Annotated in this window: 99 protein-coding genes, 1 pseudogene and 1 other annotated feature (1 of these 101 running past the window's edge); of the genes and pseudogenes, 65 read left to right on the top strand and 35 right to left on the bottom strand. The window is 39.7% G+C overall.

Features of this window, described 5'->3' with window-relative positions; all coding sequences use genetic code 11:
- The 4 genes from J7I93_RS01240 to J7I93_RS01225 form a co-directional block, all read left to right on the top strand.
- Window positions 1-224, top strand: the 3' portion of a protein-coding gene (locus J7I93_RS01240; protein ID WP_214722616.1) for a benzoate/H(+) symporter BenE family transporter. It extends 994 nt beyond the left edge of the window; the window shows 224 of its 1,218 coding nt (coding positions 995-1,218); its start codon lies beyond the left edge, outside the window; its stop codon occupies window positions 222-224.
- A 2-nt stretch (window positions 225-226) separates the two neighbouring features.
- Complete coding sequence (locus J7I93_RS01235; RefSeq protein ID WP_214722615.1) at window positions 227-922, top strand: DUF2848 family protein; 696 nt, start codon at window positions 227-229, stop codon at window positions 920-922.
- 413 nt (window positions 923-1,335) lie between these two features.
- The gene (locus J7I93_RS01230; RefSeq protein ID WP_214722614.1) at window positions 1,336-1,518 is read left to right on the top strand and encodes a hypothetical protein; all 183 of its coding nucleotides are present in this window, start codon (window positions 1,336-1,338) and stop codon (window positions 1,516-1,518) included.
- 1 nt (window position 1,519) lies between these two features.
- Window positions 1,520-2,932, top strand: coding sequence for an amidase (locus tag J7I93_RS01225; RefSeq protein WP_214722613.1), 1,413 nt, complete (start codon window positions 1,520-1,522; stop codon window positions 2,930-2,932).
- A 184-nt stretch (window positions 2,933-3,116) separates the two neighbouring features.
- Here J7I93_RS01225 and J7I93_RS25320 read toward each other — a convergent pair whose 3' ends face one another.
- Complete coding sequence (locus tag J7I93_RS25320; protein ID WP_285289054.1) at window positions 3,117-3,650, bottom strand: UGSC family (seleno)protein; 534 nt, start codon at window positions 3,648-3,650, stop codon at window positions 3,117-3,119.
- Between the two features lie 65 nt (window positions 3,651-3,715).
- A complete protein-coding gene (locus tag J7I93_RS01210) occupies window positions 3,716-4,756 on the bottom strand; it encodes a hypothetical protein (protein ID WP_214722610.1) in 1,041 nt (346 codons plus the stop codon).
- 835 nt (window positions 4,757-5,591) lie between these two features.
- Between J7I93_RS01210 and J7I93_RS25040 the strand changes: the two genes are divergently transcribed.
- Complete coding sequence (locus J7I93_RS25040; RefSeq protein ID WP_214987732.1) at window positions 5,592-5,819, top strand: hypothetical protein; 228 nt, start codon at window positions 5,592-5,594, stop codon at window positions 5,817-5,819.
- A 215-nt stretch (window positions 5,820-6,034) separates the two neighbouring features.
- Here J7I93_RS25040 and J7I93_RS01195 read toward each other — a convergent pair whose 3' ends face one another.
- From J7I93_RS01195 to J7I93_RS01185, 3 genes are read right to left on the bottom strand one after another with little or no spacing between them, the layout of a single operon-like run.
- The gene (locus tag J7I93_RS01195; RefSeq protein WP_214722608.1) at window positions 6,035-7,120 is read right to left on the bottom strand and encodes a Ger(x)C family spore germination protein; all 1,086 of its coding nucleotides are present in this window, start codon (window positions 7,118-7,120) and stop codon (window positions 6,035-6,037) included.
- Window positions 7,121-7,123: 3 nt separating this feature from the next.
- The gene (locus tag J7I93_RS01190; protein WP_214722607.1) at window positions 7,124-8,236 is read right to left on the bottom strand and encodes a GerAB/ArcD/ProY family transporter; all 1,113 of its coding nucleotides are present in this window, start codon (window positions 8,234-8,236) and stop codon (window positions 7,124-7,126) included.
- Between the two features lie 4 nt (window positions 8,237-8,240).
- The gene (locus J7I93_RS01185; protein WP_214722606.1) at window positions 8,241-9,704 is read right to left on the bottom strand and encodes a spore germination protein; all 1,464 of its coding nucleotides are present in this window, start codon (window positions 9,702-9,704) and stop codon (window positions 8,241-8,243) included.
- Between the two features lie 557 nt (window positions 9,705-10,261).
- On the opposite strand from J7I93_RS01185, the gene J7I93_RS01180 reads away from it, so the two are divergent.
- Window positions 10,262-12,082 (top strand): LysM peptidoglycan-binding domain-containing protein, encoded by a 1,821-nt coding sequence (locus J7I93_RS01180; protein WP_214722605.1) that lies wholly within the window; start codon window positions 10,262-10,264, stop codon window positions 12,080-12,082.
- A gap of 437 nt (window positions 12,083-12,519) precedes the next feature.
- On the opposite strand, the gene J7I93_RS01175 is transcribed toward J7I93_RS01180, so the two are convergent.
- Both J7I93_RS01175 and J7I93_RS01170 read right to left on the bottom strand, forming a co-directional pair.
- Window positions 12,520-13,965, bottom strand: coding sequence for a DEAD/DEAH box helicase (locus J7I93_RS01175; protein WP_214722604.1), 1,446 nt, complete (start codon window positions 13,963-13,965; stop codon window positions 12,520-12,522).
- 555 nt (window positions 13,966-14,520) lie between these two features.
- Window positions 14,521-15,015 carry an Rrf2 family transcriptional regulator gene (locus tag J7I93_RS01170; protein WP_214722603.1) on the bottom strand — a complete coding sequence of 165 codons (495 nt, stop codon included), beginning with the start codon at window positions 15,013-15,015 and terminating at the stop codon, window positions 14,521-14,523.
- Window positions 15,016-15,237: 222 nt separating this feature from the next.
- On the opposite strand from J7I93_RS01170, the gene J7I93_RS01165 reads away from it, so the two are divergent.
- The gene (locus tag J7I93_RS01165; RefSeq protein ID WP_214722602.1) at window positions 15,238-15,681 is read left to right on the top strand and encodes a carboxymuconolactone decarboxylase family protein; all 444 of its coding nucleotides are present in this window, start codon (window positions 15,238-15,240) and stop codon (window positions 15,679-15,681) included.
- A gap of 214 nt (window positions 15,682-15,895) precedes the next feature.
- Window positions 15,896-16,324, top strand: a complete 429-nt coding sequence (locus tag J7I93_RS01160; protein WP_285289053.1) for an organic hydroperoxide resistance protein — start codon at window positions 15,896-15,898, stop codon at window positions 16,322-16,324.
- Between the two features lie 122 nt (window positions 16,325-16,446).
- On the opposite strand, the gene J7I93_RS01155 is transcribed toward J7I93_RS01160, so the two are convergent.
- From J7I93_RS01155 to J7I93_RS01145, 3 genes are read right to left on the bottom strand one after another with little or no spacing between them, the layout of a single operon-like run.
- On the bottom strand, window positions 16,447-17,556 hold the full coding sequence (locus J7I93_RS01155; protein WP_214722601.1) for a GerAB/ArcD/ProY family transporter: 1,110 nt from the start codon (window positions 17,554-17,556) through the stop codon (window positions 16,447-16,449).
- Window positions 17,556-18,635: a Ger(x)C family spore germination protein gene (locus J7I93_RS01150; protein ID WP_214722600.1), complete on the bottom strand. Its 1,080-nt coding sequence runs from the start codon at window positions 18,633-18,635 to the stop codon at window positions 17,556-17,558. The genes J7I93_RS01155 and J7I93_RS01150 overlap by 1 nt, the downstream gene beginning before the upstream one ends.
- Window positions 18,625-20,139, bottom strand: a complete 1,515-nt coding sequence (locus tag J7I93_RS01145; protein WP_214722599.1) for a spore germination protein — start codon at window positions 20,137-20,139, stop codon at window positions 18,625-18,627. Before J7I93_RS01145 ends, J7I93_RS01150 begins: the two co-directional genes overlap by 11 nt.
- A gap of 305 nt (window positions 20,140-20,444) precedes the next feature.
- Here J7I93_RS01145 and vanR point away from each other — a divergent pair, with 305 nt between their 5' ends.
- The 8 genes from vanR to J7I93_RS01105 all read left to right on the top strand — a co-directional run bounded on the left by vanR (window position 20,445) and on the right by J7I93_RS01105 (window position 28,083).
- The gene (gene vanR / locus J7I93_RS01140) at window positions 20,445-21,140 is read left to right on the top strand and encodes a vancomycin resistance response regulator transcription factor, VanR-F/VanR-M family (RefSeq protein WP_214722598.1); all 696 of its coding nucleotides are present in this window, start codon (window positions 20,445-20,447) and stop codon (window positions 21,138-21,140) included.
- Window positions 21,133-22,245, top strand: a complete 1,113-nt coding sequence (locus J7I93_RS01135; protein ID WP_214722597.1) for a sensor histidine kinase — start codon at window positions 21,133-21,135, stop codon at window positions 22,243-22,245. Before vanR ends, J7I93_RS01135 begins: the two co-directional genes overlap by 8 nt.
- A gap of 103 nt (window positions 22,246-22,348) precedes the next feature.
- The gene (gene vanY / locus J7I93_RS01130) at window positions 22,349-23,215 is read left to right on the top strand and encodes a VanY-A/VanY-F/VanY-M family D-Ala-D-Ala carboxypeptidase (RefSeq protein WP_214722596.1); all 867 of its coding nucleotides are present in this window, start codon (window positions 22,349-22,351) and stop codon (window positions 23,213-23,215) included.
- 144 nt (window positions 23,216-23,359) lie between these two features.
- On the top strand, window positions 23,360-23,923 hold the full coding sequence (locus tag J7I93_RS01125; protein ID WP_214722595.1) for a TetR/AcrR family transcriptional regulator: 564 nt from the start codon (window positions 23,360-23,362) through the stop codon (window positions 23,921-23,923).
- A gap of 100 nt (window positions 23,924-24,023) precedes the next feature.
- A complete protein-coding gene (locus tag J7I93_RS01120; protein ID WP_251025677.1) occupies window positions 24,024-24,914 on the top strand; it encodes a M15 family metallopeptidase in 891 nt (296 codons plus the stop codon).
- A gap of 164 nt (window positions 24,915-25,078) precedes the next feature.
- Window positions 25,079-26,239 (top strand): MFS transporter, encoded by a 1,161-nt coding sequence (locus tag J7I93_RS01115; RefSeq protein ID WP_214722698.1) that lies wholly within the window; start codon window positions 25,079-25,081, stop codon window positions 26,237-26,239.
- A gap of 282 nt (window positions 26,240-26,521) precedes the next feature.
- Window positions 26,522-26,986 carry a hypothetical protein gene (locus tag J7I93_RS01110; protein WP_214722697.1) on the top strand — a complete coding sequence of 155 codons (465 nt, stop codon included), beginning with the start codon at window positions 26,522-26,524 and terminating at the stop codon, window positions 26,984-26,986.
- A 134-nt stretch (window positions 26,987-27,120) separates the two neighbouring features.
- Complete coding sequence (locus tag J7I93_RS01105; protein WP_214722594.1) at window positions 27,121-28,083, top strand: DUF3231 family protein; 963 nt, start codon at window positions 27,121-27,123, stop codon at window positions 28,081-28,083.
- Between the two features lie 480 nt (window positions 28,084-28,563).
- Here J7I93_RS01105 and J7I93_RS01100 read toward each other — a convergent pair whose 3' ends face one another.
- The gene (locus tag J7I93_RS01100) at window positions 28,564-29,820 is read right to left on the bottom strand and encodes a dicarboxylate/amino acid:cation symporter (protein ID WP_214722593.1); all 1,257 of its coding nucleotides are present in this window, start codon (window positions 29,818-29,820) and stop codon (window positions 28,564-28,566) included.
- Between the two features lie 467 nt (window positions 29,821-30,287).
- Here J7I93_RS01100 and J7I93_RS01095 point away from each other — a divergent pair, with 467 nt between their 5' ends.
- From J7I93_RS01095 to J7I93_RS01085, 4 genes are all read left to right on the top strand, one after another.
- Window positions 30,288-31,346 (top strand): tetratricopeptide repeat protein, encoded by a 1,059-nt coding sequence (locus J7I93_RS01095; protein WP_214987738.1) that lies wholly within the window; start codon window positions 30,288-30,290, stop codon window positions 31,344-31,346.
- Window positions 31,347-31,411: 65 nt separating this feature from the next.
- Complete coding sequence (locus J7I93_RS25035; protein ID WP_214987740.1) at window positions 31,412-31,993, top strand: hypothetical protein; 582 nt, start codon at window positions 31,412-31,414, stop codon at window positions 31,991-31,993.
- The gene (locus J7I93_RS25030) at window positions 31,941-32,777 is read left to right on the top strand and encodes a M20/M25/M40 family metallo-hydrolase (RefSeq protein ID WP_214987742.1); all 837 of its coding nucleotides are present in this window, start codon (window positions 31,941-31,943) and stop codon (window positions 32,775-32,777) included. The genes J7I93_RS25035 and J7I93_RS25030 overlap by 53 nt, the downstream gene beginning before the upstream one ends.
- A 197-nt stretch (window positions 32,778-32,974) precedes the next feature.
- Window positions 32,975-33,196 carry an EVE domain-containing protein gene (locus J7I93_RS01085; protein ID WP_214987744.1) on the top strand — a complete coding sequence of 74 codons (222 nt, stop codon included), beginning with the start codon at window positions 32,975-32,977 and terminating at the stop codon, window positions 33,194-33,196.
- Between the two features lie 920 nt (window positions 33,197-34,116).
- Here the strand turns inward: J7I93_RS01085 and J7I93_RS01080 are convergent.
- Entirely contained in the window at window positions 34,117-34,308 is a 192-nt protein-coding gene (locus tag J7I93_RS01080) for a hypothetical protein (protein ID WP_009333869.1), read from the bottom strand.
- A gap of 35 nt (window positions 34,309-34,343) precedes the next feature.
- Window positions 34,344-34,790 carry a YaiI/YqxD family protein gene (locus J7I93_RS01075; protein ID WP_214722592.1) on the bottom strand — a complete coding sequence of 149 codons (447 nt, stop codon included), beginning with the start codon at window positions 34,788-34,790 and terminating at the stop codon, window positions 34,344-34,346.
- A 575-nt stretch (window positions 34,791-35,365) separates the two neighbouring features.
- Between J7I93_RS01075 and J7I93_RS01070 the strand changes: the two genes are divergently transcribed.
- Genes J7I93_RS01070 through J7I93_RS01055 form a run of 4 tightly spaced genes read left to right on the top strand, consistent with a single transcriptional unit; the run spans window position 35,366 to window position 42,339 of the window.
- Entirely contained in the window at window positions 35,366-36,844 is a 1,479-nt protein-coding gene (locus J7I93_RS01070; protein ID WP_214722591.1) for an ATP-binding protein, read from the top strand.
- Entirely contained in the window at window positions 36,831-39,476 is a 2,646-nt protein-coding gene (locus J7I93_RS01065; RefSeq protein ID WP_214722590.1) for a Z1 domain-containing protein, read from the top strand. Before J7I93_RS01070 ends, J7I93_RS01065 begins: the two co-directional genes overlap by 14 nt.
- Before the next feature lie 25 nt (window positions 39,477-39,501).
- Complete coding sequence (locus J7I93_RS01060; RefSeq protein WP_214722589.1) at window positions 39,502-40,524, top strand: PD-(D/E)XK motif protein; 1,023 nt, start codon at window positions 39,502-39,504, stop codon at window positions 40,522-40,524.
- A gap of 3 nt (window positions 40,525-40,527) precedes the next feature.
- Window positions 40,528-42,339, top strand: coding sequence for an AIPR family protein (locus J7I93_RS01055; protein WP_214722588.1), 1,812 nt, complete (start codon window positions 40,528-40,530; stop codon window positions 42,337-42,339).
- A 12-nt stretch (window positions 42,340-42,351) separates the two neighbouring features.
- Here the strand turns inward: J7I93_RS01055 and J7I93_RS01050 are convergent, their stop codons facing one another.
- Window positions 42,352-42,798, bottom strand: coding sequence for a very short patch repair endonuclease (locus J7I93_RS01050; RefSeq protein WP_214722587.1), 447 nt, complete (start codon window positions 42,796-42,798; stop codon window positions 42,352-42,354).
- 190 nt (window positions 42,799-42,988) lie between these two features.
- On the opposite strand from J7I93_RS01050, the gene J7I93_RS01045 reads away from it, so the two are divergent.
- From J7I93_RS01045 to J7I93_RS01010, 9 genes are all read left to right on the top strand, one after another.
- The gene (locus J7I93_RS01045; RefSeq protein ID WP_214722586.1) at window positions 42,989-44,749 is read left to right on the top strand and encodes a DNA cytosine methyltransferase; all 1,761 of its coding nucleotides are present in this window, start codon (window positions 42,989-42,991) and stop codon (window positions 44,747-44,749) included.
- A 251-nt stretch (window positions 44,750-45,000) separates the two neighbouring features.
- A complete protein-coding gene (locus tag J7I93_RS01040) occupies window positions 45,001-45,738 on the top strand; it encodes a hypothetical protein (RefSeq protein WP_214722585.1) in 738 nt (245 codons plus the stop codon).
- Window positions 45,735-47,387 (top strand): McrB family protein, encoded by a 1,653-nt coding sequence (locus tag J7I93_RS01035; protein WP_214987745.1) that lies wholly within the window; start codon window positions 45,735-45,737, stop codon window positions 47,385-47,387. Before J7I93_RS01040 ends, J7I93_RS01035 begins: the two co-directional genes overlap by 4 nt.
- Window positions 47,359-49,839, top strand: a complete 2,481-nt coding sequence (locus J7I93_RS01030; protein WP_214722584.1) for a restriction endonuclease-like protein — start codon at window positions 47,359-47,361, stop codon at window positions 49,837-49,839. Before J7I93_RS01035 ends, J7I93_RS01030 begins: the two co-directional genes overlap by 29 nt.
- A gap of 41 nt (window positions 49,840-49,880) precedes the next feature.
- Window positions 49,881-50,204 (top strand): nucleoside triphosphate pyrophosphohydrolase, encoded by a 324-nt coding sequence (locus J7I93_RS01025; protein ID WP_214722583.1) that lies wholly within the window; start codon window positions 49,881-49,883, stop codon window positions 50,202-50,204.
- 167 nt (window positions 50,205-50,371) lie between these two features.
- Window positions 50,372-50,494, top strand: coding sequence for a hypothetical protein (locus J7I93_RS25315; RefSeq protein ID WP_285289052.1), 123 nt, complete (start codon window positions 50,372-50,374; stop codon window positions 50,492-50,494).
- Between the two features lie 302 nt (window positions 50,495-50,796).
- A complete protein-coding gene (locus tag J7I93_RS01020) occupies window positions 50,797-51,159 on the top strand; it encodes a Na-translocating system protein MpsC family protein (RefSeq protein ID WP_214722582.1) in 363 nt (120 codons plus the stop codon).
- A 132-nt stretch (window positions 51,160-51,291) separates the two neighbouring features.
- A complete protein-coding gene (locus J7I93_RS01015; protein ID WP_214722581.1) occupies window positions 51,292-52,314 on the top strand; it encodes a Nif3-like dinuclear metal center hexameric protein in 1,023 nt (340 codons plus the stop codon).
- 18 nt (window positions 52,315-52,332) lie between these two features.
- A complete protein-coding gene (locus J7I93_RS01010; RefSeq protein ID WP_214722580.1) occupies window positions 52,333-53,454 on the top strand; it encodes a hypothetical protein in 1,122 nt (373 codons plus the stop codon).
- Window positions 53,455-53,507: 53 nt separating this feature from the next.
- Here J7I93_RS01010 and J7I93_RS01005 read toward each other — a convergent pair whose 3' ends face one another.
- Window positions 53,508-53,972 (bottom strand): hypothetical protein, encoded by a 465-nt coding sequence (locus J7I93_RS01005; protein WP_214722579.1) that lies wholly within the window; start codon window positions 53,970-53,972, stop codon window positions 53,508-53,510.
- A gap of 226 nt (window positions 53,973-54,198) precedes the next feature.
- Here J7I93_RS01005 and J7I93_RS01000 point away from each other — a divergent pair, with 226 nt between their 5' ends.
- Window positions 54,199-54,360 carry a hypothetical protein gene (locus tag J7I93_RS01000; protein WP_214722578.1) on the top strand — a complete coding sequence of 54 codons (162 nt, stop codon included), beginning with the start codon at window positions 54,199-54,201 and terminating at the stop codon, window positions 54,358-54,360.
- A 91-nt stretch (window positions 54,361-54,451) separates the two neighbouring features.
- On the opposite strand, the pseudogene J7I93_RS25025 reads toward J7I93_RS01000, so the two are convergent.
- Both J7I93_RS25025 and J7I93_RS00995 read right to left on the bottom strand, forming a co-directional pair.
- Window positions 54,452-54,589 (bottom strand): annotated as a pseudogene (locus J7I93_RS25025) (DUF2975 domain-containing protein); the annotation flags it as partial.
- 2 nt (window positions 54,590-54,591) lie between these two features.
- Entirely contained in the window at window positions 54,592-55,080 is a 489-nt protein-coding gene (locus J7I93_RS00995; protein ID WP_214722577.1) for a DUF2975 domain-containing protein, read from the bottom strand.
- 463 nt (window positions 55,081-55,543) lie between these two features.
- On the opposite strand from J7I93_RS00995, the gene J7I93_RS00990 reads away from it, so the two are divergent.
- Window positions 55,544-56,170: a class I SAM-dependent methyltransferase gene (locus tag J7I93_RS00990; protein WP_214722576.1), complete on the top strand. Its 627-nt coding sequence runs from the start codon at window positions 55,544-55,546 to the stop codon at window positions 56,168-56,170.
- Window positions 56,171-56,294: 124 nt separating this feature from the next.
- On the opposite strand, the gene J7I93_RS00985 is transcribed toward J7I93_RS00990, so the two are convergent.
- The 6 genes from J7I93_RS00985 to J7I93_RS00960 all read right to left on the bottom strand — a co-directional run bounded on the left by J7I93_RS00985 (window position 56,295) and on the right by J7I93_RS00960 (window position 63,868).
- Window positions 56,295-57,413: a Ger(x)C family spore germination protein gene (locus J7I93_RS00985; RefSeq protein ID WP_214722575.1), complete on the bottom strand. Its 1,119-nt coding sequence runs from the start codon at window positions 57,411-57,413 to the stop codon at window positions 56,295-56,297.
- Window positions 57,414-57,416: 3 nt separating this feature from the next.
- Window positions 57,417-58,874 (bottom strand): spore germination protein, encoded by a 1,458-nt coding sequence (locus J7I93_RS00980; protein WP_214722574.1) that lies wholly within the window; start codon window positions 58,872-58,874, stop codon window positions 57,417-57,419.
- Window positions 58,846-59,946 (bottom strand): GerAB/ArcD/ProY family transporter, encoded by a 1,101-nt coding sequence (locus J7I93_RS00975; protein WP_214722573.1) that lies wholly within the window; start codon window positions 59,944-59,946, stop codon window positions 58,846-58,848. The genes J7I93_RS00980 and J7I93_RS00975 overlap by 29 nt, the downstream gene beginning before the upstream one ends.
- Window positions 59,947-60,275: 329 nt before the next feature.
- Complete coding sequence (locus J7I93_RS00970) at window positions 60,276-61,880, bottom strand: sodium:solute symporter family protein (protein ID WP_214722572.1); 1,605 nt, start codon at window positions 61,878-61,880, stop codon at window positions 60,276-60,278.
- The gene (locus J7I93_RS00965) at window positions 61,881-62,021 is read right to left on the bottom strand and encodes a hypothetical protein (protein WP_214722571.1); all 141 of its coding nucleotides are present in this window, start codon (window positions 62,019-62,021) and stop codon (window positions 61,881-61,883) included.
- Between the two features lie 77 nt (window positions 62,022-62,098).
- Complete coding sequence (locus J7I93_RS00960; RefSeq protein ID WP_214722570.1) at window positions 62,099-63,868, bottom strand: sigma-54 interaction domain-containing protein; 1,770 nt, start codon at window positions 63,866-63,868, stop codon at window positions 62,099-62,101.
- 303 nt (window positions 63,869-64,171) lie between these two features.
- On the opposite strand from J7I93_RS00960, the gene J7I93_RS00955 reads away from it, so the two are divergent.
- Both J7I93_RS00955 and purU read left to right on the top strand, forming a co-directional pair.
- A complete protein-coding gene (locus J7I93_RS00955; protein WP_214722569.1) occupies window positions 64,172-66,184 on the top strand; it encodes an oxidoreductase in 2,013 nt (670 codons plus the stop codon).
- 642 nt (window positions 66,185-66,826) lie between these two features.
- Window positions 66,827-67,726 carry a formyltetrahydrofolate deformylase gene (gene purU, locus J7I93_RS00950; protein WP_214722568.1) on the top strand — a complete coding sequence of 300 codons (900 nt, stop codon included), beginning with the start codon at window positions 66,827-66,829 and terminating at the stop codon, window positions 67,724-67,726.
- A 292-nt stretch (window positions 67,727-68,018) separates the two neighbouring features.
- Here purU and J7I93_RS00945 read toward each other — a convergent pair whose 3' ends face one another.
- The 5 genes from J7I93_RS00945 to J7I93_RS00925 form a co-directional block, all read right to left on the bottom strand.
- The gene (locus tag J7I93_RS00945; protein WP_214722567.1) at window positions 68,019-68,477 is read right to left on the bottom strand and encodes a hypothetical protein; all 459 of its coding nucleotides are present in this window, start codon (window positions 68,475-68,477) and stop codon (window positions 68,019-68,021) included.
- Between the two features lie 202 nt (window positions 68,478-68,679).
- On the bottom strand, window positions 68,680-69,687 hold the full coding sequence (locus tag J7I93_RS00940) for an HAAS signaling domain-containing protein (RefSeq protein ID WP_214722566.1): 1,008 nt from the start codon (window positions 69,685-69,687) through the stop codon (window positions 68,680-68,682).
- Window positions 69,674-70,021: a PadR family transcriptional regulator gene (locus J7I93_RS00935; RefSeq protein WP_214722565.1), complete on the bottom strand. Its 348-nt coding sequence runs from the start codon at window positions 70,019-70,021 to the stop codon at window positions 69,674-69,676. Before J7I93_RS00935 ends, J7I93_RS00940 begins: the two co-directional genes overlap by 14 nt.
- A gap of 740 nt (window positions 70,022-70,761) precedes the next feature.
- Window positions 70,762-72,327, bottom strand: coding sequence for an alkaline phosphatase family protein (locus tag J7I93_RS00930; RefSeq protein ID WP_214722564.1), 1,566 nt, complete (start codon window positions 72,325-72,327; stop codon window positions 70,762-70,764).
- A gap of 705 nt (window positions 72,328-73,032) precedes the next feature.
- Window positions 73,033-73,581 carry a DUF3231 family protein gene (locus J7I93_RS00925; RefSeq protein WP_214722563.1) on the bottom strand — a complete coding sequence of 183 codons (549 nt, stop codon included), beginning with the start codon at window positions 73,579-73,581 and terminating at the stop codon, window positions 73,033-73,035.
- Between the two features lie 434 nt (window positions 73,582-74,015).
- On the opposite strand from J7I93_RS00925, the gene J7I93_RS00920 reads away from it, so the two are divergent.
- The 5 genes from J7I93_RS00920 to J7I93_RS00900 all read left to right on the top strand — a co-directional run bounded on the left by J7I93_RS00920 (window position 74,016) and on the right by J7I93_RS00900 (window position 79,119).
- A complete protein-coding gene (locus J7I93_RS00920) occupies window positions 74,016-74,879 on the top strand; it encodes a MurR/RpiR family transcriptional regulator (protein ID WP_214722562.1) in 864 nt (287 codons plus the stop codon).
- Window positions 74,876-76,021, top strand: a complete 1,146-nt coding sequence (locus J7I93_RS00915) for a M20 peptidase aminoacylase family protein (protein ID WP_214722561.1) — start codon at window positions 74,876-74,878, stop codon at window positions 76,019-76,021. Before J7I93_RS00920 ends, J7I93_RS00915 begins: the two co-directional genes overlap by 4 nt.
- Window positions 76,002-76,829, top strand: coding sequence for a GNAT family N-acetyltransferase (locus J7I93_RS00910; RefSeq protein ID WP_214987747.1), 828 nt, complete (start codon window positions 76,002-76,004; stop codon window positions 76,827-76,829). Before J7I93_RS00915 ends, J7I93_RS00910 begins: the two co-directional genes overlap by 20 nt.
- Before the next feature lie 21 nt (window positions 76,830-76,850).
- The gene (gene menC, locus J7I93_RS00905; RefSeq protein ID WP_214722560.1) at window positions 76,851-77,957 is read left to right on the top strand and encodes an o-succinylbenzoate synthase; all 1,107 of its coding nucleotides are present in this window, start codon (window positions 76,851-76,853) and stop codon (window positions 77,955-77,957) included.
- Between the two features lie 76 nt (window positions 77,958-78,033).
- Window positions 78,034-79,119 carry a YkvI family membrane protein gene (locus J7I93_RS00900; protein WP_214722692.1) on the top strand — a complete coding sequence of 362 codons (1,086 nt, stop codon included), beginning with the start codon at window positions 78,034-78,036 and terminating at the stop codon, window positions 79,117-79,119.
- Between the two features lie 497 nt (window positions 79,120-79,616).
- Here J7I93_RS00900 and J7I93_RS00895 read toward each other — a convergent pair whose 3' ends face one another.
- Both J7I93_RS00895 and J7I93_RS00890 read right to left on the bottom strand, forming a co-directional pair.
- Entirely contained in the window at window positions 79,617-79,913 is a 297-nt protein-coding gene (locus J7I93_RS00895) for a 4a-hydroxytetrahydrobiopterin dehydratase (RefSeq protein WP_214722559.1), read from the bottom strand.
- Complete coding sequence (locus tag J7I93_RS00890) at window positions 79,910-81,640, bottom strand: aromatic amino acid hydroxylase (protein WP_214722558.1); 1,731 nt, start codon at window positions 81,638-81,640, stop codon at window positions 79,910-79,912. Before J7I93_RS00890 ends, J7I93_RS00895 begins: the two co-directional genes overlap by 4 nt.
- A gap of 91 nt (window positions 81,641-81,731) precedes the next feature.
- Window positions 81,732-82,186, bottom strand: a binding site (T-box leader).
- 205 nt (window positions 82,187-82,391) lie between these two features.
- Here J7I93_RS00890 and J7I93_RS00885 point away from each other — a divergent pair.
- The 3 genes from J7I93_RS00885 (at window position 82,392) to nhaC (ending at window position 86,399) form a co-directional block, all read left to right on the top strand.
- Window positions 82,392-83,588, top strand: coding sequence for a CdaR family transcriptional regulator (locus J7I93_RS00885; protein WP_214722557.1), 1,197 nt, complete (start codon window positions 82,392-82,394; stop codon window positions 83,586-83,588).
- A 177-nt stretch (window positions 83,589-83,765) separates the two neighbouring features.
- The gene (gene solA / locus J7I93_RS00880) at window positions 83,766-84,908 is read left to right on the top strand and encodes an N-methyl-L-tryptophan oxidase (RefSeq protein ID WP_214722556.1); all 1,143 of its coding nucleotides are present in this window, start codon (window positions 83,766-83,768) and stop codon (window positions 84,906-84,908) included.
- 33 nt (window positions 84,909-84,941) lie between these two features.
- Window positions 84,942-86,399, top strand: a complete 1,458-nt coding sequence (gene nhaC, locus J7I93_RS00875; protein WP_214722555.1) for a Na+/H+ antiporter NhaC — start codon at window positions 84,942-84,944, stop codon at window positions 86,397-86,399.
- 613 nt (window positions 86,400-87,012) lie between these two features.
- On the opposite strand, the gene J7I93_RS00870 is transcribed toward nhaC, so the two are convergent.
- Window positions 87,013-87,552, bottom strand: a complete 540-nt coding sequence (locus tag J7I93_RS00870; RefSeq protein ID WP_214722554.1) for a DUF4865 family protein — start codon at window positions 87,550-87,552, stop codon at window positions 87,013-87,015.
- Between the two features lie 222 nt (window positions 87,553-87,774).
- On the opposite strand from J7I93_RS00870, the gene J7I93_RS00865 reads away from it, so the two are divergent.
- The 3 genes from J7I93_RS00865 to J7I93_RS00855 are packed head-to-tail and all read left to right on the top strand — an operon-like array spanning window position 87,775 to window position 91,578.
- Window positions 87,775-89,355 carry a spore germination protein gene (locus tag J7I93_RS00865; protein WP_251025682.1) on the top strand — a complete coding sequence of 527 codons (1,581 nt, stop codon included), beginning with the start codon at window positions 87,775-87,777 and terminating at the stop codon, window positions 89,353-89,355.
- Complete coding sequence (locus tag J7I93_RS00860; RefSeq protein ID WP_214722552.1) at window positions 89,352-90,479, top strand: Ger(x)C family spore germination protein; 1,128 nt, start codon at window positions 89,352-89,354, stop codon at window positions 90,477-90,479. Before J7I93_RS00865 ends, J7I93_RS00860 begins: the two co-directional genes overlap by 4 nt.
- Window position 90,480: 1 nt before the next feature.
- Window positions 90,481-91,578, top strand: a complete 1,098-nt coding sequence (locus J7I93_RS00855; RefSeq protein ID WP_214722551.1) for a GerAB/ArcD/ProY family transporter — start codon at window positions 90,481-90,483, stop codon at window positions 91,576-91,578.
- A 119-nt stretch (window positions 91,579-91,697) separates the two neighbouring features.
- Here the strand turns inward: J7I93_RS00855 and J7I93_RS00850 are convergent, their stop codons facing one another.
- Both J7I93_RS00850 and J7I93_RS00845 read right to left on the bottom strand, forming a co-directional pair.
- Window positions 91,698-92,717 carry a DUF3231 family protein gene (locus J7I93_RS00850; RefSeq protein WP_214722550.1) on the bottom strand — a complete coding sequence of 340 codons (1,020 nt, stop codon included), beginning with the start codon at window positions 92,715-92,717 and terminating at the stop codon, window positions 91,698-91,700.
- 242 nt (window positions 92,718-92,959) lie between these two features.
- Entirely contained in the window at window positions 92,960-93,466 is a 507-nt protein-coding gene (locus J7I93_RS00845) for a hypothetical protein (RefSeq protein WP_353050246.1), read from the bottom strand.
- A 355-nt stretch (window positions 93,467-93,821) separates the two neighbouring features.
- On the opposite strand from J7I93_RS00845, the gene J7I93_RS00840 reads away from it, so the two are divergent.
- From J7I93_RS00840 to J7I93_RS00770, 15 genes are all read left to right on the top strand, one after another.
- Window positions 93,822-94,880: an Ldh family oxidoreductase gene (locus J7I93_RS00840; RefSeq protein WP_214722548.1), complete on the top strand. Its 1,059-nt coding sequence runs from the start codon at window positions 93,822-93,824 to the stop codon at window positions 94,878-94,880.
- Window positions 94,881-95,005: 125 nt separating this feature from the next.
- Complete coding sequence (locus J7I93_RS00835) at window positions 95,006-95,719, top strand: GntR family transcriptional regulator (protein WP_214722547.1); 714 nt, start codon at window positions 95,006-95,008, stop codon at window positions 95,717-95,719.
- A 501-nt stretch (window positions 95,720-96,220) separates the two neighbouring features.
- Window positions 96,221-97,234, top strand: a complete 1,014-nt coding sequence (locus J7I93_RS00830) for a TAXI family TRAP transporter solute-binding subunit (RefSeq protein ID WP_214722546.1) — start codon at window positions 96,221-96,223, stop codon at window positions 97,232-97,234.
- Between the two features lie 79 nt (window positions 97,235-97,313).
- The gene (locus J7I93_RS00825; protein WP_214722545.1) at window positions 97,314-99,344 is read left to right on the top strand and encodes a TRAP transporter permease; all 2,031 of its coding nucleotides are present in this window, start codon (window positions 97,314-97,316) and stop codon (window positions 99,342-99,344) included.
- Window positions 99,331-100,311, top strand: a complete 981-nt coding sequence (locus J7I93_RS00820) for a hydroxyacid dehydrogenase (RefSeq protein WP_214722544.1) — start codon at window positions 99,331-99,333, stop codon at window positions 100,309-100,311. The genes J7I93_RS00825 and J7I93_RS00820 overlap by 14 nt, the downstream gene beginning before the upstream one ends.
- Window positions 100,312-100,588: 277 nt before the next feature.
- Window positions 100,589-101,374 carry an HpcH/HpaI aldolase family protein gene (locus J7I93_RS00815; protein WP_214722543.1) on the top strand — a complete coding sequence of 262 codons (786 nt, stop codon included), beginning with the start codon at window positions 100,589-100,591 and terminating at the stop codon, window positions 101,372-101,374.
- A 19-nt stretch (window positions 101,375-101,393) separates the two neighbouring features.
- On the top strand, window positions 101,394-102,317 hold the full coding sequence (locus J7I93_RS00810; protein ID WP_214722542.1) for a dihydrodipicolinate synthase family protein: 924 nt from the start codon (window positions 101,394-101,396) through the stop codon (window positions 102,315-102,317).
- Complete coding sequence (locus J7I93_RS00805) at window positions 102,314-103,990, top strand: thiamine pyrophosphate-dependent enzyme (RefSeq protein ID WP_214722541.1); 1,677 nt, start codon at window positions 102,314-102,316, stop codon at window positions 103,988-103,990. The genes J7I93_RS00810 and J7I93_RS00805 overlap by 4 nt, the downstream gene beginning before the upstream one ends.
- A 232-nt stretch (window positions 103,991-104,222) precedes the next feature.
- Entirely contained in the window at window positions 104,223-105,161 is a 939-nt protein-coding gene (kdgD, locus tag J7I93_RS00800; protein WP_214722540.1) for a 5-dehydro-4-deoxyglucarate dehydratase, read from the top strand.
- A 203-nt stretch (window positions 105,162-105,364) separates the two neighbouring features.
- Window positions 105,365-106,738: a glucarate dehydratase gene (gene gudD, locus J7I93_RS00795; protein WP_214722539.1), complete on the top strand. Its 1,374-nt coding sequence runs from the start codon at window positions 105,365-105,367 to the stop codon at window positions 106,736-106,738.
- Between the two features lie 186 nt (window positions 106,739-106,924).
- Window positions 106,925-108,217, top strand: coding sequence for a nickel pincer cofactor-dependent isomerase, group 22 (locus tag J7I93_RS00790; RefSeq protein ID WP_214722538.1), 1,293 nt, complete (start codon window positions 106,925-106,927; stop codon window positions 108,215-108,217).
- The gene (gene garD / locus J7I93_RS00785) at window positions 108,210-109,739 is read left to right on the top strand and encodes a galactarate dehydratase (protein ID WP_214722537.1); all 1,530 of its coding nucleotides are present in this window, start codon (window positions 108,210-108,212) and stop codon (window positions 109,737-109,739) included. Before J7I93_RS00790 ends, garD begins: the two co-directional genes overlap by 8 nt.
- A 135-nt stretch (window positions 109,740-109,874) precedes the next feature.
- The gene (locus J7I93_RS00780; protein WP_214722536.1) at window positions 109,875-110,033 is read left to right on the top strand and encodes a hypothetical protein; all 159 of its coding nucleotides are present in this window, start codon (window positions 109,875-109,877) and stop codon (window positions 110,031-110,033) included.
- 159 nt (window positions 110,034-110,192) lie between these two features.
- Complete coding sequence (locus J7I93_RS00775; protein WP_214722535.1) at window positions 110,193-110,612, top strand: RidA family protein; 420 nt, start codon at window positions 110,193-110,195, stop codon at window positions 110,610-110,612.
- Between the two features lie 28 nt (window positions 110,613-110,640).
- A complete protein-coding gene (locus tag J7I93_RS00770) occupies window positions 110,641-110,949 on the top strand; it encodes a YciI family protein (RefSeq protein WP_214722534.1) in 309 nt (102 codons plus the stop codon).
- A gap of 952 nt (window positions 110,950-111,901) precedes the next feature.
- On the opposite strand, the gene J7I93_RS00765 is transcribed toward J7I93_RS00770, so the two are convergent.
- On the bottom strand, window positions 111,902-112,450 hold the full coding sequence (locus J7I93_RS00765) for a DUF6143 family protein (RefSeq protein ID WP_214722533.1): 549 nt from the start codon (window positions 112,448-112,450) through the stop codon (window positions 111,902-111,904).
- Between the two features lie 375 nt (window positions 112,451-112,825).
- Between J7I93_RS00765 and J7I93_RS00760 the strand changes: the two genes are divergently transcribed.
- Both J7I93_RS00760 and J7I93_RS00755 read left to right on the top strand, forming a co-directional pair.
- On the top strand, window positions 112,826-113,503 hold the full coding sequence (locus J7I93_RS00760; protein WP_214722532.1) for a Na-translocating system protein MpsC family protein: 678 nt from the start codon (window positions 112,826-112,828) through the stop codon (window positions 113,501-113,503).
- 251 nt (window positions 113,504-113,754) lie between these two features.
- On the top strand, window positions 113,755-114,045 hold the full coding sequence (locus J7I93_RS00755) for a hypothetical protein (RefSeq protein WP_214722531.1): 291 nt from the start codon (window positions 113,755-113,757) through the stop codon (window positions 114,043-114,045).
- Between the two features lie 156 nt (window positions 114,046-114,201).
- Here the strand turns inward: J7I93_RS00755 and J7I93_RS00750 are convergent, their stop codons facing one another.
- On the bottom strand, window positions 114,202-115,071 hold the full coding sequence (locus tag J7I93_RS00750; protein WP_214722530.1) for an EamA family transporter: 870 nt from the start codon (window positions 115,069-115,071) through the stop codon (window positions 114,202-114,204).
- Window positions 115,072-115,343: the final 272 nt, after the last annotated feature.

The raw sequence follows: 115,343 nt of genomic DNA, 5'->3' as shown, positions 1-115,343 counted from the left end.
TTGCCATGGATATTAGTTTTTCAAAAAGCAGCTCTTTCTTTTCAGTGATTTTTACTCTTTCTCTATCCATGACGAACACTTTTTATTTGCAAATCCACTCTTCCTTTTGGGCCATTGTGGCTGGTACATTCATTTATTATGTATTTGAAAAAGAAGGAAAAGGAAAACTCACTAATTGTTTACAAATACTATCCAATAAAACAAAAAAATTGAGAGGGGAATAAAAATGAAAAATATTTTATCGTTAAAGATAATGGGATTAGAAAAAACAGAGGAGCTATCTTTTGAGGTTCTTACTCTAATCAATTTTGGATATGGAGGACGTGATAGCAGTCAGATTCAAGCCCATATAGATGAGGTAAAAGAATTAAATTTACCAGTACCTGGTGTTGTGCCAACCGTTTTTCCGCTTAGTAATCATCTGATCACGACAGAAAAGCTTGTTCAGGTTCAACATGGTAAAACAAATGGGGAGGTTGAGTTTGTTCTACTTTATCAAGACAATAATTGGTATGTAGGAGTTAGCAGTGATCATACTGACCGTTATTTAGAATCCTATGCCATCCCTCATTCCAAGCAAGCTTACCCAAATTTCATGGCTAATGAAGTTTGGAAGGTTGAAGATGTAATGGAGCACTGGGATCAAATACAAATAAATTCATGGATTACAGACAATGGTGAACGCAAGCATTATCAGTCTGGAACATTTGCAGATATCTTGCCTTTGGAGTTTTGGAAAAAAAGATTAGTAGAATTAAACGTACTGGAGTCGGGAGTTGTTGTCTTAACAGGAACGGTTGCCACTATTGAAAGGAATTTATTATTTGGTGAAAAGTTTGAATATGAGATTGCGGATCCCATTTTAAACCGAAAAATAAGCTCTTTCTATAATCTGGTCGAGTTAATGCCCCCATTAGAGTAAAGTAACGTTAATGTAAGGCTGTTTTCGCAAAGTTTGTTGCTTACTAACTAGTTTTAATTACTGAGTTGATTGGAGCGGGAGGCACTTGACTCCTGCGGGAAGAGAGGGAGCGGGAGACCCCGCAGGCGTGAAACGCCGAGGAGGCTCCCGTTCCTCCCCGCGGAAAGCAAGTGACTGGAGAGGAAGGCAACGGGCAAGCTTAATGGTCCAAAAACACAATCTATTCAAAAAGAGCCTAATGTAAAAACAAAAAAGAAAATAGAAGAGCGAAAAGGTGGCAAAACAGCTTTATTAACAACGGAGCAATGAATTGGGAGAAAGAACAGTTTGGCATGATTTGAAAAACGGCTTGATATCCGAGGAACATGCAAAGAAGTACTACAAACAGGGAGCTTTATAAAAGGAGAAGACTAATGACCACAAACCAATACTTAGCTAAATATGGTTATAATGAAAAAAAGTTAAACCAATTAATCGATTTAAATGTTTTAAGACAACAGCAAGAAGCCTTAAATAAAAGAGTTAGAGAAATCTATACGATCTCAGGCATTGAAAATTATCAGCCTATTTTTAGCCATATCCAGAAAGGGGATTAATATGACTTCTGAAATCTTAAAAATGAGTCTATCGGAAGTGTCAAAACAGATTAAAAATAGATCTGTATCACCTGTAGATGTTGTTAAAGCTGCGATTGATGAAGTCAAAAATAGGGATGTGGAAATCAACTCTTTCATTACATTAACAGAAGATAAAGCGATTGAGGAAGCACAGGTAGCAGAAAGCAGTATACAAAAAGGTATATATAAAGGACCGCTTCATGGCATTCCGATTGGTCTTAAAGACTTGATAAATGTGAAAGGTGTACCCACAACCGTTGGTTCAGAAATTTATAAAGATTATATCCCAAATGAAGATGCGGAAATAGTAAATAAACTTAGAAATAGCGGGGCAATTAATCTTGGAAAATTAAATATGCATCAGTTTGCTTATGGGACAACAGGAGATCGTTCTTTTTTTGGCCCAGTAAAAAATCCGCATGATCCAACCAGGGTTACAGGCGGATCAAGTGCGGGCTCGGGTGCTGCTGTAGCAGCGAATTTTATTTATGGTTCTATTGGTTCTGATACAGGCGGGTCTATTCGGATTCCTGCTTCCTGTTGTGGAATAGTTGGTATGAAACCAACCTTTGGGATCGTGAGTAAACGCGGGGCTTTCCCTTTGTGCTGGACTCTGGATCATTTAGGTCCAATGACCAGAACTGTAAAAGATAATGCATTAATGCTAAATGCTATTGTGGGTCATGATTCACAGGATCCATATTCCATAAAAACAAAAGATGAAGATTACACAAAAGATATAGGAAAGTCATTAAAGGGATTGACGATTGGAATCCCAAAAAACTTTTATTTTGACATTATTCAAGATGAAGTTTATTTATCATTTAAGCAAACTGTTCAGGATATAGAGAATTGCGGAGTTACAGTAGAGTATATTGAAATACCACATATGGAAGAATTACTCACCGCCCAGCAGGTAATCTTAACAGCTGAAGCATTTTCTGTACTTGAAAAAGATTTCCGGCAGCAGCCTGAAAGGATTGAAGAAGAACTTCGATCAAGAATAGCACTTGGCATGGGCGTGTCTGCCAGTGATTATTTACAAGCATTAAAGATTAAAAATCTTGCAATAAGTACATTTACAAAACTATTTAACGATGTTGATATTTTTATGACACCAACTCTTCCAGCTTTACCTGATCTGATTGATAATAGAGAAATTGATGTTCAAGGAAATAAGGAGCATCCAAAATTATATAATAGACTAACTGGACCGATGAATACAACTGGATTCCCAGCTTTATCTGTCCCAGGATTGCCAGTAGGAAAAATTCCAGTAGGAATACAATTTTTTGGAGCGCCGTTCTCGGAAAAGTTACTTTACCGCATGGGATCGGCAGTGGAGTCACTATATATTCAGAAACAAAAACAATCCATAAACCATTTTTTATAACCAGTGGGCTTAATTTAAGAAATCTCAAATAAATAAAGGACAAAACATAGTATATATGACTAATATGTTTTGTCCTTTTGTTTTTAGATGTTATGAAACTCTGAAATGTGAATGGCCTTTTTGGCAATGGATAAAGAGAGATAAAAAACCTTCCATCAAGCGATGAAAGGCTTTTTGTCTGTACTCATTCTTTCGTCAGAACAGCCAGAACTTCACCGGTGATTCTTTGCGCTTCTGTCTTCAATGCAGCGGGAAGGGCCGTAGCGATTGGGTGAAACACTTCTACGATACTATAGTCCTTGAATCCCTGTACCTGGGCAGCAGTTGTTCCCTGTACCATAAACTTATCGGTACAGATCGCTGCAGAAGGGATGCCGAGTTTTTCTGAATAGATTCCATCAAGCACACTGCTTGAGCTGCATGACCCTCAGTCGCCGACACCAGCTACAACGGCATGGCATGACTTCAATTGATCGAGCATAGCGTCCGGAAACGGCAGGGAAGGGTTCTTCTTATCGAACCAGACGACCTCCGCATGATGGTTTTCCCGAAACTCTTCAGCCAATGCTAATAGGAATACATCCGAATTTCTTTTTCCGTTGTTGATAAAGGCAACTCTTTTTCCGCTTACATCGGATAGCCTGGGAGCCAAATGGTTTTCTGTTTCCACAGGACCTTCGGTGGGATCAAGTACAATAACCTTATCTGTCAGAATCAATTCTTTTCCTCCTTTCGCAATTTTCTATCCGCTGCGAGTCAAACTGACCCGTATTAGCAATCACTTCATGTAAAGCCTGACAAACGAACCGGCTTCGTAACCGCAATGGATTGACTGACACTTCCCCATCCTGGGATGAAAGAAGAGAATCTTCCGGCAGGACCGCCTCCGGTTACCAGCAGGAGATCATCCGGGGAAGGGAAGGCTGGTACCCATTCGTCTTCTCCATCAGCCACTGGTTCCAGTCTCAAACCAAATGGATAAAACTCCGATTTTTTTCTTCTGGCATGTTCGAAAAGAAAATCCTTTACTTTGGCTTTATCCCATCCATTTTCCAATAAAGTGGCTACATGTTCCGGGCAAAGCACAAGCGCACATTGCGTGCTTCTTTGCATATGGAAGGTTGCCAGATTTGTCATCATGTCCGCAATAGACATAAGAATCCCTTCCGGCGTATGTGCGACATGGTTATTAATCTGGTGAGGCCCTTCGGAAGCAAAAGCAGTCACTGTGCTATCACTTCGATTAAAGCCCCTCTCTACATGAAGGGGATCCCATTCAGGAACATCCGCTTCCCCCATGCAAAAGCTGATTTTTCCTGGATGCCCGATTGTCGTTTGGTCGAATTGAGAGGAGCCGCCTGCATTCTTCATGATCAGGCCAATCGCCCGCCCAATCGTTGCGTTGGCGCGATGGGCGCCTCCCATGAGATTTTTCCCGGTATTGAGCCCAATTTGATGAATAATCGGACCGTTCACAATCAAAAGGATCGAAGCGCCCCCTGTACTTGCTGTAGGACCGTGGACTCCAAACTGCGGATCCAGCACCGCTTCCATTGCTGCCATGACAACAGGCATATAGGCAGGAATGCAGCCCGCCATTACGGCATTAATGGCCATTTTTTCAGCGGTAATGAACCGGTTTCTCTCAGGGATCGTTCCTACAATGTCTGATGGCTGAGCTTTCACATAATCAAGCATTGCTTGGACTCTCTCAGGGGTAGGGGGGATAATCGGTAGACCATCAGTCCAGCCCTTTTCGAAAAAGTGGTCTACTGCCTCCTGTGCTAGGTTGAATTCTAGTGTTTTGGAAGAAAGTTGGGTCATTGTGTCACCTCCTATATAAATACTTTTTCTGCCATTCTATTATATCGTATTTAAGTTAATTTATAAAAATATTTAGACAATTTAAACAACAAATGTATTTGATTTAATCAGAACAAAATCTTATATATCCTCAACAAGGAAAGGTTTGTCGTATTGCCGGGATATTAACAGGAGCTATACAGGATTGTCATAGAGCTATCGTTAGAGGAATGAGTTTTTAAATCTAATTCTTGCCCGTTTTCGTTGAACCTCAGACTTCATCCTGAATAGTATATGGGCAGAGAGAGTGTACCTAACTTTACTCGTGGGAATTTTATCTTTTGGGAAGTGAAGATCATGCAGAATTTTTATACAGTGCGTTCAGGTGATACGTTGTACGGGATCTCCAGCAGGTGGGGAATTCCGGCCGATTCCCTTATTGCTGCAAATCATTTGAAGCCTCCTTACACGATTTATATAGGTCAACAGCTGTCCGTTCCACCTGCGGAGCATGGGGGCCTGGCCCCCGGTTCGTTAAATTGTTACCGTACTTGGGGAACAGGCCCCCCACACTATTTAAACGATCCTTCCTCCAAATAATACTGAATCGATTCATTCACTCATCAAACAATACGAAACCCAAATTTCTAAAAATAAAACGGAAACATGTTCAAAGGAAACTTGCGAAGAGCTCAATAAAAACTCCGAAATCAATGAACTAGTTCTGTACTTTAATGACCGCCAAAATATTCTATTATTTAATGGAGAAGAAGCCATCATCACCCCAACCCAGGCAAACATGATCAGACACTTCCTGCTATCCTCCAGCAAGGAGAATCCATGCACGCGAACCACCATGCGTGATTATTTTGGAAGGACTGGAAGTAATGGGGAGGTAAAGAAGAACACCTTTATCAAATCCATTGAAAGGCTTAGAGTCCGCTTAAGATCTTTAGAAATGCCTGAGATTATTGATGTTACCCAGTACAGGGGAGAGACTGGTTATTATTTTAATGAGCCCATTCCATATACTGTCCTGTTCATGGTGGATGATGCTATTGGGGATGATTATATAAGCGGATGAAGGGATGTCAGTATCTTTTAAAATAAAAGGGTAGCTTCCTATTTCATCAGAGTCTTTAAAACCGTTTATGACCTCCCAGCAAGCCAGCTGGCTTTGATACCCTGGCTGTCCCGCAACAATGATTTTTGGAAAGCAACATTCGTTCATTTTGTTGCTGAAAAATATTAAAAGAAAATAACCGCAGCCAGCATTCACTTTGCCGGCCGCGGTCTTTTTCATTCCTGAATATTAATTAACGGTTCTAAATCCATCTGGTAGTTAACCTTGATCTGCAGATTTCTCCATTTTTCCCTCCATTCTTTTTTCTCTATCGGCCTTGAGAAAGGGGTTAATGTTCTGGCTCCAATGTTTAACGGGTCGGTTTGCCACTCCTGGTTTTTTTGCAGAAATGCTTTGGTTTGGGTTTCAAGATAGGATTTAATTTCATTAGTGATCTCTGCTAAATCATCCAAATCATTAAGATTCTTTTCACCCTGATACTCATCTATTCTGCCTTTCAGCTCTACTTTTATATTCATTTCTGTTAAGTCCTGGTTGAAGGTGACATCTACATTTGTGCGCACATGGCCTAATACGACAGATAGTTTTGGTATGGGAAGGTATTTTAAATAATAATCATTCCCTATAAGCTGGTAGATTTCATCATCTGAATCAGTAACGACAGAGATTAGCTTGTCATTTTGAAAAATAGCTGTACCTTCATAATTGAGATTTCCATTCTCTGCCTTGAACACTGGCAGGATTGGATCAGAAAAGGGGGAATACAGCTTTTGCATGAATTGATGCAGATTTACAATCGACAGCTGGCCTTGCCGCTTTCTCTCGTAATGTTTTAACATGCGATAAAGGAAGTAATCCAGGTTTTCCTGGCTTTCTATTTCTTCCTTAATATAATCTTTAACATCTCCCTGAACGATAACGAGATAGAGTCGCTGAGAAATGTCAGGATCCGTAAATATGGTATTAATAATTGGCCTCAATCCTTTTTTTGCAAGTTCTTCATTAATTAACAGAACCCGAAGCTGCCCAACCTTCAACTCTCTGTAATACCTTAGGTTAAAGCCTTTTCCGCTTTGTTTCAGCAGGTCTACCTGCATGGTCAGGATGCGTTTTTTTTCCTGAACTAAAGGAGGTACGACTGTGGTTGCCTCAAGCTTTCCCTCTTCGGTGGCATTCAGTGACCAAAAAATCACTGGAGCAATTTCTTCAATTTCGTTATTTTCCAGATAAGGAGAACATCCAGTGATCAAGATCACACAGTATACTATAGTCATCCATAAAGACTTTTTTAAATATGCCATATTCTATAAGCCCCTCTTTTTTCTGCTGAAAATAAGAAGGAATAAGGGGACCAGAAGGTACGTAAGGGAACTGCACCATATTTCAAGATTAAGGAATAAGCTTTGATGTTCTTCTCTCCAGATCCATTTGTTTGCGGCAATTAGCCATACTGAGGCGATGATGCAGATGATTTGAATTCCCCATTTGGAATGACTGGTTTGCAGCTTTTTCCCTAAAATGCGCAGAGCCCCATAAAAACATAGCAAAAAGATTGAAACCCCAAACACTAAATTGAAGATATTCAAACATATCAAAATGATATCAACTCTTTCAAATATTGGCGATTGAAGGTATCTAGCCATCGTAACAATAGGAAATTTGCTTAAGCTTAAGAACTTGGATCCAAAAAAGAATAGAGAAGCTATAAATAAAACCAGGTATTCTAACACTGATAATGTATTGGCAAATGTAAAATATTTAAGAAAGCTGCCTCTTGGGTTCAGTAAATGAGCGATACAAACGATATATTCCGGACCGGACAAAGATGACCATATGAGCAGCAAGCCCTTCCAGGAAATATTTGACCAATCTTCAGGAATTAAAGGATATAGGTCGGGAAGTGAAGCAATGGGCGGCATGAAAAAAGTATAAAAAAGCAAGATCATCCATATGGAACAGAGAAAGGCGATTACGGAAAAACGAATGGCATTACTCATTCCCAGTGATGCTGTATAGCAGCAAACTGCCATGACAAATACAATCAGCCAATTTGGACTCATAGAGGGAAAAACAAATTGATGAATAATTTCAACGTATCCTAATGTGACAACCGTTACTTTAATTCCAATCACAACCATGCCGACTGCTGCAAAAACACGAATCATCCATTGTCCGAATAGATGTACAAAACCTGGATATCCTTTTGAAGCATGCTCTGATGATAACCATTTTGATAACAGGATTAAATTTAATTGAGAGAATATGCCCACCAAAATAATACCCCATATCATATATGGGTGGGTTAAAACAGTTGGCATTACATATAAAAAATAAAGCAGCTGAAGCCGATTCGCGATAAAAAACACATAAATGCCACTAAATGAAGACGTGTTATTTTCTATAGAAATAGAAGTCATAAGATCATCTCCTTTTGCTGTAACGCCATTTCTGGAAAGGGTGCAAATGGTCGGGCCTGGTTTTCATTTTTGTTAAAGGGCCACGAATAAATAGGTCAATCCAATCTTTCCAGTATAAAGGAGCCACAGGGGCAAAATAGGGCTGCCTAAGTGATGTAAGACTGTTCAGATGTGCCAAAATGATGATCATCCCCAGGGCTATTCCAAATACTCCGAGAAAGGAAGAGAGGAGCAAAAATACAAATTGAATCATCGTGTTCGCTTTTGTCACGAGATAATTAGGGACTAGGAAGGAGGCAATTGCTGATACACCTACCAGCACAATCAGTACTTTGCTGGCAAAGCCAGCCTCTACGGCCGCCTGTCCAATGACAATTCCTCCGATTACGCCAAGTGTCTGACTGGATTTAGTCGGCATCCGCAAGCTGGCTTCTTTGATAATTTCGAGAATAATCAGCATGAGCAATGCTTCCCAAAATGGTGTAAACGGCAATTTACTTCTGGATTCTACTAAAACAAATAGAATTTGCAGGGGCAGCATTTGATAGTGATGGGTAGTCAGTGCTACATAGAGCGGGATAAGTGTTATCGATAAAATAAAGCTGATATAACGGATTAAGCGTAAGAAACTGGCGACAGGCCAGCGGTTAATATAGTCCTCCGGTGATTGGAACAGATGAAAGAATGTTACTGGGCCAATCAAAACGAAAGGAGTATTATCCACAAGAATAATCAGCTTGCCAATTCCTAAAGAATAAGCACAAACATCCGGCCGGTCGGTCTGCTGGAACTGTGGAAATATACTGTTCTGATGATCCTCCATAAAAGCAGCAATCTGAGAAGAATCAAAAAAAAGATCGAAATCGATTTTATTAATTTTTTCCTTGGCAATCGATACAAACTCGGGATTTGTTACGCCCTCCATATACATGAGGACAACCGTCGTTTCACTTAACGTACCTACCTGTAACTTTTCCGACTTTAATTCAGTAACCGGAAGCCTTCTGCGAATAAGGGTGATATTCGTATCCAGCTGCTCACTAAAGCTGTCTTTCGCCCCGTATAATATTGTTTCCGTGTCTGAAGTTTCAATTGAACGTCCCAGATTATTCGTGAGAAGGACACTCCACCATTGTTTCTTAAGCGAATCAAAAATAATAACGGACCCAGCCAGTAATTGTTTTTCTGCTTCCCCCAAAGTGAAAATTTCTTCTGCCTTAGAAGTTGAAATACAATCTTGGATTGACTCATTTGTACAATGGAGCACTGGTTCGAATAAAGCTTCATTCATTCTTTCCTGATTTATCAAAGTTCTTATGTAAATGAAGGTGAAACATTGACCTTTTGGTTTTTGCCTCTCAACGATTTCAGCGTCTTCCAGATGGGCTAAAATCTCCTTTAAAAGTCCCAGTGAGAGGTTTTGCTGTCCTTTTTGAAGTGTCTGCTTTTTTTCCTTTTTCCAAAACATGAAAATCCCCCACTGAAGTAAATTAAAGTTTAAGGCTCTAGAAAAAGTAAATGAATAGGTTGAGCTATACCTAGTATGCTGACTAATAGCAAAAATATGCCAGAGTAGGTGAAGAAATCAGTTTATGAGATGCAACAAAACATGGGGGCCTGTCCCCCGGTTCGTTAAATTGTTACCGTACTTGGGGGACAGGCCCAACACACTTTTTAGGATGAAACAAGAGCAGTGTTTGAGAAAGCAGAGGGATGTAAGATCCTTTCTGAGATCATCCATTATATGGACTTCGAAAAAAGAGAAAAGTTAAAAACAGGCGATGTCAGAAACTCCCCTTGGAAATTTTAAGAAGTAACGGAATAGGCTTTTCCTAAATCAAAATGATGCTATACAGATTTGCAATAGAGCTATCTTTTGAAGAATGAATTTTTTTGTTATCTCATTCTTCCCCGTTTTCATTGAACCTCGCACTTCCTATTGAATAGTATATGGGCAGAGAGAGTGTACCTAATTATTACCTCCATTTTGCTCGTGGGAATTTTATCTTATGGGAAGTGAAGAACATGCAGACTTTTTATACAGTGCGTTCAGGTGATACGGTCTACGGAATTTCAAGCAGGTGGGGGATTCCGGCAGATTCCCTTATTGCGGCAAATAATTTGAAGCCTCCTTATACGATTTATATAGGGCAGCAGCTGTCCGTTCCACCTGGGGTTGACGTTGTGCGTGTAAGGCAAGGAGATTCAGTGTATCGAATTTCACAATTATACAAAGTTCCGCCTTCAGTGATCATAGAGGCGAATCAGCTTCAACCACCCTATGTCATACAGCCCGGTCAATTATTAAAGGTTCCGCCAGGTGTTCCTTATTATGTCGTCCAGCCAGGGGATACACTTTATCAGCTTGCAGTACGTTTTAATGTCATTACGAACGGGGAGCCAAATTTTGAGCTTATTCGGAATGTTAACCAGCTTCCATCCTCGCAAATAGTTCCCGGAATGAAGCTAAGGATTCCATACGCCCCTCCTGGCGGCCAAGGCCTGATTGCCTATACCTCTGATCGGGGAGGGCAATATGACATTTGGTTATATAATCCCCGAACAGGAGGGAACGTGCAGCTCACCAGTGGATTGGGTGAATCCTTCTCAAGTCCTGAATGGTCGCCGAATAGCAGGAGAATTGCGTTTGTCGGAAAGAACAGAATTATAAATGTTGTGGATGTTGCAACAGGTTCCATTGCTCAAATCGACCAGGTGGATGCTGAGGCAGAATTCAAATTGGATTGGTCGCCTGGCAGCAGCCAAATTGCTTATACGAAGCAAGGGCGTATTATTATGTACAACGTTCTGTCTCATCAAGCACAAAGCATCCAACAGCCTGACTCAACAGATGTTCAATGGTTTCCGAGTGGCAGGGAACTGCTATTTCAGGCACCGGATGCATCAGGGATTAGCCAGCTTTTCCGAATTCAAACAGACGGATCCGGGAAACAGCAAATTACACGAAACACAGGAGGGCGGCTTAATAATGCACAGCTATCACCCAATGGAAGCTTTGTCCTTTACACAACACCAGGCGTCAGTATCTCCATCATTCACACCGTCGAGCTTTCAATAGGCAATGTGTTTGAAGTAAAAGGCGGGCCCCTTGCAAAAAATTATTATCCGATATGGTCTCCTGATTCTTTGAGAATTGCCTATAGCGCTACCGCCTTTGAAGATAGAGGATATTTTTCACAGGTTCGAACTGTGGGGAGGCGAGGAGAAGAGGATCGAATTTGGGCTATATCCAATTGTTTTGCATCGCCTGTCACGTGGTCAACAGACGGAAGGAAAATAGTCTATCTTAGCGGGTGTACGGAACAGGAATTTGCCAGCGAAATGTGGGTTATCGACCTCCAGCATCCCGTACCCATTCGACTAATTAAAGGAGTTAACATTCAGTCATTCCAATGGTCACCGACTCCCATATTGGGTGGTACCCAAATGAACACGTATACGAACACTGCCTACCAGGTTCGGTTCCAATATCCATCACACTGGCGAAAAGTGAACGAGGAAAGATACGAAGGTGCTGACGGCTTTTTTCAAATATCAGCGATTTCAGCTGGTGAAAACCTGGATGAGGTGTGCCGAGGTGAAGCTTTCCATCCATTAATGCCCTATGGATCCACGCCAAGCATCTTGAAGGCTCGAGTTCAACACCAGGAAGCTTGCTATATTTTCCCCTCTGCGGACCAGCCAGCAGAAATGATGAATCAATCCGCTTTAATTGTAAGGTATCCAACTCCTGTTACGATCCAAGGTGAAACTTACAATTACTTTATCTTATGGGCAGATCAGGGGCATTTGAAGGAGATCGCTTCGAGTTTAACTTTTTTATAAACACCCAATTATATTTGGCTTTCCATTTTGGGCTTTTGTTGTTTTAAGGAATGGAACGTTGCGGAAGATCAAGAAGAGGAAGAAGTTGAGCAATAATTGGATAATTTAATTTTTTCCGGGTGCCAGTGAAGGGCTTGTCATAAATAGTGTAATGTCATTAGAATCTTTGGTTTCTGTTGACATTAAATTCTAATGGAAGCAAGTATCCCCCTCAATTTTTAAAGTGAAGGGGATTTAAGGTTTTAAAAAGTATAAAAAATTGTGGTTCGGAAATTGGAGGCGGTTCTGAATCCGGCTCAAGCGCAAGCGCCCGAGGGTCCGTACCAATTGGAACGGACCCTCGGGATCAAATAACCCAAAGAGAATTAAAGGGAAAGACCACCCTTTTTTTCTTTGGAACATTTGCCTGTCGGGGCTAAACGGGCGCTTGTGCTTTTTTATTTAATGGCTTTACTCACTTTTAACTTCTTTCCTTTGATAGTCGCATTCGCCATGGCTTGTAAAACTAGTGAGCCCTTGCCATTCAGAATATCAACATAGGACATTTGATCATGGAGGGTTATAATGCCGATATCCTCTGCTGTGACTCCAGGAATTTTTGCAATCGTTCCAACAAAGTCTACAGCACGAATTTTCTTCTTTTTACCACCGCTGAAATGGAGTTTCATAATATCTTGGTTGATTCGGGCTGTTTTATTATTTCTTACAATTCGCCTGCCGCTAAGTTTTTCTTCGAAAGCAGCTTTTCCACCAGCCACTTCCAGATGGCTGGGAGCTTCTATAGCAGGTAGCTCAAAGCCGATGTATCTTTCAATGGCTTTAATGAATTTTCCTTCAAAAGGTGTCGAAAACGTAATGGCCTTTCCTTTATTTCCAGCACGGCCTGTTCTTCCGGTTCGGTGTACATAGCTCTCTTTTTCCATAGGAACGTCATAGTTGATGACAAGTGTCACATTATCAATATCAATACCTCTGGCAGCTACATCAGTGGCCACGAGATAGCGGAAGTTCCCCAGTTTGAAACCTTCCATAACAGAGAACCGGTCTTCTTGTTCTAAACCCCCATGGAGTCTCTCACAAGGATATCCTGATCTATCTAGTTCACTATACACAGTATCAACGTGTTCTTTGGTTCGGCAGAAAATAAGGCAGCTGTCTGGATTTTCTACAATCGTGACGTCTTTAAGGAGTGAGATCTTTTCTTCTTCTCTCACTTCAATTAAAGAATGTTCAATGGTATCGGCTGTCACCCTGGTCGATTCAATCTCAATCTGAATAGGATCTTTCATATATTTATGGCAAAGATTTTCAACATCTTTAGGCAGAGTTGCAGAAAAAACCATTGTTACTCGGTTTGAAGGCAGTTCTTTGATGATCGCTTCCACTTCATCGATGAAACCTTTATTAAGCATCTCATCAGCTTCATCTATGATAAGATACTTTATTTGATCCAAAACTAAGGTTTCTCGTTCAATATGGTCCATGACTCGTCCAGGGGTACCAACGACTACATGAGTTTTTTGTTTCAATTCATCCTTTTGTTTCGAAAAAGGTTCTTTTCCATAGACGGCCACTGCTTTAATGCGTTTAAACCTTCCGATATTCGTAATGTCTTCGCGGACTTGAACCGCAAGCTCCCTAGTTGGCGTAAGAATTAAGGCCTGTGGTTTTTTTTCTTCCCATTCAATCATATCGGAAACAGGAATACCAAAGGAGGCAGTCTTTCCACTTCCTGTTTGGGCTTTTACGACAAGATCTTGATTTTTCATTGCTAATGGTATGACTTCTCTTTGAACTTCTGTTGGAGTTTCGTATTTTAACACAGCTAGTGCTCTTTTTATTTCTTCGCTTACATGATAGTCCTCAAAACTTCTATTACTCATTTTTAAACCTCGTTTTTTGTTTTTTCGTCATATGTATAGAATTCTCTCCAAGAATTATTATATGCATTATCTGAATATGGTTCATTATACTTGAAAAGTGCGGGACAAAACGGCTTTTATTTTAAATTTTAAAAAGTAACAGATAAGGATGCGTTATTGATCTTAGATAACTTGAGTAAAAAAGATAATGAACAATACAATGCTTCTTTTTACAATAATATTAAAAAATAACTCAGTTCTATTAGGTAAGCCAAAAAACCTCATTTAGATATATTACGGCGAACCGTATTATAAGTATTGATAATTAGTAACAGCACCATCTCTGGTAGCGTTCATTGAAAAAGTTTTGAACAATGTAATACTTTGGGATGTACGATATAAAGGATGGACAACTAATAAGGGTAAAATTTATTAGCGTGAGAAAATCGTATTAAACTGAGGGAGTAGGGGGTTAATTGTATTTATCAATAGACAATCGGAAGAAACGTTTTTCGTGAAAAAAGAACAAACCTCTCCAAATTCCTCTTAATTAAGGAATTTCATGAGAGATTTGTTTTATAGGCTGCTCTTCGAAAAATATTTCCGAGTTTCTTCACGTATTTGTTTAGGTAAGACACGCTCAAGCTCATCCTTTAACCATGAAAGCGTTTTGCCGCGCAAGAAATCACGCATCGTTTCTTCCGCAGAGAGCATAACTAAATTGATTGTGCAAGAAGAGGTACCTGAAGAGCAGATATTATCTCTATACAAATAACCATTATCTTTAATGTTTTTACATTGAAAAATAGGCTTAGGACCTTCAACTGCTTCAATTACATTCCAAAAGGAAATTTCATCTGGAGATTTAGCAAGTTTATAGCCACCCTTAACTCCAGGCACTGAACTTACTATGCCATCCTTAGATAATTTACTGAAAATCTTTGATAGGTATGTTTCTGAAATCCCTTGAAAATGGGAAAGTTCCTTAATGCCAATGGGTGAATCCTCTGGATTATCAATTAAATATACGAGGCAGTGAAGTGCATATTCAACTCCAATACTATACTGCATTAATATCACCTCTTCATAAATGAGATTAATTTATCTTAAAAATTTTTTATTTCTTTGTCAATCATGATCATTTGGAATCAATTAAAATGAAAAGAGGTTTGACATAATAAAGTGTACAACTTATTATAGATAATATCAATCGGTGATTGACGCTATCCACAATTGAAATTTCAAAATGCGGTTCAATTATTTTTTGAATCAGCTTATAAGGAGGAATTGATATTGGAACAACGAATTGATTATTACAAGCTAGCACCAGAAGCAATGAAAATAATGATGGAAATGGAGAAGTATACGAAAACTACAGGTTTAGACCGTAAACTTCGTGAACTTATAAAAATTCGGGCTTCTCAAATAAATGGCTGTGCATATTGCATTAACATGCATACAGCTGATGCTAGAAAAATGGGAGAAACGGAACAGCGTTTATATTGTATTAGTGCATGGAGAGAGTGCACATTTTACACTGAAGCAGAAAAAGCAGCTCTTGAGTTAACAGAGCACATAACTTTAATCCCGACAAAACGTGTGCCAGATGAGCTTTATCAGCGAGTACGTGAACATTCTGATGAGAAACAATATATTGACCTTGTTCTAATCATCAATCAAATCAACAGCTGGAATAGAATTTCAATTGCAATGGGGAATGTAGCAACTGAAAAATAATTTATCCAACAGTTCATGCCATTTTAATTTGTCCAATTTAACCTTGATTGGCTTAGTCTCCTAAGATCTTTTTTTTAAGATAAACTTACCTTCTAGTAAGTAAAAAGGAATTAGAAACAGGTATAGTAAACCTTCACGGCGGAAGAGACGTTGTTGGTTAATTAGTTCACAAGGTGTAAAAATAATAATCCATTAAAAAAAGGGGAGTTTTAAAATGATGAAAATAGAAAAGAAATTGTACACGGCTACAGTAAATGTTCAAGGCGGAAGAGATGGCAAAGCGGTATCCAGCGATAACAATCTTAATGTAGACTTGAAATATCCAAAGGAATTAGGAGGGGACGGAGCTGGAACCAATCCGGAACAGCTGTTCGCTGCAGGGTTTGCCGCATGTTTCCAGGGAGCGATGGGCACTGTCCTTAGGAAAAAGAACATTAAAACAGACGGTATAAATATTGCTTCACATGTTACGCTTGGCAAGGATGCGAACGATGGCTATGTTCTGGCAATTACAATGGATATCACTGTAAAGGGCGTAGAAACTAGCGTGGCAGAAGAAGTCGTTGAGGAAGCTCATAAGGTTTGCCCTTATGCCAGAGCAACTCAAGGTAATATCGAAGTAATATCAAACGTTGTTGGTTAATCAGCTTCTCGATTTTCATACCGTGCCTATCTTTAACAAGATAGGCACTCTTTTTTGCAGAACAACATTTATCAGCACTTTTTTCTTTTCAAAAGCAAGATTGCCCTTTAAAAAACCCGTAACTAGATTTTGTTTAACTTATTTTTCATAAAATGATTCTTAATCCATTTTATAATAAGAAGGAGCGGCAGATACACATATACAAAACCAATTCCCACATTAGAAGTAAAATTGACAAGATAATCAATACTCTTAAATTCCTGAAGGTATACAGAAACAATCATCTCTGCAATAAGCAAGAATAGCAAAGTCGCTTTAGGAGGAATTGAGAAAGTTCTTTTTACGATTCTTGTACATGCCCACAAAGAAATACATATAGGGGATATGATCACTAACAGCCAAATAAAGATGAATACATATTCAAATCTTTCCAGGAAAGAGAATTTAACGATCTTAACCATCATAAGAGTGGGCCAAGGTAAATGCTGTAATACCTCTTGATTAAAGTATAAGAATGATATTAACGTTATAATTAGGTACACAATGAGAGTATATATATTGCCAAGATACGCCCATTTTGAAATATCTCTGTTATTTGAACTCCTAAGGAAGGGATAATACATCAGGATCCACTCGAAACCAAGAAAAAGCAGGGCATACCCTTTAGAAGATAAAAGTAGCTCACTGAGGGAATGACTAAAGGCTGGGAGCAGGTAAATATAATTCGCATGCATCAATGGGAAGTAGATTAAAAAGAACAAAAAAGAAGGCAATATAACTCCCCAGAAGCTAAAGCCGGTTAAACTGCGGAAGCCGCTTGAGATAATATAATAAAATGTGAGTCCGAAAACGAAACATAGCTGCCATGTTTTTATTGAAGGATATACCCATATTTGGATGACCTCAATATATGCACGGAGGACTGTCAAAGAAGCCAGCCAGAAATAAACCAATGCCATGACAGACATTATGCTGCCAATCGCTTTTCCAAAGCAATACTGATGAACAGCTACTAAATCATTAGTTCCCCCGCCTAATAGCTTAAAAATAATATAGAGTATGATATGGGTTACAGCCCAGGTTATAATTAAAGAAATCCAGGCGTCCTGCTCAGCATGTTTAATAACCTGGCTTTGAAAATTTAGGATACCAACTCCGGTTTGTGAAGAGTGAATGAGAAAAAATGTGAAAAAAGCCGAAACTTGAAATTGTTTTTCTACTTTTACGTTCACTAATTTCCCACCCCAGTTTGCCTAACTGCAATTTTGGTATTTACCTCATATGTCATATTAGGATATATCCGATCGTAAAAACTCTGTTCAGAATAATTTCTGTGATTTGCTTTATACACTCTTGCTATACCTAAAGGATCTACACCATTTGTTTGAAAATCCTTTAGAAGTAATTCAGCATCGTTTGAAATTGATTTCTGTAAGGCGGTTTTAAATAATTTAAGATCCTTTTCATCTTCTAAATTGATCCATTCAGGCAAAGCATCAAGTTCTACATCTAAACTTAGGCTTACCCTAACTTGTTCCCTGAGGTTCTCCTTGATGAATTTCACCTTGTGTTTTCCATAGTTCGTTCTGACCCCAATATTAGCTTTGTGTCCATGCATGTTAAGGTCAAAACTGTATACTCCCCTTTTGTTTTTATCGGTCATTAATTTTAATAAGAAGGTTTCTTTTTCGGAAATCCTAAATGCTAATTTTTCACCTTTGAAAATCCCCATACCATCGACTTTAATTTTCCCTTTAGAATCAACTGTAAGATTAGGAAAGGACATATCAATTCCACTTCCAAAAAACTGGTCATACATGACATGGGAGTTAGATTCAGGAATTCCTTCATTTTCAATACTTTTATCAATCAAATTCATTAAGAATAGCGGACTCTCATTAAGTGTTTTACTTAGTATTAAATCTGGAGTTCCATCTGTAATGACAATTCTTACTATGCCAATTTTTGGTTCCTTACAGATGGGGTCTAATATGGAAGCTAAACCATCTCTGCTTAGTTTATCCCCAAATATTATTACCCTTACTTGACCTATTTCAAATGGAAATTGAGACTTATGGCTAAGTTCTTCCTGCAGACTAGATGGATTTTTAGCAGCAGCTGTGATTAAAGCAGGATTATCACTCTCGGCATAATTTGGATAAACAACACTTGCCTTTAGCATCTCATCTTCTTTGTCATATCCTACATTATGCATCAGAGAGACTTCATTAATAATATTGTGAGGTACACATCCAGCCAGAATTAGAGTTAGAACAACAATACCCATTTTAACTAATGTGTTATTCGTCATTAATATCTTCCTTCTTTTTGTTACTCTCTTTTGGTGAATATTTAATTTTATCTTTAGGTCTCAAAAAATCTGGCCTTTTGTTTAATTTATTATAAGGGGACCTTATGATACTATCCGCAAGACTATTGCTTCGAAACGGGTGCAAAGGAACCATGTAAGGAGTATCAAATGATTTTAATTTAAACAAATGACATAGCAGCACGGCAAAACCTATCATGATACCTAGCCCGCCCAGGAATGATGACATGATGATAAAGGGAAATCTTAATATTCTAATTGTGTTGGACATAACGATAGCTGGTGTTGTGAATGAAGCTAAGGCTGCTAAAGCGACAATGATTAATAAAATATTACTTGTCAGTGCTGCCATTACAGCTGCCTGTCCAATGACAATACCGCCAACAATGCCCAATGTCTGTCCTACTTTAGTAGGCAATCGGGCTCCTGCCTCTCTTAATAATTCAATGGTCATTTCTAAAAAAAGAACCTCCAGCAGCGGCGGAAATGGAACGTTTGCTCTGGACTCTATTAGCGGACCCAGTAAATCCGCAGGCACTACCTCATAATGAAACGTCATAACCGCAACATAAATGGCGGAAGAAAAGATTGAAAAGATGATCGCAAGTATTCGTGTAAAACGGAAGAAAGACCCAATAATCCAGTTATAATAATAATCTTCGGATGAGAGAAAAAAATCGAATATGGTAGTAGGTCCGGATACTGCGTATGGTGAACCATCACTAAAGATAACGACTTGGCCGGAAGTGAGTGAATAAGAAATTCGATCCAGCCTCTCTGAAGAAAAGTAAAGTGGAAAAGGAGTATAAGAATTTTCCTTAATTAGCTGGACTAAAGCAGAAGTATCAAAAATGATATCAAAATCTATTTCAGAGAGCCTTTTTTTTACGTTTTCTATATGTTGTTCATTTGTAATGCCATCTAAATAAACAATCATTATTCTTGTTTTTGACAGCGTGCCCAGCACGATCTCTTCAGTCGTTAATAAAGGAGACTTTACCTTAGTTCGAAGTAAAAGAATATTGGTATCAAGACTCTCAACAAACCCTAATTTTGGGCCGATAACATTAAATTCATTCTCAGTTTCGTTAGATTCTCTTATCCCTTTAGATAAATTGCTTATATTCACTAATAGACAATCTTCAGAGGTATTCTCAAATTTAATTAGGACATATCCTTGATGAATTTTTTCTTCGATTTCTTTTGCTTCCTTTGTTCTAATAACATCTTCAAGCGGAAGGCTGTTTTTAAATTGATTCATATCAAAAGGCAGGTCAGTCTTTTTTTCGCATTCATTAATATATGGAAGAAATACATGTTCCATCGTCTTGTGATCGATTAGTGAAGTGAAGTATAAAATGACTATCCGGACTCCGGAAACATTTTTTTTAATCTCTTTAAAATCAGATGATTTTTTGGCTCTTTTTACTATCTCGGCAGGTGTTTGATTTTCTGCAGGATTCAGATTATTTTTTTCCTTTTTCATAAACAAATGTACTCCTAACATGTGTTACTACTTATTATTATTCCTATCAAAAATTGTATGCACTTTATCATTTTTATTATGGCTAAAGACAAAAGGATAAACGGAAAAAGGCTGCGCTAAATAGATATACATATAAAGCTTTACTTAAGTCATTTCATTTTAATAAGCATAACGGGGCATTTTAGCAGAAGAGCTATATTTATATGAACAATGTGACCATATCTTTGAAAAAGAAACGGAAATAATAGAAAATGAATAGCTCTTGATATACTTGCTTTATGATCATTTTATTTAGGAGTGGAAAGATGAGAGATATTTCGATCTTAATTGCGGATGATGAGGAGGACATTGCTGATCTGATTGCCATCCATTTAGAAAAAGAAGGGTATCATGTTATAAAAGTTTCGGATGGACAAGAGGCTGTTCGGGTCGTCGGGACTCAATCGATTGATTTGCTGATTTTGGATATTATGATGCCGAAAATGGATGGATACGAAGTAACCCGCCGCATTCGCGAACGGCATAATATGCCCATCATCTTTTTGAGTGCTAAAACATCTGATTTCGATAAAGTACAGGGACTGGTCATTGGAGCAGATGATTATATGACTAAACCATTCACGCCGATCGAATTGGTTGCCCGCGTAAATGCTCAGCTCCGGCGTTTTATGAAGCTAAATCAGCCGAAAACAGATCATAAAACCTGGCTGGAATATGGCGGGTTAGTGATTACTCCTGATCAGCGTACAGTAACCCTATATGGTGAAAGCATCGAGCTTACGCCGAAAGAGTTTGACATATTGTATTTACTTGCGAGTCATCCAAAGAAGGTGTATAGTGTGGAAAATATTTTTCAGCATGTGTGGGGAGAAGCTTACTTTGAAAGCGGCAATACGGTCATGGTACATATTCGCACGCTGCGGAAAAAACTTGAGGAAGGCAAACAGAACCACAAATGGATAAAAACCGTGTGGGGCGTCGGGTATTCCTTCAATGGTTAAACTGGTGCGCAGCTTTCGTTCAAAGATGGTGCTATTATTTGGTTTAAGTATGATATTTTCTGGACTTATAACGTTTATAGTCTTTAAATCACTCCAATTCTATTATCACGCGAATGTCCAGTTTGGTGACCGGCTGGAATATTATCGGAAAATGATGAAACAATTTGGCGATATTAACGTCTTTTTACTGCTGTTCATCCCGCTTTCGTTCATGTTCTTTTATTTACTCACGAAACGATATTCCAGCTATTTTAATGAAATTTCAACCGGAATCCATTATCTCTCCCGGGGAGACTTTTCACATCAAGTTCAAATAGGGTCAAATGATGAATTTCGAGATATTGCACATGATATTAATTTGGCAAGTGAAAAATTGAAACAAGCTGTAGAAAGAGGAGATTTTTCGGAAAGCAGCAAGGATCAATTGGTCGTAAATCTAGCTCATGATTTGCGGACTCCGCTTACCTCTGTGTTAGGATATTTGGATTTGATCCTTATGGATGAGAGCTTGACGAAAGAACAAGTCAGGCATTTTTTAACCATTGCCTTTACGAAATCGCAACGTTTAGAAAGGCTGATTGATGAATTATTCGAAATAACCAGAATGAATTATGGTATGCTTCCAGTTGAAAAAAAGAGACTAAATTTAACGGACCTGCTTAATCAATTAAAGGAAGAATTGTACCCTGCATTCAAAAAGAATCATTTGGCTGCCCGTATGGATAGCACCTCCCATTTACCCATTTTGGGTGATGGAGAATTGATAGCACGTGTATTTGAAAATCTTCTAACCAACGCCATCCGTTATGGAAATGAAGGCCAGTATGTCGATATTAACGGCTCTATTGATGGGGATGAAGTGGTCGTTCAAGTTGTGAATTATGGAGACAGCATTCCTCCGGAGGAACTCCCGCATCTCTTTGATATGTTCTATACCGGTGACAAAGCAAGAATGCATCAAGAAGATAGCACCGGTCTTGGCTTGTTCATTGCGAAGAATATAGTAGAGCAGCATAATGGCACCATTACGGTAGAAAGCAATGTCATCAGGACAATTTTTGAAGTTCGTTTACCGAAGGAAAGTGAACTAATGAATGAAGATTAGCTGTATGTACAGGATTTAAGAAAAATTTAAAAATTACCCTACTCTTTTTTTAAATAGTTTTTCCTATTCTTTAAGCAAGGAAGAAAAAGGAGGAAGCTGAAAAATGAAGAAGTGGGGTTTTTTACTATTAGTTTGCTTGGGGTTAACTTTCATAAATATGGAACCTTTTTTTGAACCAAAAGTAAAAATACAAAATGATGATCAACAAGAAAATGACATAGTGGATAGAAGGACTTCTGAATATATCCAAAAAGAAATTGCAGAAGAACAAATCTATCAAGGAAATTTGCTTTTGGTCAACAGTGAACACCCGGTTCACCCGGAAAGTATTAAATCGGATGTCATCAATCTATCTGAGCGCAATGAATGGACAAGGGGATATGGATTGTTAAACAGCGGAATTTATTTGTCAGAGGACGTTGCACGTGAATTTTCAGAGATGATCGCAACAGCAGAAAAAGAAGGAGTTCGAAATTTCTCTATAACTAGCGGCTTTCGAGGCTTTGAAGAGCAAAGTGTGCTTTATCAAGAGATGGGTTCTGACTATGCCTTGCCAGCTGGTTATAGCGAACATAATTTGGGCTTATCGCTTGATGTAGGCTCTGCTCAAATGAAGATGGCCGATGCACCTGAAGGAAAGTGGATAGAAGAAAATGCCTGGAAATACGGGTTCATTTTGCGCTATCCAAAGGACAAGACAGATGTAACAGGAATTCAATATGAACCCTGGCATATCCGCTATGTTGGTCTGCCGCATAGTGCGATTATGAAGGAAAAAAATTTTGCTTTAGAGGAATATTTAGATTATCTAAAAGAAGAAAAACAAATCTCTGTTAGTATAAATGGGGAAGAATACACGATTACTTATTACCCGATTCCTCAAACCAGGACGATTAACGTACCGGATAATAGCTATTTTGAGATTTCAGGCAACAATATAGATGGAGTATTTGTGACCGTCTACGAATGATAAGTGAAATAAGAAAATGGGGGGACACCCCGCCAGTGTTAATAGAATTATATTAAACCTATCAAAAGGATTTACGTTTTGCGGGGATATTGACTCTGCATCTTTCATCTTGACACTTACCTATTAGTAAGTTACTATTGGGGCATGGAAAACAGAAAAAAACAAATTGTAGACTTAGCAATTAAATTGATACAGCAAAAAGGGTATGTGGCGTTTAGCTATGATGACATCTCTAAACAGCTTGGGGTGACCAAAGCAAGTATTCACTATCACTTTGAGAAAAAGGAGGATTTAGGAGTCGCAGTTACAGAACGTATTTTATTGAGACTGCAAGAATCTTTGATGTTAATTAAAAATTCGCCGGTTTCTGCTGAAGAGAAGCTGAAGCAGTTCATCCAGCAGCAGGCTCAAAGATTTGAGTATACTGAAATTTGTCCTATTTCTTCGCTGCAGACGGATTATGAATCTTTGCCAACTACCGTACAAGAAAAGATTGTGGAAGTCAGCAGACTGGAGCTCAGTGTAATGAAAGAATTTGTTGCAGAGGCACAAGCTGAAAATATCATAAACAGCTCTGAAGATGTCCATCAAGTAGCGGTAGCGATATTATCAAGCGTTAAAGGAGCATTATTATACAGACGTGTTCTGGGTGATGATGTATTAGCCGAAGTCCTAAATCAGTTAAATCTCTCCTTAAAAAAACCGTAGAAACGGTTTTTTTAAGGAGAGATACTTACCTTCTAGTAAGTAAATAATATGCTTCATTTTTATAGGTTGGTTTTATCGTTGACGGAGGGGGTGACTGTAATTGATAAAGATACTAATTTTCGCGGGAACACTAGGTTTCCTTCTCTCTGGCTGCAGCCAGATCGATCCATATTTGGATAAAGTTAAACCGCTAATGGACAAAATCCCATTTCTGCAAGAGGAAAAGAGTTTGGAGGGCAATTCGGAGAAAGAAGCTGTTCCTGACGGAAGTGAAGAAGATAAAGAAGGTGTTTCACAGAATGAAGGCACGGAAAGCAAAAACGAAATGTCTGCCGAAAAGGATCCCCTTTCATTGGGGGCTTCCTATTTCAATGAAGTAAAAGTGGTCAATGGCCGTAATGTCATTCAGAATCCCGAGAATGTACTGGTTCTTGTGAATAAACAATTCAGGCTGCCAGATGGCTATGAACCGCTGCAATTGGTGATTCCTGAAGTTGCCTTTTCATTTGGAAAATTAGATTTGGAAAAAAGCTATATGCGCCAGGATGCTGCCAAAGCGCTGGAAAATCTTTTTGCAGGAGCGTTGAATGAAGGAGTAGAATTGTTTGTTGTTTCTGGCTATCGTTCATATGACCGGCAATCACAAGTATTTGAAGCGGAGGTTAACAGAACAGGGAAAGAACAAGCTGTCCAAGCTGTTGCTATACCAGGCAGCAGTGAACATCAGACAGGTCTATCGATGGATATCTCAAGCAGAAGCGCCAATTTAGAACTATCTGAGAAATTCGGAGAAACAAACGAAGGTAAGTGGCTTGCTGAAAATGCACACCGCTACGGCTTTATTCTCCGATATCCCAAAGGAAAGGAAACCATCACTGGATACCAATATGAACCCTGGCATTTCCGCTATGTAGGTTCCGAGGCTGCCAAAGTAATCTTTGAAAAGAAATGGACATTGGAAGAATACTTCAATATCGTTAAGAAAATATAAGGTGTATTTCTACGTTATTAAAAGCTTTTTTTCTGGATTGAAATATAAATAAGTGCCAGTAGATTTGAAAAATCGGATGTACTATTATCAATACTTACCTTCTAGTAAGTAATTTTATCTTGAAGAATTTATTATAGAAAGTGGGGATTTCCGTAGTGAAAAGAATGCTATTGGTTTCTCTATTGATGTCATGTGGGGCTACCTTTATTACCCCGTTATTCCCTATATATAGTGAGGCTTACCTGTTGAACAGTCTGCAAATCACGATCTTGTTTGCCATTTATGCTGCATTCTTGTTGCCGACTTTGTTTATTGCAGGAGAAAAAGGCAGCAGGTGGGGATTAAAAAGGGTTGTTCGCATCAGTATATGGATCTCCATCGCATCTACTGTGTTCTTTCTGGCAGTTAATCATTTCTGGATGCTCTATGTCGCCAGGTCATTGGAAGGAATCGCATACGGAGCCTTTACAGGTACAGCTGCTGCTTTTCTAATGAAGCAAACTTCTCCCAGCCAAATAGGTGCAGCTCTCAAATTATCAGGTGTTACAATTCTCATTGGTTTCGGGCTGGGACCAGCTATAGCGGGTTTTATCCTACAATATATACATTACCTTCCACTCCACCTGCCATTTTGGATTCTGCTCGTCCTGCTTATCATCTCACTAATCGTGCTGGAAACTATTCCTAAAGATTCTGTTTCCATTGAACAAAAACGCGTAAAAACGAAGATATCGCTTGGTGTGCCGAGCAATATTCGTTCTCCATTTTTCTCAATGGCCGGATTGCCTATCTTCACAGTTTTCACAATACAAGGAATCGCGTTTACTCTTATTCCTAATTTCGTCCAGAATGTCATTCATACGTCCAACCTATCCGTTTCTGGATTAATCATTTTCGTGCTTCTCAGTGGAGCAGCTTTGGCTCAGTTCATTCCATGGCCGAGTCACCCCATTACACGTATGAGATTCGGCATCCTGCTTCTTGTGATAGGGTCATGGATAATTGTTTCTTCTGGTTTAGCATCAAGTCTGCCGCTGCTCTGGGCAGGCATTTTCATCCAGTCTATCGGCGGCGGGTGGACTTTTCAAATTGCCCTGCGACTTGCCGGACAGTTACCGGAAACAAAAGAACGGCCACGAGTCATTTCGGTTTTCTATTTGTGCGCGTACTCAGGATTTATCGTTCCCGTAATTGGTGTCGGAGCGCTTACTCAATTTTTCAGTTTGAACCATTCGCTGATCGTGCTGAACCTGTTTGCAGCATTTATTGTTATATATGTACTGCTGTATTCCGTCAAATATAATCGCAATTATTCGGACATATAATTAAGGCATTATCTCAATATATCCATAATCTATTACTGAGCTCTTCTAACCTAATCAAGAGTGCTTTAAAATCCAGCTGCCAGTTTGGCAGCTTTTTTTTCCTATTAAAAGGGAGTTTAGTTTGAGAAGAGTGCTTACATAATATTAAGTGTGGTGTTGAGTAATAGTGAATGTTATCTTCAGGCAATTGATAGATGGCAAATCGTTTGCTGCCCTTTAAAAGGGGATTATATAAAGTGAATGTGAACACATATAAGAGAAATGGTAAGGGGCTTGAATAGAATGGCGACATCTATAGAAAGGTTATTATGGAGTATTGCACTTCCTGGTTTTGGTCAATTTTTAAATGGAAAACTGATAAAGGGAATGGTTATTGTATTTTTAGAGTTCCTTATTAATGTACAAGCGAATTTCAACGGGGTCATTATTTCAAGTTTTCATGGAAATATTGAAAAGGCAATTGCAGAAACCGATTATTTGTGGCTGATGTTTTACCCTTGTTTGTATTTCTTTGCTATGTGGGATTCTTTTAAAGATGCGGGAGGAGGGAAAAACAGTTATTCTTTTCTTCCGTTTGTGTCTTCTGCTTACTTTGTTACTGTGGGGTGTATATATTCCTCTACCTTTAAGCTTTTTGGGATATTATTAGGACCTATTTGGCTGCCAATATTGTGTGTAATACCAGGTGTCAGTGTGGGATTTTTTTTAATGAAGATACTGAGGAAAAAACACATTGAACACTTTTAAAAAAGGCACATTTATTGTTAAGCCCTTTATTGAGATGCCATGTAAGATATTAAAATGTAATAGAATATAATGAATAATTACCAATTTTGATTACAAACTAAGAATAGAAAATAAATTGTGGAGGGGCCTTTTATATGAATTTAAACGAATTAGGCTTTCTTTGGTACTTACATTCAAGTTCAAATATGGTCAATGTTTTTTTGGGGAATCTTATTGAAACTGCTGAAGATCCTGATTTGAAAGATGTTTTAACTGAGATTAAAACACTTTCAACATTCCAGGAACAAGAGGCTTTGCAATTCTTAGCTGATAATGGATTAAATATTACACCGTTTTTTAGTGAAAATGATTTACATAGCCCCTCAGAAAAGATATTTTCTGATCAATTAATGATAGAAATTCTTAAGCATATTACCAGTAATGGACTGGGTGTACTTTCTTTTCAATATACAGATTTAACCGTCCCAAAGGTTAAGAGTTTTTTTAAAGAAATACTCAATAAGATAATTCAAATTGACATTTCTATTTTAAATTTGCTGGAGCACAAAGGTTTACTGCAAAACAGGTCATTTTCATACAAAAATGCTGAAGACAGAGAAAGCAAGTTATTTAAAGTGGCATCAACCCAGCAGAGGCCGCTTAATGCTTTTGAATTAGCAAGTATGTTTGGTTCATTTCAATGTAATAATGTTGGTGTAGCTCTATGTACTGCTTTTTCGGATGTTGCAAAGGATAAAGATACAAAGGGTTTTTTGCAGGATGGGATCAAATTGTCATATCATCAAGTTGATGTTTTATCCGAAATATATAGAGATAACGGAGTTCCGACAACCACCGGATTAGAGGCTCACGTTCATAAGGTGAATAAATCCCCATTTTCAGATAAACTAATGGCTAACTTAATCATGTTCTTAAATCCCATCGGAATCGGCCATCTGCAAACTGCTGTGGTTTCCAGTTATAAAAAAAGTCACGTGAAAATACTGAAGGAATTAATTGATCAGGTAGAAAGCTATTCAGAGAAGGGATTTAAGTTATTGGTAAGGAAAGATTGGCTTAATGAGCCGCCGGTAACCAATAGGTCAATTGATAGTTAAAACAAACAATCTAAAACATTCCCTGAAGATCATAAAAATGAGAGGGAGAACAAAAAGCCGATTTCATGATTATAGGTAAATCGGCTTCTCAAAATAATAAATTTAAAAATTTGTTGTTTTGAATTAGGAGTTCGATTTTTAATTTATCGCATGAATTCAGTTAACCTATTATAAGAAAGAATACCATTTGTCATTTGATGAAAGGTCTAGCGGTTTATATTTCCCCTCTGCGGACCAGCCAGCAGAAATGTTGAATCAATCCGCTTTAATCGTAAGGTATCCAACTCCCGTTATAATTCAAGGAGAAACCTACAATTATTTCATCTTATGGGCAGACCAGGCGCATTTGAAGGAAATCGCTTCTAGTTTGACCTTTTAATAGAACATGGGGCTTGTCCACTGGTTCGATAAGTTCCGAAGAAACGGAATGCAAAGTAAAAAGACCTTCCGAATCAAAGGTCTTTTACTTCTTACACATATTTATTTCGCTAATAGAGATTCCTTCAGCCAATTTTTCCCCTCTACAAGACGGCTGACCATCATCGCTGAAACGGTGTTGCCGGCTGAGTTCAGCAGTGTTGCAGGAGCATCGATAATGGTACTGATAACCGCGATAATCGGAAGCACTTCCGGTGGGAAACCAAATACACTCAAGATAAGCATTTCGCCAATCATACCGCCACCAGGGATCGCACCCATTACAGCTCCAACTAGAAAGGATACGGCCAGGATGCTCAGAATGCTTGTTATGCTCGTCATGTCTTTGCCAAACAAGCTGAACAAGAACACAATTTTAAAGACACCGCCAAGAACAGATCCATCTTTATGCGTGTTGGCTCCAAGCGGGATAATCGTTTCCGCAATATCCTGAGGAACACCCATCTTTCTTACAGCTGCAAGGTTGATTGGAATGCATGCTGCACTGGAACACGTCGCAATGGCACTGACAGAAGGCGTGATGGCATTTTTCCAAAATACTTTGACACCATCTTTCCCGCCAGCCGCAAAAGCATAAAGCGTGAAGAACCCAAAAAAGTAAATGAGCGTTAACACAAGATAAAGCACAAACACTCGTACATACCCGCCCAAAATCTGCGGCCCAAGCTCACCAATGATCGTGGCAAAATAACAGCCAAGCCCGATCGGAGCATAATACATCACAAAGCCGACAATCTTCATCATTACGGCTGAACCGGATGACAGCAGGTTAGCAATCGGCTTTCCTTTCTCTCCAGCCATCGCCGTACCCAATCCAAATAAAATCGAAAAGACAATCAGCTGCAGCATGTTATTCTTCGAGAACAGCATCTGGAAATCAGGTACCGTAAACGCCTGAACAAGCTGCCCAAGGAATGTAACCTCTTCAGCCTCCGGATCCACTGTGGCATCCGTCATAATGCTTTTAATGGAGGAAATATCCGCATCCTTAAGCGGTTCGAAAATCGAAATCCCGATAAATCCCAAAATGGCAGAAATCACAGCCGTAATGAAAAAGACTGTAAACATCCCGCCCATAATCTTTCCTAACCTCTTCATCCCGCCCATATTCGCAAGGCTCGAAGCAATGCTAAAGAAGACAAGCGGCACAATAATCATAAACAATAAATTTAAGAATAAATCCCCAAAAGGCTTCACGACCGCTGTCTTTGGCCCAAAGACGACGCCGGCTACTCCGCCAATTAAAATCGAAACAAGCAGGAATATCGTTAGCTTGTAATTTGATAGAACTTTCTTCATGATGTCTCACCTTTCTTTGGTTTCGAAAGTTTTATTATATAACTAAAGAGGTGAGGAGAAGAAGGTGAAGATGATAATTCTTTATATTCTGTCTGTTTGGTGAAGGGAGGATGTATTACAATATTGAGGTGAAGAGCACAACTTCTTCCTTTATTCAAGGGAATAGGAGGAGAATACAATTAGCAAACAACGTTGTCTGGTATGTTTTCAGATTAAAAGTTCAGCAGAATTCTCTATGGGAAAAAAAGAGACTTGTGATGCGTGCATAAATCGCAGCACCATGAAAAAACGGCTGAAATATTCAACTAAGAAAAAGAGAACCGAGGTCTGCTCACAGTGCGCGAAAAAAGTTCAGGCTGTAAACGAGGACGGATGGTGCCAGATGTGTGTGAAGGAACGCGAGAATGCTCTCAAAGTGTCAACCAATAATTCAGCTTATATATCAGTTTATGGGAAGTGAGCTAAGAATGAGATTAAAAGACTTAACTCTTGAAGAACTTGAGGACTATGAACAAGAATTGCATGAAAACGGAGAAAAGAGTAATTACGGTTATTACGCTAAACTAGTAAATGTCTATGAAGAGATGTATAAAAGGTTGGTTCCCCTAGTAAGAAAAGATCGAGCCATGCACGAATATTCGCTGAAGTATACAAAAAAACTGCTTGTTTCCTATCTGATTAAATACGGTACATATTTAAAGATGAACAACTTTAAGGATGATCGAGATGCTATTTCATCTATAAGAAAAGCACTAAGTTATGAGAAAAATATTCCCATTGCCTATTATAGATTAGGATTTTTATCTTATAAGCAAAGTGATTACAACCAAGCAGTACGCTATTTTCAAGAAGCATTGAATTATCATAAATTCGGGGATAATCCAACCTTTAGTCTAAATCAGCAGCAGGAATTTCATGCTCATATGTATCTGGCAAATAGTGCATTATATGTGGCAAGTTCAACTTATGAAGCGATGGATGAGCTTTCATACACGTCAGCAGACCAGCTGCCTAATCTATCACTTTCACCCTTATATGAAACTTTATCGGATAATGAGCAGTTTTTGCAAAATCATGCCTTTTATAAAATAACAAAAGGACATATTGAGACCTGTTCGAAAGATGCCTGCGAAGAACTTGCAGAAAATGGGGAAAAGAATGTGCTTGTTGTTTATTTTAATGACCGCGAAAATATCCTTTTCTTTAATGGAGAAGAGGCCATTATTACCCCAGGGCAGGCAAATATGATCAGGCATTTTCTGCTGTCCTCCAATGAAGAAAATCCATCCACTAGAATGACGATGAAGGACTTTTTTGGAAAGACTGGGACTGACGGAGAAGTTAAGAAGAATACCTTCATTAAATCAATAGAACGTCTTAGAGCTCGTATGAAAACATTAGATATGCCTGACATTATCGATGTTAAACAGTATAGGGGAGAAACAGCTTATTATTTCAACGAAACGGTTCAATATATTGTTCTGTTCAGAGTTGATGACGCTTTTGCGAACGACTATGTAAGCTGATGACAGGGCTGTCATCGCCTTTTTGTGATAATAAAGCTACATTCACGAAAGGGAGATGATGTTAAATGAGAAGCTGGAATACATTATTCATTCGTCAAGGATTTGCTGTGAGGGAGTACTCGGAAAATGAGTTTGATCTCTTTCATGAAACCGAAGAAAATATTGAGTTTTTAATGGAGTGCCTTCAAAAAGCAGGTGCAGACTTCACACGTCAGCATTTTTTTCTTACTATTCACTCTGAGCCTGTTACTGAAAAAGAATGGCTAGCAGCAGCTGATTTTCCTCATAGAGGGTATGGAGAAGGGCTTTGGTTCCATGCTGAAAAAGAAGAGCCGAAAGTCAGGGAATTGGATCTATATATCAGCGGCTTGGTCCGACAATTAAATCGTCTAGAATTATTTACTATGGGAAGCTGCGATGGCCATGAAAAAAGATATGCTTCCATCCAATTTCGCCCTGGTGTATCTATGGATAAAGCAGCAAAACTTTTCAGCATCATTTCTGATAAAAAAGTCAGAGTCAGAAACCAGCGATTGATTCTGCCACATTCCAGAGAGGAACTTTTAGAATTAGCTGAAAAAGCCTTGAAAATAGATGCAGCCACCTTGGAACTGGAAACGAGAAATCGACAAACAGCTGTTTTTTGACCAGCTGGAGGAACTCCTTAACATCAACGGAGAAAGCGGAAACGAGGGCAAAATCCGAAATCATGCAGAAAAGATTCTTGCTCCGCTAGTTGATCATCTAACTTTTGACAGCAAAGGCAACATCCTGGCTCAAAAACGCTATCGAGGCGGCAACGGACCGACTATTCTATTAAATGCCCATTTGGATACTGTACTTCCCATCGATCCAGGCAGAACAATATTAAAAGAAAAAAACTTCTGGACCAGCAGCTCCGGGATTCTTGGTGCAGATGACCGTGCGGGTGTAGCGGTATTGCTGCAAATGGCCAAAAACTTGGAAAAAAGCAGATTCAGCGGTACTGTAAAATTCATTTTAACCGTTGAAGAAGAAATAGGACTAGTGGGAGCTCAGCATGTTGATGATTACTTCCTCAGGGACGTAGATGCTGCTATTGTCCTTGATCGCCGCGGCACTGGTGATATCGTAGTCTCATGTGGTGGCTTCATTCCGTTCTGCGATGAAAAATATGGCCAGTTTATTAAGTCTACAGCAATAAAGGCAGGTTTAACGAACTGGAAATGCACGAATGGCGGAAGCAGTGACACTAGGGTTTGGGCTTCACTTGGGATACAGAGTGTTAATTTATCTGTTGGTTATTTTAATGAGCACACCAGTGATGAGATGCTGGATGTGGAGGGTTGTTATAATACGGTGAAGCTGGTGGACGCGGTTTTTGAGAGGGCACGGGAGCTGAGGAGAGCTTTGAGAGGAAGGGAAAGAATTAAATTGCATTTTGCTAACTAATTATTGGTTTCTCTAGACTAGGAAATTAGGGGCCGGTTCGCGTGTTTATACTCTGAAAGAGAAACATGAGAACTGTCCCTGTCTTTCACTAGAATGTTTAATTCTTAGCCAATAATCAAAAAGGAAAAATTGAGAAGCTTTTTAGAAGAATTTGTTCCTGAATTTCTAGTATAAGTAAAGCAACAAAAAGCTTCCGATTGATTCAGGAACAAATGACCGAAATGCAATGGGACGAAGCTACATATATAGAAAAAAATGAAAACGTCGATTGGAATATACGGCAAAAGCAATTTTTGGATGAGGTACAAGTTGGGGATAAGGTGTTCATTTGGAGATCAGATGGTGGCAATAAAAACACTGGAGGTGTTATTGCCTTTAGTGAAATTGTAACCGAGCCATACGAGGATAATGAAAAATAGAGATGTCAATCTGATCTTGACTACTGTTAGTGATGCTAACGAAACCTTACTTTTAGAGTTAAACATAAAAGAACATGAATTAGAATTTGTTAACAAGCTAAACTCTCTACAAGAGGAGAAAGGTGATACGACCGTTAATTTCTTACGTATTAAAGATCAAGATAGGAGCAGCTTTAAAATTCTTTTATCAACAAGTCCTACGAAAGGAAAATGAGTTTTATATAACTGTTCATACTTTCTCGTAGCCCTATGAAACGTTTATGTATAGAAACTATATGGAAGTTTATAGAGTTCTAAATGAAATCAAATGTGAGAAATCAGTTGAAGATTTAGAATTTAAAGGTTTTAGAATGTAATCCTTTACGGAACTGATGAAGAACCATATCTAATTAAAGAATATTATATTGTTGCAGTTAAGGCACAGTTTTACTGTAGAATAGGTAATAGTTCCACCAGAAATCACAACTGCCGTGGTAATCAGGTGGAGCTATTTTTCTTAAAGCAACTAAATAATATGTTAAGGATGATTTTATACCGCAAAGTCAAACCGCTGTAATTTTCTTTCTCATGCTCATCTTTTGTATATTTAAAACTCGTTTATTACAGCCACAAGAATGTACCATCTCTGCCATACTTTTTACCAGCTGTTGCCACGAATTTTACCAATTGCCGCCAATGCGTTGACCAATAGTAAAACATCAAGGGTTTGAAGTGAAAAAGCCTATTCTTTCGTATTTTACAGTGGAATTAGTCGTATGGTTTTCGCATTGCGCCCGATTCTGGAGTTTCATTTGCTATTGAATAGTATGGTTGTACAGCGCAGCAACCCACTTCATATTTTTGTCACTAACTTGAATCCACTAAAAACCATCCAACATTTATAACAGAATTTTTAGTAAGTATAAATAAGATATAAGAGTCTACTTTTTGGGCTGATCAAGTGCTTGGTAAGCTACCTGATACTTTCCTCCATCTGTAACTTCTGAATGGTACAAGGCCTTGAGGGCATTGTTTTTTTCAAGACCATGTTCAGCCTTCAGTTCTTTAAAGCGTGTATGCAGTTCTTTATTTTCCTTAATTAGTTGTTGCATTTGCGATTTTAAATACTTCAAAATATTTATCTCCTTTCTGAATCTCTGAGTTTAGCCTAATTTTTAATAGAAATAACCTGTTTAAAAAGATCCCTAAATTGCTCCCGGTCTTCTGCTGTAAAAGGCTTTGGTCCCTTTGTTCGCTGTCCGCTTTTTCTAGCCATTGCACTTAAATAACGTGTTTGTAATAATTGGTCAATATTTTCATTTGTATATCTAAATCCTTTATGGTGGAGTACGATAATTCCTTTTGCTAAACCTAGTGACGCAAGACCATAATCTTGCGTCACGATAATATCTCCTTTTTCCACTAACTTCACAATCCGATAATCTGCAGCATCTGCTCCAGAATCAACATAAATGTTTTTCACTCCGGATGGCTGTTTTGCATTAGAAAAATGAGAAAAGCTTGTAACAAGGATAACCGGAATTTCAAAATTCCTTGCTTCAGAAATAATAATATCTTTCACCGGACAAGCATCTGCATCCACATAAATTTTCATCTTTCCCCTCCTGTTAAGAAGTTCGACTTACTATTTAACTTAACCTTTTTCAACTATAAAAGGGACTGGTGACTTTTGTTTAAAAATAATCAAGAGTTCTTCCTTTGGCTGTATTTTTCTTTCCTCATATTATACTTTATAGAATTGTGTTGGCAAATGGTGGTTCAATTGCCCACAAAATAGTTTAGTGAGGGGACAGGCCCCTTTTCCCTGTACGGTGAAGCTGGTGGAGGCGATATTTGAGAGGGCACGGGAGCTGAGGAGAACTTTGACAGGAAGGGAAAAAGATAAATTGCATTTTGCTAACTAATTATCTCTAAACTAGTAAAAGAAAATTAAAACTTCATTCCAAATCAAGTATGTTCATAGAAAAAGAAACTGTGTATACTGCAGTTTCTTTTTCTATTTAAATACCCCTATAAAAAATTTGATCGGGCTCGAAATTATAATATCATTGAGATTGAAATTTTTATTTTTTTATATTGTAAATATCAGTAAATACCTATTGCTACCTATTTATATGTTGAATTTTTGTTATAATTGTTACAAACCTTGTAATGAAACGGAGTAATAGTATGGAAACAGTATTAACGAGACCTTCTGCTGCGCCTGTAATTCAAGCGCTTCGTTCAATTGGCTATAATGCAAGTACAGCGATTGCTGATTTGGTGGACAACAGCCTGGATGCGCAGTCTGTCAATATATATATTAATTTCGCTTATGGCGACAGGGATGGGATGATCACAATTTCTGATAATGGCACGGGCATGGATGAAGAGATGCTTCAGACAGCCATGAATATTGGATCCAAGGATCCGAGAGCAAAAAGGGGAGCGAATGAACTCGGACGATTTGGAATGGGTTTAAAAACTGCATCCTTTTCGCTGGGGAAACGGTTAAGTGTGCTATCCAAGAAAGATGGAGTTTATAACGAGAGATGCTGGGACCTGGATCATGTATCAGAATGCAATGAATGGCAGCTGTATACCAAAATTCCTGCAGATGTCAGGACTAAAATGGGTGAAATTGAATCCGAAAGCGGAACAATTGTCTGCATTGATAAGCTTGACCGCTTTATGGGGTATGGAGGAAAGCGCAAGCTGAAAGAAACCAGCTTCTATAATAAAGTGGCCCGGATTAATAGGCATCTCGAATTCGTATTCCATTCTATCCTTGAAAAGAGCGAAGTCGAGATGTTCATAAACGGCAAGGAAATTATGCCATGGGATCCTTTCATGCGGTATCACCCAAATACCATGGAAGGCGAAATGCAGATGCTTAGGATCAATGAGAACCGAATTAAAGTACAGTACTTTATTTTGCCGCATGCATCTCATTTAACAGAGCCGGAATACAAAAAGGCTGGCGGCTATAAAGGCTGGCGTGATCACCAGGGGCTATATATTTACCGTGAGAATCGCCTTCTTTATTTTGGCGATTGGATGGGGCTGTTTCCGAAAGATGCAGCTTCACAGCTTGCCAGGGTCCGAATAGATCTTCCAAATGCAGCCGACTCAGACTGGCAGGTGGATATCAAAAAGTCAGGCATTAACCTGCCGGAAGATGCGAAAAGAAGATTAGAGGCCATTTCCTCCATTGCGCGCAAAGTCTCTAGAGATATATTCTATTTCCGTACCCAGCCAGGTCCGAGGAATCCTTCCATAAAAGGCAGCCTGAATACATGGGAACAATCCGGGAGCGAGGATGGCCCGCAATTTATTTTAAACAGAAACCATCCCATTCTATCTGAACTTCTAAAAAATCTGGATGATGAAAATGCAAAGCTATTAAACTTGTATCTTAAATTTGTTCAGCTTGGTTCCCCAAGCAATATTATAGATTCTCCAAAGGTCCCGGAAGAAGAAGTGCAGGATGTGCCGGACAGCCAGAAAGAGCTGGTTATCCAATTTGCTTCTTCCATGCTGAAGCTGAATGTGGCTGAAAATGAAGAGCAGCTGTTTAACATTCTGTTAACACAGCCGGCCTTTGACGGCCTGAACCGGGCAACCATAAAAGCAATCACAACGGAGGCGAATTTGATTGTCAGTAATTGATAATAAGAGCCTGTTCGAACAGGCCTTTACGAATAACTATTATATGTTAAAAGCCCACTCTGCAAATTCAGAGGAAGCTGCAGAAAAAGCACTTGAATTAGCGAGAGTATTGGCATCTGGGTTTGGTCCAATTGATGATGCACAATTCCAAAAATGGTCTCTTGAAATGTTCATGAAATACAAAATTGACTTGGAGGTTCCCAAGGATTATGTCATGAGGAACTCCAAAGAAAAAAGCTGGTTTGAGCCTAAAATGGCAGCAAGCGGATTTTTCTGGACCAGGTACCGCAGATATCTGTCCGAAGCAAAAAATTGGCCGCTTGAGGCAGTTACCGCCATTGATGAAACAACCAATCAGATTATGGCATCGATTGGAAATCCAAAGTCCTTGGAGCCATTCGATAAGCGCGGCCTTGTATTGGGTTATGTCCAGTCAGGTAAAACAGCCAACTTCACAGGCTTGATCAATAAAGCTTATGATGTCGGCTATAAGCTGATCATTGTACTGTCAGGTATTCATAATGATTTAAGAGCCCAGACACAGATACGTTTGAATGAAGAGGTAATTGGAAACCGGACAGATAAGGATGGCAATCCAATCGGAGTTGCACAAATTTATGCGAATACCGCTGAGCATATCATTTCATCATGGACAACAGAAGTAAATGATATCAAGTCCAGCCAAAGAGGAACCAGCAACCTGAACTCGCCAACCCTGATGGTTGTAAAGAAAAACAAAACGGTTCTGGAGTCGCTCAGAGATCAATTAATCAATCACCGTGATTTATATAATCTGGATATCCCCGTCTTAATTGTTGATGACGAGGCAGACCAGGCGTCCGTTGACACTTCCAATCCAGATAAAAATGAAGATCCAAAGACGATTAATCGTTTAATCCGGCAGATACTTGAAGTGTTTAATCGAAAAGCTTTTGTGGGCTACACGGCAACACCGTTTGCCAATCTTCTGATCAGCAAAGAAGGAAGGACAGATGAGGAAGGAGATGACCTGTATCCGAAAGATTTCCTCGTCGGCCTGCCAAAGCCTAAGGAATATTGCGGTCCTGAAGAATATTTCAATGTGGAAGAAGATGCAGAAGACACTCGTCCAAGTCTGATCCGCCATCTGCGGCAGGAAGATCTTGAAGTGTTTACGACGATTAAAAAGAAATCCGATGCAGATAAATTTGAGGAAGTGCCACCGCAGATGCGTGAAGCCATGCTTGAATTCCTTCTTGTGATTGCCATCCGCAATTTGAGAGGGCAAAGAAAGAAGCATAATTCCATGCTTATTCATACATCACGCTTTAAAGACGTTCAATCGAGTGTAAAAGATGAAGTTTCACGCACTTTTGATTCCATCTCAAAACAGCTGCAATATAATCCTGAAAGCACTGTGATAGCAGAGATGCAGGAGCTTTATGAAAATGACATCCTCCCTGTGAGCAGGGATTGGCCTAACGAAAACCACAAGGAATACGGCTGGAATGAAGTATATGAAGAACTGAGAAAATGCTGCGAGACGATTCAGGTATTTGAAATCAATGGAAACAGCCGGGATGCGCTGGATTACCATCAATATAAAGAAGATGGTCTGAATGTAATAGCCGTAGGCGGAGACAAATTATCCCGCGGTCTTACACTTGAAGGCTTAAGCATCACCTATTACTTCCGGAACACGCTAATGTATGACACGCTCATGCAGATGGGGCGCTGGTTTGGTTACAGGAAGGGCTATATGGATCTTTGCCGCATCTATACATCAGATGAGATTGCTTCGAATTTTGAACATCTGGCCATTGCCATGATTCAGTTGCGCCAGGAATTCGACAGGCTTGCTGCCTTGAAAAAAACTCCTTCTGAATATGCTGTGAAGATGCTGAGCCATCCAACAATGATGCTTACCAGTCCGCTGAAAATGAGAAACGCAGTATCGACTAATGTCATTTATGCAGGAACTCTTCAGCAGACCAGGCTATTTGATCCAAGTGAAGAAATTCTAAAAGGGAATATGGAAGCTGCTGTAAAGGTGGCAAACAAGCTTCCCCTAGAAAAGACTGCCTACAGAAAGACAAACTTTTATACGGCTTCTGGTGTGAAATCAGACATGATCAAAGAATTTTTGTCTGAATATCAGACAGCGGACAGCAATATTGTCAATTCAGCTTTAATTGCTGATTATATTGATCGCGCTAATCATGAGGGTGAGCTGACGGATTGGACAGTTGCAATAGTAGAAGGGAATCCTTCAGCATCTTCTGGTTTATCAGATTATCCTGTTGAATTAGGAAAGATTCGCTTGAAATCTGCAGCCCCTCTTGGTAAGAAAGTGAAAGCGCCGGAGAGCAAGCATCAAATCAGGGACATTGGGGCCATTGTGTCTCCAAACCATGAGTACATGGACCTTGACTATGAAGAAATAAAAGGAATCAAAGACCGTACAGAAAAACGCAGAATGCGTGACAAAGAAAAAGGTTTAATGCTGATTTATCCGCTGCATCCAGAAGTCGAGATCTTTAGCAGTCTGGATGTTGAATTCTCGTCAAAACTAGTGCCAATTGGAATCGCCTTTTCTTTTCCGGGTACCGAAATTGACGATACAAGCGTCTACCAGACTAATAAAACAGTCTGAATAACTTTATTTAAGGAGAGTAGCTGTGTTGAACCTAAAAATAGAGTTTGAACAAATGATCCAAGAGCTTAATAATCAGGACGATAGTGAGGTATATAAGCTGAATGTCCTGACATACGAGAGCCCTGTTATGTTTGCAGGAATCGATCCTGCGAATCATCACCGTCAGCTTTACATTGATCTCGGAACGGAAGCATGGGACGACAGCCAGGAAAGAGCCCTTCCAAAATGGCGGGGCATGTCTGTCAAAGTGGAATACTTTGAAAAGATATTTCTCTTAAAAGAGCATTATTTTCTTGTAATCCGTCAAGAGGATGAACAAAGCCCTGAAATTTTCGATGTGGTCCTCCAGAATCTCGCTGAACATTTAATTGCGGAAAAAGAAGATTCGCTATTTTCTACTGTATATAAGGTACTTGACAGATGGAGGACTTTCTTTCAGCGAGGCGGATTTAAACGGCTTTCTGATGAACAGCAGCGGGGGCTATTTGGGGAATTATGGTTTATCAATGAATGGCTGGACAACCACCCAGGCCAGCCCCCTCTCATTATTGAGCAATGGGAGGGGCCGACCAAGGGGCGGATTGACTTCAAAGGTTCCAGGTGCGGGCTTGAAATCAAAACAGTGATTGATAAATTATCCAAAACCATTAAAATATCAAATGAGAACCAGCTTAAGTTAAGTGAAGCCGTTTCTTCAATTTATCTATATGTCTGCTTTCTTGAACAAAGCCGGACACATGGCATGAGTCTTCAGGAGCTGGCAGGACAGGTCCGTGCCAAGCTTGCAAAACGATCTGAACGAATTGCACTTATATACAGCGATTTAATGACTGATCTCGGCTTTAGGGAAGAAGAATATGGGGATACATTGTTTTTTGTGGAAAAAACAGAGGTTTATGAAGCAGGGGAAGATTTTCCTCGGCTGTTAAAAGAGCATCTGCCAAAGGGAATTTCCCATGTTAGCTATAATATTGATCTGACTCATTGTACGGAATATGAGAAAGATCCGGAAACCATATATCAAATGTTTAGAGTGGAAGGGTAAAAGATGATAGAAACTAGACAAAGAAAAGAATTTCTCCTCGATTTCATGGAAGAACTGGAAGAAAAAGCAATAAAAACGGGCAGCTATCAGGTTCCATTCCTGGAGAAAATGATTTCCTTTATGGACAGGCCTGACGATCCGGAAATCCTTATTCCTCCTTATAAAGATACGGCAAAAAATATTGCCGTAAATGCCTATTCTTATGATGATGAGAACCAAGTTTTAGACCTGTATGTGGCCGATTACAATTTTGAGCAGAACGAAGAAGATCTGCTTACTATCAATATGACTGCTGTCACGGAAATTGCCAATCGGGTAAAGCGCTTTGTCACAAATGCAAAGTCTCTTCTTCAGACCATTGACCATTCATTAGAAGCTTATGATCTTGCAAAAGTCATAGATGAAGAGATGGAGAATATTAATGAGATCAATATCTTTGTAGTGACAAACCTGTACTATTCTTCAAATAAGCCGGTAGAGATGACAATTCCAGGCATCGAAACGGTAAACGTCCAGGTTTGGGATATTGACCGGGTCCAGCAGCTGATCACTTCCGAGCAGGCTGTCGAGACAGATTACATTGATTTTGATAGAGACTATGGTGAAACATTCGAGATGATGTTTGTTCCGGATCCATCTAGCGGAGTAAAGGAATTTGACTGCTATGTTGGCTATATTTCAGCTGAATTGCTTGCTAAAGCCTATGATGAATGGGGTCAAAAGCTGGTTGAGCGAAATGTTCGTTCTTTCCTTCAGGCAAGGGGCGGAACCAACAAAGGAATTCGCGATACGCTAAATGATCCATTCCAGCGCAAGATGTTTGTGGCCTATAACAATGGGATTTCAACCGTGGCGCGTACAGGTGAATTTGAGCCTGTAAAAGATGGAGTGAATCAATATAAAATCAAAGGCCTCAGCGGCTGGCAAATTGTGAATGGCGGCCAGACAACAGCCTCCATTCACAAGGCTTATAAGGAAGGAATCAGCCTGAAGGATGTCTACGTCCAAGCAAAACTGACAATCCTTCAAGTTAATGAATTCGTTTCGAAGGATCAGCACCTGCTGGAAGATGAAATGATCTCCCGCATTTCACAATATGCCAATACGCAAAACAAGATCAATAAATCTGATCTATTAGCCAATACACGCTTCATGTCCGATCTGGAGAAATTCTCGCGCAATATCTGGATTCCGGCAAAAGACGGAAGAAGGCCAGAAAGCAAATGGTACTTCGAACGTGCCAGAGGCCAGTATATGGTGGACATCAACCGCCGCAAGCGAGGAAAAGAGCAGACAGATTTCAAAAAGCAGTATCCGAAAGATAAGGTCCTTACAAAAGTCGATTTGGCTAAATACTTTATGTCTTGGGAAGGTTATCCTCACGTTTCAAGTAAGGGCGGAGAGGAAGCATTCAAGAAGTTCATGGACCTGAACAAGAGCTTCTGGAGCGGCAGCACACAGGATAAGATTACTCTATCCGTGTATCAGAAATTAATTGCCAGAGCCATCATTAATCAGCGCGTCAAAGAAATCGTTGATGAAATGAAGCTGAGAGGCTACAAGGCAAATGTCATTTACTATACAGTGGCAATGCTTCACCACCTCTACAGCGAGCAAATTGATTTGGTTGGTGTATGGGAAGAACAGGCGCTATCAGAGAAATGGGATGATATTGTACGTACGATTGCAGATAAGACTTTGTTCTATCTGAAAGAATCTGCTGGTGAGCGGAACGTGACGCAGTGGGCAAAACAGGAAGCTTGCTGGATACAGTTTAAAGAAACCTGCTCCCAGGAACTGAAAAACTTAATTTAACAGAAAAACACCCTAATCTTCTGATAAAGATTCAGGGTGTTTTTCCTTTAAAACTGAATTGCTTTTAATAAATTCAGCTATGGAGTCAACTGCAGTATCAAAGTCCTGTTTGAACTCATGCTCCCAGATGCGCATCACTTTCCAGCCGTTATCCTGATAATACTGATTCACTTCTTGATCTCTGCTTACATTGCGAGCCAGTTTTTTTGTCCAATACTCCTGATTGGACTTTGGCATATTGCCGTGAATCGGGCAGCAATGCCAGAAACAAGAGTCTATAAAGATGACAATTTTATACTTCTTAATGGAGATATCGGGTTTGCCGAACATTTTCGCATTTTTACGGAACCGAAAGCCTCGCCTCCAGAGAGCCTTTGTGATGGCATTTTCCAGCATAGACTGAGATTTGATGGCTCTCATGTTATTGGAACGCTGTTCTTTTGTTATTTTTTCAGGCATGGAATCACGTCCGGTTTTCAGTTTATATTGGAATCTTACCCAGGAGTGCCGAACATTACACCATTTGACATGAATCGAAGAAAAATAATTATGTTATAATTGAAAAGTTGACTAAAACAATTGAACGAACGAATGTTCTGGTTTAAAATATAGATAGAAAGATTACTTCTAATAGAAGTGAGGTTTTAAGATGGAGAAACTTAAAGTAATGGATCTTTTTGCAGGGGCAGGCGGTCTCAGCAGCGGCTTTGAACAGACCGGGAAATTCAAAGTGAAAGTCGCTGTCGAAATAAATGAGAACGCAAGAAAAACCTACGAAATGAACCATGGAGACGTTATTTTACATAAAGATATTACAAAGCTTAAGTATGTAAATGACGATGGTGAAAAGATTGATGAATTCCGAGATATTGATGTGGTAATCGGCGGCCCTCCATGCCAGGGGTTTTCCAATGCCAACCGCCAGCAGAATACTCTCATCTCATCGAACAATCAGCTTGTAAAAGAATATCTGCGTGCGATTGAAGAGATTCGTCCGAAAGCTTTTGTAATGGAAAATGTAAGGACATTGGAATCCGAGAAACATAAGTTCTTTCTGAATGAAAGTGACGAAGATGAACTCGTTAAGCTGGGAATTGAGCCGGCAGAAGAACATATTAAAATTGGCAAAAGCACATCATACGCTGATAAATTAAGAGAATTCCTTCTAAATGCTTACACAGAGGGAATAGAATTAACACCATTCATGATAAATAAGGACTTAATGTCCAAATTAACTTCACTACTAAAACATTCTAAGAAGCAATCAAACAAAGATCTACTGAACTTCATACAGAAAGAAACAAACCAAAAATATTTATTAAAGACAGTAAACCAGCAATGGCTTGATCAGCACAGTGAATACTGGGACAGCCTGTATCAATTAGACTGGGCAGATCTAGGCGAAACATTGAAAAATTTAATGGACGGAAATGATCAAGATAACAGTTCATTTAAAGAAAAACTCGAGAATATCATAGAAGCACAAAAAGTCATTTATAAGATTTCAGAGGTTATTGACAACAAAGTTAAACTCTTTGATATACAGGTGAAACAGCATGAACTTGAAATCACCACCAAATCCTTCAATGTGTTTAACTATATAAAAAGAAAGCTGTCTAACTTAGGCTATGTCTTTAATGAAGACAAATATATTTTCAATGCTGGTCAATACGGTGTTGCACAGGAAAGAAGAAGATTAATTCTGATGGGCATCAGAAAAGATTGTTTGAAAGCTGCAGCGGTAGTGACACCAGAGCCATTATTTCAAAACAGGGAAGAGTACAACAAAATCTATGATGCGATTGGTGACTTAGAGAACATTTCGCCGGAAGTTGACGTAAAAAGAGATGAAATCTGTAAGGATTCTCATCGTACATTAATCGGCAGTCCATTAAATGCATACCTTAACAACAGTGATAAAATCTTTAATCATGTAAGAACAGAAACTCGTGAGGTAGCTTTGAAAAGATTTCAGTCTCTTAAAGAGGGTCAAAACTTTCATGATTTGGACGAGTCTTTAAAAACTACCTACACAGATCATAGCAGAACACAGAATACTATCTATAGAAGACTTGCTTATAATGAACCTTCTGATACAGTACTTAATGCAAGAAAATCGATGTGGGTGCATCCTGCTAAAGACAGAGCTATAAGTATTAGGGAAGCTGCTAGGCTGCAATCTTTCCAGGATTCTTATAAATTTTTTGGGTCAAAGGACTCTCAGTATCAGCAAATAGGGAATGCGGTCCCTCCGCTGCTTGCAAGGGCGATTGCTGAAGCGCTATTGCAGTCAATGGGAGTAAATGCAGAAGAAAAATTAAAGAAGATTTTACTCAATGAAGTTAAAAGTGAAAATACATCAAAAGAGGTTAATACTCCCGAAATTTTAAGCTTACAGGGAAATGTCTAATAAAGACATTGCCTGTAAGCTTTTTATTGTTTCTAAAAGTTGTACTGAACTGTTCACAACTAGTGATGGACTAGCTCTTCCATTATATTGCGAGACAGAGAAGTGAGTTTTTCCTAATACTCCGCTAAGGATAATTTTATTGTTTTTCTTGATATGATGCATTTATAAAGTGATAATAAATCTGAGAAGATATGGAAATATGAGCTTGTTACGATAGGCTATTATAAAAAATCATTTTAAGGAGCAATAAAGTGAGCAAAGAAGATACTATTTTAATTAAAATTGGAGTCTCATATAGAGAAGGAATGACACCTGAAGAGTTGTATCATGCAACTAGCGTTAGCTGGGTAATTAGCGAGAATAGACTCCGTTCTGGTGATTTGAAATATTTTTGTGCGGTTTATAATAACGAAATTAAAGAGATTTATAATCTAAATGATTATGAAAAGGATAATAATCCTGATAATAAAGGCCGTTTTATTTTGTTTGGCGAAATAGCTGAAGATCCAATTAGGTCAAAACTTCTAGACCTTAATGTTCGAGATATACACAAAGGTTCAGGTAATCCAATTAAATATGTAAAAATGGAAGATTTATTATCAAAGGTTAATAACGATGGTCTGAGAGAAACAGAGACCCCAGATAACTCAATGAAATCAATTTTTATGTCCATAGCCAAAAATAATTCGGAAATTAGAACTTTAAGTACAAATAAGCTTAATTGGATAACAAATTTTAACGAAGAAGAGATACTTGTTGAAACTGAATCATCAAGAGAGAGGTTTTCACAAGGTGAAGAACAAAAACCATATGCTACTATTACTTACGATTACCTGTTAACAGCATGGGAAGAATTTTTAAATGTTAGGATAGCTTCATCAAATGACTTTATTAAGACAAAAGGCAGGTCTGGGTTTATCATGTCATTTTTTCATGAATTGCCTTTTGTTGATAAAATCGTAAGTAATAACATACTGTATATAAATTGAAAGAGTTTACTACAGACCAGCTACCAGAAGCAAGTTTGGAGCAGACAATGCAGCTCTTAAACGAAATTATTAACCAGGATATAAACCCAAAAGAAATATCTCAAAAATATAAAGAAGACTCAATAAAAAGGCTGAAGCTCCGTGCTCGTCAGGGGCTAAAATTATTGGGTTTCTTAAATGGGGAATATCAAATCCAGCAAAGTATTTTAAATGGATATATTGATGCTGTTAATAAAAACGAATATCTTTCAAAACTAATGCTGCACCATCCATACTTTTTGGTGATTTATCAGATACTTTCTTTATTAAAAGGAATAAATAAAACAGATAAGCTTTCATTACTTTCAGAAATTGGGATGATAATTGTCAGAAATTCCAAGGGCTCTAATTTAATGGAACCCTCTGTTTCCCAGTATAGGACAAGAAATATTCTGAATTGGCTTAGAGAAACAGGTTTGGTGAATGAGGAGTGGGATGTATTAGATGATAAGTTAGATGCGAAATACACCTTTTTATCAAGTTTATCAATGGTGAGAGAAGATAAGTCTAAAATATATTCTTTAAATGAAATAATCGAACACATAAATCAATACATAGCTAGTAAAGGCTTCTATTACCCAAAAGAAGAAGTCATCAACTTATTTCTATCTCTAAAAACCAAACCCTTTGTGATCCTATCAGGTATCTCTGGAACAGGTAAAACCAAAATGGTTCAATGGTTTGCCGAGAGTTTAGGGGTTACAGAGAAAAATGGGCAGTTTACTTTAATTCCTGTTCGTCCTGATTGGAGTGACGGATCTGATCTATTAGGTTATGTAGATATTAAAGGAGATTTTAAAGAGGGACCATTAACTAAAGCTATTAAAGCTGCCCAAGAGCATCCTGATTTGCCTTACTTTGTTCTTTTAGATGAGATGAACTTGGCGCGAGTTGAATATTACTTCAGTGATATTCTCAGTGTGATGGAGAGTAGAAGGTGGGAGGATGGGAAGGTTGTTTCTTCCACTTTATTATCGGAGGAGGTCGCAAAAGAAGAGGTCACACTTCCTAATAATCTTTTTGTTATTGGAACCGTTAATATGGATGAAACGACGCACCCATTTAGTAAGAAGGTTTTAGACCGTGCCAATACGATTGAGTTTAATCGAGTGGAGTTGGATAATTTAACTTTTCTCCAGGATCTTGAGGACATAGATCCATTAGAAATAGGACAAGGTCAGCTTGCTTCAAAATATTTGCATTTGAAGGATCTATACAAAGTAGATAAAGAGATTATCGAAAAGGCTACAAGTGAGCTGGTAAAGATTAATAAGTCACTTCAACTTATTAATGCACATATCGGTTATCGGGTTAGGGATGAAATCACCTTCTATCTTGCCTATAACAAAGAAGGTGATCTAATGATTTTTGAGGAAGCATTTGATCATTGTATACTTCAAAAGATCCTGCCGCGTCTGTCTGGAAGTGACTCAAGAATTGATCAGCTGCTAAGGGAGTTATATCTGCTATTTACTAATACTGAGTATCAGGAGGATGAAGATTCTCCGATCGATGAAGAAAGTGCTATTTATCCCAAGAGCGCTCGAAAAGTGATTGAGATGCTTAGGAGGTTACAAGCAGATGGCTTTACGTCCTTCTGGATCTCGTGATGATGTTGAACTAGTTAAAATCGAAACAGAAGATTTTTCTCTCGTGGTAAAAGGAAAGCCTTATCATGAGAGGTATGAAGGGTTAAAACAATATCGCGCAATGGATAGGCATGATATCATGCAGTTTTCTGTTCAAGGGGATATGGTAAATCAGATACTAATCTATGATATTGAAGCACAGTTACTCCAGGAATCTACTCAATTAAGACCGATATTTTTCGAAAATGGTGTTTATCAGGTTATTGTAATACCTAAAACAAGCAGAGACTTAGCCTTTTATCATGAGCATCCTGGCTTAAGGCAATCCGTCGCCAGAGTAGAAATTGCAAACACTTATATGTTAATGGGGAATTTACAGTTTCAGAATGAAGTAGGGTTAACAACCTTCGAAATTAGAGAAGGCAGCGAAAAGCTCTTAGAGGTAACGTTAGAGGTTTTTCCCGCAAAGCTTGATTATAAAGACGATTATAAAAAATTATTAGAAGAAGTTAACGACGAAATTTATAATCTCGCCTTTCATTTTATACGGAAAACCTATTTAGGAGCTAGAGTAAAACTGGATGGCAAGCCTTCCAGGAGTGAATTTTACCGATTAATTAGCAAGCATTTTGACCAGTTTCTGCAGGCAATTAACCGTATTGAACGGCAGCCTCATCACCTTCTCCAGAAAACGTATGAAAAGGTTAGGGGAGACCAATTAAATAAGCTGGACACTAGAAGCAGGAGCTATTTGCAAAAAAGACCTCATCTATTTACAGAGGTTTCAAATGGCATCCATATCAATAACAAAACACTTATGCCAACCGAAGGTCTCCGAGTTAAAAAGGAGCTTACCTTTGATACATTTGAAAATCGATATGTGAAATGGATGATGGAGCGGGTTACACATAAGCTTTATGATTTACTCAAGACATTGAGGAATAAAACATCGAGATGGGAAACAGAACCTGACGCTGATCTTTTAGATAAACTTATCGAGATGATTAAGCAGTTAGAGGGGAAGCAAAAGAGTCCTTTTTGGAGGGGAATAAAAAAACTGGATCGCTCAATCCTTAGCTTGGTTTTGCAAATGGCACCAGGCTATCGAGATGCTTTTCAGATCTATCTGACGGTTTCCAAAGGGTTAATGCTTCAAGGAAAGCTTTATCAAATGTCTGTGAAAGATGTAGCAACACTCTATGAATATTGGACTTTCTTGAAGCTCGGACAAATTCTTGATAAAAAATATCAGCTCGTCAGCCAGGACATTATTCAAGTTAACCGTGAAGGACTATTCGTAAATCTTCGAACCAACAAATCAGCGACAAGAAAATATAAGCACCCTTATACCAAAGAAGAAATTATACTGGCTTACCAAAAGTATGAAAGTGGTTTGCCTACAATTCCTCAGAAACCGGATACAATGCTCAGCATCGCTAAAAAGGGGAAAGACTTTACCTATAATTATGTATTTGATGCCAAGTATCGAATCGATTACGCCCAGGAAGGAAGCTATTATCAAAATCGTTATAAGCACCCCGGCCCGCTTGAAGATGATATCAACACCATGCATCGATATCGAGATTCAATTGTGGCCTATAATAATGGCCCATATGAAAGAACAGCTTTTGGAGCTTATGTACTTTTTCCTTGGTCTTATGAAGAGCTTTACCAGGAACATCACTTCTATAAAAGCATCGATAAAGTCAATATCGGAGGGCTGCCATTTCTGCCGAATGCAACGGACATAGTCGAAAGATTCGTGGAGAGACTTATTGAAAAAAGCCCTGAGGAAATCCAGGAGGAAGGAATTTTGCCTAGGGGTACATTGGAGGAGTGGGAATCCGGTCTAGATGAGAAGGTTCTTGTCGGGCTTGTTAGAAGTCGAGAAGAATATGTCAGCTATAAACAGACCGGCTGCTATCGTATTCCGGTTGAGAAACTAAAAACCGGATGGCAAGAGACAAAGTATATTGCCCTTTATGTGAAGAATGGCGTAACAAAGCAAAATGGTGTTATTTGTTATGGCAGAGTTAAGGAAATTATGCCAGAGAAATTAGGAACCACTGAATATATGCAATTTGTAGTTGAACATTGGATCAACTGTAACCATATCATTAAGCCAGTTGGTTATGGTATTGCCGAATATATGCATACAACATTGAGCAATTTGAAAGAGTCCACAGAGCTTCCAGAGCTGTTTATGAAGTCGAAGGAAGAAAAAACGTTATGGAGAATGCTAAGAAGGATCTCCGACAGAATATCCATTGAACTGAACTCAGCTAATCTTGATATGGCTACTAAGGTTGAGGAATATAGGATCAAAGATATCTTGATAAAGATTAATAAAGAAAATAAAGAAGTTTATCTGGTAGGGGAGAGTGATCAAAAAACTGTATCCTTAGATACATTACGAAAAAATACACCCTCTGTTTTTAGAGAATTAATTGATATGTTAGACAGGGCTCATTAGAAAATTCTATGCTGTGAATCATATAAAGGTGAGGATTATAAATGCCTATATACAACAAACTAGTTCGTGACCGCATTCCTGAAATTATTGAAAGAACAGGTAAGAAGTATGAAACAAAAATTCTTGACCAGTCAGAATTTATCAAAGAACTCAAGAAAAAGAGCTTTGAAGAGCTGGAAGAATATATAAACGCGAAGAATCATGAAGAGGCGCTGGAGGAATTAGCTGATTTGCTTGAGATTATTCATACACTCGCCGAAACCCACGATGCATCGATTGAGAAGGTAGAAGAACTGAGAAAACATAAAGCTGAAAAACGGGGAGGCTTTAAGGAGAAGATCTTTTTAAACGAGGTCGAAGAATAAGCAGTAAACAGGAGCCTCTCTGGAGCATCAGTTCTTAATGGTTGTCATTTTTGGGGATGGTATGAGAGTTTGTGTTATAAAAGAGAACAGAATCCTTTTCAGTGAACCAGGAAGATCTTTGAATACCTGATGCATTATCAATTTGAACAAGAGGGAGAAAGAAGACAGTGAAAAGAGTTTCTAGAGAAGAAATCAGAAAGAACCCCGATAAGTTTGCTAATGAGCTACTGAAGAGAATTAATAATAGAGGGAAGCCGGAACTTAAGCTGATTATCGGCGGGAAGAAATAAGAAATTATTATGGATTACAGATAAACTGGTTATCAATATTCTATGATTAAAAGACACTTTTGAGGAATGTCTTTTAATCATAATGTATGTATTCATATAGGGTTAATTATGTTATTAAATGATAAAATATGCAGTTGTATCACCTTGAAACAGAGGTATTGCATGAAATCCTAATAGCTATGGATTCTATTAAACGTTGTTGTAAAACATATACTTAATATAAACACTTTACAGATAGTATTAACTATGTTAAATTCTATTTATCGAATGATTCTGAAATTTCAAAAAGATGGTGTGAGTAAATGAGTTGGACTGCTGGCCCATTTAAACAGGAACTTATCAAGGATTATAATAATATCAACCTTCTTTTGTTTAACATTGGTGTCAAAAGTCAAAGAGTCGAGTTTTTGGGGGATAAGATATTAATTTTCGCCTATCATAAGAGAATTCCATCTCTTAAGCATTTGGACGAGATTAATCGCTTTGTAATCCGAATGACTGACATTGCCATCATAGATAGTTATAAGGAACATTTAAGGAAAGTCCTTGAAGAAAAATACGGGATGAAGGTACTTTCTATTTTGAAGGATTATGATCCCATTACTGAACTTTCAGGTACTATCATTACCCTGGATCGGGATACAAGTGCCTATATTTCCAGGTAACTAAATACTGGTGACTGGTCCATTGAACTCTTTAGAGTGCATAAAAACCGTCAGTACAAGCTTTCAGACTAGCGTCTGTTTGATTTGTGCTGACGGTTTTTTTTATAAAAAAATAGAGGAGGCAACAACATTATGAAAACAGTAGAAGATGTATTGATTGCGCTGGATGAGCTAACAGGAGGAAGAGTGATTAAATCTTTAAATGACATTACGAGAGGTGAGCACCCCTTTGTCATCATGAAGTCTTCCAACATTCCCGGGAAAGAGATCATTGAAACGCCTGGTCTTGTCTATGGTGATATGAAAAAAGAAGTGAAAAAAATAGCCGTTGCTATGACAATGACAGAAGGATGCATCGAACTTGCCGGCGCTACTGATGTCGATGCCATTGTTGCTCATCATCCGATCGCTGAAGCGGCTAATTCAGGTGGGGTAATTTTGAAAAACTATCTGGATTTATATAATGTAGCTGCATTTGAATTACATGAAGCTTTCCATGGATTACATCCTGGCATCCCTTTTTTGCACGGCCATCATGTATACAGGACAGAAGTTTCTTATGGAGGCGTACACGGAAATATTTTATATGTGGGAAAAGTACGTCCAGAGGTAAACACACTCGGAGATATTTTAAACCGGTTGGATAATTTTATGGGTCTAGAGGACGAAGAGGCTCTATTACATACAGAAAAAGAAATACGCAATAGTTCATCTATGATTGAAACAAGCACAGTGACACGTGGGCGAATCGTTTGTGGAGAAGAAACCAGCCCTGTGAACAATATTGTCCACATTTTTCCGCATACGGGATTTTCCCCTGATCATTTACGTCAAGTCATCAAAGAGCACCCGGAAGCTGATACTGTTCTCGCTTCGATTAGCCGGGTTTATGATGGTCATCCTCTTATTGAAACGGCTAAGGAATTAGGACTTAATTTTATTATTGGAAACTGCCATGTGTTAGAAATACTCGAAAATGGTTTACCTTTAGCTTATGCCTTGGACATACTGCTGCCTGGTGTAGAGGTTGTTGTTTTTCGAGAGCGGGTGACAAGCATATCTCTAAATGAAATGGGATCTCCTCAATTAAAGGAATATGCAGAAGAAATGGCAACTGGTTATCTTTTGAAAAAAACGGCGGTCAATACACTATAAAAAAAGGAGTGCAGGTAGATGAGTGAGGTTAAATCGTTAGTACAAAAAAAATTAGAAATAGAAGAGAACAGTGCCCCGATTCCTTTAACTAGAAGATGGACCCGAATTGAAGTAGTAGGTCTTGGCTTAGTCATAATCTCACTTTTAGTATTGCTGCTCACGCCTGGAACATTAGCTGGTTTATTTACTTCCATTGTCGATAACGTTTTCCCCATTATCGTAGAGGTATTTTTAACCGGCACTGTTGGAGTTTCAATTATGGTTAGTGTCATTATTGGCCGGGTACTGGAAAGGCTTGGGTTTACTGATGCTTTGATTCGGATCTTTATCCCTGTTACAAAGCTGATGAAAGTGAATTCGGCTGTTATCATTCCAAGTATATATAATATTCTTGGTGATATTAATGCTGCCGGAAAAATTGCCGGACCGATTTTAATCCGTTCGGGAGCAACAAAAGCAGAGCAAAAAATAGCGGTAGCAACCATGGTTCAATCGCAGCAATCCTTTGCTACATTCATGTTAGGTATGGTTGCTTTAACCGCTGTTGGAGCTAATGCCTTTGTCGTTGTTGTGTTAGCGGTTTTTATGCCTGTCATTGTTGTCCCGTTCCTGCTTTCTAAAACCATTTACCGGGATACGAAAGCTGTCCAAATTGCAAAGCTCCCTCAATTTACGCCGAAGACAGGCTTTTTACCCACTCTGTTTAATGCAGCCAGGGAGGGAGCAGAGCTTTTATTCCTTCTCATTATTCCGGCTGCAGCTGTCGTGTTTGCTGCTATTGGTGTTCTGGACTACATCGGAATTTGGTCAAAATTTGAATCCGGCTTATCAGCAGTATTGTTAACTCTAAATATTCATCCTGAGACAGGTATTCTTTCCATATTGGCTAGCCCGACGCTGGCCATGGCCCAATTATCAGAAGTTGCTGGTTCTTTGGATCCGCGATTGGTCATTGGATCATTTGTTTTAGCTTCATCTGGTCTGCCTTTGTCTACTATCTTTGGTCAAGTTCCGGTTATATGGGCAGCTAATTCTGACCTTAGTGAAAAGGAGGCAATGGGAGCGGCTGTACTAGGAATCGTTATGCGTATATTGACAGCCTTTTTGATTGTTTATTTCTTAACGCCGATATTAGTTTAATGCTCGGAGCGAAGGTGAAAAAGTTGCTTTAAGGCAGTCCTTGCTTTTAAGAACTATATTTTACCCAGTATAAAAGAAAGATCGATAAAATATTTATCTTGAGGGATCCTTTCAAATGATTGGGGATCCAGGTGGAGCTCTGTTTTTCTTAAAAGATTGTTTTCCTTGCTCCATAAGAACAGAACGGCTGTTTGATTAATGGGTTCCATTATCCCTTTCATCGGCGCAAGAAGTTCAATCTTAAGATCATCCAGGGGAAAGTCAGGCCGGCAAATAAGCTTACAAGGTGCTGTTTGTAAGGGTTCATAGTGATTTATTGTATGATCAGACAAATGATGAATCCTCCCGGTAGCTGCAATTCTTTTATCAGGGAGAATCAGTCCAGATTCGTTATAGATATCTCTTCCGATGGAGGAAGGGATCTTTTTTTTGTTCCATAAAATGGACATCGAAAAAGTGTGGCCAGGCAAAATCGTCCATGCTCTTTTGGCTATCAGTTCAAATCCGATAAAGGACATGGCTATCCCTCTTTCCTGTTGCTCAATACTGATGTTTATGCTCGAGAAAGAAAAAATATCTGCTATGTCTCCATCAATTCTTTATGATAGCTATTACTCACGAACCCTCTTTTTGTTGAGAACGGGCCTGTAAAGATGTATGTTTACCAACTAATCAAAAGCAGCAATCCATTAGAAAACAGCCTTCATAAAAAATAATTTAGCTTTCTGCAGCATGCAAAAAAGTATGCTGTTTTTCTTTTCCTACCCAGCCGATTTTTTGTGCACCCTCCTTGTTATGATTGATATGTACCAAATAATTGGTAAGAAAATGGAAGGGGAGTTATATTTTGTATTTGATGAAATCGTTTATCCTGACGCGATGGATGAGGCAGGGGACGAATCCTAATAGAAAAGAAATGGCGTGCCTAATAATAAACAAATAAACTTAGGGACAGTTCCGGCGATTCACCCTGATACGCCGGAACCGTCCCTGTGTTTTTCATATAAGCCAAATCTGGATACAATTCTCCAGCAAAATTTCCGAACTTAGGCGCTAAAAATTTGCACAATGAAAGAATTGCAATTCCTATAAGAATAATCGCTAATTTTAAAAACAATGTGGATGCATTTTTCATTTTTAAAATACATCTTTTTTATTTTTGTCTAGGAAATTTTTTAATGGCTTTTGAAGTACATCCATAGTGCCTACGATGATACTTGTTGCCAAAATGCCCATTAGACTTAGTGAAATTGGACCTGCTGCATCGTCACCTGTAACTTTTACAAGCACCTTTAAGCTTACTATTCCTAACAGAATGAGGAAAATGACTGTAAAAGCACATTTTTTTATAACATTTAAAGATTTAAGTGATAACTCGGAGAAAGCATTGTTCCTTTCGATATAAGTTAATAGTTTAAATGCTTGGTATAACGCAACGGAAAACGTGATACAGAATCCATATGCACATACTAAAAAGGGGATTAGGAAATAAGCCGTATCTGGATGTACCTTTGCATCTTTAATGGCTATCTCAGGTAACCAAAAGATACACAAAGCAAATACCGCAATTCCAATCAGAAAAATAATTACTTTTAAGAAAGTGGTTGAACCTAGTTTAACACTCATTTAAAGCACCTCACTGATTTAATAATAAAATGACTATAACACAACGATTTATCGATTTACAATAAATTAATATTGTTTTATATTATTTGTTGTTATTGATATTTTTTTCTAAATGCAGTATTAAAAAATATGAAATGGGAGTGGTTAGCTAGTCTCCTTGGACTAATGAGGTGCATTTAAGTGGAGAAGGGGACTATATTCTCACTGCCTGAGAAGGAAAAAGTGCTGGATCATTTCTGAAAATGATATAAAAGCGCGGTCCCTGTGTTTTCATAAATAGTTCTTGTTGTTGCATGAATGATTAATATGTGATTAAATTATTATGTAAATCGTAACAATTACGATTTCTTGTGTGAATGAGGTAAATTTTTCATCGCAAAATTAGAAGAACGAATTAGAGCCAAGGCTTATAGAGGAACAGACTATTCTTAAGAAATAGAGTCAAACAGAAGGAGATTGAAGGATGACAGAATTCTGGGAATCAAATTTTATAGAAAAGCAGACGATGTGGGGATTTGAACCTTCAGACTCAGCAATCCAGACTAAGGACTTTTTCCTTGAAAAGAAAGTAAAGGATATTTTAATTCCTGGTTTTGGATATGGCAGAAATGCGAAGGTTTTTATTGAGAATGGAATAGATGTAACAGGAATTGAGATTTCAAAAACAGCGATTGAATTGGCAAGAGATAATGGGCTTAATATGGATATTTATCATGGTTCCGTAACTGATATGCCTTTTGATGACAAGCTTTATGCTGGGATATTTTGTTATGCACTTATTCACTTATTGAATAAGAGTGAAAGAGAGAAGTTCATTCACTCTTGCTATAATCAGTTAAAGCCAGACGGATATATGATTTTTACTGCGATTTCAAAAGAAGCCCCAATGTATGGAAAGGGTAAACAATTAGGTAAAGACTATTTTGAGATCATGGAAGGTGTAAAAATGTTTTTCTATGATTCCGACTCAATTAAACAGGAATTTGGAAAATATGGACTGATCGAAATCTCGGAAATTGTGGAGCCGCATAAGGATAATGAAACGAAACCTCCATTTAAATTTACAATGGTAAAATGTCAGAAAAAATGATAAGCCTTGTTAAAAAAGCCCTAGGATTTCCCCATTAAACCTAAATGCCCGCCTTAATAAAGGCAGGCATTTTTTTAGAAAATGAAACATGCCTATCATCTGCAGAAGGGGCGAAATGTAACTTTTATCGTTTATAATTAACACTTTTTTCAATCTTAATCTTAACATCAATATTTTCAATAGACGTTAAATCAAATGATTTTATTTCAGCAGCATCCCATTCATTAAGATGATATCGATAAGCTTTTTCACTAATATTTAGTAAATCAGCCTTTACTTCATCGCCCATCTCCAGCGTTTTTTGGATATCACTTTTTACCTTCTTGCTTAATTCTTTTTCAATTTTATCTATGCCTATATTGTCTTCATTTTGAATTAATTCTGCTCGTCCTCTTACCATTAACTCATAAGTGGGTTTATTTCCTTTTAAAACTCTAATGACTTTATTGGGTTTTATGATTAAGACGCTTACTTTTTCATCAAATAGAGTAAGGGGGATGATGGTGGCCTCATTTGAGGTCCATTTAATGCCAGATAAATCGTTTTTATCGATCCATCCTTTGTTTTCCTGGTTGGAAATGACAAAACCTCCGGTAATAGCAGGAATTTGTTTGGAATCTTTCCCCTCAGAATAATGAGTTTGATTTATTTCTATGCCAGGAATAATAAACGACCCAACCGGCTCGTAATAGGTTGCGATAAATTTATTGTACCTTTGCACAGGTATGATAAAGTTATTTCGGTTCAAAACTTCCGGGTTATAGATGACTGTATATAAAGATGGATAATTAAAAAAGCTTTCACTATTAAAAACGTCTTTAATAGCTTGAGTGGTTCCAAAGAAATTGGAATTGTATCTCAGGAAAGGGTCCTGACCAATATATTCAATGACAGATTTTACTTTTTCCTTAATCGCATTTTCACTTAGAAGAATGGTTTCTGCATGACCGAAATAAAGAGGGTAGGCTGCTTTTTGTTCTAACTTGCTAATGGCTGCCTGAATGGTTTTTCCTTTAGATTCCCCAATAAAAACAGGGACAGATTCCTGCAAAGAAGAAGCACCTTCTTGCTTAGCGATATTGGCAAAATTCATAGCTTGGATATAAACTGTAAATTCATCTTTATCGTAATCAATTCCTATGCCAGTAACATAAATTTGGCTCTGAATTTCTTTCTTGCCCCAGCACCCCGTCAATGTAAAAAGTAATCCAATGATCATCAACATCAACAAAATCTTTTTCATACTTTACTCCTTTTGACTATCATTACCGAAGAGTTTGTTTGCTCGATTTTTTCTGGTCACAAGCTGAAAAGGCTGCCTGATGCTGCACTTGATTCGATCAGCTAAATTAGGTTTGATTAGGTAAGATATATAAGGCTGACCAAAGCTTTCTAAGGAAACAACCCATGTCAGGATAAGAAACAGGGAAATAAAAAAGCCGTACAAACCAAAAATGGAAGAAATGATTAAAACAAAATATCGCAGGATAACGATATTGCCGGAAATGTTTTGATTTACAAGGGTATAGCCTGAAATGACGGTTATGGCGATAATGACCAGACAGGAAGGAGAAGTCAATCCGGCCCGAATAGCGGCATCGCCGATAAATAATCCGCCTAAGACAGCGACAGTCTGTCCAACTGCTTTTGGAAGGCGTACCCCAGCTTCTTTAAATAACTCGAATAAAACAAGCATGATAAATGTTTCAACAGCGGCTGATAAAGGCAGCCCTATTCTGGATACAGCTATCGTTGCGATTAGTGGATAAGGAATTTGGTCCAGCTGAAAAGCGATTAATGAGATATAAAACCCGGGTAAAAAAATCGTAGTAAAGAAGGCCATTAGCCTTAAGATCCGTATAATACTTATGTAAAAAAAACTATCGTGAAGATCTTCAGGAGAATACAGCAAATGATTAAAAGTAATGGGGCCAACCAAACAGTTCGGGTTTCCGTCCACTAAAATGACAAATTTCCCTTGCGTTAATGAATAAACTGCGAAATCAGGTCTGCCGGAGTTGTCCATTAAGGGAAACAGGGAGAATGTTTTATCATACAATAGTTCTTCAATCTCGACGGTGCTTGCCACAATATCAATCTTAATGGCATCCAATCTTTTTTTTGCTTCTTCAAGGACGGTTGAATTTATTTTATCATCCAGATAAAGTAAGATCATTTTTGTCCTGCTGACTTCGCCGACCGAGTATTCGATACTTTTTAGTGAGGATGTTTTTAGCCTTTGTCGGATTAATGCCATATTATCCGAAATGTTTTCAACCAATCCATCTCTTGGCCCACGAATGGAGGTTTCAATGTTGGACTCCTCTGGACTTCTTTTGGGAAAATTGGATACTGATAAAAAGAAGATTTCATTCGTTTCGTTATTAAAAATAAGCAGATCACCTGAAAAAAGCTTTTGCTCTATCTCCGTCTTATTATGATCCTGCTCTTCAAGCTGATTTACCTCTAAGAGATTTAACAAATCATTTATGTTCAGCTGTCCGTTCTCTTCCATGACCTTCTTTATGGTTGGGAAAATCACTTCGTTCATATATTTTATATCCGCTAAATTAGGACAATACAGAAAAACTAGGGAATGGGTCATTTTGCTTTCCGGATAGTTTTTTTCCTTAATCACAACATCAGCTGAATCCTTAAACCATTCTTTTAATTGATCAGCTTTTTGCGTTTGAACTTTTCTCATGTCTATCACCCCCTAATTTTATTAATAGTAGGACAAATAATAGTGCACAAACTTGAAAAATGAGGCTATAAGGAAAAAAATATGTTTGCAGAAAATAAAAGAAGGACGTTGAATCCCAATTCACACATGCACTTACAATTAATAGGAGATACAGGATGGGGAGGACCCACTTTCTCTTCTTTTTGAACGATAATAATTTATTTGCAATAAATAATGACAAGCTTATCCGAACAAATGCACCTGATAGCCATTGGAAGATTGAAAGGAAATCAAGACGTGTAAATTGGTTACCTATTTTTAATAACCTCCACTGCTCATAAGCTGGATTTCTCATTTTTGCTGCTTCCTCTACGCCAAATTCCGAAATAGCTCCTATTAATGGACCAAATGTTAACAGGGTAAGTATGACTCCAACTAATACAACCCACTTCATCTTGAGTTTGTCTTTAAGGAATGGTGTCAAAAACAAAATGGTCGTCATATCAAACAGGCCAGCACAAGAATAGAATATTCCTTCAAATAAATCCTGAATGCCATCCTCATAGAGGGGAAATAGCAATTCGTAATTCTTGTTTGGAATATTCCCTGCCGCGACAAAAAAGCCAAAAAATGAAACAAGCGGAAGGATAAGCATAGCAATGGTGCTTATCGTCCTGATTCCTTTAGAAGATGAATAAAAACAAACAAGTGAGAAAAGGATGATAATCATCAAATTTGGGACTTCAAAAGAGTAATTTCCTTTCGCCCAAAAAAAAGTAAACTTAAGGGTTATAAAAGCTGAAAATAAGAAATAAAGTCCAAACAAAAAGGCAAAAATGGAATAAATCCATGAAGGTGACCCTTTTCTCTTCATGAAAGTGATCAGATCATTTTGATGATCCATTTTTTTATATATGTAAAAAATGATCATGCTCCAAAGAATGATTGGCAATAAACTAAAAAGAACACTTAACCAAGAGTCCCTTTTAGACGTTGATAATAGGATCGGGAGAATGAGAACATGCACCAGAAATCCTGTAGAAATGATTTGTAAAATATATATATGAAAAGATTGAATTACCTTTTGATTCATTCGATCACCTATGACTTCTTTTATGACTGCTCAAATAGTTTTAACCTCGCTTTGGTAATTTATGTACACACGTTTTTGAGTGACTTTTTCAACTAAAGTCATAGAAGATGCACTGCTCACAGTTTTAGACAGAAAAAGAATCGATTCAGGTACTCCAGATATAGGTACATCTGTAACTATAAAGTGTTCTAAAAAAACAAAACCAGTGTGAGTCGGTTGAATACCGACTCACACTGGCTGTATAGCCTTATTTAGGGAATCTGTACTTGAAAGGGATGTCCACACCCACACACTAGATGCTGTTAAGTAATTTCTTTTATTAACATTTCTTACATAGCCAGAGTCAACGGCCAATAATAAAACACAAACGTAAGTATAATTATAGCTATCCCGCTTCCTATTAAAATCGAAGGATATCTTTTCGTTATCCTCATCTCTTCCTTTTCATTATCTTCTAATGGACGAGTCAAAATATTTTCCTGAAAATTTCGTTCTTCTATGGATATATCGCCGAATTTGGATCCGAGATATAAAGCAAGTAAACTTAGAATCACACCAATTATGACAGGGTTAAAATAGACTGGAAGAACGACTCCGAATTTTTTCACCGTTTCTCCGAGTACAACACCTAAAAATCCAGCTATAATACTCCATAGTGCACCTGTTTTGGTTACTTTTTTCGAGAAGACACTTGCAAATGCGACGGGTCCCCACGAAGCCGCAAATAGGGTGGCTGCGAAATAGCCAATCCACATGATGGACGGCGGCTGCCAAAGCCCGATTAGTAAGATGACAATACTGGTGATAATCATGGAAATTCGGCTTATGCGAAGCAGTTTTTGGTCTGAGTATTTTTTATTCCTGGATTGTTCCATTATATCTCTGGTAATGCTGCTGCCAATTAGTTGAAGGAAGCTTGCACAGGATGATAAGGCTGCAGCCATGATGCCACTCACGATGATAATCCCCAACCATTTCGGCACCATATTCATGGCAGCCCAGATAAATACTTTTTCAGTCGGATTTATATCCGCTTTAACTGTTGTAATAGTTGAAATACTGAGATGAAGGAAGAGGTAAATCGCTATAATGGAAACCGTTGCCAAAACACCAGATCGTATAGCTACATGTTCATTCTTAGCCATTAAGTAACGGCTGCTTTGCCAAGGGCTAATGGCAATGACAGCTGACCACACTAACCCTAATATGATGGCCCAAATCAATGCTTCCCATGGTTCACCCATATAAGCGTTTGGACCCGTGATGCCATGCCAGCTTAATAAATCTGGCCGCTCCGGATTGGTGGCTGCTTTCACAATCGCCTCCGGGAATCCCCCGGCATTGTTAATGATAAAAGGGAAGGAAATATAAGTAGCTAATGAAAACAGGAAAAACATAATGGTGTCATTCACCATAACCCCTTTTGCTCCAGACAGAATGGTGAAGGAAGCATAGACGAGCCACATAATGAGTAAAGCGACGGTGTATGAGACGCCTGAGATTTCAGATAGAAGCAAAGCGCCTCCCTGGGTTACAGCCACTAAATATGCCGTTATGCCAAGGATCGTTGTAATCGCAGCAGCCATCCGCACTTTATTAGATTGAAAGCGGTTACCAAAATATTCAGGAACCGTTAACGATTTGCTTCTTCGCAGGTACCGTCCAAAAAAGAAGACCCCAATAACATAACCAGTTGCATTGAATATAACCAGGATCAGCAGAAGAATAGGATAGCCTTCATACGAAAATCCCGCTTCTCCCATGAAGGAAACAGTACTCAAAAACGAAGCAACGAGCATTCCCGTAACCATTAAGGTAGATCCTTGTCTTCCGGATACATAATATTCCTCAGAGGTTTTTACTTTTTTAGATAGGACAATTCCGATAAGGACATACAGAATAAATGAAACAATAATACCAATGGTAAAAATCAATTACATCCCCACCTTTTCTTCCTTTATTTCTGTGTGTTTGGAAACGATATCTGCTTCCATTTTTCGAACGAAAACCTTTGTAATAAAGCCTAGAACGATTAGTGACCCTCCATAGCCAAAAGAAAATAGTAATTCACCCATTCATTTCACTCCCTTTCATCTATTTACTCAATCAAATACAATGCAAATTCCATGCCAATTCTAAAAATTCTGTTAATTTATGATTCATTGGTCTTAATTTGGGCCAATTGGTATTTATGGAGCTTCCGCATGATGGTCGTTTGATTCACACCAAGGGCTTTGGCTATTTTCCTTGTTGATCTGTATTTCGTTAATGCATAGGAAAGGATTTGTTTTTCTGTTTCTTCAACCGCTTGTTTTAAAGGCATCAGATGAGTGCGGGAGTTAAACTCGTGGTGAGTATGCTGATTCATAGCTAATGGCAAATCTTCGACGTTTATCATTTGTTTTTGAGCTGTGACAACTATTTGTTCAATAAAATTTTCTAATTCCCTTACATTCCCGCGCCATTCCTGCAGTTGTATTAATAGTTTTGCATTTAGGTCCAATTCAACATACTGGCCGTATTTTCTGTTGAATTGATCAAGGAAATAATCGGTTAATAATAAGATATCCTGCTTGCGATCCCGTAAAGGAGGAATGCGGAGAGGGACAACGTGCAAACGGTAATACAGATCCTGGCGGAATGTTTTCTCTTCTATCATCTGAAGGAGATCTTTATTAGTCGCAGATATGATCCTGATATCGACTCTCTTTTCTGCTGTACCGCCCACTTTTTTGTACGTTTTGTCCTGAACCAAATGCAAGATCTTAACCTGCAGTTCCAGTGGCATTTCCCCAATTTCATCTAAAAAAAGGGTACCGCCGTCAGCCATCTCAACCATCCCGGCCTTTCCGCGTTTGTTTGCACCTGTAAAGGCTCCCGCTTCATAGCCAAATAATTCTGATTCGATTAAGCTTTCAGGAATCGCACCGCAGTTCACTTGAATAAACGGCTTTGCCTTTCTCGGACTATGCTCGTGAATCATTCTGGCTAAGACTCCTTTCCCGACACCGGATTCACCATGAATAAAGACGGAAGAATCCAAAGGAGCTATTTTTTCCGCTAATCTCAATGCGGAAATCATATTTGCTGACTGCGTAATAAACCTTTTATCTCCGATCGTATGCTGAATGACGGGTTGTATTTCCTGCTGTATGGATTGGCTTTCTAACAACTTTCTTTTCATTTCTGCAAGCTCTGATATGTCCCGGGAATTGGTCACAATTCGATATAACTTTCCTTCGTCATCGTATACGGGTTTGGCGGTTGCCAGAACGGTCTTTCCATTCGGATATTTTTGCTCAGCTGTTTGAACCGTTAGTGTTTTCATCGTTTTCAATGTGACCGAATCTTTGATGATTCCCTTATGTACCAGCTCCCGGATATTTTTATGCGTATAAGCTTCAGGAGGAAGTCCGGTAAAATGTTTGCAGGAATCACTGACAAATAAAACATTTCCCTCTGCGTCTGTTACAAAAATTTCATCATAAGAAGAATTAAGGATTTGTTTCAGATCTCTATTTTTTCTGAGTGCTCGATCCAATTCCTCTTGCAGAGATTGATTGATATTCATCAGCCCATTTATTTTCTGCGAATAGTGCCATGCCGTTAGTTCATTTGCGGTATAGCAGAAAAAGTGATGGTCTTCTTGCACGACAAAATAATCATATTTCTGGGGATCCTCTTCCGCTGTGTCAGACAGTGATGGAATGCTTAAGAAGCGGAAGTTCGTGCATGTTTTGATTGCTTCATTTCCTCCTTCTGCTGCTTTTCTCCAAAAACGTTCTTTGTCCAAGACACCCATTATTCTAAAATCCTTATCTACAATTACAATGGGGTGCTTTTGAAAAGGGAGCCATTTTTCCAATTCTTTTATTTGGACATGATCTAAAACAGGTACTGCTTTATTTTTATGATCAATCATTTTTGCACTTCCTTTTATAAAAATTTGAACACATTTTGCATCGGAAAGACTTATGTATTTCTTGAATGATGAATTTAAACTTAGATGCGGCAAGTGCTGAATAGACATGAACCTTTTTTGCAACAGTTGATGCAAAAAAGGTTCGTTCTCTAGATTATTGTATAACATTATTTATGTGAAAATTAAGAATTTTATTTAAATGATGCATTTTTACCAATTTACCTGAAAGGAACAGGATTGGAAAATGTTTGGCATGATTTTTGCTTGTTATATAATTAAAAGCTTTCGAAGGAGTGTTAAATCATGTCACAATTTAAGCACTTATTTAGCCCGGTATCGATTGGAAATACGGAATTAAACAATAGAATCTTAAGTACAGCCCATCAAACCAATCATGTAATCGACGGAATTCCAACCCCTGATATGACAGCCTACCATGTTGAAAGGGCAAAAGGGGGAGCTGGATTGCTGATCCTCGAAGCTGCGGCAGTTCATCCATCGGGCATGCTGACAACGAATACAATAGCAGGATATGATGAGAAGGTCGTACCTGCTTATTTGGAATTGGCTAATGAAGTCCATTCATACGGAACAAAAGTGTTTCAGCAATTGTTTCATGGAGGAAGGGAAGTTGTCTCAAGTGAATATAAGGGAGCAGCCTGGGCTCCGTCTGCTGTTCCAAGTCTGCGATTCGGCACCATGCCAAGACCTATGAGTGTGGAAGAAATTAAAGAAGTGATTGAAGGGTTTGCGTTATCTGCGAAATTAGCAAAGGCCGGGGGACTGGATGGGGTAGAAATATGCTGTTCACACGGCTATCTCCCAGCACAGTTCTGGTCGGAGCATACCAATCTTCGCACGGATGAATACGGGGGAACCTTCCAAAATCGAATGAGATTTATTGTTGAAATCATGGAACGAGTGTGGGAGGAGGTAGGAGAGGATTTCACGGTCGGGATTCGAATGAGCGCAGATGAAATGACGATGGATGGTACGGATGTAAAGGATGCCGTTAAAATTGTTGAATATTTGGTGGATCGTGTCCGGGTGGACTTTATAGATGTTACTGCCGGGGATTCCAGTACATATGCAGGTTCCACCCATATTGTGCCGCCATCCCCCATTAAGCATGCTTACCTTACCCCACAAGCATTTAAAATCCGCATGGCGGGTGCCGTGCCGGTCTTTGTTGGCTCCAGAATTGTCGATCCTGTGGAAGCAGAGCAGATTATCGGAGCGGGAAAAGCGGATGTTGTGGGGATGACTCGTTCCTTAATCGTTGATCCGGAAATGCCTAATAAAGCGAAATCAGGAAACCATCAAAAAATTGATGCTTGTATCGGCTGTCTTCAAGCATGCATTGGCCATTATCATAAAGGATTGGTTATTGGCTGTGTCCAGAATCCATCAACAGGCAAAGAAAGGGAAGTTGAAGCTCTGAAGAAGGCTCCAAGAGAGAAAAAGAAAGTTCTCGTCATTGGTGCCGGTCCGGCGGGTTTAAAAGCGGCCATCACACTTGATGAATTAGGCCACGAGGTTATTTTAGCAGAAAAAGCAGAGGAAATTGGTGGTTTATTGCGTACATTAAGACGTGCTCCGATGAGACATGAACTTGCTGAAAGCATGCTTGATAACTTCACCAGAAGTCTTTCTGCAAGTAATGTAAAATTGAACCTTGGCAGCAGCATACAGCCTTCTGATATCATGAAGCTCGGCCCTGATCTGATTATCAGTGCGGTTGGTTCGAGACCCTATATTCCGAACATCCCTGGAATTAATGATCCTAGAGTCATGACGGTAGATCAATTATTCAACGATAGTAGGAAAGAAATCGGAAAAAATGTATTAGTATTTGACTTTACAGGGGATTGGCCAGCAATTGAAGCAGCAATCGACTTAGCAGAAAAAGGCCATCAGGTAACGATGATTTCTTCCAAACTTCACATTGGGGAGGAAGTCCATCAGTACTTGCGAAATGAGTACCTAAAGAAGTTGTATCAATTAAAAGTTAAAATGATCTCTCACTATGATTTAGGCGAAATAAAGGCTGACGAAGTGGTTATTCGTAACTTATTCTCCTATGAAAAAGAGAGGTTGAAAAATTGGGACTCTATTGTCCTATCGCTAGGCCGTGTGCCGAATGTGGAGTTATATGAACAAATCAAAGGATTAGCTCCAGAAGTTTATCAAATAGGAGATTGTTTGGCACCTAGAACACTGGAAGAAGCCACATATGAAGGAATGATGATTTCATTAAAACTGGGCATCCAGGATAGCCAGCTGCAAAAGGATGAAAAACCAACTATTGCGAAATAAAATGAAATCTTCATCAGCGGGGATGTTCCTGCCCTGTATTCTGCAATAAAAGGGACTGCCAAAGAGGTGCCCTCCGACGGTGCGATTAAGAATTAACTCGCCGTCGGAGGGTACCTTTATTATTTGCAGGATAGACACGATTCCTTTTCTGAAAGGTCGAATCCAATCATGAACCTATTTAACTTTATTCGCAAATTTTGTTGTTTTTTTACAAAGAAAAATAAGGTTGGTTGATTGGAGCGGAAGGTGCGAGACTCCTGCGGGAGGAGTGGGACAGGTGAGACCCCACAGGCGCTGCGCGCCGAGGAGGCTCACCGCCCGCCCCGCGGAAAGCGAGCATCCTGGAGCGGAAATCAACCTCTACACACTTTGTTTTTTAATCACAAAACCATAAAAAAACAATTTTTTAGAAAATAGCCAAATTTTAAAAAGAGCTGCCGTTTATGCGAGCAGCTCTTTCTAGTATACATTCCTCTCAAAGAAACGCCGCTCTGTCCATCCCATTGAAAGTGCTGGAACCAGGGTTTTAAGCTTTACTCTAAGCTTACTATCCATTAAAATCCAATAAACTTATAAAAATATGCTTTCAAAACCATAACAAAAAGTCTATTATAGTTATTAAAATTAAAAAAGGAGATTCATATGAACTCAGCTATTCAAGATCAACTTCAAGCATTTAGAGAAAGCCAAAAAAACAGGGGGCGCCTGCTTATCAATTGTCCCGATCAGCCGGGTATTGTGGCTGCTGTATCCCAGTTTCTGTTCCAGCATAAGGCTAATATTATCGAATCGAGTCAATATTCGACAAATCCGGAGGGTGGCACCTTTTTTATCCGAATCGAGTTTGAATGTCCTGGTTTACAGGCGAAGGAAGAAGAGATGAGAAGTCAATTTAAGGAAATCGCAGAAACCTTCTCAATGGAATGGAAACTGGCATTTGTGTATGAATTGAAGAAGACAGCTATTTTTGTATCAAAAGAACTTCATTGTTTACGTGAACTGTTATGGGAATGGCAAAGCGGTGATTTGCTTACCGACATCGCTCTTATTGTGAGCAATCACGAGGAATCAAGACAAATTGCAGAATCCATGCAAATTCCATTCTTTTACATACCTGCAAGCAAAGAAAATAGACAGGAAGTGGAAGAAAGACAGCTGCAGCTTTTAAAAGAATTTGATATTGATTTAATCATATTGGCAAGATATATGCAGATTTTGACGCCAGCCTTTGTTGAGGCTCATCCATTCAAGATCATTAATATTCATCACTCTTTCCTTCCTGCATTTGTTGGTGCAAGGCCATATGATCGAGCTTATCAGCGCGGAGTAAAGATAATTGGGGCAACGTCTCATTATGTTACAAACGATCTGGACGAAGGACCCATCATTGAACAGGATATCAAGCGTGTTGACCACCGGGATCAGATAGATGATCTAAAAAAGAGCGGACGTTCGATTGAACGGAGTGTTCTTGCCAGAGCGGTTAAATGGCATTTAGAAGACCGAATTATTGTTCATGAAAACAAAACAATTGTATTTTAAGAAAAAGGAACAGATTGCGCCGCAAAAGGAAATGCCGCTGACCTGAACAAGTAATGGCTTAATGAATGCTCCTAGACATCCCGCAAAAACGAGTGCCTGTCCCCAAGTTTTGAATAGCTTTACCGGACTAGGGGGCAGGTACTTTTTACACAGACTAAAATACTTATATTAAAGGCCTGGCTAAAGACTAATAAAAATTATCCCTGAAGCTTTACTGGGTCATATTACGAAAAATAAAAAGAAGACTTCCGAAGAAACGAAGCGTAGATTAAGTATAGAAAATTAAAGGAACTCAGTTCTTATTAATTCTATTGAAGTATAGTTCATGCTTTCCTACTTGTTTGGATAGGTATTCAATATCTCTATTCATATTCTTGGTGTTCATATCAATTCTCTTTAGGATGGAGACTGTATCATCGGTTGAGGTTTGTGCAATTGTATTCAAAGTTGTTTCTATGCGGTCAAGCTTCTGATCCATTTCTCCAAACTGTTTATCATTTTCTGCTAATTTCTGGTTAACTTCATCGAAACGGTGGTCAACCTCTACCAATTTTTGTTCGACTTTATCAAAACGCTGATCAACCTCAATGAACTTTTGATCAACTTTATCAAAGCGCTGATCAACCTCAATGAACTTTTGATCGACTTTATCAAAGCGGTGATCAACCTCAATGAACCTTTGATCGACATTATCGAAGCGGTTATTCATTTGGTTTTCAAGCTGCTGTATAGCTTTAAGTATTTGTTCCATTGTATTTCACCTCCTTTATTTTATTATACATAATTCCGGTAGAATCATCATTTAAAAAATAAAGGGTTAAGGTTGAATTTAGCCTGGTAATCTTTTATAACTTATCTACCAAATAGCATCATTACCTTCCGGACCAACGAATTTCCTAAAAATCGTGCCTGTTCTTTCATTTGAATAAACCAGGGAGCAGGCACGATGCAAACTAATTATCTTGATGGATCCTGGCCTTCCGTATCCCATCAAAAATACTTATACCCGCAAAAATAATAAATGTGATCATGATACTGCCAATGAACCAGGTCTCAAATTTTGTGGCTGTTATGGAGAATAAATCAGCCATATAGTTGATAAATTCGGGCTGCAGCAGATTTGGAGTTAAAAGGATAACGATGAAAACCACGGTTGCCATCACTTCGAGAAATGTGTTGTAGATAGCCATTTTTTTGGTCCATTGTCCCTGGATTAATTTGTAGAGGGCTAACCCGACTTCAAGTGCGATGATCAAGACAACAATTGGCCAAAATCCAAGTAAGACTTCTTGATTTAATGCTGCTACCACAAAATCTAATCCGTCTCTGTCACCTTCATAAATACCAATCAGGCGGTCGGCATAAAAATAGAAGGTTGCCCATATGGCTGTCCACATTAAACTTCCGGATACCTCAAATTTTGCAATGGCCTTTTTCTTAGGGATGTAGGGGATGTTTTTTAAATCCTCAGGAGTCCAGGGTTTTAAACTTGCTGATAAGGGCTGCTGTTCTTTTCCTTTATCAACCCGTTCCATAATGGCGAAGACGACCGTTAGCCAGAAGAAGGTTTGAATTCCCACTTCGATGACTCTCCAAATTCCTTCACCCATTAAGTGGAGGACTAGGTTCATAACCGTTTCTTCTCCGCTAAAACCAATAATTAATTCAGCTGCAATGGAAATTAATGCGATTGCCGCTGCAATGGGAAATATCATTTTTAATAAGGATACATATACATCAAAATAGCGCGGGCCTATCAGATGCATCGGCTGATCCCGATATCCGCTCGCTAATGCTGCAGGATTTCCCAATTTCTTTAGAACGTCTTTTATATCCTCATCATTGTGTTCATCCGGAAGCATATCCTCAATCGTTGACCGCAGCTCGAGTGCGATATCCGCACGGCTTTTCTCAGGCAGCCGGCGAATCACTTCCTGAATATAAATCTCAATTAAATTCATCTTCCTCATCCCCTTTTAATAGCTCAAAAAGTTGCTTTGAGTTATTCATCCATTCCTTTCTTAACTGCAAAAAGGTCTCTAAGCCAAACTCACTTAACACATAATACTTACGCGGCCTGCTCTCCGATGTGTCCCAGCTGCTTGTTACTAACTCCTGTTTTTCTAAACGGCGAAGCAACGGATACAAGGTGCTTTGATCAATATTAATTCCTGAGTCTTCCAGTAACTGAACAAGAGAATATCCATACTGTGGTGTCCGCAGCTGGCTCAATACAGCTAATGTCAGCGTACCTCTCCGCAGCTCAGTCGTTAACGAATTCAGTAAAGAACTCATTCACCCACCTCACTTTTTTAATACTATATGTCATACACTATATGGTTTATACTATGTGTCATACAGTATTTGTGTGACGACAACAATTGATGATTTAAAAATATGAAAGACATTTTGGAAAATTTCGGTGGCTGGGAGCAGGTGAACATCAGCTGGAGCAGATTTTTGAATAAGGACTGTTGATAATGTCTCGCTTGGCAAATAGGAGATTGCTTTGCACCAAGAACGCTGGAAGAAGCCACATAAGAGGATAAAAGTGCATCTGCTTTGAAATAAAAGGAAATTAGTAAGTAAACTTCAACTAAGGTTAATGAAGAATTTGTATTTAATGAGGTACAGCGGCAGGAATTTGAGGATTTTTTATCAATTAAGTTTTTTAAGCACAAGAGACGATATAACCTGTAATAGTTGCTGCAGGATAAACTCCCAATAATACCAATATCGCGCTTAATTCTGCTTTCTTCACTTCGAAAATTTTCCATGTGTTATAACAAAAGCTTGCATTAACATCAACTAAAGAACTCACAATTAAACCAAAGAACGCCGTCACCTTATTCAACAATCGGGCAAGATTGTTGAATAAGATAAAATAATTATTGGAAATCATGATTTTCCTTTAACAATAAAGCCACGTCCAAATTTGTTCTTATTTTCTTCCGAAATTCAAAATCTTTATACAATGGGCCAACGTGATAAATAATGAAAAATTACTCCCAATATAAAAATCTGATCCGTAAATTTCAATCATTCCAAAAATTCAATATCCATTTTTTCAAATCTACAATCCGCATATGATCGATACTTTTATTGGTTCCTGTAACAATGATGGGGATTAGTGAATCATCTTTATGCATTGAACCATGGGCACCGCCACCGGAATGTTCAGGTGAACTTTCTCCGATGAATTCATACCCAGGTTTTGCGTCAACAATAAGAAATTCACCTTCCTGAGAATGCATAGCTCCATATAACCTTGCTAATCCATCAGGATAATCCCCATAATGAATATTCTTGTTCTTTAAGGTTAAATCGAGAATGGAGGTATTTCCTTTTATAGTCCAGGATTGATTATAAATATCCTTATAGGTTCCACCGGGTTTGAAAATAGTGGATCCCTTATGATCTCCAGATATCACATGTATCATCTCTTTTTCTTTCCATGCAATCCAGGCAATCCGAGGATCAGTTTGCAATTTTCCGGCGAGATTTTTTACAGAAACACTTTCGTTAATTTTATAGATATATGCCATCCGTTCATTAGCTGTAATGACAATTTCATCGTCTTTTGCAACAGGCTTACTGAGCTTTAAAATTCTGTATTTAGAGAGGATTTCTTTTAGATCTATTAGAGCTTCTTTTTTCCGTTCATTGACAGGGGACTGATTACTGTCTCCAATAATAACCCAGATATTATTATGAAGGGCATCCTCCCATTTGGGAAAAGTATTCAAGACCTCTTGGAGATGCTTATCAAGTTTTTCAATTCCTTTTGTGGTATTTGGACCTTTCCTATGTACGGTGAAGTCATTTTCTGAAATGTACAGGATTGTAAATTCAGGAAGAATATTATTTTCCAAAAGATATTTTAATTCCTGAACCGCGAAGGCATCATTAAGCCCTATACGATTCACAAGGTGATTATTCTTAGAGTCCTGGTGAATAAATGCACCTAAAGACAGCATTTTCGGCCCAACGGTTTCATATTCCTCAGGTAAATTACTCACTTTCGTTATCAACTTAGGTACTTTAAGGGTATGAGGATAATTTCCACGATAAATTAATGCGTTAATGGATGCTGATTCCTTTTTAATATTGTTTAAATCTTCATGGATGGTTCTTACATTTGGACTGAGGTCAACATTATTATATTGATGCATGATATTTTCAGCAAATTGGGAAACTCCGAGTTTCATGATCTCAAAAAAACCATTTCCATAAGTGATAATTTGCTTCTTATCATGATCAAACCAAACGAGTCCAGGAATCTTACTCTTATCCGGGTAAGTACCAGTTATTAAAGAGCTGTCGATTGTAACCGACATGGTTGGATAGGAACTTACTAAATTTTTACTATATTGTCCATGTTTTAAAAAGAAGGCCAGAGCAGGAGCTTTTTTCTCTTGGATAGCCTTTTTTAACGGCTCATCCATAATTGAATCGATAACAAGAAGAATAATTTTAGGTGAGGTCTGACTTTCTGTTTGAATAGGAGATATTTTCTTTCCCTGTTCAAATGCTTTATTACCAATGTTAGTGCAGCCTATTACAAGAATAGATATAACTATAATAAGAAGCAAACGAATCAACAAATTTCACCTACGCTTTGTTATAGTTTAATTATAACTTTATGCAAGCATAAACATCTGGCTGCAGCTTTCGATCATCAAACCAGCCATCGCAGCATTTTCATTCCCAATAATTAATGAAGAGAGTAAAAGGTGTTGCAATTAGAAAAGATAAAAAAATATAACTGGAAGCCAGGAAGAGTCACTGCTTTGCTTTTGCAGCAGCCAATTAGACCGCAATGCAAGATTATGGACTTTACTCATATTTTAGATAGAAAAAGCTTAATCATTTGACCACTGCCTTAATTACCATGTAAAAAAGGACTTAACTTTAGAGATAAAGGCATACTAAAGCTTCATACGTTTTTACTTTCCTGATTTTATTGGCCAGATTCAAAATTTATAGGCCAAATGCGGTTTTAGCCAAACTTTTAGAGAAAGAGTACAGGCAGAAATAACTTTTACCGGCCAAATAAAAGAATTTACCGGCCAAAATCATACATTTACCGGCCAATTTCAGTAAAATACCGGCCACTCTGTATGATTTACCGGCCAAACGTTAATGTTGCAGGTAGTAAAATTCATAGCAGCCGCTGCGAAGCAGATTTTATCGGTTATTTATAAAGCTGAATCAAAAAAAAACCGCCTTCAAAGCAGGTTTTGCTGTACTAGTGTGGGTTAAAGACTAATTTGTCTTTAACCCCTTTTATTTTTGAAGGTTTTAACTTAATGGCTGTTGAGACCAGGAGGAACGTAAAATGGTGGGACTTTAATCCACCCACGCTTGCGCATTACCTGTTTTAATCTCGCAGCGAAGGCCAATTTTTCTGCTTGAAACTGAACAAACAATACACTAACATCTGTACGAACCGATTCGGAAGCAGCACCTGCAGCACGCATAATCAAACTAACGATTTTTAAAGATAATTCATTTGCAATGACGTCATCAGTTAATTTAACACCAAGAGGAATACTATTAGGATCTGATGTTGGCATCTCTTCAGGGGCCGGAGGTAACGTGATTCCTTCCTTAATCATAAAATCATGGAGTCGTTTCCTTTGGCTGGTGCCAAGTTTCATATCTTCTTCAAGCAGTGTTCGTAGCTCTTCATCTGACGTTGTATTTATAGCGGATTGAACAGATACTTTAGCTAATTCAAGTCCCGCTAAGTAAATCCAGCATGCCATCACTTCTCCGACATGAAGAGGTTGGTCTTCGTCTTGAACAGTCAGTGATTTCATGGTGTCCACGAATGTTTCCAATATATTTACCACATTAACCACTCCTAATTTTAATTGTAATAAGCATAATGTTTGTAGCCTGAATTTTTTTATGCAAAAGGTTTACACTATATTAAAAAGGAAGTTGAACTGCGAACAACTGAGAAGGTTAATTATTAAAACTAATTTCTATCCCTAAAAAATATTGTTAGCAGCTCTATGGAACAAGGAACAGTTACTTTACTTAGGGTTATAAAATAGGAGTGTAGGATAAGGCACAACAGAGATATTTAAGGAAGATGTTTCTCCGAATGTATTTGTACCGGAAGATGGTAGTGGACACCCGATTGGGTGTCCTTTTTTATTTTAAAATTTTCAGAATTATTGTTGTTTTCAAGTGAAAATTGTGTTAATTTTATAAAAATGAAGTCGGAACTTCAAAAATTATAAAAATACAGCATAAACTTCATTCTTGAAGGTGAACCTACATGATCTTAAAAGAAACGATAGAAAAAGAGTTTAATAACCTCTCCAAAGGCCAGCAAAAGGCAGCGATGTATCTGCTGGATCATCCCAAGGATTTTGCCGTGAAGTCAGCAGGGGAGATTGGAAAGAGAATCGGTGTCAGTGAAACAACGGTGATTCGATTTTGTTACTCCATTCATCTTTCGGGTTATTCAGAGCTGCAGAAAATGGTTCGCGAGCAGCTGCTGCAAACCAATAGCACGCTTGGCCAGTATTTTACGAGCAAGGTGGAGCTGGCGGAGAAGCCTCAATTCTTTGCCAATGTAATGGAAAAGGATCTCCTGCATATTCGGGAAACCATACAAAAAATTTGTGAGCAAGATTTTGATCGGATGGTTAACCGTTTAATAGATTCTGAGAAGGTCTATGTTACAGGTTTGCGGTCTTCCTTTTCAGCAGCAAGCTGGCTGGCCTTTACACTCGGAGTGGTTCGCGGTAATACCAAGCTGATCCGGCCGGATACGGATGATTTGCTGCTGACGATCAGCGATATGGATGAGAGCTCGACCTTTGTTGCGATTTCGTTTGACCGCTATATGAAGGATACGATCAAGCTGGCGGAATTGGCAAAAAAGCAGGGTGCTTTTGTAATTGGAATAACGGATTCGAGTATTGCCCCGATTAAGGAGCATGCGGATTTGCTTTTTCACATTCATTCATCGGAAAAGTCGACGATTGATGCGGCACCAGCGCTATTTTCATTTTTAAATGCGGTGATTGCAGGTGTTTCCATTAAGGACAGGGAGCGATTTGCAAAGCGAAGAGAACAATATGAGAAATTGGATAGCAACCACTTTTTTATTCAGCCGGGAGGGAAGTTGGATTGAGAGAATATATAGAAGAATTAAAACCGACGATTGATTGTGTGTTTAACCATTTGCATGAAAATCCGGAGATCAGCTGGAAGGAATACAAAACGACGGAGTATTTGAAGACCTTCCTCGAGTGCCGGGGATTTGATGTTCAGGTGTTTGGCGATTCAACCGGTCTGGTTGCTGAGGTTGGGGAAGGCAGCCCATGTGTGGCGCTGCGAGCGGATATGGATGCGCTATGGCAGGAGGTAGATGGCAAGTTTCAGGCCAATCATTCCTGCGGGCATGATGCCCATATGAGCATGGGACTTGGAGCCATGCTGCTGCTTCAAAAAGCAGGCTTTCCTTCAAAAGGGAAACTGAAATTTATTTTTCAGCCGGCTGAGGAAAAGGGAACTGGCGCCTTGAAGATGATTGAGCAGGGTGTATTGGATGATGTGGATTACTTATACGGCGTTCACCTCCGGCCGATTCAGGAGATTCGGGATGGAGAGGCATCCGCAGCCATTTATCATGGTGCAGCCCGATTCCTCACGGGTGAAATTATCGGTGAGGATGCACACGGCGCACGTCCGCATTTAGGCCAGAATGCGATTGAAATTGGCGCATCTCTTGTAAATGAAATTAAAAGCATTCATTTGGATCCAATGGTTCCTTATACAGCGAAGATGACTAAGTTCCATGCAGGCAGTGATTCAGGCAACATTATTCCAGGGAAAGCTTCCTTTAGCCTGGATCTGCGGGCTCAAACGAATGAAGTGATTGCCGCATTGTCTGAAAAAATTGAGACGATTACCGAGTACTTATCGAAATTATACGGAGTAAAGATCACGTTAGAAACAAAAGCAGATGTGGCTGCAGCCGAGGTAGACGAAGAGGCGCAGCATTTTATGGAGAAAGCCGTTGTGGATGTGCTTGGTGCGGATCAATTAAGGGAGCCGATTGTTACCTCAGGGGGGGAAGATTTTCATTTTTATACCCTGAAGAAACCGAACATCAAGGCGACCATGCTCGGATTGGGCTGTGATTTGCAGCCGGGGCTTCATCATCCGAAGATGACGTTCAATCGGGATGCCATTTATTCAGGGATTGAAATTTTAGCCAGAACATTATTGCATACATTGGGGGGAGAGGAAAATGGGCGTAACAGCAACTAAGAGTATGGAATTGCGAGTTCTTCATACAGCCTCCGATATGAATCTTGTTCAAAAGTTGGAGCATGACATCTGGAGCATGGATCCGCTTCCTGTTCATCAAACCATCACAGCTGCCCAGAATGGAGGCCTGCTGCTTGGTGCCTTTTACCAAGATGAACTGATTGGATTCAGTTATGGGTTTGCCGGTTTTAACAAGGGCAAAAGCTATCTTTGCTCCCACATGCTTGGCATTCATCCCGATCATCAGGATAAAGGGCTGGGTGCCCTTCTTAAACAGAAGCAGAAGGAGATGGCTTCCGAGATGGGGTACGACTTGATCACGTGGACATTCGATCCGCTTGAAAGCCGGAATGCCTATCTGAATCTTTCCAAGCTCCATGCAGTCTGCTCTACCTATGTAGAAAATTGCTATGGAGATATGGATGACAGTTTGAATCATGGCCTGCCGACAGACCGTTTAAAGGTAGAATGGTGGATTAATAGTTCACATGTGGAGGAACCTGTAAGGATTGATGCGGACTCTGCATTGGATCCGTTTGAATGGGGCGTGTCTGAGGACGACTTTCCGGTTCTATTAAATACAGAGTGGGAGAAGACATGGGGGCCAGTGCTCGTCCCAATTCCAACAAATTTCCAGGCAATTAAAACCCATAATTACGAACTGGCCATGGATTGGCGCTTTAAAACGAGAGAGATTTTGCAACGTTTATTCGCTCAGGGATATGCGATAGCCAGTGTTATAAAAGGACAAGAAGGACTCGTGCATTACTATGTACTGGTTCAAAGAGACGAACTGCAGCTTAACTAACACGAAAAGGCGGGAAGAGAAATGAAAGTGACAGAAGTCGTTTTGCGTCATATGAAAATGAGAATGAAAGCTCCATTTACAACAAGCTTCGGAACGTTTCAGGATAAAGAGTTTCTTCTGCTGGAAGCAAAGGATGAAAACGGCTTAAGCGGGTGGGGGGAATCCGTTGCTTTTCATTCTCCCTGGTACAATGAAGAAACGTTGAAAACGAATTGGCATATGCTGGAGGACTTTATTATTCCGAACCTATTAAATAAAGAGATCCTTCATCCTGATGAAGTTTCAGAAACACTATCTTACATACGCAAAAACAATATGGCTAAGTCAGCTTTCGAAGGTGCCGTTTGGGATTTATATGCCAAGCAGCAGGGGATTCCGCTGGCGAAAGCGATTGGCGGGACGGCCAATGAAATAGAGGTAGGAATCAGCATTGGCATTCAGGATACGGTTGATGATTTGCTGAAGCTTATTGAAGAGCATGTGAATGAAGGCTATAAGCGGATCAAAGTCAAAATCAAGCCAGGCTGGGATGTTGAGGTTATGAGGGAAGTCCGCAAGCATTTTCCGGATGTGCAGCTGATGGCTGATGCAAACTCTGCCTACAGGCTGGAGGATATTGAACTGTTAAAACAGCTGGATGAATTCGATTTAATGATGATCGAACAGCCGCTGGCATCAGACGATATTATCGACCATGCGACTCTGCAAAGAGAGCTTAAAACACCGGTATGCCTGGATGAGAGCATCCATTCCTATGAGGATGCCAGAAAAGCGATTGAGCTTGGAAGCTGCAGGATTATTAATATCAAAATTGGCCGGGTTGGCGGATTAACAGAATCCAAGAAAATTCACGATCTATGCAAGGAGCGCGGCATTCCGGTATGGTGCGGCGGGATGCTTGAATCAGGAATCGGCCGCGCACACAACATCGCCCTTACGACTCTATCAAACTTTGTGATGCCAGGCGATACTGCAGCGTCATCCCGCTACTGGGAAAAGGATCTAATTGAACCGGAAGTGACCGTTGACAATGGAATGATTCGAGTACCAGAAAAAACAGGTCTCGGCTATGAGCCTAATCTGGAAACTATCAAGCAGTTTACTGTTTCCGAAAAAAGCTTTTCTTAAAGAGGAGAGAGGATTCTCTCTTTCTCTTTTACTAATAATTGTCGCAAAATTCTAATATTAAAAGGGGGAGAAAATGATGAAAAAAAGTATACAGATTGCCGGGGCTTTTATTGGTGTCATCGTTGGCGCAGGATTTGCTTCCGGCCAGGAGATTTTGCAGTTCTTCACAAGCTTCGGGTGGATGGGGTTGATTGGAGCCGCTGTGGCAACCTTCTTGTTTGCGTTCCTGGGCATGAACTTAACACAGCTTGGAAGCCGGCTGCAGACAGACTCCCATAAAGATGTGATTTACCATATTTGCGGCAAATACCTTGGAATGGCAGTTGATTTTATCATTACCTTCTTCCTTTTCGGAGTGGCCGTTGTCATGCTTGCAGGTTCGGGCTCCATTTTTGAAGAACAGTTCGGCATACCGAGTATGGCGGGGAATATCATTATGGCCGTGTTGGCGATCCTGACGGTTTGCCTGAATGTCCAGAAAGTAATATCGATTATCTCTCTTGTAACGCCATTCTTGCTCTTAATGGTCATCATTATCGGCGGCTATGCATTAAGTACAATGGGGATTGATTTCGCAGAAGTTCAGAAGTTGGCGGAGAGTCAAACGCCAGCCGCTTCTAATTGGTTTATGGGTGCTTTATTATATGTTTCTTACAATATAGCGGCAGGTGCTGCGATGCTGGCCGTTATGGGTGGCACAACGAAGGATGAGAAACAGGCTGGACTGGGAGGAATCCTTGGCGGTGTCGGGCTGGGCGTTCTTATTTTAATTATCAATGTGGGCATGCTTGTTAAAATGGATGTCGTTGGCGGATCGGACATGCCGATTCTCGCGCTGGCAAATGAAATTTCACCGGCGTTTGGCTTATTAATGTTCGTCGTGCTGCTTGGCATGATTTATAACACAGCGGTTGGAATGCTTTATGCGTTCACGGCACGTGTGGTAAAAAGGGAGAATCCGAAGTTCAGCCTTTATGTTGTTTTATTTGGAGCAGCGGCATTTGGTGCAAGCTTTGTGGGCTTCATCACATTGGTCGGCACGGTTTATCCACTGATGGGGTATCTTGGATTTACGCTGATTGCAGCGATTGTGTATTCCTGGTTTAGAGTGAAGAAGAAAGCTGCTGGCAGTATTAACAACGGCATTCGTGTTGAACAATAATTAGTCCAGACTTCATTATTTCAGGCATAAAAGGGCCAATCCATGCTGTTTAAAGCTATGGATTGGCCCTTTTTTTAGTACTCACTATTAATGGAAAGAATATCTTCAAAGTGTTTTTAAATGACTGTTTGCGCAAACTTTGTTGCTTTTTAATCAAGTAGTGAGGAGTGGTTGATTTCCGCTCCAGGATGCTCAGCGAACTGCGGGGCGGGCGGTGGTGAGCCTCCTCGGCGCGCAGCGCCTGTGAGGTCTCACCTGTCCCACTCCTCCCGCAGGACTTTGAATAAGCATCCTCGAATCATCACCGCACGAAGGAAATGCGGATGCATTTTCGCGGGATTAGCACCTTCCGCTACAATCAACCAACCTTATTTTTCAAGGTTTTTAATCACAATATCTATTTAAAAACAACAATCTTTTAGAAAAAGAGCCTTTTATATTTAGAAAGCTCGACCACTCTGAGCTTCTGTGCCTTTTCTTCTTGAAAGTGCCCCTTTTTACAAGGACTCTGAATCAAACAAATCCTCCATCTGCCGGGCAAGCTTAAAATCCAGCTCCGATAGGCCATTCTCACTCCAGGAGGTGAGGGAGACAATCACCATTTTGTATTGAATGTTAATAAAAGGATGATGATTTTCTTTTTCAGCTATTGCGGCGATTTTGTTCACGAAATCAATTCCGTCCAAGTATTCTTTAAAGCGAAAACGGCGTTCGATCCATTTGCTATCTTTTCTTTTCCACTCAGGCAGTGAGGTTAATTGTTGGGTTACTTCTTCTTCACTTAATTGCGTCATACGGTTACATGCCTCCGATCGAAGATGACATCCAATCCATTTTGAATCAGCCGGATGTAGCGTTCCTCTTCACTTAATTTTTCTAGCTGATCAAGCAGCAATTTTTTCAGTGGTGATTCTTTGTCATACCTTTCCACTAATTCAAGGATTTCCAGCTGAAGCAGCCACTCTTCTGGGAATTCATTGAGTATTTTTCCAACAATGCTGTGAAGAAGTACGTCTTTAGAGAAATTGGATTCCCGGATTTGCCTTACTTCTTCATATAATTGTTCTAGAGGGGTAAGGGTCTTTCCTTCTTTTTGGGCGTCTTCATTTATAATCGGTTCCCCGTGGAATGATGCGTAATCGGCTGCAATTGGGCGTGCGGATACAATTTGACTGCCAACTGCTAAATCATATGTGCCCCAGGCCGGATCGAACAAGACGTCATCTCCTTTTTTAACAAGACATTCTTCTAACGTGATCAAGACAAGTGAATCTTGATGAATTAGTAAGCTGGTCACATGACCGGAGATTTCTATTCCGCTTTCGTATGTTATTTGCATCATTTTATTCATTTCGATGCCCAGTTTCTTCAGGCTCTGTTCCGACTGTTCCTCAAGCTGAATGCCACCTGCAAGCCTTCCAATAGGTGCGCCAAATCCATCAATGTGAACATCTGGACCATGATGATCGATTTGTTTGTTTTGGATTGAAAGGGCACTGGGACCTGTTGTTTTTAGATAGATTGCTTCTCCGTCCAGATCTTTTAAGATATCCGTAAACAGACCTGTAATCTGAATGCCTGAATTGTATTCAATATGCGAAACTTGGCTCGAAGCAATCGCTTTCTCAATGGCTTCCGTGCCTCCTTGGCGAAAGGCCATCGTTTCACCGAAATGATTCACTTTCTCAATCAATTGTTCAAAGCTTTCGCAAACAAATAGCTGGGTTTGCATGGACGTAACATCGTAGCTGGTCGCTATCGCATCCTCTATGGAAAATTGCCGTTTTATCACTTTATCAGACAGGCAATACTTGCTTTCACCAACAGAAGACAGAAGACCTGCTCCAAAGATTTTTGGATTATGGAGATCCCCAATCAGGCCAAATTCAACCGTCCACCAAAAGATTCGGGAGATTTGTTCCGCTTCCGAAAGTCCCTTTACAAGCTGCTGCTTTTCCTTTAAATGCTTTTTGGCAGCTTCCATTTCGGCTTCCGTAGAGTTCGGATTTTCCATAATAATTGATAAATGCCTTGTCGCTTCAAATACCTCATGTTCTTCTTTTGTTGCAAAAGCATTGGCCCCAATGTTTCCTATCAATCTAACAAAGTTGGAATATGTTTCATCGAATAAGATCGGCGCGTGCCCCGCTGCTTCATGGAGAATATCGGGGGCAGGTGTGTATTCAATATTGGTTTTTTGACGAATATCCGTTGCGATCGGGAGGATGCCATGTGCTTGAAAATCGAAAAAGGCTGTTCCTGGAATCAGTCCGTCAACAATGACAGCCCCCCAGCCGATCTTTCCTAATTGGTCGTTCATTTCGGACACTCGCGGAATGCTGTCTATATTAATACCTGACGATTTTAAACCAGATGTGAATGCATCATGAGCGATGTCTTGAAGGAAATGATGATTTTGTCTCATCACATAACGCCAAACCGCATGGTCAATGGGGGTGTATTTGTTGTAATGCTGTTGGGCTGTAAATGGGCGTAAGTGTGCTGGTATGGATTTTTTCATAAAGTCTATCTCCCTGCATAAAGTTTTATCCCTTAAACGCTTTTAAGTGCGGAAGTTATATACATAAAAAATCCCTGCCGAATTTTCATTCAGCAGGGACGATTTTACTCGCGGTACCACCCTGATTGTAAGTAAAGAACTTACCACTTAAGAGAATAACGGTTAAACCGTCTTATTTCTTTGTAAAGAAATGGCGTGTTAAAACTAAATGTTGATTTAGCATCGTGTTGATTGGAGCGGAAGGCGCGAGATCCTCGAAAATGCATTCGCACTTTCTTAGTGCGGATTCGAGGAAGCATATTCAAAGTCCTGCGGGAGTAGTGTACCAATGGGAGACCCCACAGGCGTAAAACGATGAGGAGGGTCCCGGAAGTCCGCGATTCGCTGAGTGCCTGCAGCGTAAATCAACACTTAATTTTAACTGAGCCAAAGAAATAAGAAGCTCCAGAAACGTAATTCATGATTTCCTTTGTACTGGTTCACAGCAACCACCAGCTCTCTGCAACAGGGAGGATACCATTACTTCAATTCCTTCAAAGCATTTAAGTATGGATATGATGCTTTATATCTTAAACGCTTTTAAGTATTAAAGTCAATGGTGTTTTTCATTTTAATCATATAGCAGCCATCAATCTACTGTCCTTTAACCTTGGGCTTGCATTTTACGTCTTATATTCATAGAGTTTATATAAAGATAGAATGAAAGAATGGCTCATATATTATGCTAGCCCAGTTGAAGGGGATGAATGAAATGCTAAAGAAAGTCGCCACAAATATTGCTGCGTCCACGAGTGAAATCATCGGATATGACGTCATTATAACCGATGAAACCGGTACGATTATTGCTGCCAGCGATAAGGATAGATTGGGGATCGTTCATGAAGCTTCTATACCGGTTATTAAAAATAAAAGGCCATTAACCATCAGGCCCGGCTATATCGATCATTTTGAAGGGACAAAACCCGGTTTCACCCTCCCGATCGAAATACATGGCAATATCATTGGAACGATTGCGATTACAGGAGAGAGAAGGAATGTAGAGAAGTACGGCCTCTTAGTCAAAAAGCATGCTGAAATTATGCTGAGGGAAGAAATTCTTGTGGAGTCCAGTCTTATTTCTCAGCAAGCCCATCAGCAATTTATAAAAGAAATCCTGGCTTTTGAAGCAAATCAATCTAGTGAAAACCTGCTGAAAACCCGAAGCTTCGAGCTTGGTTTTGAATTAAAGCCGCCATTTATCTGTGTGGCTGTCGAAGTCCTGAATATGGACGATATCATCAGGGGATTTTCTGATTCCCGGTATCATGATGAATCACTGGAAGTCCGTATTCAGCGCATTAAACTAACGATATTAAAAGAGATTCAATTTGTTTTTACCCATAAAGATCTTTCCACTTATATGGGAGATGACAAGTTTATCATTTTGCATAAAGGAGGGGACAGTAGTCATTCCTATGGCGAATTGTCTGCAGGATGCAAGCAGCTTGTAAAGCGTTTGGATGCGAAAAGCATTAAAGGGATCATTGGCATAGGAGGTGCTGCAGACACGATTCCGGAAATCAAACGATCAAATCGGGAAGCCTGGAAAGTGATAGAGATTGGCAAAAAACATAGAGGAACTGAAAGAGTGTTTCATGTGAATGATTATCAGCTGGAGACCTTGCTTCAGAGTATGGATCCAGATTCTATGGGGATGTTGAAAAGGGAAATGAAGCAGCTGCTTGTGTCAGATGACTGGGAGGATCTATCACAGACCATAAAGGCTTGGTGTGATTCAGGCTTCAGCAAAGTGGATACCGCCCATTCCCTTCACATACATAGAAATACCCTGCAAAATCGACTGGAAAAAATAGAAGAGATTACAGGAATTCATAAAAAGGATTTCCGGAGGATGCTGTATTTGTATTTGGGTATTTCGCTAATGGAATGGAAGTTTATAGGAATGTAACACACAGCAAAATAGACAAATAGCTTCCAGAGTTTCTAACATAGCAAACTTAAAAATGTGCGAAATGCACAAATTTACATCATTTTTAACCTAAACCATGTTCTTAAGTTCCATTGTTCCAGTTATTATTCTCAACTATAATTATAATATTCAAAATATTTAGAGAGAGGGTTGAAGATGGACGCAGATGTTGGAATTATAGGCTTGGGAACAATGGGAAGCATGGCGATGTGGCAATTGGCTAAGTCAGGAGCTTCTGTCATCGGTTTTGAACAATTTGGCGTCGGACATGACCGGTCCGCTGCAGGCGGTGAATCAAGGATTTTCCGGACAGCCTATAAAGAAGGGACTCATTATGTTCCATTGCTCAAGGATGCATATAAGCTATGGCGGAACCTGGAAGAGGAGTCAGGCAATCCTTTATTAACCTTAACCAGCGGCTTAATCATTGGCCATCCAGAGACAGCTGATATGAAAAACGTTTATAAAAGTATACAAGAATATCATTTGGATCATGAGGTACTGAACTGGGAAGAAGCCGGGAAAAGGTACCCGCAGCATCGTTTGCAGAAGGGTGAACAAATCATTATTGATAAACTATCAGGCTATCTTCGCCCGCAGCTTTCCATTGTTTCTGCTGTTCAGCGGGCCCGCGACCTGGGAGCAGAGATTCATAGTCACACGGCTGTCGATCATATTAAAAGTGAAAGAGATGGCGTGACGATATTTGCTGGAGGCAAAACCTTTAAGGTTCGGAAGGTTCTTGTTACAGCTGGACCATGGGCAGTGAATTTCATGCAGGAGTTTGCTGATTTCATGGATGTCCGCCGGCTTGTTAATGCCTGGTTCCTTCCAAGAAAAGCCAATCACTTTTGTGAAGAGAATTTCCCTGTATTTACAAGGGAAAGGGAAGGCTTCTATTATTATGGATTTCCTTCTGTTGATGGCAATATGGTGAAAATCGGCATGTTTACCACAGAGAAGAGCCGGATTTCCAGTCCTGATTCGCTTGATCGGGCGGTCGATCTAAAAGAGCTGGCTGCCTTTGCGGAGATCATTGAAAAAGATCTGCCAGGCTTGTACCCTGATCCCTCAAGAGTCAATTCATATATGGAGATTTATACAGCAGATCGGCATCCAGTGATTGGGACCAGTACTGGCCAGGACCGTATTATCTACTTAACCGGTTTCTCGGGGCATGGCTTTAAGCTTGCGCCTGTCATGGGCAAAATCGGCGCAGAGCTTGCGCTATATGGAAAAACGGATTATCACATTGAACCGTTTTCACCAGCACGTTTTATTAGAGAGGGTTCTGTTTAAGGTATCGTACGAAAAATTTAGAGGAGGCTGTTTATGGAAAAAAGAAAAGCGACATATGGTGAATCGATATTAGCCCTATTATTTATGTTCGTATTCGTCTTTGTGGGGTTTCTGGCTTTTGGTTTAAGAGTGGAATTAATGATGGTTGCAGCGGCAGGTTGTGCCGGGATCCTGGCATGGAGGCTTGGCTATTCATGGAGCGAACTGGAAAAAGCCATCAGCAGCCGTATTGCAGGTGCGACACCGGCGATTCTGATCATTTGGGTAATCGGAATGGTCATTTCGACTTTCATCTTCAGCGGTTCCATTCCTATGCTGATTTTCTTCGGAATTGATATCGTCACTCCCCAATATCTCCTTGTAACAACCTTTTTATTGTGTGTTGTTTTCTCAACCATTACGGGTACTTCTTGGGGCTCAGCAGGAACTGCCGGCCTGGCATGTATGAGCATCGCGGCCGGGTTTGGCGTGCCGCTTCATATTACAGCAGCAGCGGTTATTTGCGGCTCGATCTTTGGCGATAAAATGTCACCGCTCTCTGAGACAACGAATCTTGCAGCCGCTACTTCAGGTGTGGATTTATATGACCATATAAGGTCCATGATGTGGACAACATTTCCTGCAGCCCTCATAACCCTTGTGTTTTTTTACATCGTTGGTCTCAATCTGGAGATTACCGGAGAAGGGGTGCCGGAAGAAGCATTAGCGATGCAGGCTGGATTGGCTGAGCTATTTAATTGGAGCCCGCTGCTGATTTTGCCATTTATTATTATCCTTGCAGGGGCCATTACGAAAAAGCCACCTGTGCCGACGATGCTTGTTGCCTGCTTATCAGCTATTGCCATTGGAGTCCTGTATCAGGGGTATACGCTGGAATCTGGGATATTTGCTTCGTTAAGAGGGTTTAATGTCAGTATGGTTCCTGGAGCGGATCCAGCCAATTTAGCTGAAAGTGTCCTTACCCTGCTAAATCGCGGGGGAATTGTTTCCATGGTCGGTGTTGTTATCATTATTTATTGCGGATATGCCTATACGGCGATCATTAGCAAGGCAGGATTTTTAGAGGTGGCCATTGCTCCGCTTGCAAACAGAGTGAGGACGCGCGGGCCGCTGATGATCACTACTTTATTCACCGGATTGGTATTGCTGGTCTTTTCCGGTACTTCCTACACGGTGGCAATCATGCTTCCGGAAATGTTCAAGAAACCATTCCTTAAAGCGGGGATGGCAGCCAGAACTTTATCAAGGAGCATTGAAGACGTAGGCACTATGGTCGCAGCTCTTGTCCCATGGGGAACATCCGGTGCATTTTATATCAGCACTTTAGGGGTGCCGATCTATGGAGCTGGCGGTTATGGAATATGGGCCGTTATGACTTATCTTACACCGATCATAGCTTTCATATTAGCCTTTGCCGGGATAGGAGTCTATAAACTTAGCAAAGAGGAAGCGGAAGAGGCAATTATTGCAGGTGATCAAAAAGCTATTTAGGAATTGGCAGTATATACATAAAATGGCCTCAGCGTATTGCTGAGGCTGTTTTATTGTATATACTTCCTTTTTAGCCAACTTCATAAAATTACAGCTCTGTTAAACTTGCCTGTTGATTTCCGCTCCAGGCACTCGCTTTCCGCGGGCGGTCCGGGAGCCTCCTCGGCGCATTCGCGCCTGCGGGGTCTCCCGTTGACACGCTTCTCCCGCAGGAGTCTCGTGCCTTCCGCTCCAATCAACAGGGTGCTAAAATCAATATTTGGCTTTAACAGGCCCAAATACAAAGCTAGGTGCTAATTTATATGATTCCTACACAAATTCTTAATTCTCTGCACATCAACCATACACTTGTCCCTATTCCTGAATAGCATATTATGAAGGGGGTGATAAGGATATGTTAAATCATTCAAACGAAAATCAAATAAGCCGTTGCTCCCGCCGAACTGTTAAATCAATAGTACCGCTGATCGAAATAATACCCAGAAGTGATATAGGCGACACTCCAGACGAGAACTGCGTATATTATTGTATTGGTTATGTTTGCGTTAAAGTTTGCTATGGCGAGTAGCTATACTCGTTCTTGGGCGTGTTGAACGCTCAAGCATACATAATGTTATTGGGATATATGAAGGATCTTATAGATGACTCCATTCACTTCTTTTGAGATATCTAAATCGGTTAAAAAGTAAAACGCCTCATACTCCCATTTATCGGGATTATATGTAACTAAATAATAGGTATTCTCCAATACTGGAAGTTCTTGTGCTATCTTAGCTTTTAGGTTAAGAAGGCTTTCCTGCGGCTGGATTCTTCCTGTAATGTGATACAGGTAGTTGCTCTCCGTGAAGTTCGATGAAGTGGTGTCAATGAGCGGTATTCCTACATTAACCCGCTGCCATCCAAATGAGTTTAAAATATTGTCGTAGAATCCATCAAATAAAAATTTGTTTAGGCCGCTGCTGTCTTTCCATAGATATAAAGGGCAATAGCTATTTTGGTTATTATCGTTTATTCCTTTTTCTGTTATCAAATATAGTTTGAATTTCAGATCCTGAAATCCGTCCGTTTTATAAGCATTCTTTTTTACCCGTGCTTTAATGATTTGCATATCATAATCACTTGGTAAAGTAATTTTATACTGTGCTGCTATCATTGCATATTTCCTCCTTAGACATTATGGGAGCATAGGAATTGTAGCTTAGTTAAAATATGAATCGTTGATCGGTTTTATGTTAGAGTTGCTATTCATTTAGAGCCTTTTCAAGGTGAATTACATCCAGGGGCTAGGCAGGTATAAATGGGGTATAAATTCCAGCAGTTCTTCAAAGGATAAGATTGCCATACATAAGATTAAAGGATTGAACGGGTGAACAATATGCTGGGATGGATCAAACGCAAAGTTGAATATTCGAAACTGGACCGCAAAGAGGATTTTAGTATTCCTGACCAGCCGGTATCTAAGATCTTAAGCCAAAATATTACCTATATTTCGGACCTTTTGGGGAAGAACTCGGATATTGTGTTTAGGCGTTTTACGATTGGGCGCCAGCAAAAAGCAGATGCTTTAATTGTTGCAATAGAGGGGTTATATGACAAAACAGCCATCAATGAGAACATTATCAAGCCGCTTATGGAGCTTGAAACGGAGGATCATCCTATTTTACAAAGGCTGGAGACGATCGAGCAGGATTTGCTGAGTATATCCGACATTTCTACAGAAAGTATGATGAAAAAGAGTGTTTCTCAATTATTAAAGGGAGATCCGATTTTGTTAATTGATGGAATGGAGAAGGTATATATTCTTGGTTCAAGAGCTTGGGAAATGAGAGGCATTCAGGAGCCCGTAACGGAAACGGTTGTAAGGGGACCGAGGGAAGGCTTTGTTGAAACCTTAAGAACCAATACGTCCATGCTTAGACGAAAAATTCATAACCAGAATCTAATCATTGAGCAAATGACGCTTGGTACCTTATCACAAACAGATGTGGCAATTGCGTATATTGATCATTTGGTGAATCCGGATATATTGGAAGAAGTAAAAAATAGGCTGAAGAGAATAAACACAGACGCCATAATGGAATCGGGGTATATTGAAGAATTTATCGAGGATGCGCCTTATTCTCCATTTCCTACTGTCTCCAATACAGAGAGGCCGGACGTTGTTTCGGCAAGATTATTGGAAGGAAGAATTGCGATTATGGTAGATGGGACATCCACCGTTTTAGTCGTCCCGTATCTGATGATGGAGTCATTCCAGGCTGCTGAAGATTATTATTCAAGACCTTACTATGCATCATTCTTAAGGATATTAAGGCTCGTTGGGTTTTTGGTATCTACCTTGGCGCCTGCAGCTTATGTGGCGTTTCAAAATTTTCATAAAGAAACCTTTCCTACTGAGCTATTAATCAGTCTTTCGGCATCAAGACAGGGCGTGCCTTTCCCTCTCTTTATAGAAGTTTATATCATGATCATTAGTTTTGAATGGCTGAGGGAAGCAGGAATACGCATGCCCAGGCATGTTGGACAAGCTGTTTCCATTGTAGGGGCTTTGGTTCTCGGGGAATCTGCAGTGAATGCTGGCTTTGTTGGTGCTCCTACCGTCATCGTTGTGGCGATTTCAGCGATTACCAGCTTCATTATTACCCCATTGAATGATTCGATCTCTATACTCCGATTCATGTATTTATTTGCGGCCGGAATTTTAGGGATCTATGGGGTTATGCTGGCTCTTACCTTTTTCCTGCTACATGTTGCTTCTTTGCGCTCATTTGGCGTGCCATACATGTCTCCATGGTTCCCGATTACGTGGGCGGGCTGGAAGGATTTTTTAATCAGAGCGCCATTTTGGCAATTGAATCGCCGTCCAGAAGCCCTTCAGACTGTGAATGAAGTGCGCCAGGTGAAAGGCAACAAACCAAGATCGGGCAAGAAGCAAGAAGGAGGAGAAGAACTTTGAGATACTTGGCACTACTTCTTCTTCCTTTTACGATGATCATACTGACTGGCTGCTGGGGAAGTACAGAATTAAGGGATGTCGGAATTGTATCGGGTATAGGAATTGATAAAGGAGACGAATCGGGATTTGATGTTACTGCCCAAACAATTAAAACGGGCAGCCCCAATAGTGATCTCCCCAGTACGGCAATTGTTCATACTGCCCACGGAGCTACGGTGTTTGAAGCGATCAGGAATTTTATCATTGAGGCAAAAAGGAAGGAAATCCATCAGCATATTGATTCGCTCATTATCGGAAAGACAGCAGCTGAAGACGGAGTGACCCCTGCCTTTGATTTCTTTTTACGCGATCATGAACCTCGATTTAACATGTCCGTTTTCTTGGCAGAAGAAAATGCAAAGGAAATTTTAGAGATCGTGAATACTGAATTGTTTGATATTCCAGCAAGAGCGATGAGAAACTCTCTCGTGGAGCAAAAAGCATTATCGAAAGCCCCTTATGTGGAATTGCATAATTTTTACCAGCGTTTAATTGAACCCTATCAAGACCCTTATATGCCCATCATTCATAAGAGAGTTAATGATTTTGAGAATTATGGAACCGCGATTTTTAAAGGAGATAAATTGGTGGGGGAGCTAGATGCAGTTGAAACGAGGGGAATGCTGAGAGTACAGGGGGAGTTAAAAGGGGGTATTCAGGTTATTCATATGCCTCTCTCTGAAGAAGAAACCGTTAACGTATCAATCGAAATTAAAGACTCAAAGACTTCTATCAATACTATTTTAAAAAATGGACAGCCAGTTATCGAGATACTCATTCAAGAAACGGGATTTATTGGTGAAACCTCGAAGGCTGTAAGATTAACGAATGAAAATATCAAGAAAATCAATCAATTATACGAAAAAGCTGTAAAAAAAGAAGTTAAGAATACGGTGGATAAGATTCAAAAAGAACTAAAGGCAAATACCTTTGATTTTGCTGAAATTATTCGCAGGAAAGAAAATGACTACTGGAAACAACATAAAGAGCAGTGGGAGGAAATTTACCCTTCATTAAAAGTGGTTGTAAAAGTCAGCACAGATTTGCCGGCAAACGGCTTATTAAACTATGAAGGGGGCAGATAGTGTGGAAGTTGTTTCTTACCGGCAATCCGTCTTCCTTTTGTCCATGATCATGCCTGTTACTGGCCACTTTCTTTTGTTGCCGACGATCTTTTCCATGGCTGGACATGAGGCATGGGTAGCCATCATCCTCGCAATGCCTCTTGGATTTTTTCTGGGTTTTATTATTTTCAGGCTGCATACGATTTATCCTGATTCCACATTTGGTGGGATGCTTCGGCAAACCTTTGGCAAGATGGCCGGAAAGTTAATGATCTTGCCTTTAGCTGTTTACTTTTTATATTTAATTATCATTACCTTTTATGGAATCGTTGACTTTGTGCAAGTGATTTTTCTGCCAGAGACACCGAGGTGGGTAATCGGTACAGTTTTTTACCTGATTGTTTTTTATGCCTTATTTGTAGGAATTGAAAATGTTACAAGAATCAGCGAAGCCCTCTTGCCATTCATTGTCATTACAGGTTTTGCGATAGCCATAACCACATTGGGAGAAAAGGATTTTAAAAATTTGCTGCCTATTTTTGAAAAGGGTTTTTTTTCTCTCTTTGACGCCATTATTTTAACTGTTGGCCTATATGGGGAAATGACCTTGCTGTTAATGGTCCAGTTGAGAAGGCAATATGAAAGATCACAATCCCTATTGTTTACAAACAGCATTTTAGTCCTCCTTATTGCGATTATGTTTTTAGGAACAGTCACTGGCACTTTGGCTGTTTTTGGAGAGCAGTTTGTTAAAACACTTGAATATCCCGCACAAAGTATCGTAAGGCTGGTTTCATTCGGGTTTGTGGAACGGTTTGATATATACGGAATTGCCGTGATTGTATTTGGCGGAATCATCCGGATTTCTGTCCTGCACAGATCGATTGGAAAAGGTCTTGAGCTATGGTTCAAAGGAAGAGGTAAATGGGGGATACACGTTACTGCTGTTGCATTGGTTGTGTTTTTCACAGTTTTCGGGATTAAGAATTATAACCATTTTATTTCGGTTTATATATCTAAGTATTATCCTTTAACTGTTTTGATTTCCTTCTTTATTCCTGTCTTTACCTGGATGATTGCTGAAATAAGGAGAAGGCATAAACGGAGTAAGGCAACTTAAAAAAATGCTCGAAGCTAATGCTTGGAGCATTTTTTTATTGTAATTGATCGTGATGCAGTGAGGATTTTACGTAAAAATTTTAAGTCGACGAAGTCATATATGATAGGGAATTCTAACGCTTATTTTCCTGGACGCTGCACCAGGGATTTTCTATCCACCGCTTCCGGGAGTTTTTCCATCCATCCGTGTTTAACCAGTATTTTATAACAAAGACCACCAGCTTGCATCGCATGAAGCGATACTTTCTGATAATTTAAAGTGATATCCGATCTTAGACTGGAACCTAAAGCAGCACCATAATAAGAAAGAGCGGCATTTACTAATAATGCTGCGTGAAACATCATCAATTTATCCGAAAATGGACTTACAGTTGAATCCGTGATGTCAGCATCCCATTTCTCTGGGATTGAAAGATGATCTTCCCGCAATAGTGCGTCAAAGCTTTCGGCATCTTTCCCAGCTAATTTGGCATTCTTAGACATGAATTTACGGACTTCCTCCAGATCAGCCACCTGACTGAAAGCTAAACTTAGTGATCTAACTAAGCCAGTCTTCTTTGAATTAAAGAAAATGTTCGTGATTTCAGCAATATTAAGCGGTCTTTTCTCTCCAGCCAAATTGGCAAGTATGCCTGTAGTTTCTGTAAATTCTATCCCTTTTGGAGAAGGAATGGTAGGTAAACTTGTAAATTTCGCCTGTCTTCTAGCCAGCTCCATAATTCTTTGGAATAAATCTTTTGAGGTTACTAAACATTCATAAAAATAATTTTGGACATCTTGCCGTTCCGCGGTGGTCATTGCTAAGCTATAAGCAGTTACCCCATGTATCGTCATAATTTTGGAATAAAAAAGTAAAAATTCATCAGAAAAAAGACGCGGGGCATCAAGGTTTACATCATCTTCTGTAAAGCCTTTTGGAACTTGGAAATCAGCACTTATAAAAAACTCTTTAATTTTAGCGATATGGCTCTCTGACAAGCGCAAAGAGTATTCTAAAATCGATTTTATCTTTTTTTCTTCAACGATTTTAATAAAATATTTATAAACACATATGGCCATACTATCGCCCATGTACTGCAGCCATAGAGCGGATATATCCGCTGCATTTAAGGTTTCTTTCTTTTTCTCAAAAATACCCAATACATAAACCCCCAAATTATGAACGATTCTTCTTTATATTGCCATTATTTTGTGGTACTTATGAGGGAATATACAGATATTTAGAGCGACTTTGGTTAATAGTGCAGAGATAATGTTGTAAGGTTAAATAAAATAAAACGAGTGCAACGTATTGCACTCGTTTGATCATAACTACATTCTCGCTTCCTTCAACGATGACTCGAAGTCTGTTGGGGTTATTTCTGTGTTTATAGTCAAGCCCATCAATACAGATTGTATCCCCCATCCTGCTGTCCGCTTCCTGCAGAAGGAAAGGCAACACCCATCGTCCGCAAAGAATCTTTTGCTTGTGCTAAATAATTTTCTGCCTGGTCCTGCCATTTAATAATCAAATTCATAAACGCTTTATATTCAGGCGGTGAATTTTCCTCCATCGTTATTAAACCTTCCCGTACTTTTCGATCTTGATTTTCGGCATTTATAATACAAGCAGCCATGGTGTCTATGATGGATTGACGCTGCTCTCCATTCACGAGTCTTTGTGCGCACCCTACCGCAGTAACGCGGTGATAGGAGGCTGGAACAAGATGATCATGCATCTCGGCATTCCCTTTTAAATCTTTGGTTTCGGGTATATGGAAAAGTTCAGAACTCATCGAACATACCATTTCTTCGGCATATAAACTTTGCCGCAAAACATTCAAAATTTGTCCCCAGTTATTTACTCGATATGGGTAATATGGATAATAATAAGGATTCAATAAAAACACTCCTTTTAATATATATAGGAAACCCCATCATATAGGTATGATTAAATACCGGGGGTAATGCTTTTTATTAGGCTGTTTTCGTAAACTTTGCTTTTTAAACAAGTAGTGAAGAGAGTTTGATTTACCCTCCAGGAAGATCAGCGCACCATACTATGGGGCGGGCTGGAGGAATTGAATGTATCTCATTTATGGAATAAAGAGGAACAGCTATTCAATGTTGAATATAAACTTGGGAAAATATGACTAAATTAAAATAAATTTTATTCAGACTATTGTGTAAATTATGAATTTAATGTATAGTCTGTGATATATCAGATATCAATAGCATAAATACTATAAAGGGAGTTGATAGGAATTGTATAAAATACAAGTTGAAAATTTAAAATTGTATTGCAAAAGGATCTTAATTCAGGAAGGTTTGCCTGAGGAAGAGGCTGAGATCATCGCTGAGAGTCTGGTCGAGGCAAATGAGATCGGTGTCGACTCACATGGAGTTACGAGACTATCAGATTACATAACCCGGCTAAGAAAGGGCTTAATTGAAAATAAAACAAATTTAAGTTTAGTTCGGGACGCCCCGTCTACGGCATTATACGATGCAAACAATGGGTGGGGGCAATTCGCAGGAAAAGTAGCAATGGAAAAGGCGATAGAAAAAGCTAAAAAATATGGATGTGCTGTCACAGCCGTTAGAAATTCGAATCATTTTGGCACTGCAGCTTACTTTGCCAAGATGGCGGCAGAAGAAGGGTGTTTAGGGTTTGTCACAACCAATGCGTCTCCTTTAATGGTAGCGTGGGGTTCAAAAAAACCAACATTGGGAACGAATCCTGTATGTATCGCCGTACCGACAAATCAGCATCCAGTTGTGCTTGATATGGCAACTAGCACCGTTGCCAGGGGCAAAATTACTTTAGCTGCTAAAAACAAACAAACGATTCCTCAAGGATGGGCAATTACTGAAGACGGAAATGATACAACGAATGCGGAAGAGGCTCTTAAAGGATTTCTGCTTCCGTTTGGTGCAAAAGGTTCAGGACTTGGCATGATGGTTGATATTATGTCAGGGGTTATGACTGGTGCATTATTTGGTGAAGACATTCCATTAATGTATGATGGTGATTCGCCTCAGCAGCTGGGACATTTATTTATCGTCATAAATATTAGTCATTTTATAGAATTGGAAACCTTTAAGGAAAGAATGGATGAAAGAATCAGACAGACAATTGAAAGTCCTCCTGCCCAAGGATTTGAAAGGGTTTTCATGCCAGGGGATATTGAACAATTAAAGAAAGAAGCTGCACAATCAGAAGGCTTGAACATTAGTGAGGCTGTTTATTCCGAGCTTAAAAAGTTAGGGGAAGATCACGGGCTTGCTATTGAAGAGTTTATGACAGACAGCACAACTGTTTAAAGAGTAAACCTTCTTCTCAGATTTTATATAGCGAAGAAAGGCAAAAATTTTTTGGGGTTTTGTGATATATCAGATATCAGATGACTAACACATCTAAATCCTTAGTAGGAAAAGAGGCTGACAATATGGACATAAATGAAATTTTGACAGAAGCTACGACAAAAACAAAAAGTATTAAGTCTTTAAGGGATGTGGTTATAGAGTTTTTAAGAGAAGCTATTTTTATCGGCCACTACAAGCCAGGTGATCAATTAATTGAAAGAGAGTTATCCGATCTTTTGGGAATAAGCACTACACCGATCAAAGAGGCTTTAAGGGTTTTATCCCATGATGGTTTAGTCGAAACAATCCCGCGTAAAGGAACGTATGTATCCCAGCTTGTTGATACCTCCATTGAAGAATTTATGATGGTAAAAGCGGTGCTCGAAGGCCTGGCTGCGAAGCTTGCAGCTATTAAGATTTCAGCCAAGGAATTGGAATTACTGGAAAAACAGATTCTTATTATGAAAAACCTCTCGGAAGCAAAGGACTATGAACAGCTTGTTGCTGCCAATTTAAAGTTCCATTTAATTATTAGGGAAGCAGCCAAGAATCCTATTATGTTTCAAACGCTGAATAATGTAATCGCTTTTGACAATGCCTTTAGAAAGAGAGCTTTGAAGCACAATATGGAAGTGATTGAAGGCTTTAATGAACATAATCAGATCTTTCAAGCAATAAAAAGCAGAAATCCTGACCTTTCTGAAAAATTGATGAAAGATCATATTATGAGAACTGCAGTAGATGTACTTAATAAAGGGGTTTCTTCTTCAGAAAATCTTATCCAAGGGGGCGGTTAATGAAAAAGATTTCTTGTATGTTTAAATGTCTTTCAAGAAAGCTAGCAATCTTTCTATCTCTCCAAAATATTAGGGATATGATTCTTTTAATAAAATAGGCTGTGTAAAGAAAATATTGATCTTGGCACCCTGTTGATTGGAGTGGAAGGCGCGAGCTCCTCGTAAATGCTATCGCATTTCCTTCGTGCGTTGTTTACTCAGGGATGTTTAGTCAAAGTCCTGCGGGAGAGCGAGTCAAAGGGAGACCCCGCAGGCGCGAATGCGCCGAGGAGGCTTCCGGACCGCCCGCGGTTCGCTGAGTCCCTGGAACGGAAATCAACAGGCTAATTTAACAGAGCAATACTATAAAAAAGGATCAGCATAGTACTACTGTAAAGCAATATTCGGGTTGCCGTCGCTTTTGCAAGGGAACAAAAACGCATTTCATTAGAGAAAATATGATCTGTATTTAGGTGATTCATTAAGCAATCGTCTAACTAATTTATTGAGAGGGTGGAATTAATGAGGAAATATAAAGGCATTTTGATCAGTTTAGTTCTTGGGTTAGCGATGATTTTATCTGCATGCGGTGCAGAAAGCACAAAGGGTGAGGGTAATAATGAAAGCGATTCCAAGTCAAAGGATTATCCTAAATTCTTAACAGTTGCAGGTGCAACTAGCGGAGGGACCTATTTCCTCATGGCAAATGCAATAGCACAGCTCCTTGGGAATGAATTTCCTGAAATTGATACAAATGCCCAATCAACTCCAGGAAGCCCTGTCATTCTTGAAAACATTGATAAGGGGAAGGCAGAGCTGGGGATTGCACAGGCTGGTGTAGCTCAGGAAGCATTTAATGGCACTGGACAATTTGAAGGAAAAAAATTGGAGAAAATCCGCCAGCTCACTTATTTTTATCCGAATGTTATGCAATTTGTAGTACGAAAAGATGCAGGAATTGCTGAAATCAAAGATATTGAAGGGAAAAAAATAGCTGTGGGAGCTGCCGGCAGTGCGACAGAGCTTAACAGCCAGGATCTTGTAAAAGCAGCGGGGCTGAAGTACGACGATATTACTCCTGAATATGTCAGCGAAGCCCAAGCAGTAGAATTACTGAGAAATCGGCAGGCTGCCGGGGCAAATATGATTGCAGCGTTAGGCAGTTCCAATATGCTTGACATTCTAAGCACAGGGGAATATGAAATTATTCCCATTAAAGAAGAAACGGTTAAAACACTTGCGGAAGAGGTCAACGCAGCGTATTATCCTTTCACCATTCCAGCAGATACTTATCCGAATCAGCCGGAGCCAATTGAAACTTTTGCAGTTGCCAACTGGCTGCATGGAAGTGCCGACCTTTCGGAAGACTTTGTTTATGAACTGCTGACAACGTTATATGATAACGTGGACTTTTTAATAGATACTCATAATGTAGCTGAAAATATTAAATTAGAAAATGCTGTGGACGGAAAAACCATCCCTCTCCATGATGGAGCTATTAAATTCTATAAGGAAAAAGGAATTGAAGTAGATTAATTGGCTGTAAGGGTATCGGTTGCTAAGCGGGGCAGAATCTTTCTGCTCCGTAAAGACTTGATTGAAAGAGGTGATCCATATGAAAAAAGAGCCAAAGAATGAGCGGGAAAACGAGAATTCTAAAGATAAGGGTACTGATGTGAAAGAGGTCCCTACAGAATTGGATGAAAAAATAAATGCTGACGAAATAGCGAAAAAATACGATGTTGAAACAAGATACCGAAATATCAAGGGGAAAGCAGGTTTACTAGTTGCTTCCATTGCAGTAGCGATGTCCGCTTTTCATTTGTTTACGGCAGGCGTACCAATGGTTTCAACAAAACACCGAGCCCTTCATTTAGCTTTTGCCTTAGTTCTCATCTTTTTGCTGTATCCCGGAAGAAAGAAATCCAGCCAGGAAAAGCCAACCATCTTTGATTATCTCTTTGCGATTATTGCAGCCATTTCAACAGGCTATTTAGTCGTCATGTTCGACACCATTGCTATAAGAGGCATGTCCACTACAACAATGGATTTAATTATGGGCTTTATTACCATGGTTGTTGTCTTGGAAGCTACCCGACGCTCTATCGGCATCGAATTGCCGATATTAGCATTGCTTTTCCTCGGATATGCTTACCTTGGACCGTATTTACCGGGGGATATGACACATCGCGGCTATGACCTAACTACCTTGATTGAGCATATGTACATAGGCAGTGAAGGAATATTTGGAATTGCACTCGGAACATCAGCGGCCTATATTTTCCTCTTTATTTTATTTGGAGCTTTTCTGAATGGAACTGGATTGTCAGGCTTTTTTACAAATGCTGCGATGGCTGGGGCAGGACATAAAGTAGGCGGTCCGGCAAAGGTTTCCATTATTACCAGTGGGGCATTAGGGATGATTAATGGAAGTGCAGTCGCAAATGTGGCATCAACAGGGGTATTCACGATTCCTTTAATGAGGAAGGTAGGGTATTCAAGAAGGTTTGCTGGAGGCATTGAGGCAACTGCCTCAACAGGCGGACAGTTTACTCCGCCAATCATGGGTACTGCCGCTTTTATTATGGCTGAATTTTTAGGAGTTCCATACAAAGATATCATCATTGCTGCGATTATTCCGGCCCTCCTTTATTATGTTTCTTTATGGGTGATGGTCCATTACGAAGCTTTGAAAACTGGATTATCCGGTATTCCAAAAGATCAGCTGCCTGACATAAAGAAGGTATTCTTAGAAAGAGCTCACTTGCTGCTGCCGATTGCCCTGCTTCTCTATATGTTATTGGCGGGTTATACGCCCATCTATTCAGCGTTCTTTTCTATCATAGCAACTTACGCAGTCAGCTTTTTGCGGAAATCAACACGAATGGATTTCAAAACATTACTGAGAACGCTGGAGCAGGGAGCAAAAGGAGCCATTACCGTTTCAATCGCGACTGCGGTTGTAGGTTTTATTATTGGCGTTGTTTCATTAACCGGAATTGGATTAAAACTGGCAAATCTCATTTTAGTCTTTTCAGGAGGCCAATTATTACTTACATTGCTCTTAACAATGATAACATGCATCATTTTGGGCATGGGCCTTCCTACCGCTGCCTGTTATATCGTAGGAGCCACTGTTGCAGCACCAGCCTTAACTCAGCTGGGTGTTGAACCGATTGTTGCCCATTTCTTTGTTCTTTATTTTGCCTGTTTGTCTGCGATTACACCTCCTGTTGCATTAGCTTCATATGCCGCTGCAGGCCTTTCCGGAGAAAGTCCTTCAAAAGTGGGCTGGACTGGATTTAGATTGGGGATTACAGGATTTATCGTTCCGTTTATCTTTGTCTATTCTCCAGTTTTGCTTTTGCAGACAAATGACTATTTAGCGGCGGGACTTGCATTGGCAACAGCACTTATAGGTGTGTTTGCTTTAGGAACAGCAGTTGTGGGTTATTTGCTCGATCGTACAAATGCCATCGAAAGACTCATGTTGCTTGCCAGTTCACTGACCCTCATTAAAGCAGGTCCAGTTACTGATGTTATTGGTATATCACTTCTATTAATCGTTGTCTTTATGCAATGGAGAAGAACCAGGGTTCTAAAACCAGCCATTAAAGGAAAGAGGTTTAAAGATGAGGCCATTTAAAGTCTTAGTTGTTCAGAATATTCCGGAAATAGGATATAAAATGTTAAAGGAAGCCGGCTTTGAAGTTGTGATCCCAGAAAACCTGGAGGATGAAACACTGGAAGAATTAGCAGCTGAATGTGATGGAATGCTTGTTAGAACCAGAAATATTCCCCGGGGATTAATAGAGAAAGCAAAAAAGCTAAAAGTGATTGCCCGCTCAGGGGTAGGATACGATAATGTCGACATTCAAGCTGCCGCTCAAAGAGGGATATATGTTTGTAATGTTCCGCAGTCAAATTCAAACTCAGTAGCTGAACAAGTGGTTGGAATGATGATTTCTTTAGCTCATCAGATTCTGAAGGCTGACAAAGCATTAAGAATGAATCAATTTGGCGTTCGGGATTTGTACATTGGATCAGAGCTGAAAGGCAAGACATTGGGTTTAATCGGTTTTGGCAGCATCGGTCAATTAACAGCTAAAAAATGCGGATTAGGCTTGGATATGAACGTTATGGCTTACGATCCCTATTTTAAGAATGAAGAAGAGTTTGATTATGTGGAGTTTGTCAGCTCCATTGATCTCCTATTAAGTGAATCGGATTTTGTTTCTCTGCATCTTCCTTATAGTTCAGATCTCCACCATTTTATCGGGGAAAAAGAGTTAAATAAAATGAAATCCAGTGCTTTTCTGATTAATTGTGCAAGAGGCGGGCTGGTAGACGAAAAAGCTCTGTATGATGCCATTAAAAATGCAAGAATTTCAGGGGCAGGCCTGGATGTGTTTGAAGAAGAGCCACCAAAAAAGGATCATTTTTTATGGGAATTGGAAAATATCATTGTGACACCGCATATGGCTGCCCATACAAAAGATTCACTTGAGGCGATGGCATCCGGTGCAGCAAAGGAAATTATAAATGTTCTAAGTGGAGAACATCCGCGAAATTGTGTTAATAAACATCTGTTTACAAAAGAGATGAATTTATAGGCTCTATTAATTTTGCCTGTTGATTTCCGCTGCAGGCACTCACTTTCCGCGGGCGGTCCGGGAGCCTCCTCGGTGCATTCGCACCTGCGGGGTCTCCCGCTGACACGCTTCTCCCGTAGGACTTTGACTAAACATCCCTGAGTAAACACCGCACGAAGGAAATGCGATAGCATTTACGAGGAGCTCGCACCTTCCGCTCCAATCAACAGGGTGCTAAAACAACAATTAGCTTTAAACAAAGCCTATTTATAAAGGCAAAAAAGGGAGAGATGATTAAATGTTTAGGAATCAATTAAAAGCGAAGTTAAATGGGATTTCAAGCCCGGACACCGCATTTGGTGTATTTATCGGCATTCCTTCTACACAGCTGGTTGAAATCGCTGGATATAATGGCTTTGATGTAGTGGTTATTGATAACGAGCATGGAATGCTTTCTGCAGAAAACATTGAACATATGGTGATTGCTGCAGAGCTGGCCGGGGTTACTCCTATTGTCAGAGTTGTAAATAGCGACCCGGCTGAAATTCTAAAAGTAATGGACCGCGGTGCTCATGGTGTTCATGTACCGCAAGTAAATTCAAAAGAAGAAGCGCAGCAGGTTGTGAATGCTGTAAAATATCCGCCGGCCGGCAAAAGAGGAGCCGCTTTTTCAATGAGAGCGGCACGGTATGGGACTGTTCCGGTTGCTGATTATCTAAAACATGCAAACGAACAGTCACTCGTGTGTATTCATATTGAAAGCAAGGAAGCATTAAATAACTTAGATGACATTTTAAGTGTTCCTGGAATTGATATGGCTTATATAGGCCCAACAGATTTATCTGTTTCTCTTGGCTATGAAGGAAGCATTGATCATCCGGAAGTGCTGAAAGCGATTGACTCCATCCAGGTTACTGCACAAAATCACGGAGTAAAAGTAGGCATTCATACCAAGGACAGCAGAGGGGCAAGAAGCAGAAAGGAATGGGGAGCAGACTATGTTTGCCTAACTGTAACTTCTCTGCTTAATCAATCTTTTTCAGATTATATTAAAGGTGCTAAAGAAACGACTGTAAAAAATTAAAGGACAGGAGAGAAAAAATATGAATTTTAAAGAGTTAGCAAGAAAATTGGAAACCATTTGCGCCATTAATATTACCCCTTTTTATGATGATACAAAGGACATTAACTGGGATGCATTAGAAGAAAATATTCAATTTCTATTGAAGAATGGAACGGAAGTAATCGTACCGAATGGAAATACAGGTGAATTCTACACGTTAACCTTGGAAGAAGCAAAAAAAGAAACAAGAAGAGTAATAGAATTGGTTAATGGTAAGGCCACCGTCGTGGCAGGAGTCGGCTATTCAGCTGAAACAGCGATTGAATTGGGAAGAGATGCACAGGAAGCAGGTGCTGATTGTGTCATGATCCATCAGCCCATTCAGCCATATGTAACAACGAGAGGTGCAATTTCATATTTTAAGAGAATCATTGAGGCATTAGATATTCCCTCCATTATTTATTTTAAAGACCCTAACTTAAGTGATGATGTCATTAAGGAATTGGCTCCATTGGAAAAATTCATCGGAGTTAAATATGCGATTAATGATCTGCCCCGCTTTAGAAAGGTCGTTAGTGAGGTTCCGGATGAGCACCATTTAGCATGGATTTGCGGAACTGCAGAAAAATGGGCTCCATTTTTCTGGAATGCAGGTGCCCAAGGCTTTACATCCGGTATTGTGAATATCAATCCGGATTTATCTTTTGCCATGTTAAGGGGGCTTCGCGAAGGAGATTCAAGAACAGTTTGGAAAGCTTGGGAAGACTCTGTTGGTTTTGAAGATTTAAGAGCTAAATATAACAACGGGAATAACGTTGTCGTTATCAAAGAGGCCATGGAAATGATCGGGTTAAATGCCGGTGTAACAAGGGAGCCTGTCGACCCACTAAATGAAGGAGACAGAAAAGCAGTCACAGAGATACTAAAAAGCTGGAGTCTTTTCAATGTGGGGCAAACATTATGATAGAAACGATGACAGCTGCTAAAGCCATTGTAGAGGTTATGTCCAGAGAAGGTGTAGAGAAAGCTTTCTGTGTCCCTGGGGAAAGTTATCTAAGTGTAATGGATGCGATGTATGATTATCCGGAAATCTCACTCATAAGCGGCAGACAAGAGGGCGGCGTAGCCTTCATGGCTGAAGGGTATGCAAAAGCAACTGGAAAAGTAGGGGTATGTTTGGCAACCCGTGGCCCAGGTGCGACAAATCTATCAATAGGGCTGCATACAGCTTATCAGGATTCGACTCCCCTTGTTGCATTTATTGGCCAAGTGGAAAGCAATTTTATAGGAAGAGAAGGATTTCAGGAAGTTAATTTGGCAGAGTACTTTAAACATATCGTGAAGTGGACTGCTGAATTAAGGGAACCATCAAGAGTGCCTGAGCTTGTTCATCGTGCCTTTCACATTGCAAGATCAGGCAGGCCGGGCCCAGTCGTAATTTCCCTTCCTGTTGATATTTTGGATCAAACAGCAGAAATGGTATTTAATTCATTCTCTGTTAAGACAAAACCACGTCCATCAGCCGAGGCTATTGAAGAGACAAAGGCATTGCTGGAAAAGGCAAAGCGGCCGGTGATTCTCGCTGGAGGCGGAGTAACCCATACAAAATGCACTCCTGAGCTTATTAAGGTGGCTGAAACATTAAAGATTCCTGTAGTCACTGCGTTCCGGAGGTTTGATGCTTTTCCAAATAATCACTCCCTGTATGCAGGATCATTAGGCTTTGGCATTCCGAAATACTTAAAAGACTTAATCCAAAATGCTGATGTGATTCTGGCATTAGGAACCCGTTTTTCCCAAGTGACAACGCAGGATTATACATTAATTAACCGTGATACAAAACTGATTCATGTTGATATTTCAGAGGGTGAGCTGAATAAAGTTTACCAGCCTGCTCTCGGAATTGTAAGTGATGTGAAGAGCTTTTTGGACGATCTTTTAAGTGCCGTTAAGAATCATTTTGAAAGCGGCTTAATAGACCAAAACTATGCGGCAAATGCCAGGAGATGCTATGTTGATTTTTCAACCCCGAAGCCAATTAACAGAGAGGACTTTGTTGATTTAGAAGGCGTAATGAACGACTTAAGAAATGAACTTGCTGAGGATACCATTCTTACAAGTGATGCGGGCAATTTTTTTGGATGGGTATCCAGGTACTTCTCATTTAATAAAGAAGGAACCTATATAGGGCCAACATCTGGAGCTATGGGTTATGGCCTTCCTGCAGCAATAGGGGCTAAGCTTGCACATCCTGACCGGCCGGTTATTGCCATTTCTGGTGATGGCGGGACCATGATGACAGTACAAGAGCTGGAAACATGTGTGCAATACAATATTCCCGTGATTTTAATCGTGGTTAATAATAATATGTACGGTACAATCCGGATGCATCAGGAAGGAAGATATCCTAAACGAGTTATAGGAACAAATTTAACCAATCCGGATTTTGCAGAATTAATGAGAGTGATGGGCGGGCAGGGTGTAACGGTTGAAAGGAATAAAGATTTTGTCCCGGCTTTACAAAGAGCTCTTTCTGCAAATAGTCCTTTTTTAATTGAGGTGTTAACGGACCCTCAGCAAATTTCGGTTACAAAGACGATTGAGGAGTTAAGGGGCCTGTCGGCTAATCTTTTGTAAAACTCTTTCAGGCACAAATAACTCATATTTTGCATCCCTTAGGATGCTTTTTTTTAAATCTTTGATAGCGGCCGATCAAAGGTCTAACCAATTGATAAATAGAGAATACGTTCAAATAATTCAAAGGTTTTGTCTGAACTGGCAGTTGAATTTAGTTATCTTTCAACATTATTTAGGGGTTGCGTAAAAAAATTTAAAAGAATAAAAATCCAATAGAAAGAAGGCTGTATTTATGTCAATTGTAAGAAAAGCGCCAACAGGCATTTTGGGATTTCCGACTGCTCCGTATAAAGAAGACGGTTCCTTGGATGTACCTGCACTAACAGCAAATATTCAATTTTTAGTTAAAGAAGGTTTGAGTTCTATTTTCATCGCTTGTGGTTCCGGAGAGTTTCATGCCATTAGCAAAGGTGAGTACCAGGTGATGATTGAAACAGCTTTAAAAGCTGCTGACGGGAAGGTTCCGGTATATTCGGGAGTAGGAGGGAATATTTCATCAGCGCTTGAATTAGTGCAGCTGTCAGAAGATTTGGGCGTGGAAGGGTATTTAATTCTTCCTCCCTATTTAATAACAGGGGAACAGGAGGGTCTTTATCACTATTATAAAACGATTTTGGAACACAGTGAATTGAATGCCATTCTATACCAGAGAGACAATGCGATTTTAAATTTACCAACATTACAGAGATTAGTAGATGAGTTTCCTCAAATAGTAGGGATAAAAGATGGACATGGAGATATGGAATTAAATCTGGAAATCACGCAAACTCTCGGAGATCGATTGGAATACTTAAATGGAATGCCATTTGCCGAAATTACGATGCCTGCGTATTTAAATATTGGTTTTAGAAGCTACTCATCAGCCATGTCAAACTACATTCCACATATTTCAAGGCTTTATTTCGATGCTCTACAAAAAGGAAACCAGGAACTAGTTCGTGATATATATGTCAATGTTTTGCTTCCATTAAACAAAATACGCAAATCCAAAAAGGGGTATGCTGTCTCCCTGATCAAAGCTGGTATGGAAATCATGGGATTAGGTGTTGCCAACACGGTACGGCCTCCTATTGTACCGCTTTCTGAGGATGATTACCGAGATCTGGAATCTGTTATTAAGGCTACATTGGAAAGATATCCAATTGAAAGCAAAGAGAGTATCCGATCGTAATCAGGGATTATAGGATAGGAGGAAATAAATTAAGTACACAAACTCAAATCGAAACATTTAATTTCAGATAGCTAAAAGGCAGCACAAAGGGCTAATCCTGCTAACTTGGGCGGGAAACGGATAAGATCAGCTGGAAACGGGAGGGGGAAAATCCTGTCACTGGGGCGTCAGACGAAGATTTGATTGAGAGAAGGAGTGTTTGTATGAGTGCTAAGGGTATCACTGAGCTGGGAGAATCTGAAGGCGTCAAAACCCATACACCTGTTATTAAAGAAATGATCGTTATTCCGGTTGCCGGACATGATAGTATGCTTTTAAATCTTAGTGGTGCACACGGCCCCTACTTTACCCGCAATATCCTCATTCTAAAAGACAATGCAGGAAATGAGGGCATTGGAGAAGTGCCTGGCGGGGAAGCAATCCGGAAGACTCTGGAGGAAGCAAAGCCACTTGTCCTTGGCCAGCCGATCGGAAGGTACAATAATCTATTAAATTCTGTCCGCAAACAATTCGCTGATCGAGATGCCGGGGGAAGGGGGATTCAGACCTTTGATCTGCGGATAATGATACATGCCGTTACTGCACTTGAAGCGGCACTGCTCGATTTAGCAGGCAAATACCTGGATGTGCCCGCTGCTGCTTTATTGGGTGAAGGGCAGCAGCGCGATGAAGTAGAGATGCTTGGCTATCTTTTCTATATAGGGGATCGGAACAAAACGGATCTTCCTTACTTAAGCGGTAAAAACGTGGATGATGACTGGTTTCGCTTGCGTCATGAAGAAGCGATGACACCTGAGGCCATTGTCCGGCTAGCGGAGGCAGCTTATAACCGCTATGGCTTCAATGATTTTAAATTAAAAGGCGGTGTGCTGAGGGGAGAAGAGGAAATGGAAGCAGTGACGGCTATTGCTGAAAGGTTCCCAAGCGCACGCGTCACCCTCGACCCGAATGGCGCGTGGCTATTGAAAGATGCGATCAGGCTGTGCAGGGACCAGCATCATGTATTGGCTTATGCCGAAGATCCATGCGGAGCGGAAGGCGTTTATTCCGGAAGAGAAGTAATGGCAGAATTCAGGCGCGAGACCGGGCTTCCAACCGCAACCAACATGATCGCAACCGATTGGAGGCAATTGGGCCATGCCATCCAGCTTCAATCAGTCGATATTCCTTTGGCAGATCCGCATTTCTGGACAATGCAAGGATCCGTTCGTGTAGCCCAAATGTGCCATGAATGGGGACTCACATGGGGCTCGCATTCCAACAATCATTTTGATATTTCACTTGCCATGTTCACACATGTGGCAGCTGCAGCACCTGGGAATATTACGGCCATTGACACACATTGGATTTGGCAGGATGGACAAAGACTTACAAAGGAACCGTTAAAAATTAAAAACGGGAAGATAAAAGTGCCTGATCAGCCTGGTTTGGGAATTGAGATTGATAGGGATCAGATTGAAAAGGCACACCAGCTTTATTTATCCAAAGGACTTGGAGCCAGAGATGATTCAGCTGCGATGCAATTCCTCATTTCCGGCTGGAAGTTTGACCCTAAAAAACCTAGTCTTGTTAGGTAGAAAAGAATTTCCGGCTCTGTCTGTGATTCCAGTAAAAAGTGCTTATTCAGCGAGATGGATGGATAAGCACTTTCTATTTTAAAGGCTGTGTTAAAGCGACCTATTGCTTTTTGGCACCCTGTTGATTGATGCGGACATCAGCAGGCACATTTAACAGAGTCATTTTAAAAGATAAGGAGCGTGTATATGGAGAAAATCGAAGATCTATTAAAAGATACTCCGGTTCCCAGAATGATAAAAATCAGACAGAACTTCAAAGCGCCGGAAATTAAGGATACAGCCGAGGCTGTGAGACATGCCATTCTTGAAGCAGGTGTTTTATCCAGGATAAAAGAAGGAGACCGGGTTGCCATCGCAGTTGGCAGCCGGGGAGTGGCGGATATCCCTATTATTGTTAAAGAAACTGTTAAAGCCGTAAAAACGGTTTCTGCTTTTCCATTTATTGTTCCTGCTATGGGGAGCCATGGCGGAGCAAATTCGGAGGGGCAAATCCAGGTACTGAAGGACCTTGGTATCACAGAGGAATCCGTTCTAGCGCCGATCCATTCAAGCATGAGTGTTGAGGAAATAGGCAAATTGGACAATGGGCTTGGAGTTTTTGTTGACAGCTATGCTTTTCATGCAGATAAGATTATTGTCATTAACCGCATTAAACAGCATACCGCCTTTGATGGACCGGTTGAGAGCGGTTTGATGAAAATGATCACAATTGGACTGGGAAAGAGGAAGGGGGCAGATTCAGCCCATAAATATGGCTTTGGCCATATGGCCAAGCATGTTCCTGAAATGGCAAGAATGATCCTTTCCAAAGCCCCGATCATTTTTGGTTTGGCCACGATTGAAAATGCATATGACCGGCCGGCCAAGATTATAGCCATCCCTGCAGAAAAAATAGAAGAGACCGAACAGGAGCTGCTGCTCGAGGCAAAAGCCCTGATGCCCCGTCTTCTTATAAATAAAATGGATGTGCTGGTAGTGGACGAAGTGGGAAAAGACATATCAGGCAGCGGAATGGATCCCCAAATGACCGGCAGATATCCCACTCCGTTCAAAAAGAATACAACCGGAACTGAAGCAGGCCGGGTCGTTATCCTCGGATTGACAAATAAAACGCATGGCAATGCAAATGGAATAGGCTTTGCAGATATCATCACGAGAAAAGTCTTTGATGCGATTGAGTGGGAAAAGGGGTATTTTAATGCGGTAACAAGTACAGTTGTAAATGCCGTAAAAGTACCGATGTTTCTGCCTAACGAAAAGCTGGCCGTTCAGGCAGGTATCAAAACGTCAAATGTGGCAGACCTAAACCAGGTCCGAGTTGTGAGGATTAAAAATACGCTTGATGTGAAAGAAATTTGGATTTCAGAGAGCTTACTGCCAGAAGCAATGGAAATAGAAGAAATAGATGTCCTGTCAAAACCGGCTAAAATGTTTTTTGCCGATGAATATGTAAATGAAATGGAGAGATCGCATGACTAAAGGGATAGCCATTGTGCCCCATTATATAAAAGTCCATCAAAATGATAATGTTGGCATTATTGTCAATCCAGGCGGTTTGAAAGCAGGCACTATTTTTCCATGCGGCCTGAAGCTGGTGGATTATGTTCCTCCAGGACATAAGGCAGCATTGACAGATATTCAACAAGATGAAGCCATTATCCGCTATGGAGAAATAATCGGATACGCCAAGAAAGCGCTTAAAAAGGGAAGTTGGGTAAATGAATCCTCCCTCACCCTGCCCCTGCCGCCACAGCTTGATAAATTGCCAATCGCTACGAAAGTTCCTGAACCTGCCCAGCCTCTGGAAGGATTTACGTTTGAAGGTTATCGAAATAAAGACGGAAGTGCAGGCATCAAAAATATCCTTGGCATCACGACAAGTGTGCAATGTGTTGCAGGGGTGCTTGATTATGCTGTGAAAAAAGTGAAGGAGGAGCTGCTCCCAAAGTATCCGAATGTCGATGACGTGGTGGCATTAAACCATACATATGGCTGTGGTGTTGCTATCCATGCTCCGGAAGCTAAAGTTCCGATCCGAACGATTCAAAGCCTGTCTTCCCATCCCAATTTCGGCGGTGAGGTAATGGTCGTTGGGTTGGGCTGTGAAAAGTTAGTGCCTGAAACCATTTCAGCAAAGGCAAACAAAAAGGATATTGTCAGACTCCAGGATCAGAATGGATTCACGAACATGGTTGCTGAAATTATGGAGACGGCTGAGGAGAAACTTGAAAGACTAAACCGACGAAAAAGAGAAACCTGTCCTGTGTCTGATTTAGTGATTGGTTTACAGTGCGGAGGAAGCGACGCTTTTTCAGGAGTAACGGCTAATCCTGCTGTCGGGTTTGCAGCCGATTTGCTTGTTCGAGCCGGGGCAACCGTTTTATTTTCAGAAGTAACGGAAGTCCGTGATGCGATTCACCTTTTAACCCCAAGGGCAGTCAATGAGGAGGTAGGGCAAGCACTGATAAGAGAGATGAAATGGTACGATGAATACCTGCAAAAAGGTGATGCAGACCGGAGTGCCAATCCATCACCCGGAAATAAAAAAGGCGGACTTTCCAACGTCGTGGAAAAGTCACTTGGATCGATTGCAAAATCGGGCACCAGCCCCATATCCGGAGTGCTGGCTCCAGGGGAGAAAGCAGCAGCGAAAGGATTGATTTTTGCCGCAACTCCGGCAAGCGACTTTGTATGCGGGACATTGCAGCTGGCATCGGGGATTCATATGCAGGTATTTACCACTGGCCGCGGGACGCCTTACGGATTAGCAATGGCACCAGTTATTAAAGTCTCAACACAGAATTCATTGCAGGAAAAATGGAAGGACTTGATCGATATCAATGCAGGCACAATCGCAACAGGGGAAGAAACGATCGAAACCAAAGGCTGGGAACTATTTCATTTTATTCTTGACGTTGCAAGTGGGCGAAAAAAGACCTGGGCTGAACACTGGGGTATACAAAACTCTTTGAGCCTATTCAATCCGGCTCCCATCACATAATACAAGAGTGAAAAAGGACACCATAAGAAAAGGAAACAAAAAGATTCTTCCTTCTTATAGGCGAAAATATAAATAAATTCTCTGAAGCACTTGAAAAATTGTTTGAGTTCCAAAAAGAACCAGAAGGATTCATGATTGAAGGCGTTTTTTCACCCTGAAGCAATCCCGAAAAGACTTGAAGCGGCAGCAACTCGAAACAAAAAACGCTATAACCTTCACAAAGTGGCTGTTCCAGAGAGCAGCCACTTTTCTACTGGATGGAGGGGAAATGAAAATGATTTTTCCCAGACCTAATGAAAGAGCTCTTTCCTAGCAAGTAATAGATCGAATTGTTGAGCTTTTAGTAGACGGAGAACTAAAAGATAAAATAGAGAGCCTTTTTAAAGGAAAAATAAACACCTGCGTGGAAGTTTAATAGGAAACCAAAACGGATGATTAGGAAGGAATTTTGAAATGAGCAAAAAAATTACCTTAATTCATTCCAATAACCTGCCTTCAGTAGATTACGCTTACGCATCTCATGTACCTTCTGGCATGGACTTATACTTTATGGCAGGGGCTTGTCCGCTTGATGATGAAGGCAGTGTACCTGAAGCAAGCGGATATGAAGAACAGGCAAAGCTCTGTGTTGAAAATTTAAGAGCGGCGCTGAAGGAATGTGGTGCTGACCTAAGGGATGTAGCTTATACGAGAGTGCTTGTAGCATCCACCGAGCAGCCTGATTTGGTGACAGTGTGGAACACAGTTAGAGAAGCATTTGGCTCTCACGATGTGCCAAGTACTTTGTCGGGAGTCACCGTTTTGGGTTATGAGAATCAGTTAGTGGAGATCGAAGCGGTTGCTGCTTTATCGAAACAGGAAATGCCAAAATAATATCATGAGGAAAAGGGGATACAGAGATATGCAATTTATTATCACAGCCTATGACGGTACCGATGAGAACGCTTTGGAAAGAAGATTAGCGGCAAGGGAAGAACATTTGCAAGGGCTGGAGAAAAGATTTAAAGAAGGAGAGCACCTATATGGTGGTGCTATTCTTGATGATGAAGGAAAAATGATTGGTTCCATGATGGTGGTGGAGTACCCATCAAGAGAGGAATTGGATCAATGGCTCAAAGTGGAGCCTTATGTCACCGAAAACGTATGGCAGAAAATCGAAGTAAAGCCTTGCAGAATCGCACCCATCTTTATGGGGCTTTATGAAAAATAATGTTTGCTTTTTAAACAAGTAGTGAGGAGTGGTTGATTTCCGCTCCAGGATTCTCAGCGAACCAAGGGGCGGGCGGTGAGCCTCCTCGGCGCGCAGTGCCTGTGGGGTCTCACCTGTCCCACTCCTCCCGCAGGAGTCTCGCACCTTCCGCTCCAATCAACCAACATTATTTATCAAGTTTTTATTCACTAATCTGATCAATAACAACCATCTTTTAGAAAACAGCCAAAATAAAAAAACAAAAGGAGCTCATCAGTAACGGGTTCTTTTACCTGTCACAAAAATCCAATATGTATATTAAAATGACCATCAATTTGTATGTGAATTTGATGGTCATTTTTTATTGATATAACGCGAATAATTATAAAAATAGGCTTGAAAATGTGGTCCAATTTGTATTTCGAAATGTAATGTTACAGAGATTTCTGTTACCTCGCAAATTGGATTGCAAAATGCTGTGTTTTTTAGTTACAAAACTAAGTTTCTCTTTAGCTCTGTGTTTATTCATTGATGATTTTCGTATAGGTATGAGAATTAATAGGCGAAGAATTTCCGCCTAAAGTATATAGAGGAAGCTTAAGGAGCAGAGACAAGCGGAGGAATTCCGGTTAAATGCTCTAAATAAGCCAAAATTCAAAGATTTGGATCATATAAGCGAAAAAACTCCGCTTATTCTTAAGGAAATAGGGGTGTTTCCCATTTTAAACGGAATTTTTCCGGTTATTTATTAAACACAGTGAAATCAACATTTAGTTTTATAACAGTACTTTGGCTATAAAATGCATTATACATTAAATGGCACTTTGTAATATTCTTACATAACAAAATGCCCTGCATTTTGCAGGACAAAATGTATAACAAAAATAAACAGATTTTCAAACGTATTTTTATAAAAAGTGACAGGTATCGGAACCCGTTAGCTCACAGTGAGTTCCTTTTTAAATTCATCAACTTATTTATCTTTTATCTTATCTTCCCACCATCCAAAAGCCACCCTTCCTGATGTCGCGACTCTAGGTGATTCAGGGTTCGATAAGAATACAAGAAAGGAACCGCCAGGAGGGAAAATAAACTTTCCATTTTCTACATCAACGAGTGTCATTTCAGGCTCCGCTCTGCGAACAAAGGCTTTTATTCCTCCGGTTGGCTCACCAGACACATTATTTGCATATTGCAGTTTTACCTTGGGTTTTGGCAGAGGAGTTATTGCGGTATTCGCAGGTGTTACTAACTCTGAGTAAATTGGAGTCCCGGGCGGTTCCGCGTTGAACCAGAATTGGGCCCGGAAGGTTGAATTGGCTACATCCGTAACTGTCCATACATTAACATGCAAATTTACGCCAGAGTTAGGGGGATTATACAGCCTCGCCCATGCGCTCGTGCCTCTTCCAAAGCTCAATTCATCCGCATAGCCTATAAAATACTTTCCTTTTAATGACTGATACAACTCTTGAGGAATGTCTACTGCCTGAATAAACCTATTTTCTTGTTTAGATTTCAAGATTACCCCTTCCTTCCAGTAGAATATGAAATTGAATAACCAAACTGTCTGAAAAATAAGCCAGGGATCTTATTATCATTTAACCAATAGATGAATGGATTAGAAATGTAGCCGGCCTTGTGTCCGTTATCAATCAGCCTATACCCCAAATGTTATGATGATCCCATGTATTTCATTCGTTTAAGTAGAAGCCATTGAATGAATTCAACAAAAAATTCTAATGAATTCTTTTTAAAACTGCTTGGGGCCTCGAAATAATAGCAGTAAACAATGTGTCAATAATCACTTGAGGTAACAGTTTATCGACTTTATTCAAAGGGTTTACATTTACCCCCAAAGGGAAAGATAGGAATAAATTAAGTTGTGAGGGATAATATGGAAACAGCTGTATTAGAGAAGGAAATTAATAGTTATATGGGCCGCCTGTTTCGGGAAAAGTTTGGGCGAGGGCCAGGCAATATTTTTTGTTCTGTATCAGACTCGTTGATCGCCATTTACATAACCGGGTTTCTGACACCACTTGAGAAATCGTTAATGGAACATCAAAAGATTGACCATATCCAGCGGACCAGGGATCTTTTAATGGAAAACTTAAAAGGAGAAATTCAAGCCCAGCTGGGAGAATATATAAACCAAGAAGTGAAGGAAGTTTATTACGACTGGAATCTGGATGGCCAATCAGGAATGGTTCTGGCGTTAATATCGGACCATAACGCAAATGAAAACAACTATAAAGATAGCAAAAAGGTTAATGGTATTATTGATGAGGTCAGCATAGAAGCTGAAAAATCTCCGGAAGTTATTTATTCATTCAAGATAGATGATCGGAAACTGATTGTTGTAAGAAAAGGGATCCTTGTCAGTATTGAAAAGGAATTAATTAAGCTTGGATACGAAGAGACACTCAGAATTGCCAAAAGAAACCAAGAGAAGAGACTGATCGGAGAACATATTACTGCATTAGAAAGTTACTTAAACACAGATGTTACAGATTATTTTATTGATTGGGATTTTGATGGAGATAAGAGTTATATATTATTTATCCTAAAATAACCTTGTTACATGCATTGGAAGGTGTTATTATATGGTAGGTAAATTTTTTTCTGTTTTTCGGATCAAAAGTGAATGGGCATGGTACCGGACATCCATCTGAAAATACAGGACTTGAAATCATAAAACGCTTAAAAACAATTTAAAATAAATTAATTACTGATTAGATGGTTGGGCAAGGAACCAAACATAGGTCAGAAAAGGTTTAAACCCTTTTCTGGCCTTTTTTTATTCCCATTTTTTAGGAGGAGGGTGTGTATACCATTACTAAAAATGAATTAATGTCTTGGGCAGATAACCTGGTAAAGCTGAAAAAAGCGTCCTTAGGTAAGAGCGGGTCGCAAATATTAAAAAGAAGAGAGCTGGAAGACTACCTCGAGAAAGAGGTAAAGAAAAAGAACATAGTCATTAAGAAAAATAACCATCCAACCAAAGCAAGCTATATACTTTGTGATCAAGAACAGGAAGTCATCCTGGAAGTGCTTTACCGATATAAAAGCTATTATACAAGGCACCATGTGTATATTGAAAATGAGGAAGATTAAGGATTGGTTCCTTTTGATCAGCTAATATTACTTTATAAAGTATTAATTAACGATGCATTTCATATGGGGATGCATCTTTTTTTCTATTCTTCAGCAAAATTTGAAGGCATAGTGCCATCTAAAAGTTAAAATCCTCTCCCAGCAGTCAATTGCACTCTAAATAACCAGCAGCGCTGTCCCAATGGTAACCAAAATAGCTCCTGCAATTGTATTCTTTGTTGGCTTCTCTTTTAAAATAATAAAGCTTAAAATCATGGTTAACACTACACTGAACTTATCAATTGGATTGACAACACTAACCTTTCCGAGTGCAAGCGCTCCAAAGTAGCATAACCACGAAAGGCCTGTAGCTGCGCCTGATAGGATGAGAAATAAGTAAGCCTTTTTGGAGATCTGTTTGAGTTCTTTAAAGGTTCCCTGAAAGAAAACAATGCCCCAGGCAAATAGTATAATTACCACTGTACGGATAAAGGTAGCCACATTGGAATCCACATCTTCAATCCCGATCTTGGCTAAAATATTGGTTGCCGCAGCAAAGACTGCGGAAAGCACTGCGAGAAATATATAGGATTTAGTATTAAAGACTTTCTTCTTCGTATCTTTCTTTTTATCTTTTCCTATTAAAACAAAGGTTCCAATTGATATAACAATGCCCCCTGAAACGACTAAAGCCGTAGCCGGTTCCTTGAGAATAATGAATGATAAGCTAATGGTTAGGACCACACTTGCTTTATCAATCGGAACCACTTTAGACACATCACCAATTTGGATGGCCTTGAAAAAACAGATCCACGATAACCCAGTTGTCAAACCTGAAAGGACGAGGAATATGTAAGAATTCATGGATACCGTCAAGATGCTGCCAGTTTGTCCCGTTATAACCACCATCAAAAATGCCATTACGACAACGACTACAGTTCTGACTGCTGTCGCTAAATTAGAATCGACATCCTCGATTCCGATTTTCGCAAGAATGGCAGTAAAGGAAGCAAATAATGCAGCCAGTAATGCTAAAATAATGCTCATATTTATGAAACTCCATTTCTGAAGAGGCTAATGTGCTTAGTTTAGTTTGTTAAAGTACACACGAAATATTCATTATTAAGTGAAGGTATGTTTTAAAGAAAAGGCTGTCTGAGCTGTTTAGCAGCTTATTAATATAGGCTCTTTTCGTATAGATTGTTGTTGTTTTTGGACTCTAAAGCTTGCCCGTTGATTTCCGCTCCAGTTACTAGCTTTCCGCGGGGAGGAACAGAGCTCCTCGGCGTTTCACGTCTGCGGGGTCTCCCGCTCCCTCT

This window comes from Bacillus sp. ISL-47, assembly GCF_018613175.1.
In the GTDB taxonomy this organism is placed as follows: Bacteria; Bacillota; Bacilli; order Bacillales; family Cytobacillaceae; genus Cytobacillus.
Note: the sequence above shows the minus strand (reverse complement) of the source record. Positions and strands in the feature narration are given on the sequence as shown.

What these genes read in the sequence shown, in the direction of transcription:
- J7I93_RS01235 (WP_214722615.1), top strand. Translation starts at nt 227, where the DNA reads ATGAAAAATATTTTATCGTTAAAGATAATGGGATTAGAAAAAACAGAG.
- J7I93_RS01230 (WP_214722614.1), top strand. Translation starts at nt 1,336, where the DNA reads ATGACCACAAACCAATACTTAGCTAAATATGGTTATAATGAAAAAAAG.
- J7I93_RS01225 (WP_214722613.1), top strand. Translation starts at nt 1,520, where the DNA reads ATGACTTCTGAAATCTTAAAAATGAGTCTATCGGAAGTGTCAAAACAG.
- J7I93_RS01210 (WP_214722610.1), bottom strand. Translation starts at nt 4,756, where the DNA reads ATGACCCAACTTTCTTCCAAAACACTAGAATTCAACCTAGCACAGGAG.
- J7I93_RS25040 (WP_214987732.1), top strand. Translation starts at nt 5,592, where the DNA reads ATGCGTGATTATTTTGGAAGGACTGGAAGTAATGGGGAGGTAAAGAAG.
- J7I93_RS01195 (WP_214722608.1), bottom strand. Translation starts at nt 7,120, where the DNA reads ATGGCATATTTAAAAAAGTCTTTATGGATGACTATAGTATACTGTGTG.
- J7I93_RS01190 (WP_214722607.1), bottom strand. Translation starts at nt 8,236, where the DNA reads ATGACTTCTATTTCTATAGAAAATAACACGTCTTCATTTAGTGGCATT.
- J7I93_RS01185 (WP_214722606.1), bottom strand. Translation starts at nt 9,704, where the DNA reads ATGTTTTGGAAAAAGGAAAAAAAGCAGACACTTCAAAAAGGACAGCAA.
- J7I93_RS01180 (WP_214722605.1), top strand. Translation starts at nt 10,262, where the DNA reads ATGCAGACTTTTTATACAGTGCGTTCAGGTGATACGGTCTACGGAATT.
- J7I93_RS01175 (WP_214722604.1), bottom strand. Translation starts at nt 13,965, where the DNA reads ATGAGTAATAGAAGTTTTGAGGACTATCATGTAAGCGAAGAAATAAAA.
- J7I93_RS01170 (WP_214722603.1), bottom strand. Translation starts at nt 15,015, where the DNA reads ATGCAGTATAGTATTGGAGTTGAATATGCACTTCACTGCCTCGTATAT.
- J7I93_RS01160 (WP_285289053.1), top strand. Translation starts at nt 15,896, where the DNA reads ATGATGAAAATAGAAAAGAAATTGTACACGGCTACAGTAAATGTTCAA.
- J7I93_RS01150 (WP_214722600.1), bottom strand. Translation starts at nt 18,635, where the DNA reads ATGACGAATAACACATTAGTTAAAATGGGTATTGTTGTTCTAACTCTA.
- J7I93_RS01145 (WP_214722599.1), bottom strand. Translation starts at nt 20,139, where the DNA reads ATGAAAAAGGAAAAAAATAATCTGAATCCTGCAGAAAATCAAACACCT.
- vanR (WP_214722598.1), top strand. Translation starts at nt 20,445, where the DNA reads ATGAGAGATATTTCGATCTTAATTGCGGATGATGAGGAGGACATTGCT.
- J7I93_RS01135 (WP_214722597.1), top strand. Translation starts at nt 21,133, where the DNA reads ATGGTTAAACTGGTGCGCAGCTTTCGTTCAAAGATGGTGCTATTATTT.
- vanY (WP_214722596.1), top strand. Translation starts at nt 22,349, where the DNA reads ATGAAGAAGTGGGGTTTTTTACTATTAGTTTGCTTGGGGTTAACTTTC.
- J7I93_RS01125 (WP_214722595.1), top strand. Translation starts at nt 23,360, where the DNA reads ATGGAAAACAGAAAAAAACAAATTGTAGACTTAGCAATTAAATTGATA.
- J7I93_RS01115 (WP_214722698.1), top strand. Translation starts at nt 25,079, where the DNA reads ATGCTATTGGTTTCTCTATTGATGTCATGTGGGGCTACCTTTATTACC.
- J7I93_RS01110 (WP_214722697.1), top strand. Translation starts at nt 26,522, where the DNA reads ATGGCGACATCTATAGAAAGGTTATTATGGAGTATTGCACTTCCTGGT.
- J7I93_RS01105 (WP_214722594.1), top strand. Translation starts at nt 27,121, where the DNA reads ATGAATTTAAACGAATTAGGCTTTCTTTGGTACTTACATTCAAGTTCA.
- J7I93_RS01100 (WP_214722593.1), bottom strand. Translation starts at nt 29,820, where the DNA reads ATGAAGAAAGTTCTATCAAATTACAAGCTAACGATATTCCTGCTTGTT.
- J7I93_RS01095 (WP_214987738.1), top strand. Translation starts at nt 30,288, where the DNA reads ATGAGATTAAAAGACTTAACTCTTGAAGAACTTGAGGACTATGAACAA.
- J7I93_RS25035 (WP_214987740.1), top strand. Translation starts at nt 31,412, where the DNA reads ATGAGAAGCTGGAATACATTATTCATTCGTCAAGGATTTGCTGTGAGG.
- J7I93_RS25030 (WP_214987742.1), top strand. Translation starts at nt 31,941, where the DNA reads ATGCAGCCACCTTGGAACTGGAAACGAGAAATCGACAAACAGCTGTTT.
- J7I93_RS01075 (WP_214722592.1), bottom strand. Translation starts at nt 34,790, where the DNA reads ATGAAAATTTATGTGGATGCAGATGCTTGTCCGGTGAAAGATATTATT.
- J7I93_RS01070 (WP_214722591.1), top strand. Translation starts at nt 35,366, where the DNA reads ATGGAAACAGTATTAACGAGACCTTCTGCTGCGCCTGTAATTCAAGCG.
- J7I93_RS01055 (WP_214722588.1), top strand. Translation starts at nt 40,528, where the DNA reads ATGATAGAAACTAGACAAAGAAAAGAATTTCTCCTCGATTTCATGGAA.
- J7I93_RS01050 (WP_214722587.1), bottom strand. Translation starts at nt 42,798, where the DNA reads ATGCCTGAAAAAATAACAAAAGAACAGCGTTCCAATAACATGAGAGCC.
- J7I93_RS01045 (WP_214722586.1), top strand. Translation starts at nt 42,989, where the DNA reads ATGGAGAAACTTAAAGTAATGGATCTTTTTGCAGGGGCAGGCGGTCTC.
- J7I93_RS01030 (WP_214722584.1), top strand. Translation starts at nt 47,359, where the DNA reads ATGGCTTTACGTCCTTCTGGATCTCGTGATGATGTTGAACTAGTTAAA.
- J7I93_RS01025 (WP_214722583.1), top strand. Translation starts at nt 49,881, where the DNA reads ATGCCTATATACAACAAACTAGTTCGTGACCGCATTCCTGAAATTATT.
- J7I93_RS01020 (WP_214722582.1), top strand. Translation starts at nt 50,797, where the DNA reads ATGAGTTGGACTGCTGGCCCATTTAAACAGGAACTTATCAAGGATTAT.
- J7I93_RS01015 (WP_214722581.1), top strand. Translation starts at nt 51,292, where the DNA reads ATGAAAACAGTAGAAGATGTATTGATTGCGCTGGATGAGCTAACAGGA.
- J7I93_RS01010 (WP_214722580.1), top strand. Translation starts at nt 52,333, where the DNA reads ATGAGTGAGGTTAAATCGTTAGTACAAAAAAAATTAGAAATAGAAGAG.
- J7I93_RS01005 (WP_214722579.1), bottom strand. Translation starts at nt 53,972, where the DNA reads ATGTCCTTTATCGGATTTGAACTGATAGCCAAAAGAGCATGGACGATT.
- J7I93_RS01000 (WP_214722578.1), top strand. Translation starts at nt 54,199, where the DNA reads ATGCTGTTTTTCTTTTCCTACCCAGCCGATTTTTTGTGCACCCTCCTT.
- J7I93_RS00995 (WP_214722577.1), bottom strand. Translation starts at nt 55,080, where the DNA reads ATGAGTGTTAAACTAGGTTCAACCACTTTCTTAAAAGTAATTATTTTT.
- J7I93_RS00990 (WP_214722576.1), top strand. Translation starts at nt 55,544, where the DNA reads ATGACAGAATTCTGGGAATCAAATTTTATAGAAAAGCAGACGATGTGG.
- J7I93_RS00985 (WP_214722575.1), bottom strand. Translation starts at nt 57,413, where the DNA reads ATGAAAAAGATTTTGTTGATGTTGATGATCATTGGATTACTTTTTACA.
- J7I93_RS00980 (WP_214722574.1), bottom strand. Translation starts at nt 58,874, where the DNA reads ATGAGAAAAGTTCAAACGCAAAAAGCTGATCAATTAAAAGAATGGTTT.
- J7I93_RS00975 (WP_214722573.1), bottom strand. Translation starts at nt 59,946, where the DNA reads ATGAATCAAAAGGTAATTCAATCTTTTCATATATATATTTTACAAATC.
- J7I93_RS00965 (WP_214722571.1), bottom strand. Translation starts at nt 62,021, where the DNA reads ATGGGTGAATTACTATTTTCTTTTGGCTATGGAGGGTCACTAATCGTT.
- J7I93_RS00960 (WP_214722570.1), bottom strand. Translation starts at nt 63,868, where the DNA reads ATGATTGATCATAAAAATAAAGCAGTACCTGTTTTAGATCATGTCCAA.
- J7I93_RS00955 (WP_214722569.1), top strand. Translation starts at nt 64,172, where the DNA reads ATGTCACAATTTAAGCACTTATTTAGCCCGGTATCGATTGGAAATACG.
- purU (WP_214722568.1), top strand. Translation starts at nt 66,827, where the DNA reads ATGAACTCAGCTATTCAAGATCAACTTCAAGCATTTAGAGAAAGCCAA.
- J7I93_RS00945 (WP_214722567.1), bottom strand. Translation starts at nt 68,477, where the DNA reads ATGGAACAAATACTTAAAGCTATACAGCAGCTTGAAAACCAAATGAAT.
- J7I93_RS00940 (WP_214722566.1), bottom strand. Translation starts at nt 69,687, where the DNA reads ATGAATTTAATTGAGATTTATATTCAGGAAGTGATTCGCCGGCTGCCT.
- J7I93_RS00935 (WP_214722565.1), bottom strand. Translation starts at nt 70,021, where the DNA reads ATGAGTTCTTTACTGAATTCGTTAACGACTGAGCTGCGGAGAGGTACG.
- J7I93_RS00920 (WP_214722562.1), top strand. Translation starts at nt 74,016, where the DNA reads ATGATCTTAAAAGAAACGATAGAAAAAGAGTTTAATAACCTCTCCAAA.
- J7I93_RS00910 (WP_214987747.1), top strand. Translation starts at nt 76,002, where the DNA reads ATGGGCGTAACAGCAACTAAGAGTATGGAATTGCGAGTTCTTCATACA.
- menC (WP_214722560.1), top strand. Translation starts at nt 76,851, where the DNA reads ATGAAAGTGACAGAAGTCGTTTTGCGTCATATGAAAATGAGAATGAAA.
- J7I93_RS00900 (WP_214722692.1), top strand. Translation starts at nt 78,034, where the DNA reads ATGAAAAAAAGTATACAGATTGCCGGGGCTTTTATTGGTGTCATCGTT.
- J7I93_RS00895 (WP_214722559.1), bottom strand. Translation starts at nt 79,913, where the DNA reads ATGACGCAATTAAGTGAAGAAGAAGTAACCCAACAATTAACCTCACTG.
- J7I93_RS00890 (WP_214722558.1), bottom strand. Translation starts at nt 81,640, where the DNA reads ATGAAAAAATCCATACCAGCACACTTACGCCCATTTACAGCCCAACAG.
- J7I93_RS00885 (WP_214722557.1), top strand. Translation starts at nt 82,392, where the DNA reads ATGCTAAAGAAAGTCGCCACAAATATTGCTGCGTCCACGAGTGAAATC.
- solA (WP_214722556.1), top strand. Translation starts at nt 83,766, where the DNA reads ATGGACGCAGATGTTGGAATTATAGGCTTGGGAACAATGGGAAGCATG.
- nhaC (WP_214722555.1), top strand. Translation starts at nt 84,942, where the DNA reads ATGGAAAAAAGAAAAGCGACATATGGTGAATCGATATTAGCCCTATTA.
- J7I93_RS00870 (WP_214722554.1), bottom strand. Translation starts at nt 87,552, where the DNA reads ATGATAGCAGCACAGTATAAAATTACTTTACCAAGTGATTATGATATG.
- J7I93_RS00865 (WP_251025682.1), top strand. Translation starts at nt 87,775, where the DNA reads ATGCTGGGATGGATCAAACGCAAAGTTGAATATTCGAAACTGGACCGC.
- J7I93_RS00835 (WP_214722547.1), top strand. Translation starts at nt 95,006, where the DNA reads ATGGACATAAATGAAATTTTGACAGAAGCTACGACAAAAACAAAAAGT.
- J7I93_RS00830 (WP_214722546.1), top strand. Translation starts at nt 96,221, where the DNA reads ATGAGGAAATATAAAGGCATTTTGATCAGTTTAGTTCTTGGGTTAGCG.
- J7I93_RS00825 (WP_214722545.1), top strand. Translation starts at nt 97,314, where the DNA reads ATGAAAAAAGAGCCAAAGAATGAGCGGGAAAACGAGAATTCTAAAGAT.
- J7I93_RS00820 (WP_214722544.1), top strand. Translation starts at nt 99,331, where the DNA reads ATGAGGCCATTTAAAGTCTTAGTTGTTCAGAATATTCCGGAAATAGGA.
- J7I93_RS00815 (WP_214722543.1), top strand. Translation starts at nt 100,589, where the DNA reads ATGTTTAGGAATCAATTAAAAGCGAAGTTAAATGGGATTTCAAGCCCG.
- J7I93_RS00810 (WP_214722542.1), top strand. Translation starts at nt 101,394, where the DNA reads ATGAATTTTAAAGAGTTAGCAAGAAAATTGGAAACCATTTGCGCCATT.
- J7I93_RS00805 (WP_214722541.1), top strand. Translation starts at nt 102,314, where the DNA reads ATGATAGAAACGATGACAGCTGCTAAAGCCATTGTAGAGGTTATGTCC.
- kdgD (WP_214722540.1), top strand. Translation starts at nt 104,223, where the DNA reads ATGTCAATTGTAAGAAAAGCGCCAACAGGCATTTTGGGATTTCCGACT.
- gudD (WP_214722539.1), top strand. Translation starts at nt 105,365, where the DNA reads ATGAGTGCTAAGGGTATCACTGAGCTGGGAGAATCTGAAGGCGTCAAA.
- J7I93_RS00790 (WP_214722538.1), top strand. Translation starts at nt 106,925, where the DNA reads ATGGAGAAAATCGAAGATCTATTAAAAGATACTCCGGTTCCCAGAATG.
- garD (WP_214722537.1), top strand. Translation starts at nt 108,210, where the DNA reads ATGACTAAAGGGATAGCCATTGTGCCCCATTATATAAAAGTCCATCAA.
- J7I93_RS00775 (WP_214722535.1), top strand. Translation starts at nt 110,193, where the DNA reads ATGAGCAAAAAAATTACCTTAATTCATTCCAATAACCTGCCTTCAGTA.
- J7I93_RS00770 (WP_214722534.1), top strand. Translation starts at nt 110,641, where the DNA reads ATGCAATTTATTATCACAGCCTATGACGGTACCGATGAGAACGCTTTG.
- J7I93_RS00760 (WP_214722532.1), top strand. Translation starts at nt 112,826, where the DNA reads ATGGAAACAGCTGTATTAGAGAAGGAAATTAATAGTTATATGGGCCGC.
- J7I93_RS00750 (WP_214722530.1), bottom strand. Translation starts at nt 115,071, where the DNA reads ATGAGCATTATTTTAGCATTACTGGCTGCATTATTTGCTTCCTTTACT.